Origin of the sequence: Nocardioides sp. (assembly GCF_044226765.1) — a bacterium.
Taxonomy (GTDB): Bacteria; Actinomycetota; Actinomycetes; order Propionibacteriales; family Nocardioidaceae; genus Nocardioides.
Genome location: NZ_JBGAGJ010000004.1, coordinates 223,321 through 336,643, shown reverse-complemented (window position 1 = coordinate 336,643; position 113,323 = coordinate 223,321). Strand labels below are relative to the sequence as shown.

Annotated in this window: 111 protein-coding genes and 1 riboswitch (1 of these 112 cut by a window edge); of the genes, 68 read left to right on the top strand and 43 right to left on the bottom strand. The window is 73.0% G+C overall.

Going from position 1 to position 113,323, the window contains the following annotated elements:
* The first annotated feature begins 12 nt into the window (after positions 1-12).
* A complete protein-coding gene (locus tag ACILRH_RS11680; protein WP_395693444.1) occupies positions 13-465 on the top strand; it encodes a hypothetical protein in 453 nt (150 codons plus the stop codon).
* A gap of 114 nt (positions 466-579) precedes the next feature.
* Here the strand turns inward: ACILRH_RS11680 and ACILRH_RS11675 are convergent, their stop codons facing one another.
* Positions 580-759 carry a hypothetical protein gene (locus ACILRH_RS11675; RefSeq protein ID WP_395693592.1) on the bottom strand — a complete coding sequence of 60 codons (180 nt, stop codon included), beginning with the start codon at positions 757-759 and terminating at the stop codon, positions 580-582.
* On the opposite strand from ACILRH_RS11675, the gene ACILRH_RS11670 reads away from it, so the two are divergent.
* Entirely contained in the window at positions 673-1,194 is a 522-nt protein-coding gene (locus tag ACILRH_RS11670) for an RNA polymerase sigma factor (RefSeq protein WP_395693588.1), read from the top strand. The two genes, ACILRH_RS11675 and ACILRH_RS11670, sit on opposite strands and share 87 nt — an antisense overlap.
* The gene (locus ACILRH_RS11665; RefSeq protein WP_395693443.1) at positions 1,170-1,769 is read left to right on the top strand and encodes a hypothetical protein; all 600 of its coding nucleotides are present in this window, start codon (positions 1,170-1,172) and stop codon (positions 1,767-1,769) included. Before ACILRH_RS11670 ends, ACILRH_RS11665 begins: the two co-directional genes overlap by 25 nt.
* An 85-nt stretch (positions 1,770-1,854) precedes the next feature.
* On the opposite strand, the gene ACILRH_RS11660 is transcribed toward ACILRH_RS11665, so the two are convergent.
* From ACILRH_RS11660 to ACILRH_RS11640, 5 genes are all read right to left on the bottom strand, one after another.
* Positions 1,855-4,671: a BTAD domain-containing putative transcriptional regulator gene (locus ACILRH_RS11660; RefSeq protein ID WP_395693441.1), complete on the bottom strand. Its 2,817-nt coding sequence runs from the start codon at positions 4,669-4,671 to the stop codon at positions 1,855-1,857.
* 196 nt (positions 4,672-4,867) lie between these two features.
* Positions 4,868-5,266 (bottom strand): PaaI family thioesterase, encoded by a 399-nt coding sequence (locus ACILRH_RS11655; protein ID WP_395693440.1) that lies wholly within the window; start codon positions 5,264-5,266, stop codon positions 4,868-4,870.
* 70 nt (positions 5,267-5,336) lie between these two features.
* Positions 5,337-5,540 carry a hypothetical protein gene (locus ACILRH_RS11650; RefSeq protein ID WP_395693438.1) on the bottom strand — a complete coding sequence of 68 codons (204 nt, stop codon included), beginning with the start codon at positions 5,538-5,540 and terminating at the stop codon, positions 5,337-5,339.
* 469 nt (positions 5,541-6,009) lie between these two features.
* On the bottom strand, positions 6,010-8,166 hold the full coding sequence (locus ACILRH_RS11645; RefSeq protein WP_395693436.1) for an MMPL family transporter: 2,157 nt from the start codon (positions 8,164-8,166) through the stop codon (positions 6,010-6,012).
* 74 nt (positions 8,167-8,240) lie between these two features.
* Positions 8,241-8,540 (bottom strand): hypothetical protein, encoded by a 300-nt coding sequence (locus ACILRH_RS11640; RefSeq protein WP_395693434.1) that lies wholly within the window; start codon positions 8,538-8,540, stop codon positions 8,241-8,243.
* 435 nt (positions 8,541-8,975) lie between these two features.
* Here ACILRH_RS11640 and ACILRH_RS11635 point away from each other — a divergent pair, with 435 nt between their 5' ends.
* From ACILRH_RS11635 to ACILRH_RS11605, 7 genes are all read left to right on the top strand, one after another.
* A complete protein-coding gene (locus ACILRH_RS11635) occupies positions 8,976-9,242 on the top strand; it encodes a YegP family protein (RefSeq protein ID WP_395693432.1) in 267 nt (88 codons plus the stop codon).
* A 170-nt stretch (positions 9,243-9,412) separates the two neighbouring features.
* Entirely contained in the window at positions 9,413-9,925 is a 513-nt protein-coding gene (locus tag ACILRH_RS11630) for a hypothetical protein (protein ID WP_395693430.1), read from the top strand.
* A 177-nt stretch (positions 9,926-10,102) separates the two neighbouring features.
* Positions 10,103-11,554: a hypothetical protein gene (locus tag ACILRH_RS11625; protein ID WP_395693428.1), complete on the top strand. Its 1,452-nt coding sequence runs from the start codon at positions 10,103-10,105 to the stop codon at positions 11,552-11,554.
* 226 nt (positions 11,555-11,780) lie between these two features.
* Positions 11,781-12,599, top strand: coding sequence for a dienelactone hydrolase family protein (locus ACILRH_RS11620; protein ID WP_395693426.1), 819 nt, complete (start codon positions 11,781-11,783; stop codon positions 12,597-12,599).
* Positions 12,596-13,477, top strand: coding sequence for an NAD(P)-dependent oxidoreductase (locus tag ACILRH_RS11615; protein WP_395693424.1), 882 nt, complete (start codon positions 12,596-12,598; stop codon positions 13,475-13,477). Before ACILRH_RS11620 ends, ACILRH_RS11615 begins: the two co-directional genes overlap by 4 nt.
* A 29-nt stretch (positions 13,478-13,506) precedes the next feature.
* The gene (locus tag ACILRH_RS11610; RefSeq protein WP_395693423.1) at positions 13,507-14,493 is read left to right on the top strand and encodes a GlxA family transcriptional regulator; all 987 of its coding nucleotides are present in this window, start codon (positions 13,507-13,509) and stop codon (positions 14,491-14,493) included.
* 60 nt (positions 14,494-14,553) lie between these two features.
* Positions 14,554-18,318 carry a SpoIIE family protein phosphatase gene (locus tag ACILRH_RS11605; RefSeq protein WP_395693421.1) on the top strand — a complete coding sequence of 1,255 codons (3,765 nt, stop codon included), beginning with the start codon at positions 14,554-14,556 and terminating at the stop codon, positions 18,316-18,318.
* 3 nt (positions 18,319-18,321) lie between these two features.
* Here ACILRH_RS11605 and ACILRH_RS11600 read toward each other — a convergent pair whose 3' ends face one another.
* The 3 genes from ACILRH_RS11600 to ACILRH_RS11590 form a co-directional block, all read right to left on the bottom strand.
* Positions 18,322-19,293: a TerC family protein gene (locus ACILRH_RS11600; protein ID WP_395693419.1), complete on the bottom strand. Its 972-nt coding sequence runs from the start codon at positions 19,291-19,293 to the stop codon at positions 18,322-18,324.
* A gap of 195 nt (positions 19,294-19,488) precedes the next feature.
* Positions 19,489-20,364 (bottom strand): DUF6671 family protein, encoded by an 876-nt coding sequence (locus ACILRH_RS11595; RefSeq protein ID WP_395693417.1) that lies wholly within the window; start codon positions 20,362-20,364, stop codon positions 19,489-19,491.
* Positions 20,361-24,242 (bottom strand): putative inorganic carbon transporter subunit DabA, encoded by a 3,882-nt coding sequence (locus ACILRH_RS11590; RefSeq protein WP_395693415.1) that lies wholly within the window; start codon positions 24,240-24,242, stop codon positions 20,361-20,363. Before ACILRH_RS11590 ends, ACILRH_RS11595 begins: the two co-directional genes overlap by 4 nt.
* 87 nt (positions 24,243-24,329) lie before the next feature.
* On the opposite strand from ACILRH_RS11590, the gene ACILRH_RS11585 reads away from it, so the two are divergent.
* Entirely contained in the window at positions 24,330-24,614 is a 285-nt protein-coding gene (locus ACILRH_RS11585; RefSeq protein WP_395693413.1) for a helix-turn-helix transcriptional regulator, read from the top strand.
* Positions 24,615-24,801: 187 nt separating this feature from the next.
* Here ACILRH_RS11585 and ACILRH_RS11580 read toward each other — a convergent pair whose 3' ends face one another.
* From ACILRH_RS11580 to ACILRH_RS11560, 5 genes are all read right to left on the bottom strand, one after another.
* On the bottom strand, positions 24,802-25,962 hold the full coding sequence (locus tag ACILRH_RS11580; protein ID WP_395693411.1) for an alpha-hydroxy-acid oxidizing protein: 1,161 nt from the start codon (positions 25,960-25,962) through the stop codon (positions 24,802-24,804).
* 30 nt (positions 25,963-25,992) lie between these two features.
* Positions 25,993-26,661: a hypothetical protein gene (locus tag ACILRH_RS11575; protein WP_395693409.1), complete on the bottom strand. Its 669-nt coding sequence runs from the start codon at positions 26,659-26,661 to the stop codon at positions 25,993-25,995.
* Between the two features lie 95 nt (positions 26,662-26,756).
* Positions 26,757-26,981, bottom strand: a complete 225-nt coding sequence (locus ACILRH_RS11570) for a hypothetical protein (protein ID WP_395693407.1) — start codon at positions 26,979-26,981, stop codon at positions 26,757-26,759.
* 132 nt (positions 26,982-27,113) lie between these two features.
* Complete coding sequence (locus tag ACILRH_RS11565; RefSeq protein WP_395693405.1) at positions 27,114-27,413, bottom strand: DUF2249 domain-containing protein; 300 nt, start codon at positions 27,411-27,413, stop codon at positions 27,114-27,116.
* 209 nt (positions 27,414-27,622) lie between these two features.
* Positions 27,623-27,994 carry a hypothetical protein gene (locus ACILRH_RS11560; protein ID WP_395693403.1) on the bottom strand — a complete coding sequence of 124 codons (372 nt, stop codon included), beginning with the start codon at positions 27,992-27,994 and terminating at the stop codon, positions 27,623-27,625.
* 36 nt (positions 27,995-28,030) lie between these two features.
* Between ACILRH_RS11560 and ACILRH_RS11555 the strand changes: the two genes are divergently transcribed.
* On the top strand, positions 28,031-29,197 hold the full coding sequence (locus ACILRH_RS11555; RefSeq protein ID WP_395693401.1) for a glycosyltransferase 87 family protein: 1,167 nt from the start codon (positions 28,031-28,033) through the stop codon (positions 29,195-29,197).
* Positions 29,198-29,319: 122 nt separating this feature from the next.
* Here ACILRH_RS11555 and ACILRH_RS11550 read toward each other — a convergent pair whose 3' ends face one another.
* Both ACILRH_RS11550 and ACILRH_RS11545 read right to left on the bottom strand, forming a co-directional pair.
* Entirely contained in the window at positions 29,320-30,237 is a 918-nt protein-coding gene (locus ACILRH_RS11550) for an FAD:protein FMN transferase (protein WP_395693400.1), read from the bottom strand.
* Position 30,238: 1 nt separating this feature from the next.
* The gene (locus tag ACILRH_RS11545; protein WP_395693398.1) at positions 30,239-30,475 is read right to left on the bottom strand and encodes a hypothetical protein; all 237 of its coding nucleotides are present in this window, start codon (positions 30,473-30,475) and stop codon (positions 30,239-30,241) included.
* Positions 30,476-30,632: 157 nt separating this feature from the next.
* Here ACILRH_RS11545 and ACILRH_RS11540 point away from each other — a divergent pair, with 157 nt between their 5' ends.
* On the top strand, positions 30,633-32,024 hold the full coding sequence (locus tag ACILRH_RS11540; RefSeq protein WP_395693396.1) for a hypothetical protein: 1,392 nt from the start codon (positions 30,633-30,635) through the stop codon (positions 32,022-32,024).
* 47 nt (positions 32,025-32,071) lie between these two features.
* Here the strand turns inward: ACILRH_RS11540 and ACILRH_RS11535 are convergent, their stop codons facing one another.
* The gene (locus tag ACILRH_RS11535; protein ID WP_395693394.1) at positions 32,072-32,566 is read right to left on the bottom strand and encodes a nuclear transport factor 2 family protein; all 495 of its coding nucleotides are present in this window, start codon (positions 32,564-32,566) and stop codon (positions 32,072-32,074) included.
* Between the two features lie 179 nt (positions 32,567-32,745).
* Here ACILRH_RS11535 and ACILRH_RS11530 point away from each other — a divergent pair, with 179 nt between their 5' ends.
* Entirely contained in the window at positions 32,746-32,934 is a 189-nt protein-coding gene (locus ACILRH_RS11530) for a hypothetical protein (protein WP_395693392.1), read from the top strand.
* Between the two features lie 11 nt (positions 32,935-32,945).
* Here the strand turns inward: ACILRH_RS11530 and ACILRH_RS11525 are convergent, their stop codons facing one another.
* Positions 32,946-33,395 (bottom strand): DUF6314 family protein, encoded by a 450-nt coding sequence (locus ACILRH_RS11525; RefSeq protein ID WP_395693390.1) that lies wholly within the window; start codon positions 33,393-33,395, stop codon positions 32,946-32,948.
* A 125-nt stretch (positions 33,396-33,520) separates the two neighbouring features.
* On the opposite strand from ACILRH_RS11525, the gene ACILRH_RS11520 reads away from it, so the two are divergent.
* On the top strand, positions 33,521-34,558 hold the full coding sequence (locus ACILRH_RS11520) for an endonuclease/exonuclease/phosphatase family protein (RefSeq protein ID WP_395693388.1): 1,038 nt from the start codon (positions 33,521-33,523) through the stop codon (positions 34,556-34,558).
* Between the two features lie 19 nt (positions 34,559-34,577).
* On the opposite strand, the gene ACILRH_RS11515 is transcribed toward ACILRH_RS11520, so the two are convergent.
* Both ACILRH_RS11515 and ACILRH_RS11510 read right to left on the bottom strand, forming a co-directional pair.
* The gene (locus tag ACILRH_RS11515) at positions 34,578-35,342 is read right to left on the bottom strand and encodes an MBL fold metallo-hydrolase (protein ID WP_395693386.1); all 765 of its coding nucleotides are present in this window, start codon (positions 35,340-35,342) and stop codon (positions 34,578-34,580) included.
* The gene (locus ACILRH_RS11510) at positions 35,339-36,112 is read right to left on the bottom strand and encodes a putative protein N(5)-glutamine methyltransferase (protein WP_395693385.1); all 774 of its coding nucleotides are present in this window, start codon (positions 36,110-36,112) and stop codon (positions 35,339-35,341) included. Before ACILRH_RS11510 ends, ACILRH_RS11515 begins: the two co-directional genes overlap by 4 nt.
* A gap of 16 nt (positions 36,113-36,128) precedes the next feature.
* On the opposite strand from ACILRH_RS11510, the gene ACILRH_RS11505 reads away from it, so the two are divergent.
* Genes ACILRH_RS11505 through ACILRH_RS11480 form a run of 6 tightly spaced genes read left to right on the top strand, consistent with a single transcriptional unit; the run spans position 36,129 to position 41,126 of the window.
* The gene (locus ACILRH_RS11505) at positions 36,129-36,488 is read left to right on the top strand and encodes a hypothetical protein (RefSeq protein ID WP_395693384.1); all 360 of its coding nucleotides are present in this window, start codon (positions 36,129-36,131) and stop codon (positions 36,486-36,488) included.
* Complete coding sequence (locus ACILRH_RS11500; protein WP_395693382.1) at positions 36,485-36,901, top strand: hypothetical protein; 417 nt, start codon at positions 36,485-36,487, stop codon at positions 36,899-36,901. Before ACILRH_RS11505 ends, ACILRH_RS11500 begins: the two co-directional genes overlap by 4 nt.
* A gap of 19 nt (positions 36,902-36,920) precedes the next feature.
* Positions 36,921-38,108 (top strand): NADH:flavin oxidoreductase, encoded by a 1,188-nt coding sequence (locus tag ACILRH_RS11495; protein WP_395693380.1) that lies wholly within the window; start codon positions 36,921-36,923, stop codon positions 38,106-38,108.
* Positions 38,109-38,153: 45 nt separating this feature from the next.
* A complete protein-coding gene (locus ACILRH_RS11490) occupies positions 38,154-39,239 on the top strand; it encodes a diacylglycerol kinase (protein ID WP_395693379.1) in 1,086 nt (361 codons plus the stop codon).
* Positions 39,236-40,042 (top strand): SDR family oxidoreductase, encoded by an 807-nt coding sequence (locus ACILRH_RS11485; RefSeq protein WP_395693377.1) that lies wholly within the window; start codon positions 39,236-39,238, stop codon positions 40,040-40,042. The genes ACILRH_RS11490 and ACILRH_RS11485 overlap by 4 nt, the downstream gene beginning before the upstream one ends.
* A gap of 10 nt (positions 40,043-40,052) precedes the next feature.
* The gene (locus tag ACILRH_RS11480) at positions 40,053-41,126 is read left to right on the top strand and encodes an MBL fold metallo-hydrolase (RefSeq protein ID WP_395693376.1); all 1,074 of its coding nucleotides are present in this window, start codon (positions 40,053-40,055) and stop codon (positions 41,124-41,126) included.
* An 8-nt stretch (positions 41,127-41,134) separates the two neighbouring features.
* On the opposite strand, the gene ACILRH_RS11475 is transcribed toward ACILRH_RS11480, so the two are convergent.
* Together ACILRH_RS11475 and ACILRH_RS11470 are read right to left on the bottom strand one after the other, a co-directional pair.
* Complete coding sequence (locus ACILRH_RS11475) at positions 41,135-41,620, bottom strand: GNAT family N-acetyltransferase (protein ID WP_395693375.1); 486 nt, start codon at positions 41,618-41,620, stop codon at positions 41,135-41,137.
* A complete protein-coding gene (locus ACILRH_RS11470) occupies positions 41,617-42,543 on the bottom strand; it encodes an alpha/beta hydrolase (protein WP_395693374.1) in 927 nt (308 codons plus the stop codon). Before ACILRH_RS11470 ends, ACILRH_RS11475 begins: the two co-directional genes overlap by 4 nt.
* A 90-nt stretch (positions 42,544-42,633) precedes the next feature.
* Here ACILRH_RS11470 and ACILRH_RS11465 point away from each other — a divergent pair, with 90 nt between their 5' ends.
* The 8 genes from ACILRH_RS11465 (at position 42,634) to ACILRH_RS11430 (ending at position 52,615) form a co-directional block, all read left to right on the top strand.
* Complete coding sequence (locus ACILRH_RS11465) at positions 42,634-43,221, top strand: carboxymuconolactone decarboxylase family protein (RefSeq protein WP_395693373.1); 588 nt, start codon at positions 42,634-42,636, stop codon at positions 43,219-43,221.
* Positions 43,218-44,090, top strand: a complete 873-nt coding sequence (locus ACILRH_RS11460) for an RNA polymerase sigma-70 factor (RefSeq protein ID WP_395693372.1) — start codon at positions 43,218-43,220, stop codon at positions 44,088-44,090. Before ACILRH_RS11465 ends, ACILRH_RS11460 begins: the two co-directional genes overlap by 4 nt.
* 15 nt (positions 44,091-44,105) lie before the next feature.
* Positions 44,106-44,214: riboswitch (TPP riboswitch) on the top strand.
* Entirely contained in the window at positions 44,214-45,260 is a 1,047-nt protein-coding gene (locus ACILRH_RS11455) for a thiamine ABC transporter substrate binding subunit (RefSeq protein WP_395693586.1), read from the top strand. It overlaps the preceding riboswitch by 1 nt.
* Positions 45,257-46,918: an ABC transporter permease gene (locus tag ACILRH_RS11450; RefSeq protein WP_395693370.1), complete on the top strand. Its 1,662-nt coding sequence runs from the start codon at positions 45,257-45,259 to the stop codon at positions 46,916-46,918. The genes ACILRH_RS11455 and ACILRH_RS11450 overlap by 4 nt, the downstream gene beginning before the upstream one ends.
* Entirely contained in the window at positions 46,919-47,908 is a 990-nt protein-coding gene (locus ACILRH_RS11445) for an ABC transporter ATP-binding protein (RefSeq protein ID WP_395693368.1), read from the top strand.
* 27 nt (positions 47,909-47,935) lie between these two features.
* Positions 47,936-48,976, top strand: coding sequence for a phosphatase PAP2 family protein (locus tag ACILRH_RS11440; RefSeq protein WP_395693366.1), 1,041 nt, complete (start codon positions 47,936-47,938; stop codon positions 48,974-48,976).
* 254 nt (positions 48,977-49,230) lie between these two features.
* Positions 49,231-50,580, top strand: coding sequence for a C40 family peptidase (locus ACILRH_RS11435; protein WP_395693365.1), 1,350 nt, complete (start codon positions 49,231-49,233; stop codon positions 50,578-50,580).
* A 58-nt stretch (positions 50,581-50,638) separates the two neighbouring features.
* Positions 50,639-52,615: an acyl-CoA dehydrogenase gene (locus ACILRH_RS11430; RefSeq protein ID WP_395693363.1), complete on the top strand. Its 1,977-nt coding sequence runs from the start codon at positions 50,639-50,641 to the stop codon at positions 52,613-52,615.
* Positions 52,616-52,732: 117 nt separating this feature from the next.
* Here ACILRH_RS11430 and ACILRH_RS11425 read toward each other — a convergent pair whose 3' ends face one another.
* Positions 52,733-53,224 carry an inorganic diphosphatase gene (locus ACILRH_RS11425; protein WP_395693361.1) on the bottom strand — a complete coding sequence of 164 codons (492 nt, stop codon included), beginning with the start codon at positions 53,222-53,224 and terminating at the stop codon, positions 52,733-52,735.
* Positions 53,225-53,327: 103 nt separating this feature from the next.
* On the opposite strand from ACILRH_RS11425, the gene dacB reads away from it, so the two are divergent.
* From dacB to ACILRH_RS11360, 13 genes are all read left to right on the top strand, one after another.
* The gene (gene dacB / locus ACILRH_RS11420) at positions 53,328-54,713 is read left to right on the top strand and encodes a D-alanyl-D-alanine carboxypeptidase/D-alanyl-D-alanine-endopeptidase (RefSeq protein ID WP_395693359.1); all 1,386 of its coding nucleotides are present in this window, start codon (positions 53,328-53,330) and stop codon (positions 54,711-54,713) included.
* Positions 54,710-55,735: a zinc-dependent metalloprotease gene (locus ACILRH_RS11415; RefSeq protein WP_395693357.1), complete on the top strand. Its 1,026-nt coding sequence runs from the start codon at positions 54,710-54,712 to the stop codon at positions 55,733-55,735. Before dacB ends, ACILRH_RS11415 begins: the two co-directional genes overlap by 4 nt.
* Entirely contained in the window at positions 55,732-56,718 is a 987-nt protein-coding gene (gene tilS / locus ACILRH_RS11410; RefSeq protein ID WP_395693355.1) for a tRNA lysidine(34) synthetase TilS, read from the top strand. The genes ACILRH_RS11415 and tilS overlap by 4 nt, the downstream gene beginning before the upstream one ends.
* Positions 56,719-56,811: 93 nt before the next feature.
* On the top strand, positions 56,812-57,555 hold the full coding sequence (locus ACILRH_RS11405) for a carboxypeptidase-like regulatory domain-containing protein (RefSeq protein WP_395693354.1): 744 nt from the start codon (positions 56,812-56,814) through the stop codon (positions 57,553-57,555).
* A gap of 74 nt (positions 57,556-57,629) precedes the next feature.
* Entirely contained in the window at positions 57,630-58,181 is a 552-nt protein-coding gene (hpt, locus tag ACILRH_RS11400) for a hypoxanthine phosphoribosyltransferase (RefSeq protein WP_395693352.1), read from the top strand.
* A gap of 359 nt (positions 58,182-58,540) precedes the next feature.
* Positions 58,541-60,595, top strand: a complete 2,055-nt coding sequence (ftsH, locus tag ACILRH_RS11395) for an ATP-dependent zinc metalloprotease FtsH (RefSeq protein WP_395693351.1) — start codon at positions 58,541-58,543, stop codon at positions 60,593-60,595.
* A 6-nt stretch (positions 60,596-60,601) separates the two neighbouring features.
* Positions 60,602-61,219: a GTP cyclohydrolase I FolE gene (gene folE / locus ACILRH_RS11390; RefSeq protein ID WP_395693349.1), complete on the top strand. Its 618-nt coding sequence runs from the start codon at positions 60,602-60,604 to the stop codon at positions 61,217-61,219.
* A gap of 321 nt (positions 61,220-61,540) precedes the next feature.
* Positions 61,541-62,395, top strand: a complete 855-nt coding sequence (gene folP, locus ACILRH_RS11385) for a dihydropteroate synthase (RefSeq protein ID WP_395693347.1) — start codon at positions 61,541-61,543, stop codon at positions 62,393-62,395.
* Complete coding sequence (folB, locus tag ACILRH_RS11380) at positions 62,392-62,775, top strand: dihydroneopterin aldolase (protein WP_395693346.1); 384 nt, start codon at positions 62,392-62,394, stop codon at positions 62,773-62,775. The genes folP and folB overlap by 4 nt, the downstream gene beginning before the upstream one ends.
* Positions 62,772-63,341 carry a 2-amino-4-hydroxy-6-hydroxymethyldihydropteridine diphosphokinase gene (gene folK, locus ACILRH_RS11375; RefSeq protein WP_395693344.1) on the top strand — a complete coding sequence of 190 codons (570 nt, stop codon included), beginning with the start codon at positions 62,772-62,774 and terminating at the stop codon, positions 63,339-63,341. The genes folB and folK overlap by 4 nt, the downstream gene beginning before the upstream one ends.
* An 18-nt stretch (positions 63,342-63,359) precedes the next feature.
* Complete coding sequence (locus ACILRH_RS11370) at positions 63,360-63,845, top strand: DUF3180 domain-containing protein (RefSeq protein WP_395693342.1); 486 nt, start codon at positions 63,360-63,362, stop codon at positions 63,843-63,845.
* Between the two features lie 9 nt (positions 63,846-63,854).
* The gene (locus tag ACILRH_RS11365; protein ID WP_395693340.1) at positions 63,855-64,460 is read left to right on the top strand and encodes a hypothetical protein; all 606 of its coding nucleotides are present in this window, start codon (positions 63,855-63,857) and stop codon (positions 64,458-64,460) included.
* Positions 64,461-64,507: 47 nt separating this feature from the next.
* Complete coding sequence (locus ACILRH_RS11360) at positions 64,508-65,587, top strand: GNAT family N-acetyltransferase (protein WP_395693339.1); 1,080 nt, start codon at positions 64,508-64,510, stop codon at positions 65,585-65,587.
* Between the two features lie 37 nt (positions 65,588-65,624).
* Here ACILRH_RS11360 and ACILRH_RS11355 read toward each other — a convergent pair whose 3' ends face one another.
* The 4 genes from ACILRH_RS11355 to ACILRH_RS11340 all read right to left on the bottom strand — a co-directional run bounded on the left by ACILRH_RS11355 (position 65,625) and on the right by ACILRH_RS11340 (position 69,099).
* Positions 65,625-66,611 (bottom strand): ABC transporter ATP-binding protein, encoded by a 987-nt coding sequence (locus ACILRH_RS11355; protein WP_395693338.1) that lies wholly within the window; start codon positions 66,609-66,611, stop codon positions 65,625-65,627.
* Positions 66,612-66,622: 11 nt separating this feature from the next.
* Positions 66,623-67,573 (bottom strand): glycine betaine ABC transporter substrate-binding protein, encoded by a 951-nt coding sequence (locus tag ACILRH_RS11350; RefSeq protein WP_395693336.1) that lies wholly within the window; start codon positions 67,571-67,573, stop codon positions 66,623-66,625.
* A 94-nt stretch (positions 67,574-67,667) separates the two neighbouring features.
* On the bottom strand, positions 67,668-68,423 hold the full coding sequence (locus ACILRH_RS11345; RefSeq protein WP_395693333.1) for an ABC transporter permease: 756 nt from the start codon (positions 68,421-68,423) through the stop codon (positions 67,668-67,670).
* On the bottom strand, positions 68,413-69,099 hold the full coding sequence (locus ACILRH_RS11340; protein ID WP_395693332.1) for an ABC transporter permease: 687 nt from the start codon (positions 69,097-69,099) through the stop codon (positions 68,413-68,415). The genes ACILRH_RS11345 and ACILRH_RS11340 overlap by 11 nt, the downstream gene beginning before the upstream one ends.
* A 223-nt stretch (positions 69,100-69,322) precedes the next feature.
* On the opposite strand from ACILRH_RS11340, the gene ACILRH_RS11335 reads away from it, so the two are divergent.
* The 9 genes from ACILRH_RS11335 to ACILRH_RS11295 all read left to right on the top strand — a co-directional run bounded on the left by ACILRH_RS11335 (position 69,323) and on the right by ACILRH_RS11295 (position 77,595).
* The gene (locus tag ACILRH_RS11335; protein ID WP_395693330.1) at positions 69,323-70,249 is read left to right on the top strand and encodes a Rossmann-like and DUF2520 domain-containing protein; all 927 of its coding nucleotides are present in this window, start codon (positions 69,323-69,325) and stop codon (positions 70,247-70,249) included.
* Positions 70,246-71,133, top strand: coding sequence for a pantoate--beta-alanine ligase (panC, locus tag ACILRH_RS11330; RefSeq protein ID WP_395693328.1), 888 nt, complete (start codon positions 70,246-70,248; stop codon positions 71,131-71,133). Before ACILRH_RS11335 ends, panC begins: the two co-directional genes overlap by 4 nt.
* Positions 71,133-71,552: an aspartate 1-decarboxylase gene (gene panD / locus ACILRH_RS11325; RefSeq protein WP_395693326.1), complete on the top strand. Its 420-nt coding sequence runs from the start codon at positions 71,133-71,135 to the stop codon at positions 71,550-71,552. The genes panC and panD overlap by 1 nt, the downstream gene beginning before the upstream one ends.
* A 9-nt stretch (positions 71,553-71,561) precedes the next feature.
* Positions 71,562-73,250 (top strand): L-aspartate oxidase, encoded by a 1,689-nt coding sequence (locus ACILRH_RS11320; protein WP_395693323.1) that lies wholly within the window; start codon positions 71,562-71,564, stop codon positions 73,248-73,250.
* A complete protein-coding gene (gene nadC / locus ACILRH_RS11315; protein ID WP_395693321.1) occupies positions 73,247-74,149 on the top strand; it encodes a carboxylating nicotinate-nucleotide diphosphorylase in 903 nt (300 codons plus the stop codon). The genes ACILRH_RS11320 and nadC overlap by 4 nt, the downstream gene beginning before the upstream one ends.
* Entirely contained in the window at positions 74,146-74,928 is a 783-nt protein-coding gene (locus tag ACILRH_RS11310; protein ID WP_395693319.1) for a type III pantothenate kinase, read from the top strand. The genes nadC and ACILRH_RS11310 overlap by 4 nt, the downstream gene beginning before the upstream one ends.
* Before the next feature lie 102 nt (positions 74,929-75,030).
* The gene (locus ACILRH_RS11305; protein ID WP_395693317.1) at positions 75,031-75,363 is read left to right on the top strand and encodes an Lsr2 family protein; all 333 of its coding nucleotides are present in this window, start codon (positions 75,031-75,033) and stop codon (positions 75,361-75,363) included.
* Positions 75,364-75,421: 58 nt separating this feature from the next.
* The gene (locus ACILRH_RS11300; protein WP_395693315.1) at positions 75,422-76,456 is read left to right on the top strand and encodes a sulfotransferase family 2 domain-containing protein; all 1,035 of its coding nucleotides are present in this window, start codon (positions 75,422-75,424) and stop codon (positions 76,454-76,456) included.
* A 2-nt stretch (positions 76,457-76,458) separates the two neighbouring features.
* A complete protein-coding gene (locus tag ACILRH_RS11295) occupies positions 76,459-77,595 on the top strand; it encodes a glycosyltransferase family 2 protein (RefSeq protein WP_395693313.1) in 1,137 nt (378 codons plus the stop codon).
* Here ACILRH_RS11295 and ACILRH_RS11290 read toward each other — a convergent pair.
* From ACILRH_RS11290 to ACILRH_RS11265, 6 genes are read right to left on the bottom strand one after another with little or no spacing between them, the layout of a single operon-like run.
* Positions 77,567-78,706: a DUF6270 domain-containing protein gene (locus ACILRH_RS11290; RefSeq protein WP_395693311.1), complete on the bottom strand. Its 1,140-nt coding sequence runs from the start codon at positions 78,704-78,706 to the stop codon at positions 77,567-77,569. The two genes, ACILRH_RS11295 and ACILRH_RS11290, sit on opposite strands and share 29 nt — an antisense overlap.
* Positions 78,703-79,536, bottom strand: coding sequence for a CDP-glycerol glycerophosphotransferase family protein (locus ACILRH_RS11285; protein ID WP_395693585.1), 834 nt, complete (start codon positions 79,534-79,536; stop codon positions 78,703-78,705). The genes ACILRH_RS11290 and ACILRH_RS11285 overlap by 4 nt, the downstream gene beginning before the upstream one ends.
* Positions 79,484-81,232 carry a glycosyltransferase gene (locus tag ACILRH_RS11280; protein ID WP_395693309.1) on the bottom strand — a complete coding sequence of 583 codons (1,749 nt, stop codon included), beginning with the start codon at positions 81,230-81,232 and terminating at the stop codon, positions 79,484-79,486. The genes ACILRH_RS11285 and ACILRH_RS11280 overlap by 53 nt, the downstream gene beginning before the upstream one ends.
* A complete protein-coding gene (locus tag ACILRH_RS11275; protein ID WP_395693307.1) occupies positions 81,229-83,868 on the bottom strand; it encodes a glycosyltransferase in 2,640 nt (879 codons plus the stop codon). The genes ACILRH_RS11280 and ACILRH_RS11275 overlap by 4 nt, the downstream gene beginning before the upstream one ends.
* Before the next feature lie 42 nt (positions 83,869-83,910).
* Positions 83,911-85,980, bottom strand: a complete 2,070-nt coding sequence (locus ACILRH_RS11270; protein WP_395693305.1) for an acyltransferase family protein — start codon at positions 85,978-85,980, stop codon at positions 83,911-83,913.
* A complete protein-coding gene (locus ACILRH_RS11265; RefSeq protein WP_395693303.1) occupies positions 85,977-87,227 on the bottom strand; it encodes a hypothetical protein in 1,251 nt (416 codons plus the stop codon). The genes ACILRH_RS11270 and ACILRH_RS11265 overlap by 4 nt, the downstream gene beginning before the upstream one ends.
* A 112-nt stretch (positions 87,228-87,339) precedes the next feature.
* Here ACILRH_RS11265 and ACILRH_RS11260 point away from each other — a divergent pair, with 112 nt between their 5' ends.
* A complete protein-coding gene (locus ACILRH_RS11260) occupies positions 87,340-88,212 on the top strand; it encodes an FkbM family methyltransferase (RefSeq protein WP_395693301.1) in 873 nt (290 codons plus the stop codon).
* A gap of 317 nt (positions 88,213-88,529) precedes the next feature.
* Positions 88,530-91,106: an ATP-dependent Clp protease ATP-binding subunit gene (locus ACILRH_RS11255; protein ID WP_395693300.1), complete on the top strand. Its 2,577-nt coding sequence runs from the start codon at positions 88,530-88,532 to the stop codon at positions 91,104-91,106.
* 151 nt (positions 91,107-91,257) lie between these two features.
* Here the strand turns inward: ACILRH_RS11255 and ACILRH_RS11250 are convergent, their stop codons facing one another.
* Entirely contained in the window at positions 91,258-92,136 is an 879-nt protein-coding gene (locus tag ACILRH_RS11250; protein WP_395693299.1) for an A/G-specific adenine glycosylase, read from the bottom strand.
* Positions 92,137-92,202: 66 nt separating this feature from the next.
* On the opposite strand from ACILRH_RS11250, the gene ACILRH_RS11245 reads away from it, so the two are divergent.
* Positions 92,203-93,027, top strand: a complete 825-nt coding sequence (locus tag ACILRH_RS11245; RefSeq protein WP_395693298.1) for a hypothetical protein — start codon at positions 92,203-92,205, stop codon at positions 93,025-93,027.
* Between the two features lie 94 nt (positions 93,028-93,121).
* Here ACILRH_RS11245 and disA read toward each other — a convergent pair whose 3' ends face one another.
* Together disA and radA are read right to left on the bottom strand one after the other, a co-directional pair.
* Positions 93,122-94,204 (bottom strand): DNA integrity scanning diadenylate cyclase DisA, encoded by a 1,083-nt coding sequence (gene disA, locus ACILRH_RS11240; RefSeq protein ID WP_395693296.1) that lies wholly within the window; start codon positions 94,202-94,204, stop codon positions 93,122-93,124.
* A 68-nt stretch (positions 94,205-94,272) separates the two neighbouring features.
* Entirely contained in the window at positions 94,273-95,694 is a 1,422-nt protein-coding gene (gene radA, locus ACILRH_RS11235; protein WP_395693294.1) for a DNA repair protein RadA, read from the bottom strand.
* Between the two features lie 124 nt (positions 95,695-95,818).
* On the opposite strand from radA, the gene ACILRH_RS11230 reads away from it, so the two are divergent.
* Complete coding sequence (locus ACILRH_RS11230; protein WP_395693292.1) at positions 95,819-96,874, top strand: LacI family DNA-binding transcriptional regulator; 1,056 nt, start codon at positions 95,819-95,821, stop codon at positions 96,872-96,874.
* Here ACILRH_RS11230 and ACILRH_RS11225 read toward each other — a convergent pair.
* From ACILRH_RS11225 to ACILRH_RS11210, 4 genes are all read right to left on the bottom strand, one after another.
* Positions 96,871-97,659 (bottom strand): potassium channel family protein, encoded by a 789-nt coding sequence (locus ACILRH_RS11225; protein WP_395693290.1) that lies wholly within the window; start codon positions 97,657-97,659, stop codon positions 96,871-96,873. The two genes, ACILRH_RS11230 and ACILRH_RS11225, sit on opposite strands and share 4 nt — an antisense overlap.
* 55 nt (positions 97,660-97,714) lie before the next feature.
* The gene (locus ACILRH_RS11220) at positions 97,715-98,302 is read right to left on the bottom strand and encodes a class I SAM-dependent methyltransferase (RefSeq protein ID WP_395693288.1); all 588 of its coding nucleotides are present in this window, start codon (positions 98,300-98,302) and stop codon (positions 97,715-97,717) included.
* Positions 98,303-98,421: 119 nt separating this feature from the next.
* Positions 98,422-99,060, bottom strand: coding sequence for a VOC family protein (locus ACILRH_RS11215; RefSeq protein WP_395693286.1), 639 nt, complete (start codon positions 99,058-99,060; stop codon positions 98,422-98,424).
* Positions 99,061-99,162: 102 nt separating this feature from the next.
* Positions 99,163-99,939: a hypothetical protein gene (locus ACILRH_RS11210; protein WP_395693284.1), complete on the bottom strand. Its 777-nt coding sequence runs from the start codon at positions 99,937-99,939 to the stop codon at positions 99,163-99,165.
* A 44-nt stretch (positions 99,940-99,983) separates the two neighbouring features.
* On the opposite strand from ACILRH_RS11210, the gene ACILRH_RS11205 reads away from it, so the two are divergent.
* From ACILRH_RS11205 to proC, 7 genes are all read left to right on the top strand, one after another.
* Positions 99,984-100,928: a Ppx/GppA family phosphatase gene (locus tag ACILRH_RS11205; RefSeq protein WP_395693282.1), complete on the top strand. Its 945-nt coding sequence runs from the start codon at positions 99,984-99,986 to the stop codon at positions 100,926-100,928.
* A complete protein-coding gene (locus ACILRH_RS11200) occupies positions 100,928-101,719 on the top strand; it encodes a sugar phosphate isomerase/epimerase family protein (RefSeq protein ID WP_395693280.1) in 792 nt (263 codons plus the stop codon). Before ACILRH_RS11205 ends, ACILRH_RS11200 begins: the two co-directional genes overlap by 1 nt.
* On the top strand, positions 101,716-102,312 hold the full coding sequence (locus tag ACILRH_RS11195) for a TetR family transcriptional regulator (RefSeq protein WP_395693278.1): 597 nt from the start codon (positions 101,716-101,718) through the stop codon (positions 102,310-102,312). Before ACILRH_RS11200 ends, ACILRH_RS11195 begins: the two co-directional genes overlap by 4 nt.
* A gap of 158 nt (positions 102,313-102,470) precedes the next feature.
* Complete coding sequence (locus ACILRH_RS11190) at positions 102,471-103,193, top strand: ABC transporter ATP-binding protein (protein WP_395693276.1); 723 nt, start codon at positions 102,471-102,473, stop codon at positions 103,191-103,193.
* Positions 103,190-103,927, top strand: coding sequence for an ABC transporter permease (locus ACILRH_RS11185; protein WP_395693274.1), 738 nt, complete (start codon positions 103,190-103,192; stop codon positions 103,925-103,927). Before ACILRH_RS11190 ends, ACILRH_RS11185 begins: the two co-directional genes overlap by 4 nt.
* Positions 103,928-103,984: 57 nt before the next feature.
* Positions 103,985-104,935: a proline dehydrogenase family protein gene (locus ACILRH_RS11180; RefSeq protein WP_395693272.1), complete on the top strand. Its 951-nt coding sequence runs from the start codon at positions 103,985-103,987 to the stop codon at positions 104,933-104,935.
* Positions 104,936-104,944: 9 nt separating this feature from the next.
* Positions 104,945-105,748, top strand: coding sequence for a pyrroline-5-carboxylate reductase (gene proC / locus ACILRH_RS11175; RefSeq protein ID WP_395693270.1), 804 nt, complete (start codon positions 104,945-104,947; stop codon positions 105,746-105,748).
* 78 nt (positions 105,749-105,826) lie between these two features.
* Here proC and ACILRH_RS11170 read toward each other — a convergent pair whose 3' ends face one another.
* From ACILRH_RS11170 to trpS, 3 genes are all read right to left on the bottom strand, one after another.
* Positions 105,827-106,195 carry a hypothetical protein gene (locus tag ACILRH_RS11170; RefSeq protein WP_395693269.1) on the bottom strand — a complete coding sequence of 123 codons (369 nt, stop codon included), beginning with the start codon at positions 106,193-106,195 and terminating at the stop codon, positions 105,827-105,829.
* Entirely contained in the window at positions 106,192-106,869 is a 678-nt protein-coding gene (locus ACILRH_RS11165) for a TetR/AcrR family transcriptional regulator (protein ID WP_395693268.1), read from the bottom strand. Before ACILRH_RS11165 ends, ACILRH_RS11170 begins: the two co-directional genes overlap by 4 nt.
* 64 nt (positions 106,870-106,933) lie before the next feature.
* Positions 106,934-107,902: a tryptophan--tRNA ligase gene (gene trpS / locus ACILRH_RS11160; RefSeq protein ID WP_395693267.1), complete on the bottom strand. Its 969-nt coding sequence runs from the start codon at positions 107,900-107,902 to the stop codon at positions 106,934-106,936.
* Between the two features lie 176 nt (positions 107,903-108,078).
* Here trpS and ACILRH_RS11155 point away from each other — a divergent pair, with 176 nt between their 5' ends.
* From ACILRH_RS11155 to ACILRH_RS11130, 6 genes are all read left to right on the top strand, one after another.
* Positions 108,079-109,266, top strand: coding sequence for an acetoin utilization protein AcuC (locus ACILRH_RS11155; protein WP_395693266.1), 1,188 nt, complete (start codon positions 108,079-108,081; stop codon positions 109,264-109,266).
* 200 nt (positions 109,267-109,466) lie between these two features.
* Positions 109,467-109,670, top strand: coding sequence for a helix-turn-helix domain-containing protein (locus tag ACILRH_RS11150; RefSeq protein ID WP_395693265.1), 204 nt, complete (start codon positions 109,467-109,469; stop codon positions 109,668-109,670).
* Between the two features lie 126 nt (positions 109,671-109,796).
* Positions 109,797-109,898 (top strand): 30S ribosomal protein bS22, encoded by a 102-nt coding sequence (locus ACILRH_RS11145; protein WP_008356322.1) that lies wholly within the window; start codon positions 109,797-109,799, stop codon positions 109,896-109,898.
* Between the two features lie 14 nt (positions 109,899-109,912).
* Complete coding sequence (locus tag ACILRH_RS11140; RefSeq protein WP_395693263.1) at positions 109,913-110,977, top strand: NAD-dependent epimerase/dehydratase family protein; 1,065 nt, start codon at positions 109,913-109,915, stop codon at positions 110,975-110,977.
* Positions 110,970-112,112, top strand: a complete 1,143-nt coding sequence (locus ACILRH_RS11135) for a lysophospholipid acyltransferase family protein (protein WP_395693262.1) — start codon at positions 110,970-110,972, stop codon at positions 112,110-112,112. Before ACILRH_RS11140 ends, ACILRH_RS11135 begins: the two co-directional genes overlap by 8 nt.
* A 71-nt stretch (positions 112,113-112,183) precedes the next feature.
* Positions 112,184-113,323: the 5' portion of a hypothetical protein gene (locus ACILRH_RS11130; protein ID WP_395693260.1), read on the top strand. Its footprint extends 330 nt past the window's final position; 1,140 of the gene's 1,470 nt are visible here — the first part of the coding sequence; the start codon lies at positions 112,184-112,186; its stop codon lies beyond the right edge, outside the window.

Sequence of the window (113,323 nt, the reverse complement as noted above, 5' to 3'; positions counted from 1 at the left end):
TGCGAGGGCGTTATGGAGGGCATGACCACAAACACGATTCGACGCATTGGCGCCAGCCTCCTTGTCACGACTGCGGCCGTTGCCGCCCTGTCGACCACCTCACCAGCCAACGCCATGAAGCCCGATGTGATCAGTCCCGTCCTCGACCATGGTGCCGCGACGACCTCCGACACCCGGGCCACCGAGCAGGCGATCGCCGACTGCATGGCGGCTCACGGGTTCGAGTACGTCCCAAACGTCAAGACCGTGACCGTCACCCCCGTCATCGGCGAGGAGCACATGGCCGTCGTAGAGCTCGAGGGTGGAACTGACCCCAACGAAGCCATCATCAACCAGCTCAGCGTGTCGGAGCGAGTCGCCTACAACTTGGCGATGTGGGGACCCGACACCGAGGTCGACGCCGACGGCTTCATGGTTTCGGGACCGGGCAATTCGATCGGGGCTGACGCCTGCGCGCTGGCCTGAGCGCCGTCCGTGCCGGCACGTCGTCGACGTGCCGGCCCGGACGCACTTGCTCGCTGGTCCCTACCCATCGACCCCGGAAGTGCCCACGTGCCAGCAGCAAGGCCCAACACCCGATCAGTCGGCGACCAGGACCTGCCGGTCGACCGGCTGATCCCGGTCGACGACCAAGATGACTTCGATGACTTCGCGCGAGGGTTCGCGGACCGCCTGCTCCGCATCGCCTACGTTCTCGCCGGCAACCTGCATGACGCCGAGGACCTCGTGCAGGTCACGCTCCTGCAGACGGCCCGGCACTGGCACAAGGCGAGGACAAGTCCGCACGGTTATGCCCGCACGGTCCTGGTCAACGCATCCAAGGATCGCTGGCGTCATCGAGGTCGGAGACCGGCCGAGACCCGGCTCGACGGCGATGAGTCTCTGGCGCATGCGGGCGCTCCGGACGGCGCGATCGAGCAGCTCCTGGAGCGCGACCTGGTCATCCGGGCCCTCCGCAGTCTTCCGCCGCGACAGAGAGCGGTCGTTGCTCTCCGCTACCTCGAGGACCTCAGCGTCGAAGACACAGCGGACGCCCTCGGCTGCTCCACGGGAACGGTCAAGACCCAGGCGTCTCGCGCGCTTCAGCGACTTCGGAGCGAGCTCGGACCGCTCATGGGTCAAGTTCCCAGCAACACTCCCGCACAACCCCCACACCGAGACGGACCACCATGGACATCGACGACCAAGAGCTGACCCGCATCCTGCGGGCGGCTGTGGAGGAGAGCACTGCCTCCCTCCACTACGCCCGCCCGCTTCCGCGAGTAGCCACGCGTGGCCGACGGCCCCTGGTGCCGGTGCTTGCGGTCGCGGCGGCCTCTGCCGCTCTTGCTCTTGCCTCCATCCCAATCGTCGCCGACACCCTCGGGCCCCATCAGGAGCTGTCGACCGAGAGCGAGATCTCGGCCGGCCGCATCATCGCCAACGATCAACAGGCCCTCGACGGCGCACTGTCGGATCCCGCAAGGCTCCAGGGTCAGCCACAGAGCTCGACCCCTGCCACCCTCGGCACACCGGGAGCGACGCCCGAGGCGCCGTTCCCAGTTGAGGTCACCGTCGTCACGAGCGTGCCGAGCCAGGCTGTTCGCTACGAGGCCCTCGACGGCTACGACGGAACGCACGTCCGAGGATGGGTCAGTACCGATCCTGCTGCTGGCGGCGTTGTCTGGCTACAGGACGACGGAGGTCTCGTCACCGAGATCACCGCAAGGCATGTGGGGAGCGGTGAGGTCCTGGCCTCCCTGCTGCTGGACTCGGTCTCCACCCCCTGACAGCGGGTGTCGCGGTCCTCGGGGATCAATCGATCCGAGAGGGGACACACGGGCCCCGTCCTGGCGCTGTTCTCCTGGAGTGCCTTCAGCGGTTGGTTCCCATGGCCAGGTCTGCCTGACGCGTCAGCGTGGCGAGGTGACGTCCAAGCTCGACCGAGCCGTCCGGCCAGGCGATCGCAGCCCAGGGTGCTGTCCGGGCCCGGGCCCGCTCGAGCCGCGACGTCTGCCACGGCTGCAGCACCTGCTCGTTCCTGAGCAGCAGTTCCGTAGCTCCAGCAAGCAGCTCGGCTGCCTCGGGCCGGTCGAGGTCGCTCAGCGCACACGCCGCCCCAGCGAACGCTTCGGCCGCGAAGCGATCACCGAGCGCCTCGCCGTACGCCCACAAGCTGCCCGTGAATCCGAGCCAAGCGGAGGCCGGGTCCCCGCACAGGAGCTCGGCCCACGAGGTGTTGAACACCAGGAACGTCGGTACCGCCTCGGGGTTCATCTCCCCGGCCGCCCGTCGAAGCAGGGTGAGCGCCTGGGTGGCGTCGCCAATCTCCATCAGTGCCAGGGACACGTTGGTGGCAACCGATGCGCGCGAAGCCGGATTGCCGCTCCCTGAGGCGCGAGACCATGCCTCTTTCGCGGACACGCGGGCTGCTTCGGCATCGGTGGAAGCCTGGACCAGAGCGAGGATCCCGTACGCATCCGCTTGACGCTCCTGAGTGGCCTGAGACGCCGCAGCCACCGCACGCTCGCCGGACGCAGTCGCTGCCTCGAGATCTCCGCTCTCGAAACGTTCGAGAGCGGAGATGATGTGGGCCGTCACGAGCGAAGCGGTGTCATTCTCGGCTTCCAACACAGGCAGGGCTGCGGACAGGTCTCGCTGGGTTCCGACGGGGTCGTGATGAACGACGAGGTGGGCCCGCATCGTGCGAAGCCGAGCCTCGTCCAACGGCGACAGCAAACCGGACGTCAGTACCTCCTCGAGCCATCGCGCACCCACCGCAATCATCTCGATGAAGCCCCAGTATCGCGACAGAGTCATCGCGATCGGCCCGACGGTTGCCCTGTCCCGGTCCTCCAGACCGCTACGGAGGGCGGCGAGGTAGTCGGGATAGCGGTATCGCATATCCAGGAGCATCGCTTCACTGCGAAGCTCACCGCGCCAGCGCTCGGCTGCGTGCCAACGACGATGCCGTGCTTGAGCATCGGCCAGCTCATTTTTCTCGTCGAGTCCAGCGGCGGCGAGCTCGCGGACTGCCGTGGGGAGGCGCAGGACCAAGCCAGGGCCCTCGCGTCGAGCCTGGACCAGGCCCTCTCGCACCAGGGCACGGGTGGTGTTCTCCACGTCGTCGCAGTCCGGACCGACAACCGCGCGAGCAGCGGCCAGGTCGAACGAACCACTGAAGACACCCAGTCGTCTCAGCACCTGGCGGTGTCCAGGCGGAAGCCGATCGACACTCCACAGGATCGTGTCGCGCAGCGTCCGATGCCGCTCTGGCCTTCCCGCGTCAACCGACGTCAGTTCGATCGGTTCCTTCAGCACGTCCTCGAGCTCGGGTAGCGCGTGGGTCCCCGCGTAACCTGCCAACAGCTCGAGGGCGAGCGGCAGCCCATCCACGCGGCGGGCGAGTCGGCCAAGCAGCATCAGGTCTTCCGAGCCGATGTTCTCCGCGGGAGCGAGGTCGGTGATGCGCTCGTTCAGCAGCCGGACCGCATCCGACGCCGCGACCTCGCTGAGGTCGGCGTCTTCGGCGGGAACGGGAAGCGGCTCGAGTGGCACAGTCGTCTCTCCGACGATGCCGAGTGGTCGACGTGACGCAACGAGAAGTCGTAGGGAAGGGCACCGGGCGAGCAGCTCACCCGCCACCTCCGCCACCGGCTCCATGCTGCGCTCGGCCTCGTCGAGTATCAACAGAGATGGCTGAGGGCCGAACTCCTGGACGAGGGACCCGAGGGGATCGTCGATGTTCAGACCGACCTCCAAGGCCTGCCCGATGGCCTCGACCAGATCACGGCGCGTCAGCGGTCCAGTCGTACCAAGGTCGAGGTAGGCGACCTCCCGGTCGTCGTGAAGCGCTTGGTGCACCTCGCGCAACAGTCGGCTCTTTCCGACACCGCCGAGGCCGGTGACAACAACTAGCCGACGCTCGGAGAGCATCTTCAGCGTCGTTGCGAGCTCGACCTCGCGGCCCACCAGTGGCGTGGTGGGTGCAGGGGGTGCGGGTCTGAGCCTTCGGGTAGGAGAGCGGCGCGCTGGTTCCAGCGTGGGGTCTTGGGCGAGCATCTGGCTGTGAAGCTGCGCGGTCGATGCCGAAGGGTCGATCCCGAGCTCGTCCCGGAGCATCAGTCGGAATCGCTCGTAGGTCGCCAAGGCTTCGGCCTGGCGCCCCGCACGCCACAAGCCGAGCATGTAGAGCTCGTGTGCCCGCTCGTGCAGCGGCTCGCGCTCCACGAAGTCACGCGTCAGACGAACCACCTCGTAGAGATCCTCCGCCTCCCCGCGCTCCATGAGCAGCTCGGCTAGGGCCTGGCTCGCCGCCGACCGCCATTCACCCAGCTTGGCGACCTCAGCGGCAACCAGGTGGTCCGTCACATCCGCGTACGCGCGATCTGCGCGCCACAGGCCAAGCGCCTCTCGATACAACTGGATCGCCCGGTCGGGGTCCCCCTGACGCAGCCGCTCGGCTCGCGCGACGTGGTCTGAGAACGCGGATTCGTCGGTGGTGCCGGCACGAAGGCGGTACCCCCTATCTGTCGTCTCGATCTGGTCGCTCCCGATCGCGCGTCGCAACCGAGCAACGGTCGTGTGGACGACGGAGACGTCGAGGGGGAGGGCCTGGTCGCCCCACACGAGGTCGAGGATGACCTGGGGGTCGACCGGCTGATCGCAACGCGCGAGGAGGAGGGCGAGCACATCGCGCCCTCGCTGTCCCTTCGGCGTGCGGTCCTCCTCAGGGCTGCCAACCATGAGATGACCTAGGACCCGATACTCCACATCACCATCGAATCATGGCTCGAGGCACCGATGCTCCGCGCCCGGTGGCGCGCCGTCGCAGCCTTGGTACACGGCTGCCCACGGTGGCGGGTGCGCTCCCCAAGCCAGGTTCCGGTCACCGTGCCGTGACCCGCCCTTGGGCGACGGCGCAGATCCCGTCGTGGCTGTTGATCTCGACCCGACAGACCGCAGTTCGCTCCGTGGATGTCTCCACCAACGCGATTGCTCGCAGAGGGCCGGTACGCGCTGGTCTCATGTACTCGATGCTGATGCCAGAGGTCAGGACGTTCGGTCCCAACACGCTGCCCGCGGCGAAGGTGATCGCGTTGTCTGCTAGGTAAGCAAGCACGCCACCGTGGGCGAACCCGAACTGCTGACGCAGGTCGCGATCAAGGTCCAGCTCGAGCTCTGCTCGGCCGTCGCCGAACTGAATCAGTCGGGCACCGAGAAGGATGCTGAAGGTCTGGGCTGCGAGGACCGCGCGAGCCTCGTCGAGCGTAGGGCGAGGAGTCATGGTTGCATGCTGTCGGCCCGTCCTATCACCGCTCTGTCGCGTGGTGAACTTGCTCAACTGCGCGGGCTGACTAACACCGGTGTGGCAGCTTGCCGGGCCGCTGGGCTGGGGTGGCAGCGGCCGCGGAGAGCACCTGGCTGGGTGATCCGAGCTCGCCGGCCTTCGTGCGGGTCGTCTCGAATTCCGACGCGTACTCGCCCTGCGCGATCGACTCGACCATCGCCCGCGCCTCGCGTTCACGCAGGTCCCGGGGGTACCTACTGGGACGTGCCACGACTTCATCTTCTTCCAGTTGATGAAGCTTCCGGACATCCCGGGGCGGTTGAGTTGGCGCGGCCATAACCGGGCTTGATCGCCCTATGGATGCGGGTCACCCACGGTCCGAACAACAAGGCGTCAGGCACTGATCGAGCCGGGCAGGTGCATGGCCCCCGGGTACGCCGCCACTCTCGCCGAGATCGACACCGAGTGATGCGGAGCAGCAGGCCGAGCTCACGCAGATCGGCCTGAGGTCCGCGAAAAGTCCGCGAAAAGTCCACGAAAACGGCCGGTCCTGCCCAGTTCCAGCCGGTCGCAACCGGGCCTTGGTCGCAGTGTTTGTGCAGGTCAGCGGGCTGCTGTACGCGGGACAGGACCTGTTCCAACCGACAAGAATAGGTCGTCGGTTCGATTCCGACAGGCGGCTCCATGTGATGTCTCCGGATATCGGAAACCCGGTGAACCGACAGGTGCGCCGGGTCTCGTCATTCTCGAGTGGTGACGGGTACCGCCGACAGCTCCTTGGGGGCCTTCTCGTCCTCGTGGCCGGGCCACCAGGCCTTGTGGCCGAGCAGCGCGGTGATGCTGGGCGTCAGGAACATCGACATCACGAACGCGGCGATGAAGATGCCGAACGAGAGGGCGAAGCCCATCGACATCAGCAGGCTGTTGCCGCTCAGCATCAGTGAGGCGAAGGTGCCGGCCAGGATGACGCCGGCCGCGGCGATGGTCGGGCCGGCGTGCTTGATCGCCTCGGCCGCGGCCGGCCTCGGCGCCTTGCCCTCGCGTGCCTCTTCTCGCAGTCGGGCGATCATCAAGATGTTGTAGTCCGTGCCGAGAGCGGTCACGAAGAGGTAGATGTAGATCGGCAGCATGAAGATCAGGCCGTCGTCGCCGCCGATGTGCTGGAAGGCGATGACGGTCGCACCGAGGGTGGCCGCGAAGCTCAGGCCGACCGCGGCCATGAGGTAGAGCGGTGCCACCAGGCTGCGCAGCAGCAGCGCGAGGATCAGCATGATCACGAGCGCGGCGACGGGGAACACGACCTTGTAGTCGCGGGCCATCGCGGTCTGCAGGTCGGCGAAGATGCCCGGCGTGCCGCCCACGAAGGCCTCGGTGCCCTCGGGCGCGGCCTCGTGCGCGGCATCTCGGATCGGACCCTTGACGTCGGCGAGCGCCTGGTCGGAGACCGGGTCGCTGTCGAGCACGAGGCTGACCTGCGCGGCCGTGCCGTCCTCGGAGAGCTGGCCGGGGTAGACCTGGGCGACGCCGTCGGCCTTCGCCAGGGCGTCGGCGAACGCCTGGAGCTCGCCCTGGTCGATCGGGCCGTCGTCGGACTTCAGGATCACCGGCACCGGCTCGGTGGCGCCGGCGGCGAAGTGCGCCTGGAAGGTCTTCAGGCCCTGCGTCGACTCGACGTCGTCGGGGATGCTGGAGTTGAAGTCGAACGACGGGTTGAAGCTGAACGCGAAGACGGCGAGCACCGCGAGGATGCCACCGGACACCAGCGCGAACACACCTGGTCGGCGGCCCAGCGAGTCGCCGATCCGCGCGAAGCGCGCACCCGTGGGCTCGTCGCGCCACTTCTTCGACGGCCAGAACAGGGCGCGGCCGAGCACGGTCACGACAGCCGGGACCAGCGTCAGCGCGGCCAGCAGCGTCACGAAGACCGCGATCGCGAGCGCGGGGCCGATGGCCTTGAAGATGCCGAGCGAGCTCAGCAGCAGCGCCAGGAAGGCCACGATCACCGCGCCCCCGGCGGAGGCGATCGCCTCGCCGGCACGCTCCAGCGCGTGGACGACCGAGGACTTGGTGTCCTCGCCCTGCCGCAGGCGCTCCCGGTAGCGGAACAGGAAGAACAGGATGTAGTCGGTGCCGATGCCGTAGAGGACGACGACGAGGATGGTCTCGATCGAGGAGTCGGCCTTGAGGTCGAAGACCTGGTTGGCCCAGCCGATCAGGCCGGTGGCGACCATCGACACGATCGTCACCACGACGATCGGCATCAGGCAGATGATCACGCTGCGGAAGATGATCGCGAGCAGGCCGACGATGAGCACGACGGTGGCGATGCCGACGATGGTGAGTGCCTGGTCGCCCGACTCCTGCGAGTCCAGCCCCTGCGGCACGGTCCCGGTGGTCTGGGTGGTGAGGTCGGTGCCGTCGGTCAGGTCGGCGAGGTCCGCGCGCATCGCCTTCGCGTCGTCGAAGGCCTGCGGGTCGTAGCCCGTGGCGTCCTCGGCCAGACCGACGATGCCGAGCTGGACGAGGCCGTCCTTCGAGACATTGGGCTGGCCGTCGGGGCTGGTGGTGACGACCTGCTGGACGAAGGTCTTGTCCCCGAGCTCGGGGCCGAGGTCCTCGGCGATCTGGTTGACCGTGGCCTGGTCGTCCTCGGTCAGCGGCTCCCCGTCCTCGCGCTGGAAGACGATGATCGCGCCGGGGGAGGTGGCGCCGGGGAACGCCTCCGACTGGATCGTGTAGGCCTGGATGGACTCGTAGTGGTCCGGGAGGAACTCCTCCTGGTCCTGGGTGGTCTCGAGGGCGGGCGCGAGAGCCACGACACCGACGGCGATCACCACCCATGCGGCGATGACGAACCAGGGGCGGCGGGACGTGAGACGACCAAGAGCTGCGAACACGTTGCGTGAGCCTACCGACGGCCCTGGCCTGGATGCCTCCGAGTCCCCGCGTAGGCCCGGCCGCCCGCCGCCAATCAGTCCCGCCGCAGGTAGGTCCGGAGCCGGTGCGCGGTGGTCTCGGCCGTGCGCTCCACGACCTCACGGTCAGCACCGGCCCGGATCAGCAGCGCGGCGACGTCCTGGCCGAGTGAGTGGAACAGGGGGATGACCTCCCACCGCCCCAGTGCCCGACCGGCAGCGAGGCCGAGGACGGTCGGGTCGTCGGTGATCGCGGTGATCTCGCGGACGGCGTCGGCTTGAGGCGTCCTCGCAGCGATCAGCCGCCGGGCGGTCCGTTCGAGCAGGTTGACGGTGGGGTCGCGGTGACGTGCCATGCCTCACCAAGCCCTTGCGTCGTGTCGGGTGCTGGACATCAGCCGTCACCCGCGCGTCCCGAGGCAGGTGACCGGACGTGTGGTTCTGCCGGTGGGCGGAGGTGTGGGGTCGACAGCCCACCGGCAGTGCCCGAACGCTAGGGCGCGGCTCGGCGGTGACCGGCGAGTAAGCGATCCACGTCACATCCCGACGCACGCCGGGAGCCGCGGTCACATCCGGTGCCGGGGCGGATGCGACGGCATACCTGCGGTCCAAGGAGTCCTGCGTCCGCTTCCTTCGCGCCTGCCCCGGACGAGGCCGGAGATGGTTCGCCGTGTATGCGGTCCGTACCACTGAGCCGCTCGGCCGGCCGGATCCACCGGACGTCCAGCGTCGTTGTGAGGTGGATCTCTTACCCGCCGGTCACCACCCGCTGGGTCCCTACAGTTCGCGCGGTGCCGGCCGCACTCTCCTCCTTCCTGGCGGCCGGCGCCTTCCCTCTCGGACAGGCCAGCGACTCGTGGGTGGTGACGACCGGCATGCTGAAGATCGTGGCGGTGTTCGAGGTGGACGGGCAGGTCGGCGACCACCGGTGGCAGCTGCTCAACTGGGACGGCGAGGTGCTGGCCGAGAAGGGTGGCTACCTCACCCGCGCGGCCGCTCTGCAGGACATCGAGCGGATCCGCGTCGCCGCGGTCACCGCGAACGTCGTCGAGAGCTGACGGATCGCAGCCGGCCCCGCGGTACGCCGGTCCGCGCGATTCACGAGCGATAGCATCCCGGCGTGGCCCTGCGTGGTGCGGCGATGGCAACTGCGGCAGCGTGAGCCGTGCCGCCGGACGACGCCCAGGTCCCCGTCGGCCGGGCCCGGCTGCGCCGCAGGACCGGGAGCATGCCTCCCGTCCCGGCCGACCTGGTGCTCGCCTCCGACGCCGACGCGCTCGGCGTCCTGCTCCTGCGGTGCTACCGGTCGCTCTCGCTGGTCATCATCGGCCTGGGGATCTGCGTGGCGACCTGGTCCAAGGCGTTCGACGAGGTCGACGCCGACCTCAGCACCCCCGACGGCATCGTGCACGCGTTCGTCACCCCCTTCGCGCCGCTCGCCCTGGGCCTCCTGGTCCGGGTCTCGGTGACGCCGCTGGCGTGGGTGCTGGCGATGCTCTTCGTGGCGCTCAACGATCCGGTGATGTCACCGCCGCCGACGCGTGACACCGCCTGGAAGCGCCTCATGGACCAGCTCCGGATGGCGAGTGCCTACCGGGCGCTGCGGTGGACCAGCTCGGTCCGCGACGCGGCGGTCGGGCGACTCGGACCTCCAGGCCGGCTCCTGGTCTACGCCGACGGGGTCCTCCGCCTGGTCGCGGCGCTCACCATCGCGGTGTGGCTGGTCTCGCTGAGCCTGTGACGGCCCGGGTCGTGGGCGGTGGGGGGCTTGTCGCACCCCTCGGCGAGGCGCTTCCTCAAGGCGGCCGCAAGGTATCGCCACGCTGCGTACAAGGTTGGTTCACGCCTCTACTTGAGGTGGATTCGGTGTGGAACGGTTCTCGTATCCGCTGAATCCGAACCACAGGAGCATCCCGTCATGCGAGCTCGACTCGTCACCGCCGCCGCCGCTGTCGCCACCGCGACGCTGGTCCCGGCGTTCGCCGTCCTCGGCGCCTCCCCGGCCGGCGCCGCGCCGGCCGGGAACACCGGCACCGTGAAGATCTCCGAGGTCGGGGGCGCGGCCGACGAGAGCAACGACCCGCACGTGGGTTGCAGCTTCGACGTCCAGTGGTACGGCTACCAGCGGGCCGCGACCTCCGCGGTCGAGTTCGAGGCGCAGTCGCCGACCAAGGACGTCGACATCACCGTCACCGGACCCAAGAAGGTCGTGCTCGGCGCTCCCGCCGCCGGCAGCCAGCTCAACACGGTCCGCACCTACACCCTGGCCTTCAAGGGCGAGCCGAAGGCCAACCAGGGCTACCACGTCAAGCTGACCACCGAGACCGAGGGCACCAAGGGCAACGACACCAAGACCAAGGTCTTCTGGGTCGGCCCCTGCACCCCCACCACCCCCACCGACCCCGGCACCCCCGGTGAGCCGACCGACCCCGGCACCCCCGGTGAGCCGACCGACCCCGGCACCCCCGGCGAGCCGACCGACCCCGGCACCCCGACCGACCCCGGCACCCCGGGCACCCCGACCGACCCGGGCACCCCGACCGACCCCGGCACCCCCGGTGAGCCGACCGACCCCGGCACCCCGACCGACCCCGGCACCCCCGGTGAGCCGACCGACCCGGGCACCCCGACCGACCCCGGCACCCCCGGTGAGCCGACCGACCCGGGCACCCCGACCGACCCGGGCACCCCGACCGACCCCGGTACGCCGTTCGACTGGAACTGGAAGTACCAGGACCCGACGTGTGCCGGCGTCACGGTCGACTACCCCGCGAACATCCCCGCGGGCCAGGCCAACGACGTCAACGTCCGGGTCCAGACCCCGGCGGGCACCCAGACCCTGAACTTCCACAACAACGAGGGCACCTGGTCCGGCGAGCACGCGTTCAACCTGGCCGACCACGCCCAGTGGGACGCCGGCACCGCGTCCTACGCCATCACCTGGGTCCAGGTCGGTGGCACCAACTACCACTGGCAGGGCACGGTCGCCTGCGTCACCGACGGTGAGCCCACCACCGCCGACGCCCCCAAGTACGACACCGAGATCGACGGCTTCGCTGCCGGCACCACCACCGTGAGCCGCGGCTCGGCCGTGCGCACCGACACCGTGACGGTCTCCGGCGACAACGGCGAGGACCTCCAGCTCCAGGTCTGGACGGCCGGCTCGGCCCGCGGCGCGGACCAGGGCGCGGCCCGCGCCACCGGTCACTGGACCACCGTCAAGACCCTCGCCCGCGCCACCAACGGCAAGGCCCGGGTCTCCTTCCCCCGCCTGACCAAGAAGGGCACCTACAAGTTCCGGCTCGCGGTCGCCACCACGGCCACCTCGACCGGCGACACGACCGCCACGCTCACCGCCCGGGTGCGCTGACCGTGGCGACACGACCGCCACGCTCACCGCCCGGGTGCGCTGACCGGTCGACCACGGAAACGGCCGCGGCCGGTGCCCCTGGGGGAGGCATCGACCGCGGCCGTTCTCTGTCCAGGGGCCTTGGCGACCTGGCGGGATCCCCCTCGAGGTTGGCGATCGTGCCCCACGGCGGGCACCGAGGTGGGGGCGAGAATGGCCGCCCGCCACGCCGCACCAGGAGGCTCTGATGGTCCATCGCCCCGACGAGCGCGACGACGACCTCGCCGACCTCGAGCGGCGCGTCCTGACGACCGACGGCATCGAGACCGTCGTCCACGTCGGCGGACGAGGGCCGGCCGTGCTGGTGCTGCCGGAGATGCCGGGCATCAGCCCGGATGTCGCCCGGTTCGCCCGATGGGTGCGGGACGGGGGCTTCGCGGTGTGGCTGCCGTCGCTCTTCGGCGTCGACGGTGCCTACCCGACCACCGAGCTGGGTGAGCCGATCATCCGGCGCGCCTGCGTGAGCAGGGAGTTCCGGGCGTTCGCCGGGGGCGGGACCAGCCCGGTGGTCGACCGGCTCAGGGCCCTGGCGCGCGTCGCGCACGACGAGTGCGGTGGCCCCGGCGTCGGGGCGGTCGGGATGTGCTTCACGGGGAACTTCGCACTGACCATGCTCGTCGAGCCGGCCGTGGTCGCGGCGGTGGTCAACCACCCTTCCCTGCCCCTCGACGACCCGGGTGGCCTCGAGCTGTCGGAGGCGGACGCGACCGCGGTCCGGGACCGGGTCGAACGCGACGACCTCGACGTCATCGGCTACCGGTTCGACACCGACCGGTGGTGCACGCATGCGAGGTTCGCGGCGTACGAGGCGCTGCTCGGGTCGCGCTTCGACGGTCGGGTGCTGCCCGGAGCGGTCGCGAACCCCGACCCGCCGCCGTTCTTCCGGGACGTGGTGGGGACGCCGCACAGCGTGGTGACCGCCCACCTCGTCGACGAGGAGGGCCACCCGACCGTCCAGGCGCGCGACGAGATCATCGCCTACCTCCGGCGGAGGCTGCTGCCGTGACCGGGACCGCGGTGGGCTTCCTCGGGCTGGGCCGGATGGGCGAGCCGATGGCCGCCCGCCTGGTGCTTGCGGGCACCGACGTGGTGGCGTGGAACCGGTCGGACCCCCCGCTGCGCCGGCTCCAGGAGCTCGGGGCCGCGACGGCCGACAGCCCGGCGGAGGTGTTCGAACGGTGCTCGGTGGTGCTGATGATGCTGGCGGACGCCGGGGTCGCCGACGAGGTCCTCGGCCGCGAGGGCGACCGTTTCGCCGCGCCGGTGGCCGGACGGACCGTGGTGCAGATGGGCACCGTGTCGCCGGAGTCGTCGGCCGTGCTCGGTCGCCGCGTGGCGGCCGCCGGCGGGAGGTACGTCGAGGCGCCCGTGTCCGGCTCCCGGGTGCCCGCCGAGCGCGGCGAGCTCGTCGCGATGCTGGCGGGTGACCCGGACGACGTCGCCCGGGTGCGGCCGGTCGTCGCCCCGATGTGCGCCTCGGTCGTCGACTGCGGACCGGTGCCCCGCGGCCTGGAGACCAAGCTCGCGGTCAACGTCTTCCTCATCGCGATGGTGACCGGGCTCGCGGAGGCGGTGCACCTCGCCGAGTCCAGCGGCGTCGACCTCGGCGTGCTGCAGGCGGTCCTCGACGCCGGCCCGATGGCGAGCGCGGTCTCCCGGGGCAAGATGGCCAAGCTCGTCGAGGGCGACCACGAGGCACAGGCGTCGGTGCGCGACGTGCACTACAACAGCCGGCTGATCCTCGAGCTCGCCGCGAGCACCGGTGCGTCCACACCGTTGATCAGGGAGTGCGCCAGGCTGTTGGCTGGGGCCGAGCGGCTCGGGCTGGGCTCGGCGGACATGGTTGCCGTCGTCGACGCGCTGCGCGAGGGCAGTCCGGCCTGACGGTCGGCGCAGGACGGGAGGAGGGCGGGGTGGAGCAGGACTCGCTGCGCATCGGTGCCCTGGCCTACCCCGGCTGCTTCGCGTCCGAGGTCTTCGGCGTCGTCGACCTGCTGACGATGGCCCGGCACGTCACGCAGACCCACGAGCCCGGGCGGGATCCGTTCTCGACCATGGTGCTGTCGCCGCGCCGGCGCGTCGTGGCCTCGGGCGGGGTGAGCATCGGTGTCGCCGCGGTGCGGCCGGTCGACGTCCTCGTGGTGCCCGGCTTCGACCTGGATCCGACCGAGGACCTCGGCGACCGGCTCGACCGCCTGGGTCCCGAGGTCGAGCTCCTGCGCACGCACGCGGAGGCGGGCACCGCGATCGTGTCACTCTGCGTCGGCGCCTTCCTGCTCGGCGCGAGCGGGCTCCTGGACCATCGCGAGGCGACCACCTCCTGGCTGTTCGCCGACGCCCTCGCCCGGCGTCACCCCCAGGCCCGGGTCGTCCCGGACCGCCTGGTGGTGACTGACCGCGGGGTGACGACGACGGCGGCCTTCAGCGCGATGTTCGACTTCGTGATCGGGCTCGTCGAGCGCCACTGCGGCCGGACCGTCGCCCGGCGGACCGCCCGGATCGCGCTGGTCGACGACAGCCGCACGAGCCAGGCGCCGTACGTCGACGAGGCGCTGCTCCCGGTCCCGGGGTCGTCCTTCGCCCGGCAGGTCCAGCGCCTGCTCGACCAGCAGCTGGCCGAGCCGTACGACCTCGCCGCGCTCGCCGGGCACCTGCACGTGAGCCCGCGGACGCTGCTGCGGCGCTACCGCGCCGAGACCGGCGAGGCGCCGCTTCCCTACCTGCAGCGCCGGCGCGTCCAGCGGGCCCGGAGGCTGCTGGAGACCAGCGACCGCACCGTCACCGACATCCGGCACGCGGTCGGCTACCGCGACCCGGGTGCGTTCGCCGATCTCTTCAGCCGGCACGTGGGCCTGGGGCCCGCGGCCTACCGAGCCCGCTTCCGCAGCGCCCCCGACTGATGTGGCCCGCGGCCGGGCACTGTCGCTAGTGTCGGTGGTCCGGACCGAAGGGCGGAGAGCGTGGCAGCCACCTCCATGCGCGAGACGCTGCGCTCGAGCGGCCTCGTGGGGGCCGACCTCCTGCGCGTCGACTGGTCGGCGACACCCGTGGGCGACCCCGACGCCTGGCCGCTCAGCCTGCGCAACGCGATCCGGATCCTGCTGACGTCGAAGTTCTCGATGTGGATGGCGTGGGGTCCAGAGCTCACGTTCTTCTGCAACGACGCCTACCGGCGCGACACCCTCGGCAAGAAGTACCCCTGGGCGCTGGGCCGTCCGGCGGCGGAGGTGTGGTCGGAGATCTGGGCCGAGGTCAGCCCGCGCATCGAGCGCGTGATGGCGACCGGTGAGGCGACCTGGGACGAGGCGCTGATGCTCTTCCTGGAGCGCTCGGGCTACGTCGAGGAGACCTACCACACCTTCTCCTACAGCCCGCTCGCCGACGACGACGGGGCGATCGCGGGGATGCTCTGCGTGGTCTCGGAGGAGACCGAGCAGGTGGTGGCGACGCGGCGGATGACCACGCTGCGTGACCTCGGCGTCGGGATGGGCACGGCCGGTGACGAGCTCGCCGCGGTCCGCGCCGCGTGCGAGCAGCTCGAGACCAACCCCTACACGATCCCGTTCGTCGCGGTGTACCTCTTCGACGAGGGGGGCGAGCGGGCCGAGCTGGCCGGCACCGCCGGCATCGACGCCGGGCACCCGGCTGCCCCGGAGGTGCTCGGAGCCGACGGGCCGTGGCCGGTCGGCCGCCTCTGGGCCGGTGACGGCGTGCTCGAGCCGCTCACCGGGCGGTTCACCGACCTCCCCACCGGTGCCTGGCAGGTCCCGCCCGAGGCCGCCTACCTCGTCCCTCTCGCCCAGCCGGCCCAGGAGCACCCCTACGGGTTCCTGGTCGCCGGACTCAACCCGCACCGGCCCTTCGACGACTCCTACCGTGACTTCCTCACCCTGGTCGCCGCCACCCTGTCCGCCGCGATCTCGGACTCTCGGGCGATCGAGGCCGAGAAGCAGCGCGCCGAGACGCTGGCCCGCCTGGACCAGGCCAAGAACGACTTCTTCGCCAACATCAGTCACGAGCTGCGGACGCCGCTGACGCTGCTGCTCGCCCCGGCCGAGGACGCCCTCGTCAGCGAGGACGAGCCGCTGCCTCCCCACCAGCGGCAGCGCCTGTCGACGATCGTGCGCAACGGGCAGCGGATGCTGCAGCTGGTCAACACGCTGCTCGACTTCTCCCGGCTGGAGTCGGGCCGGGCGACGTCGAGCTTCCGGCGTACCGATGTCTGCAGCCTCACCGGCGAGCTGGCCGCGATGTTCCAGTCCGCCGCCGACCGGGCCGGGCTGCGCCTCGACGTCTCCTGCCGCGGACCGCTCTGGGCCTGGGTCGACCAGGACCAGTGGACCAAGATCGTGCTCAACCTGGTGTCCAACGCCTTGAAGTTCACCTTCGAGGGCGAGGTGGGCATCCGGGTCGACGCGGACGGCTCGGACGTCGTGCTCACCGTCACCGACACGGGCACCGGCATCCCGGAGGCCGAGATCCCGCACCTCTTCGAGCGTTTCCACCGGGTCGCCGGCGCGCGCTCGCGCACCCACGAGGGATCCGGGATCGGGCTCGCGCTCGTCGCCGAGCTCGTCGCCCTCCACGGCGGTCGGATCGAGGTCGCCAGCACGATGGGCCAGGGCACGACCTTCACGGTCCGGGTCCCGTCCGGCCGCGAGCACCTCCCGGCGGACCAGGTGCACGAGGAGCTCACCGGAGTCGACCCGGTGGCCGGGCCGGCCGCGCAGATGGTCGCGCAGGCGCTGAGCTGGCTCCCCGAGGAGGGCGCCGACGCCGCGGGGCCGACGGCGCAACCGGACGGCGCACCGGACGTCCCGCACCGCCCGCGGGTCCTCGTCGTCGACGACAACGCCGACATGCGCGCCTACATCGCCGACACGATCGGGCGGGACGTCGACGTCGACGTGGCGGCCGACGGACTCGATGCGCTGCACCGGATGGAGACGGCCCGCCCCGACCTCGTCATCACCGACGTGATGATGCCGCGGCTCGACGGGTTCGGACTCCTGGAGCGGATGCAGGCGGACCCCGCGCTGACCGCGATCCCGGTCATCATGCTCTCGGCACGCGCCGGTGAGGAGGGCATGATCGAGGGCCTGGAGGCCGGCGCCGACGACTATCTGGTCAAGCCGTTCTCGGCGCGCGAGCTCCTGGCCCGCGTCCGCGTGACGCTCGCGCTGGACCGCGAGCAGCGGTTGCGCGAGGCGCTCGAGCGCAGCGAGGTGCTGCTCGACCAGGCGCAGCGGCTGGCCCGCGTCGGCAGCTGGGAGATCAACACTGACGACGACACGATCTACGCCTCTCACACGTTCCTGGAGATGCTCGAGCTCACCGCCGAGGAGCTGCAGGAGCTGGGCACCCAGGCGGTCATCCGCTCCCGGGTCCACCCCGACGACCTCGCCACCGTCGAGGCGCGGCTGGCGGAGGCCCGGCCCGGGTCGCTGGTGGAGTACGAGAGCCGGGTGGTCCTGCCGTCCGGGCAGGAGCGGCTCTTCCAGGCGCGCGGCGAGCTGACCCCGCCGCGGACCGACGGCAAGCGCGTGCTGCGCGGATCGTTCCAGGACATCACCGAGCAGCGCGCGACCCAGCAGCGGCTGATCGCCGCCCAGGCGGAGCGCGAGGCGGCGGCCCGCGAGCGCCGCATCGCCGAGGAGCTGCAGGCCAGCCTGCTCCCGGCCGCGGAGTTCGACGTGGAGCAGCTCGAGGTCGCGGCCACCTACCACGCCGGGGTGGAGGGCACCCAGGTCGGCGGCGACTGGTACGACGTGCTCGACCTCGGTGCGGGGCGCACGGCGTTCGTGGTCGGTGACGTGATGGGCCGCGGCGTGCGGGCCGCGGCGGTGATGGGCCAGCTGAAGTCCGCGGCCCGCGCGTTCGCGACGCTCGACCTCGCCCCGACCGAGGTGCTCGAGCACCTCGACACCCTGGTCCAGGACCTCACCGGCGACCAGATCGTGACCTGCATCTACGCGGTGCACGACGCGGTGGAGCAGACGCTCACCTGGGCCAACGCCGGCCACCTGCCGCCGCTGGTGCTGCGCTCGGCGGACGGCGGGGTGGTCCGGCAGGACGCAGAGGCCACGGGGCCGCCGCTCGGCGCGGGGTTCTTCGGCGCGGAGCCGGTGGTCGTCGACGTCACCGACGGGGACGTCCTGCTGCTCTACACCGACGGCCTCGTCGAGCGGCGGGGCGGAGACATCGAGGAGGGCGTCGCCGCGCTCGCCGACCTGCTCGCGGCGTGGGCGGACCGACCGCTCGCCGACCTGCCGGCCGCGCTGGTCGACACGCTGGTCGGCGACGAGCGTGACGACGACGTGGCCCTGGTCGCCGTGCGCGTGGTGCCGGACGCCGGACAGGTCTTCGAGGTCCGCCTGGGCAGCGTCGCCAGCGCCCCGGGGGACGCACGACACGCCGTCAGCGGCCAGCTCGCCCGCTGGGAGGTCGACGACGAGCTGGTCGACCCGATCGTGCTGGCGACGAGCGAGCTGGTGACCAACGCGATCCTGCACGCGCGGCCGCCGATCGACCTGCGCCTGCGGGCCACCGGTGACCGGCTCCTGCTGGAGGTCCAGGACCGCGACCTGCTCCGGCCGCGTCGCCGGCGCCCGCACGACGACGACGAGCACGGCCGGGGCCTGAACATCGTCGAGGCGATCAGCGAGGAGTGGGGCACCCACCGCACGCCCACCGGCAAGACGGTGTGGTGCTGGGTCCGGCGCTGACGGTCAGACCGGCGTCCGCTCCTCGACGCCGTCGGGCTGGGTCTGGTCGGGATCGTCCGTGGGCGCCGTCCCGCGGGTCCGGACCAGGCTCGCGACCACGGCGGTGACCAGGAACAGGCTGATCAGGCCGAGCGAGAGCGCGGTCGGGACCTTGACCACGTCGAGGAGCAGCATCTTCACCCCGACGAGCACGAGGATGGCCGCGAGCCCGACCTTGAGGTAGACGAAGCGGTGCATCAGGTCGGCGAGCAGGAAGTACATCGCCCGCAGCCCCAGGATCGCGAAGGCGTTGCTGGTGAACACCAGGAACGGCTCCTGCGTGACCGCGAGGATGGCCGGGATCGAGTCGACGGCGAAGACCACGTCGGTGACCTCCACCAGCACCAGCACCACGAACAGGGGAGTCGCCACCCAGCGGGTCCCCTGCCGCACCCAGAACCGCTGGCCGGCGTACTCGTCGGTGGTCGGCAGGACCCGGCGGACCAGGCGGAACGTCCGGCTCCTGGTCGGGTCGGGGTGCTGGTCATGCTGGCGGAGCATCTTGATCCCCGTGAGCACCAGGAACGCGCCGAAGACATAGAGCACCCAGTGGAACCGGTCCAGCAGGGCGACCCCGCCGGCGATGAAGGCGGCCCGCATCACCAGCGCCCCGAGCACACCGTAGAAGAGCACCCGGTGCTGGAAGGCGGGCGGCACCGCGAAGGCGGAGAAGATCAGCGCGAAGACGAAGACGTTGTCGACCGCCAGGCTCTTCTCGATGAGGTAGCCGGAGAAGTACTCGCCTCCGGCGCCGGCGCCCCAGACCGCCCACACCACGCCGCCGAAGGCGAGGCCGAGGGCGACCCAGACGGCGCTCCAGGCCGCCGCCTCCCGCACGGACACGACGTGCGCCTTGCGGTGCGCGAGCAGGTCGACGGCGAGCATGCCGACGATGACGGCCAGGACAGCGCCCCAGGCCCACAGTGGTACGTCCACGACACATCCTCCGGTCCGGGACTGCCGTAGGCAGTCCGTCTCCGGGGGTCTCGCCCGCCGCAGGAGCGACCTGGCCACCGGGCCCGCTCGGGCGGGCCGTACTGACGATGGACCAGCGGGGACTACTCCCCTCCACTAATGAAGGATGATTCCGGTATCCACGGACCCATGTCAAGTCGCGAGATCGTGCGCATGTCACGGATTGCAGTGCGAGCACCGGCCCGGGTCGGCGGGCCGACCGACCGCGGTCTCCACGCGGAGCTCGCACGCCGGGCACGAGTCCACGCGGGCGAGCGGCTCGGCGGTCGGCCGGGCACACCAGGCGCACGGCGCGCCCGGGACCGTGCCGTTCCGCCCGAAGCCGGGCGACCCGCAGGAGACGCACCGGGTCCGCAGGCGTACGGCGAGGTCGCGCGCCGCCCCCAGGAGCACGGGGTGTCGCCGGGGGCACACGTGTGCGCGCAGGTCGGTCTCCACCCGCGCCCGCCCGGTGCCGGACGCCGCCACGGCCAGCTCGACGGCGCCTCCCAGGTCGTCCGCCCGCTCGATCCCCTTGGTGACCCCGATGCCGCGGCCGGCGGCCACCGGGTCGTCGGGCCGGACCACCAGCCGCTGTCCCGACCCGGCCAGCAGCTCGCCGAGCGCGCGCACGTCCTCCGGGTCCTCCGCCACCCACGACCCGGCCCAGGGTGCCGGTGCCTCGGCGCGACCGACGACGACCAGGTCGGTGCGCACGTCGACGAGGACCACCTGCTCGACCTGGTGGGTCACGAAACCGACGACGGGGTGCGGAGCGAAGGACCCCTCCGAGGCCAGCCCCACCGGGTGCCCGGCGACGCGGACCCCGCACCGGGCCTTGGCGACCGCAGTCTCGACGGCGGTCCCGGTGCGGGTGACGTCACCGGTGAAGGTGCCGAACGCGTCCGTGTCCACCGGGACCGTCCGCAGCCGCAGGCCACCAGGGCCCCCGAGGGCCCGGGCGAGCAACGGTGTCTTGCGGTGCCGGGTCGCGACGGCGGCGAGGGCGCCTCGGTGGGGGTGCCCGGACGGCAGCAGCGCCGCCGCGGTCACGCGCGCTGTCGCCGCGACGGCTCGGCGTCCCCGGTCGGGAGTCCTGGGACGACGCACGGCTGCCACTGCAGGTTGCGGTCGAGCTCCACCGGCTCGCCGGTCGGCGGCAGCGAGACCAGCTGCATCCACCCGTTGCCGACCGCCTGGTGCAGCGCCGCGTGCCGCTCGACGACCTCGGACACCCGACGCGGGTCGGCCGTCACGACCACGAGGTGGCGCACCGGCAGGTGGCGCAGGTGACTGGTGTCGCCGCCCGCGGCCACGGGATCGTGGCTCGCGACCGCCTGCCACGGCAGCCCGCAGCGGATGTCGCCGTGGGCGCCGGTGAGCACGCCGACGTCACCGACGACGTTGTGGGTCGTCTTGTCGCCGGCGCCGAGCAGCTCCGGTGCGGACGCGGAGAAGTAGTACTGCGAGCTGATCCACTGGGTGACCACCACGGGGCCGGTCATGATCTGCTCGAGCAGCGAGCCGTCGGCGTCCAGCTCCGGCTCGTAGGAGTGCAGGAACGCCGTCCCGCCGAGGTCGAGCGGAGCGGTGAGCTCTCGCGGACCGACGACGAGCGCCATGTTGCCGGCCAGTCCCCACTCCGGCATCGGCTCGGCCCAGTCAGCGGCGCGCTGCTCCAGCGGGTGCAGGCGCCGGCCGCGGCCGGAGGTGGGCAGCGCCAGCCCGCGCTCCGCGGCCGCGTCGGCACCCGCCTGCGCCAGCTCCGCGGCGACCCGGTCGAGCCGGGCGGCGGCCTCCGCCGACTCGGTCGTGCGGTCGCGCAGCAGGACGACCCGGTCGGTCGTCGTGTCGTGCGCAGCCGCCACGACCAGGGTCGAGGCGGGCACGGCGACCCCGCGCTCGGCGAGGGCGGCCCGCACCTGAGGGTCGTTGAGCGCGTCCGCCACCAGCGTCGCGTTCACCGCGCCGCTGTTGCCGCCGCAGGCGCCGCAGTCATAGGCCGACGCGAACGCGTTGTTCTCGGTGCTCGACCGGTGGCCGACCAGGACGACCGTCCCGGTCGGCTGCTCGGCGAGCCCGGTCGAGCGCAGCAGCTGCTCGGCGGCGTCGACGGCCAGGGCGTGCGGGAGCCGTTCGACCACCGGGCGGCGGGTGCTGGTCGGAGCGGACGCCGAGCCCCACGACCTCCAGCGAGCGGGGACGAGGCTCGCGGCGACGATGCCGGCCAACGCCGGCGCCCCACTCATCTCCGCCCACCCGAAGGCGGCGGCCGGCGTCGACCCGGTGCGCGCGAGCAGCCGGCGCAGGGCGGCGCCAGGTGGCAGCGGGGACGCCGCCTCGGCGACGTCGGTGGCGGGGCGCAGGATGCCCGGGCAGAGGTCGGCCGCGTGCCCGTCGGCGTCGAGGTGGCGGACCGGGGCGCCGAAGAACCCGGCGTACCCGAAGGTCGCGTGCCCGTCGTGCCGCTCGAGGTGCCGGCGGACCCGCTCGGACCGCGCGTCGATGCACCACACCGAGGACACCGCAGGAGCAGGCTGCGACGTGGACCCGGCGCGACCGGCCGCCGAGCCCGTGAGCCCGCGCAGCAGCCCGTCGCGGGCGCTCAGGTCGAGGCCGCGCTGCCACACGCTGACCAGGTGGGCCGTCGTCGCGGCGTCGGGTGCCGGTCGCAGGACCGGTGGGGTGCGACGGGCCCCCCGGCTGAGCGCGGCCTCCGCGAGCACGACGTCGAGCGCCATGTGCAGCGCCACGAGCTGCAGGAGCGGCGTCGGGCGACCGGTCGTGCGGGCCCGCCACGAGGCGTGGGCCGCCCAGCCACGACCGGCGGCGAGCACCGAGGTCAGGTAGGTGTAGAGGTCCTGGTCGCCGACGATCCGCTCCACGCGGGGCCACAGCGCCGCGACCGCGAGCGCGGGGTCGGCCGGGAGCTCCCGCGCCAGGGTGTCGGTGCCCGCGACACCCCAGGTGAGGCCTGCGAGCCGGTGGCTCATCGAGGAGCGCCAGAGCGTCCACGGGTCGCTGTCCGACTCCCCGTCCGGTGTCGTCGTCGACCAGGCGCGGGCGGTCCAGGCCGCCAGCTGGAGGTCGAGGACCTCGGCCGGGGCGGGACCGGTCGCGGGGACCAGGTGGTCACAGGCACGTGCCCGCAGGGGTGCCGCGTCGGGTTCTCCGGTCGCGATGGCGCGGGTGAACTCCACCAGGTCGGCCGGGCTGATGCCCGACAGCGGTCCCGGTGCGGCACTGCCGAGCCGCGGGACGCCGGGGCGGCTGGGTCCCGTCGGGTCGTGCTCGGCGAGCGAGCGGCGCAGGGCGTGGTCGGGGACCACGCCGCGGGAGTGGAGGTCGAGGAAGGTGTGCAGCCGCGGCCGGGGGTCCCGCCCGTGCAGGAGCCGGACGGTGGCGGCCGCGTCCTCGACGGCGAGCTTCTCCAGGGGCGCGAGCGGGTTCGCAGCGACCATGGATCGCAGCGGCCAGGCCGGGCCGACGGTGCCGGCGGCCAGTGCGACGACGGTGCCGAGCTGGCCGGCGGGCAGGCCGCCGAGCAGGGTCGCGGGCTCGGTGGGGGTGACGTCCAGGGACCCCTTCGCCCTGGCGCCGGGGGGCAGCAGGGAGGCGGCCACCGCGGTCGGGACGGCACCGCTGCTGACCGGGGAGAGTCGCGCTGCGCCCAGGCCCAGTGCGACGACGAGCAGCGCTGCCGGCAGGGCGACGTACCCCGGTGCGGGACCGTCGGTCCCGGTGTCGAACCAGGTGCCGGTGAGCGCTTCGGCGGCGGCGACCCAGCCCAGGTAGGCCGCCGGGACGAGTGCGGCCGCGACCGTGAGGGCGAGCCGCGTCGTGGCCGGGTTGCGCTCCAGGCGGAGCGCCTCGCGGACGCCCACCCCCGCGACGGCGGCCGCGAGCACGGCCGGGAGGACCAGGCCGGCGGCGTCTCGTCCGACGGATCCGGCGGCCACGACCACGGCCGCCACCAGGCAGACGGCGACGCAGGTGGCCAGGACCTGCCCGGCCGCGTCTCGCGCGACTGCCCGGGTGGCGAGCCGCTGGCGCTCGACCGAGCCGCCGGCCCGCAGGAACAGCCAGGCCTTCCAGCAGCCGTGTCCCAGCACGTGCAGCAGCGCCGCGGCCGGGAGCGCGAGCCCGAGCTGGACCGCCACCAGGCCCATCTGGGCCGTGGTCGACGCGGCGAGCCGCCCCTTGACGTCCGGGCGCAGCCGCATGGTGACCAGGCCGACGCCCACGGAGACCAGGCCGACGACCAGGAGGAGCAGCAGGGCCGCGCGGCTCGCGCCGAGCAGCGGCCAGAAGAGCAGTCCGAGCATCGCGCCACCGTTCACGACTCCCGCGTGCAGGAGGGCGGAGACCGGGGAGGGCGCCTCGGCGGTCTCGGGCAGCCAGCGGTGGGCCGGCACCAGCGCGGAGCGCACCACGACGGCGACCGCCACCGCCACGCCGACGACGCCGTCCGGCGCCCCGGCGTACCAGCCGAGGACGGCCAGCCAGAGGGCCAGGTCACTCGCGGCGAGCCGGACGCCGACGACCCGGGAGGCCCGGCGGGCACGGGGGTCGTCGCGGTGGGCCACGAGGGCGGCGGTCGCCGTCCCGCTGACCGTCCAGCCGATCGCGGCGACGACGAGCTCCTCGGCCGTCACCATCAGCAGCAGGCCGAGGACCGTCGCGACGAGGAGGGCGGCGAACCGGCCCGGCCGCGGCTGGCCGCGCAGGTTCGTCGCGGCATAGGTGGCCACGAGCCACCCGAGGAGGGCGACGTAGACCATCAGGACGACACGCAGTGCGTCCGGGCCCCCGTCGACGGCGGGAGGAAGCTCGACGCGGGTGGCGACGAGGCCGGTGACGAGGGCGGCGAGTGCGACGGCGAGGCCCGCGAGGGTGGCGAGCGACCGGCGGGCGGCGACCAGTGGGTTCATGTGAATCATCAAACATGAAATTGAATACATGTGTCTAGATTCGTACGTTGGTGATCTCGACCACTCCGGCTGGGCTAGATTGCCGCCATGGCGACCGGTGCCGCTCACGGCTGGACCTTCCTGAGCAACCACGGACACGTGCTGGTGGCGCTCAGCCGTGACCCGGACGCCCGGGTCCGGGAGATCGCGGAGGTCGTGGGGATCACCGAGCGGGCTGCGCACGCGATCCTCCGGGACCTGGAGGACGCGGGCTACGTCACCAAGGAGAAGGTCGGGCGGCGCAACGCCTACGGCCTGCACACCGACCTGCGGCTGCGGCACCCCGCCGAGGCGGACACGGCCGTGCGCGACCTGCTGGCGATCTTCAAGTAGCGCCGCGGACCGCGGCGCCGGGCAGTAGACAGCCCGCCGGATCGGCTGGGGGAGGCGACGACGGCGGGCTGTCCACCACACGGTCCCGCGACCGCGGTGCCCGCGGGAGAGCCGAACCGCCCGCCGGCCCCGAGTCCGCGGTCCCGGGGCGGCTGGTACGGATGTACCAGCCGCCCGGTGTTGCCGGTCAGCAGCGCACGAGGACCTCACGGCCGAGCTCGGCGAGGCTCGCGTAGCCGTTCAGACCCATGGTCAGGTCGGCCTCGGCGAGCAGGCAGCGCACCACGAACTCGATGCCGGCCGCCCCGCCGAGGACCGCGCCGTAGCCGTAGGGACGGCCGATGCCCACGGCCGTCGCGCCGAGCGCGAGGGCCTTGACCACGTCGGCGCCCGAGCGCACGCCCGAGTCGAACAGCACCGGCATCCCCTCCGCGGCGTCGACGACCGCGGGCAGCAGGTCCAGGGCCGGCGCGCTCGCGGCCTGGCGGCCCCCGTGGTTGGAGCAGTAGATGCCGTCGACCCCGCCGTCCTTCGCGCGACGGACGTCGTCGGGGTGGCAGATCCCCTTGAGCAGCAGCGGCAGGTCGGTCAGCCCGCGCAGCCAGGCCAGGTCGTCCCACGACAGCCCGGGGTTGCCGAAGGTGAACGCCCACGCCATCGTCGCAGCCCCCGGGTCCTCCTCGGGCGGCGCCGCCAGCTTCGAGCGGAAGACCGGGTCGGAGAAGTAGTTGGCCAGGCAGTAGCCGCGCAGCTGCGGGAAGGTGGCGTGCTGGAGGTCGCGGGGTCGGTAGCCCAGCGTCCAGGTGTCCAGGGTGACGACGATGCCCTGGAAGCCGGCAGCCTCGGCGCGACGCACGAAGCTCTCGGCCAGCTCGCGGTCGTTCGGCGTGTAGAGCTGGAAGAAGCCGGGCGTGTCCCCCAGCGCCGCGGCGACCTCCTCCAGGGGGTCCTGCATCAGCGTCGAGGCGACCATCGGGATCCCGGTGGCGGCCGACGCCGCGGCCGCCGCGACGTCGCCGTGCTCGTCGTCGGTCATCACCCCCAGGACCCCGATCGGTGCCAGGAAGACCGGTGCGGGGAGGGCGTGTCCGAACAGCTCCAGACCGAGGTCGCGCTCCGCGGCCCCAGCCAGCATCCGCGGGAGGATGCCCCAGCGCCCGAACGCCTCGACGTTCGACCGCTGGGTGTGCTCGTCGCCTGCGCCTCCCGCGACGTAGTCCCACAGGCGGGGCTCCATCTTCTCCCGTGCCGCGGCCTCGAGACCCGCGAAGGTGAGGGGGTACGGCGGCAGGCCACCTGCCAGGCCGGCGAAGTAGAGGTCCAGCTGGAAGTCGGCGAAGTTGGCCATGCGGGTATCCAACCGCACGGGCCCTCGTCGCTACATGATGTTGATCGCCCGGGCGATGACGAGCCCGGCGATCACCAGCGAGATCGCCGACTCCGCGACGAGCCAGAGCTTGGACCAGTGCCGGATCGCGGACACGTCGGTGGGACTGAAGGCGGTGGCGGTGTTGAACGACAGCGCCAGGTAGTCGACGAACTGGGGGTACCAGCCGGCTGCGACGAGCTCCTCGAGGTTCTGCTCGGGGAAGTGGAAGGCCGCGGGCCTGCGGCTGGTCCCGTGCGCGCGGGCGACGGGACCACCGGAGTCCAGGTGCCAGTACCACAGGGCGAAGGCGATGACGTTGGTCGCCCAGACCGCCGCCCCGAGGCTGAGCAGCTGGCCGGCCGAGTCGAACTCGGCCTTGTCGAGGACGCCGCGCACGAGCCGGACCGCAGAGACGATCGTGGAGAGCGTGATCAGCACGATCATCGCGCCGGTCGTCACCCGCAGCCAGGGTCGCTCCCGGTCGATCCGGCCGGGGTCACCGACGACGAGCAGTCCCAGGAGGAGCAGCAGCACCACGGGGTAGGCGATGCGCGTCACCGCGTCGATCGTGAAGTCGGCCGGGACGAGCAGGTCCAGGCCCACGGCGGCGAGGACGGCCAGCGCCATGGGGAGGCGCCGTTCCCCCTCGCGCTCCACGGCCCTCGTCGTCTCAGCCACGGCCGTCGTCCTCGTGCACGCGACCCAGCCTGGCAGCCCGGGCGCGGGCGTGGGGGACTTTCGGACCGGTCGGCCGCCGTACTCGCGCCCCGCGGTCAGACGGTCGCGCTCATGAAGTCGCCGCAGCCCGGGCACTCGGCGAGCAGACGGTGGTCCGGCCCGAGGCGGGGCAGGCCGCGGAAGAGGGTGAACCCGCAGCTGGCGCACAGCAGGTCGAGGTCGCCGTAGCTGAAGAAGTAGGAGTCGAGCCGGCCGTGAGCGAACAGCGCGACCTCACCGGCTGTCGGTGGGTTCGACCGGACCATGGTGAAGCTGCTCACGGATCCATGATCAGCGCCGGGGGAGGCGGTGAGGAGAGCCGTAGGTCCCGGCTGGTCCTCGCTGGGCGGGACAGGGTCCTGTGACTCCGGTCCCACTCGGGCGCCCGCGGACGGACCGGGGAGCAGGGTCGTTCAGACCCGGACCAGGGAGAGGCGCCAGCAGCTCGGGCACGCGGCGATGGAGCGCAGCTGGACCTGGGTCGCGAGCATCGGCCCGAGGGCGAGCTGCATGCGCGGGAGCGGGTTGTGGCGTGTGATGATCGTCAGCCCCTCCCCGGGGGCGAGGGCCTCCAGGGCGGCGGTGATCGCCGGGCACCGCTGGTCCAGCGGGATGCCGCGCACGTCGAGCTCGGGGAATCCGGCGGCCACGTCGGAGGACGCGGTGCATGCGCTGAAGGCGGCGGAGCTGCCGGCGTCCTGCTGGGTGGTCATGTCGACTCCTGTCCTCGGCCGCCCACCGCGGTGGGCGGCACGTGTTCCGGCGAAGTCGACCTTGCCCCGAGCCTCTTCGTCGCGAGCTGCGCACCGCTGGCGAGCGCCCGAGCCGCCTCGTCGTCCCACGGTGACCGGTCTCCGCGGCGACGGGGGAGGGACCGACGTCCCGACCAGGGAGGACCTAGGGCTCCGGCGCCAAGCCTGGCTCACCGGTGGGCGCCGTCCTCGGCCGGTCCGCGGACGAACCCGGCGGCCCGCATCCCGAGGTAGACGCCCCAGCCGATCACGGCGATCGCGGTGAAGACCGCGGCAGCGGTGAGCGTGAGCACGGCCAGCGCGACGGCCGCGGCGTGGCCGCCGCCCGAGTCGTCGCGCAGGGCCAGCGCCGAGATCAGCCCGCCGAGGACGGCCAGGGCGACACCGGTCCAGAGGAAGTAGCGAAGCCGCAGCCGGGCCTCGACCGTGCGGTGGTCCATGTCGGTCTCCTCGCGCCGCGCGGGCTCCACGGCGTCCTTGCGCACGCAACCTACCCCCGCGGCCCGCTGCGCGGACGCGTTCGCGGCGGCGATGGGGGTCACGGTGGCGATCCGGCAGGCGGGTGGGAGCATCGTCTCGTGGGCGCGCTGAGGGAGCGGGCGGTCGCGACGGTCCGGCGTGTGGGCGCCGAGCGGGTCGTGCTGACGACGTACCTCGCCTTCACCCTCTGGGTCCTGGTCGACCCGAGCCGGGAGACCCAGAGGGAGTGGGCGACGGTCGCGGCGATCGGGTACGCCGCCGCTCTCCTCGGGCTGTCGGTGGGGCTCGGCGCGCGCCGCTCCTGCCTGGTGGCGGCCGTCGGGTCGGTGCTGGTGCCGACCCTCGTGCTGGTCGCCCGCGGCATGGGGCAGCCGGAGGTCCGGGTCGTGCACACCGGTGCGCTGCAGCTGCTCGCGGCAGGGAGCCCCTACCTCCCGGATCCCTCCTCGGTCTACGACTACCGCCCCTACCTGCCGGCGCTCTACCTCTTCGGCGCGGTGCCGGCGACCGGCGGCGACCTGCGGCTGCCGGCCCTCGCCCTGCTGGTGGCTGCGCTGGTCGCGGTGCGGGTGTGGTCACGACGGGTGCCCGAGGGCCCGGTCGACCACGCGGCCGCGCTGGACACCCGGCTGGCGCTGCTGGTCGCCTGTCCGCTCGTCGCGGCGGCGATCGCGGTCAGCGGGATCGACGTGCCGCAGGCCGCGCTCACGGTGCTGGCGGTCGCGCTGGTCGCCCGGCACCGCTACACCGCCAGCGCCGTCGCGATCGGCCTCACGATGGCGATGAAGCCCACCGGGCTCTGCGCGGCCTTCGTGCTCGCCGTCTGCATCTACCGCCGCGACGGGCTCGCGGCGTCCCTGCGGTTCGGCGCGGTGACGCTGGCGACCACGCTGGTCGCGGTGCTGCCGGTCGCCCGGGTGGACCCACGGGGGATGTGGGACAACGTCGTCGAGTTCCCCGCCGGCGCCTCCCTGGTGCAGTCGCCGGCCTCCTCGCCGCTGCCCGGCGTCCTGCTGCGGCTCGCCGGCCTGCCGTCCTGGGCGTCCGCGCTGCTCGTCGTCACCGCGGCCCTCGCCTTCGGTGCCTGGTGCGTGCTGCGGTCGTCGCCGGAGGTGACCTGGGCGGCGTCGCGGATCGCGCTCGGCCTCTGCCTCGCCTTCCTGCTGGTCCCCTACAGCCGGGTCGGCTACTTCCTCATCCCGGTGCTGGTGTTCTTCCCGTTCCGGTGGGCCGGCGCCGGCAGTCGCACCCCCGCCCCCGCGTAGGCCCGGGCGGCCTCCCGGGGGTGGATGAATCCCCGGTCAGCCGGGGAAACCTGACGTTGTCGGGGGTTGCAACCCCCGACAACGTCAGGAAGAGCCTGACAACCCCCGGCGCGTGGCCGGCGTCAGGCGGCCTGCTGCTCGGCGGGCCAGCCGCCCACGGGGTGCACGCGGCCGGTGTCGTCGACCAGCCGCGCGGTGAGGCCGCGCTCGCGCAGCCACCGCAGGCCGGCGGTGCCCTTGACGACGGCCGCGGTGCTGGCCGCGTTGGCGTCGGCGCAGCGGTCGGCAGCGACGCTGACGGTCCGCCACACCGCGGCCGCCGGGAGGCCGGTGGCCGGGTCGAGGATGTGGTGCACCGTCCGACCCGCGCGGTGCCAGGTGCGGTGCAGCGTGCTCGACGTGGCGATCGCGGAGCCGGCGGGCAGGGTCACGTGGGAGACCGGCTCGCCGGGCCCGTCGCCGACGGTCACCTGCCAGCCACCCTCGGGCGCCGGCCCGGCGGTGGCGATGTCGCCGCCGAGGCTCACCAGGACCCCGGTGCCGCACCGGTCGGCGACAGCCCCGGCGACCAGGTCGGCGGCGGCGGCCTTCGCGGTCGCGCCGAGGTCCAGCTCGAGCGTCGGCGGGGCGGTCAGCCAGCCGTCGCCCACGCTCACCCGCTGCCAGCCGGGTGCCTGGCGGGCCACGACCGGTCGGCCGTCGTACGCCGGGAGCGCCGCCAGGTCGCGGTCGTAGCCGAGGTCCACCAGCGCCCGGCCGAGGGTCGGGTCGACGGCGCCGTCGGTCCACGCGGCCGCGTCGAGCGCGACGGTGAGCAACCGCTCGAGCACGGGGGAGATGCGGGTCCGCCCGTGGCCCTGGGTCAAGCGGGCCGGCAGCCGGCGCAGCTCGCTGTCGCCGCGGAACCGGTTGGCCGCCAGGTCGACCTCGGCCAGCAGCCGGTCGGCGACGGTGCGCGCCTCGGGCAGGCGGGACGGCTCGGTCACCACCAGCCGCGCCGAGGTGGTCCACAGGCTCCAGTCGTCGGTGGCGACGGGCATCTCAGGACCCCTGGGAGGTCGCGTGGCCGCCGGTCGAGGACCCCTGTCCGAGGGTGGTCCCGCCGGAGGTGCTCGAGCTCGACGAGCCGCCGGACCCCGGCCACGCGGTCGAGGAGTCGGTGGCCGCCACGCCGCAGGCGGTCGTGAGCGCGAGCGAGCCGGCCATCAGGCTGCCGGCGACGATCCGGCGCCAGGTGCGGCGCCGTCGGGTGCTGGAGGGCAGAGGTGCGTCGGTCATGGTCGTGAACCTAGGCATCGCCGCTGGCGCCTCGCTGTCCGTCGTCTGTGACCTTCCTGTGCGCCGATCGGCCATGCCGGGACTGCCCGGACGGGGCCCGTCCGGTGGCCCGTTCGGACCATGGCGCCGCCCGGGTGTCGAGAGCATGGTCGGGAGCATGCGACGACGTCACGCGCTCTGGCTCGCCCCGCTCCTGCTCCTCGCCGGCGTCCTGGCCGCACCGCCGCCGGCCCAGGCCGACCCGGGGGACTGGACCAAGATCTCCACCGGCACCGTGGGCATCGGCTACGAGTCGAGCCTGCACCGCACCGCCGACGGGGTGCTGCACGTGGTCTACCCCAGGGGTGCCGGCAGCGCCTCGACCTACGGGCACACGTCGGTCCGTCCCGACGGCTCGCTCGCGAACCAGTCCACCGTCCTGTCGCCCGGCTGGTCGACGCTGGACTCCGCGCCCGCGCTGATCGGCGACGGGACCGGGCTGCGGATGGTCTTCGGCGGGATCCAGACCCTCTCGTCGGGCTTCTGGTCCGACGGGCGGATGTACACAGCGACCGCGCCGGCGTCCGGCAGCAGCTGGACGCTGCCGGCGCAGGCGGTCGGGATCAGCCACTCGGCGTACGGGAGCTACGGCACCGCGGGCGTCGAGCTCGCCGACGGCACCCCGGTCGCCGCGTTCCCCCTCAGCAGCGACATCACCTGGCACGTGGGCACGGGCCCCGAGGCCGACCAGGCCTTCACCTTCGGTGCCTGTTGCGTCTACGACCTGGCCATGGTCCGCAGCGGCGCCGCGGTCTGGCTGGCCTGGTACGCCAACGGCGGCACCAGCGGCACCAACGGCGTCTTCGTCAAGCAGATCCTCCCCACGGTCGGGCCCACCACCAAGGCACCCCAGTCCAGCCAGGGTGCGAGCTCGGTGTCCACCGGCACGGTGGCCCTCGCGGCCAGGTCCGGCGGCGGGATCTACGCCGCCTACTGCGTGGGCTACCCGACCTGCGACCACATCGGGCTGTGGCGGGTCGGCTCGTCGACGGTGCGCACGGTGCCCGGCAGCCGGTACGCCGCGACGATGTCCCTGAGCCCGGGACCGTCCGGACGGCTGTGGGTCGCCTGGTCGGACAACATCCCGCGCGTGCGGGCGGTCCGCACCGCGGTCAACGGTGCGACCTTCGGTGCCGTGCGCACCGTCGGCATGCCTCCGCACAAGGCGGCGGTCTACGACCTGGCGCTCGACGGCACGACCGGCCGCGGTGACGTGGTGGTCAACGTCGGCGACGGGTTCTGGCACACCCAGGTCGTGCCGGGCCTCACCCTGCGGGCGACCCCGACGACGTGGCGGCACGGTGTGCGCCGGACGGTCACCTTCACCGTGACCGACGCGGGTGCGGCCGTCGGCGCCGCCCACGTCCAGGGCGGCGGCCGGTCGTGCACGACCTCGGGGAGCGGGCGGTGCACGATCACGTTCCCGCCGTCCACGGCGAAGGGACCGATCACGGTCAGGGTCACCCGCAGCGGGTACGCCGCGGGCGCCGTGCGGCTCCGGGTGACCTGACGGGCCGCAGCGGCGACCTGCTGCTCGCTCGCGTGCGCGCTGACTCCTCAGCCGAACGACGCGAGCCAGGCCCGGCCCTCCTCGGAGAGACGGCCGTGCGCGTCGGCGACCTTCGCCCAGCGCCGCGTCGCGCGCAAGAAGGTGGCCGGGTTGTAGACGTCCTCCTCGCGCGACCACAGTCCGTCGCCGGCGTAGGTGAGGATCGTGATGTTCGCGGCCCCGTGCCGCTCGCCGTCCCCGGGGTCGACCAGGTCGTTCCAGACCTCGCACACGATCCGGCCGCGGTCCTCGTCGACGACGTGCCAGGTGATGGGGAACCGGGGCATCGCGCTGCCGGGGAAGGTGGTCATCGTCGAGACGATCCAGCCCCGGATCGCCTCCCGTCCGGCGAAGTCGCCGTACGCGTGCTCGCGGTAGGTCGCGTCCTCGGTGAACAGGTCCGCGAACCGGGCCCAGTCGCCGGAGCCGGCGATCCGGTCGACCTCGTCCTGGTAGTGCTGGAACGCCGCCTCGAGCTCCGCGCGCGGCCAGGGGGTGCTCATGGGGGGACAGTAGGCGGCCGGCGCCGGACATGGAACACGTTCTAGTGGATTCGGCGGGACGGCACCACGGCTCGGGGGCACTCTTGACAAGGTATTGATCGATTACTACCTTTAGTGATCATTCGATGCCAACCGCTCTCCCGGACGCTCCGGGAGGCGCTCGAGAACAGGACCTCGCCATGATCGACACCTCCACCCTCATGCCGTTCGCCATCGCGGTGCTCGCCCTGGCCGCCGTCACCGCCGTGCTCGGCCTGGTCGGCCTGGTCCAGGTCGTCGCGGAGCTCGGACGCCGCCGCGACCGGCGCGCGTCGGTGCACGCCCTCCCGGTGGTCGGCCGCACGGCGCCCGCGTCGCGGGCGGCCTGAGGAGGCCGTGCTCAGCCGGGCCGTTCGGCGTCCGCCGCAGGGCGGAGCGCCGTGGTCATCAGGTAGTCCTTCTCGGGCCCGCTCGCGTGCCACTCCACCCGCCAACCGTCGTCGGTGAGCTCGATCAGCCCGACGTAGTGGTCCGGCGCGCACGGGTGCTCCACCCGGCGGTCCACGGCCCAGGGGTGGAACGGACGACCGTCGGCGAACTCCACCCACCACCCGGCCTCGGTGCGCACCACGAACAGGGTGCGCTCGACCGGCACCGTGTGACCGTCCCAGGTCATCGTCCCCGTCTCGTGCCAGCGCACCCGGTCGGCCGACTCCAGCGCCAGCGTCGTCGTGCCGCGCACGTCGTGGCGCCGGCCGGACCGGCGGTCCTCGACGGTGCGGCGCAGCTCCCACGTCCCGAGCAGGTCGACCGGGCTGGTCCCGGGCGGGTGCGGCTCGACCGATGACACGGCCGCGACGCTACTCCCCGGCGCCGGCGCGAACCGATGTCGCCGACACTCCCGTGACCTGCGGGGTGCACGGGGCTCGTGAGGTTAGCGTGGCCTGACCTACCGGCGAGCTGAGGGGAAGCAGCGTGGTCCGACGGGTCCGTCTCGGGCGCCGCCACGACCCGGGCCGACCCCTGCGCTGGAACGGTCCGCCGCCGGTCCTGCTCGTCGCGACGGTCGCCGCGTTCGCTGTCCTCCCCTTCGTCCACCACGGCGCCGCACCGCGCGGCGCGGTCGCACCGGCGTCGGCCCCCGTGGCACCGTCCGGCGCGTCCCGGGGGCAGGACGCCGTGCAGCACCTCGAGGTCAGCCGGGGCGGCGTGGCCAGCGCCGGGCTCGCACCCCTGCGGCTGAAGCCGGCGCACGTGGGCGTGGCGTCGTTCAACATGTTCTACAAGCTGTCGGCCGACCAGGCCCGCCAGGATGCGCAACGGCTGACGCGAGAGGCCGACGTCGACGTCATCGGGTGGCAGGAGGCCCAGAACTTCTCCGGCGTCCTGCACGCGCTGCCCGGTTGGCAGACCTACACCTCGCCCGGGTCGGAGCTCGCGGTGTCCTGGCGCAGCTCGCAGTTCGACCTCGTGACGGCCCACCTGCGCGAGGTGGCACGCGGTGTGACGGTGACCGAGGGGCGCTACCCCTTCGCGCGTCGGCTGGTCCTCACGGTGACCCTGCGCCACCTGGAGACGGGCCGGACCCTCACGGTGGTCGACGCCCACCTGCCGCACATGATCGAGGACCTCGCCCGGCCCGGACACTGGACGCCGACGCTCAACGCCGGCCGCGCCCGGGCCCAGCTGCGCAGCATCGCGTCGACCTGGCGCGGGCTCGGCGACCACGAGGCGATCGGCACCGGCGACTTCAACTTCGACGCTCGCGCGGATGCCGCCGAGGACCCCGCGGGCGGGCCGCGGGCGGTGCTCGGCCCGGTCGCGATCTCGTCGTACATGGCGCTCGGCACCGACGTCGGGGCGACCTACCCCGAGAACGACCGCCGCATCGACTACGTCTGGGCCGACCGCGAGGCCTACGAGGCGGGGCGGATCCGGTTCACCGCGCAGCGCGTCGTCGGGGGCATGAACAGCGACCACAACGCGCTCGTGGCGCACCTGCTGCTCTCCTGAGGGGCCCGGGGCGGGTCGCTCAGAGCGCCATCTGCCGGCCGGGCTCGGCGAGCACGGCGTGCACGGCCTGGCCCGCGAGCGCGTCGACGAACCGCTGGCCGGGCGTGGTGAACAGCCGCTCGTGGTTGGACCGCGCGATCCGGCGCAGCCCGAGCGGCCAGAAGGTGCCCCAGTGCACCGGGACGGCTGTCTCGGCCCCCACGGTGAGGACGGCGGACGCGCCGTCGACCGGGTTCATGTGGCCGTCCTCCAGCGTCGGCCCCCAGCCCCCGATGGGGACCAGGGCGAGGTCGACCGCCCCGACGTCGCGCATGTCCTCGCGCAGCTCGGTGTCGCCGGGGAACCAGAACGACCGGCCGCCGCCGTCGACCCGGAAGCCCAGCGGGGGACCGGTGATGCGCGTGTGCGGACCGCGCCCGCCGTCGTGGGTCGCGGGCAGGACGCGGACGGTCACCCCCGCGACCTCGACCACGTCACCGGGCTCGACCGGCCGGACCCGGTCGGCGCCGAGGCCGCGCAGCAGCGGCTCCCCGCCGCGCGGCACGAGGATCGGCACGTCCGGCGCGAACCGGCGCAGCGAGGGCAGGTGCAGGTGGTCGTGGTGCAGGTGGGAGATCAGCACCACGTCGGCCTCGCCGGCGTGGGCGGCCGGGCTGGCGGCGTACCGCCGGAGGTGGAAGAGCCGGTCGCTGAGCAGCGGGTCGGTCGCGACCCGGACGCCGCCGAGGTCGACGGTCGTCGACGCGTGTCCCCACCAGGTGAGGGCGAGGTCGCCGGTGCTCACGGCAGCAGCGTAGGGCGGCGGCCGGTCGCGACGGTGCCGTCCACGTCATCGTCGTGCGTGATCTCGGCGACGAGTCCCGCGGACTCCATCAGGGCGGCGGTCGCCGGACCCTGCGCGACGCTCGTCTCGACCAGCAGCCTGCCGCCGGGCGCCAGCCACTCGGGTGCGCCGGCGACGACCCCGCGTTGCACGTCGAGCCCGTCGGGTCCGCCGTCGAGCGCCACGGGGTGCTCGTGGTCGCGGGCCTCGGCCGGCATGGTCGCGATGGCGCCGGTCGGGACGTACGGCGCGTTCGCGACCACGAGCGCGACGCGCCCTCGCAGGTCGCGCGGGAGCGCGCCGTAGAGGTTGCCGTGGTGGACGCGCTCGGCGGGCAGGTTGCGACGGGCGCAGGCGACGGCGTCGGGGTCGAGGTCGGCAGCGTGCACCTCGACGCCGGGTACGGCGGCCAGGACGGCCGCCCCGATCGCGCCGGTGCCGCAGCACAGGTCGACCACGACGTCCCCGGGCCGCAGACCGGCCGTGGCCCGGCGCACCAGTGCCGTCGAGCGCAGGCGTGGCACGAACACCCCCGGTGCGACCGCGATGCGGAGGCCGCAGAACCCGGCGTGCCCCACCACCTGCTCCAGCGGCTCGCCCGCGACCCGCCGGGCCAGCAGGGCCTCGAGGTGGCCGGCGTCGGTCGCGGCCTCGCGCAGCTCGCGGGCCTCGTCCTCGGCGTACACGCAGCCAGCCGCACGGAGGGCGGCGACCAGCGCGTCGGGAGGCATGGTCGATGATGCTGCCATGCCGAGCGTGAGCACCCAGGTGACGTGGATCGTCGTGGGCTACGCGCTGCTGGTCGTCGTGCTCGCGCTCGTCGTCGCGGTCCGCCGCCAGGAGCGGCCGGGCTGGCTGGACCAGATGGCCTGGATGCTCGAGCTGCTGCTGGTGGTCCGGGCGCTGATCGGGCTGGGGCCGCTGCTGGGCGACGACCCGCCGCCGTCGACCTCGACCTACGTCGGCTACCTGATCGCGTCGGTGTGCGTGCTGCCCATCGCGATGAGGTCGGTCGACGGGGACCGCGCCGTGTGGTCCTCGGCCGTCGTCGCGGTCGCGGCGCTGGCGATCGGCGTGATCGCCGTACGACTGGAGATGACGGCGTGACGCCGGAGGCCGCGGTGCCCCGGTCGGGGCCGCACAAGGTCCTCCTCGCGTTCTACGCGCTGTTCACCCTCGCGGCGGGAGCGCGGGCGCTGGTGCAGCTGACGACGCAGTACGACGAGGCGCCGGTCGCCTACTGGCTCTCGCTCGCGGCGGCGGTGACCTACGCGCTGGGCTGGTGGGCGATCCGCCAGGCGTCGGCCGGGCACACCGGCTTCGCCAGCGTGATGCTGTGGGTGGAGCTCGCGGGCGTGCTCACCGTCGGCACCTTGTCGATCGTCGTGGACCGCTGGTTCCCCGACGCCTCGGTCTGGTCCGACTACGGGATCGGCTACGGGTTCGTGCCGGCCGTGCTGCCGATCGCGGGGCTGCTGTGGCTGCGCCGGCAGAAGCGGGACGCTCGCGCGGACCTGTAACGTGTTCTAGTTTGGTCCCGTGACCGACGTCTTCGCCCCCGCCACGCTGGGCCCGGTGCGGCTGCGCAACCGCACGGTCAAGGCCGCGACCTTCGAGGGGTGCACGCCGGACGGTCAGGTGACCGACGGGCTCGTCGACTACCACCTCGCGGTGGCGCGAGGTGGTGTCGGGCTCACCACCGTCGCCTACCTGGCGGTGGCCCCGGAGGGCCGGACGCACCGCGAGGTGATCGTGGTCGGGGAGCACTCCCTGGCCGGGCTCGCGCGGCTCGCCGACGCCGTCCACGCCGAGGGCGCGGCGATCGCCGGCCAGGTGGGGCACGCCGGTCCGGTGGCCAACGGCCGCTCGAACGGCGTCCACGCGATCAGCGCGTCGCGGATGCCGAGCCCCCTGTCCATGCAGATGATCCGGGCGGCGACCGAGGCCGACCTGACCCGGGTGACGCGCGCCTACGTGTCCGCGGCCCGGACGCTGGTGCGGGCCGGCTTCGACGTGCTCGAGCTGCACATGGCGCACAGCTACCTGGTCTCGTCGTTCCTCGCTCCCGGCCTGAACCGCCGCCGGGACCGGTGGGGCGGCTCGCTGGAGAACCGGGCGCGCCTGGGTCGCCAAGTGGCGCGCGCCGTCCGCGACGAAGTCGGCTCGGAGGTGGCGGTCACCGCCAAGGTCTCGGTGAGCGACGGCTTCAAGGGGGGCGTGACGACCGACGAGGGGCTGGCGTACGCGCAGCTGCTCGAGGCGGACGGCTGCCTCGACGCGCTGCAGCTGAGCGGTGGGTCGTCGCTGATGAACCCCATGTACCTCTTCCGCGGGGACGCGCCGGTCGCCGACTTCGCCGCGACGATGCCGCCGCTGGTGCGCTGGGGGATGAGGACGCCGGTGGGCCGGTCGTTCCTCAAGGCGTACCCGTTCGAGGAGGGGTACTTCCGCGAGAAGGCGCTGCGGTTCCGCGGCTCATTGTCGATGCCGTTGATGCTGCTGGGCGGCATCAACCGCCGCGAGACGATGGAGCGGGCGATGGCCGACGGGTTCGACTTCGTCGCCATGGGCCGGGCGCTGCTCCGCGAGCCGGACCTGGTGAACCGGCTGGCCGCGGGCTCCGCCTCCGCCGGCGTCTGCTCGCACTGCAACCGCTGCATGCCCACGATCTACTCCGGCACGCGGTGCGTGGAGGTCGAGTCGTTCGCTTCACCGGCCGACCGGTGAAACGTGCAGACACGCCGAGGGAGCACCGGCGTGTGATTGCCCCGCATGGGAGAGCCACTGAGGGTCGTCGTCTGGTCCACGGGGACGGTCGGTCGCCACGCGATCGCGGGCATCGACGCCCACCCCGACCTCGAGCTGGTGGGGGTCTGGGTGTCCAACCCCGACAAGGACGGGAAGGACGCCGGCGTGCTGGCCGACCTCGGCCGCGAGCTGGGGGTCGCGGCGACCACCGACAAGCAGGCGCTGCTCGCGATGAAGCCGGACGCCATCGTGCACACGGCGATGACCGACGACCGGGTCTTCGAGGCGATCGAGGACCTCATCGAGTTCCTCGAGGCCGGCGTCAACGTGACCTCCAGCGGCCCGGTGCTCCTGCAGTGGCCCGAGCGGATCCTGCCGCCCGAGACGCTCGACCGGATCGCGAGCGCCGGAGAGCGGACGGGCGCGAGCCTGCACGTCAACGGCATCGACCCGGGGTTCGCCAACGACGTCCTCCCGCTGTCGCTGACCAGCCTGTCGCAGCGCATCGACGAGGTCCGGGTGATGGAGATCTGCGACTACTCGACCTACTACCAGCCGGTCGTGATGGGTGACCTGTTCGGCTTCGGCAGGCCGATGGACTTCCGGGCGTTCCTCTGGGAGCCCGGCATCCTGACCATGGCGTGGGGCAGCGTCGTCCGCCAGATCGCCGCCGGCCTCGGCATCACCCTCGACGAGCCGCTCACCGAGGAGGTCGACCGCCGCGCCGCCGAGGTCGACACGCCGAGCGTCAGCGGGGACGTGCAGGCCGGCACCATGGGCGCCGTCCACTTCCAGCTGATCGGCAAGGTCGACGGCGTGCCGCGCGTGGTGCTCGAGCACTACACGCGTACGGCGCCCGACCAGGTGCCCGAGTGGCCGACCCCGCCCGAGGGCGACGGCTGCTACCGGGTCGTCATCAAGGGTGAGCCGTTCATGCAGTGCGACTTCGTCCACCACGGCGAGCACGGCGACCACAACGTCTCCGGGATGATCGTCACCGCCCAGCGCATCGTGAACGCCGTCCCCGCCGTCGTCGCCGCCCCGGGTGGCCTCGTCACCGCCCTCGACCTGCCGCTGGTCACCGGCAGGGGGCTGGTGAGCAGGGCATGAGCATCCTCGACCGGTTCGCGGTCCCCGGGCAGGTCGCCATCGTCACCGGCGCCGGCCGCGGCCTCGGTGCGGCCACCGCCGTCGCGCTCGCCGAGGCGGGCGCCGACGTCCTCATCTCGGCGCGCACCGAGTCCCAGCTCGCCGAGGTTGCCGACCGGGTCCGCGCGACCGGCCGGCGCTGCGTCGTCGTACCGGCCGACCTCAACGACCTCGACGCCGTCGCCGGCCTGGCCCAGGCGGCGTACGACGAGCTCGGCCGGCTCGACACGGTCGTCAACAACGTCGGCGGCACGTTCCCGCGCGAGTTCCTGCAGACCAGCGGCCGGTTCCTCGACGAGGCGTTCCACTTCAACGTGACGACCGCCCACGCGCTCACCCGGGCGGCCGTCCCCCTGATGCTGCAGCACGACGACGGCGCCCAGAAGGCGGTCGTGACGATCAGCTCGATGATGGGGCGCACCGCGGACCGCGGGTTCGTCGCCTACGGGACGGCCAAGGCTGCGCTCGCCCACTGGACCCGACTGGCGGCCCAGGACCTCGCGCCCCGGATCCGGGTCAACGGCATCTTCGTCGGCTCCATCATGACCAGCGCGCTCGAGTTCGTCGCCGGGCAGCCCGAGATGATGCACCAGCTGGAGTCGAAGACCCCGCTGGGCCGGGTGGGCGAGCCCGAGGACATCGCGTCCGGGGTGCTCTACCTGGCGTCGAGGGCTGGGCAGTACGTCACCGGCAAGCTGCTCGAGATCGACGGCGGCATCCAGCAGCCGACCCTGGACCTCGGGTTCCCCGACGTGTCCGTCTAGGGTCGCGCCCGTGACCTCGTCGAGCACCCCCACCGCCCGCGCCGTCTCGCCGGACTCCGGCGAGCACTGGTCGGCCGAGGGCGCCTGGCGGGTGGCCGACGGCATCCACCGGATCCCGCTGCCGCTGCCGATGGACGGCCTCAAGGCGGTCAACGTCTACGTCATCGAGTCCGACGACGGGCTGACCCTCATCGACGGCGGCTGGTCGATCGAGGTCGCCCGTGACCTGCTGGAGCGCTGCCTGCGCGACGTCGGCTACGGGTTCGGCGACATCCGCCGGTTCCTGGTGACCCACATCCACCGCGACCACTACACGCTCGCGACGGTGCTCGGCCACGAGTACGGCGCCGACGTCTCGCTCGGCCTCGGCGAGAAGCCCGGGCTCGACCTGCTCAACGACGCGCTCGGTGGCGCGGTCGACTTCGACGGCAACCCGTTCCTGGAGGTGCTCCGCACCGCCGGCGCGCACGAGATCGCCGACCTGTGGGCGCTCGGGACGCCGGAGATGCCGGACCCCGCGTGGTGGCAGTACCCGCACACCTGGCTCGCCGGCGACCAGGCGATCGAGGTCGGTGCCCGGACGCTCGACGCCGTGCACACCCCGGGCCACACCCCCGGCCACTACGTCTTCGCCGAGCAGGCGGCCGGGCTGCTGTTCGCCGGCGACCACGTGCTGCCCACCATCACGCCGTCCATCGGGTTCACGGTGCCGCCGGTGCCCGACCCGCTCGGCGACTTCATGGCCTCGCTGACCAAGGTGCGCGCGCTGCCGGACCTCGTGGTCCTGCCGGCGCACGGCCCGGTCGCCCCGTCGACCCACGCGCGGGTCGACGAGCTGCTCGCCCACCACGAGCAGCGGCTCGCGCTCAGCCTGGCCGCGCTGGCCGACGGTCCGCTCACCGCGCACCGGGTGGCCCACCACCTGGGCTGGACGCGGCACGAGAAGGCGTACGGCGAGCTCGACCCGTTCGCGCAGGGGATGGCGTCGATGGAGACCAAGGCGCACCTCGAGCTGCTCGTCGCCCAGGGCCGCGCCACCCGGGCGGAGTCGCCCGACGGGGTGCTGTTCACCGCGGCGGGCTGACCGGCCCGTCAGTCCGCCGGGAGGATGACGCAGGACGGCCGGTCGGGCGGGGCCGCGGGGGAGCGGCGCATCGGGGTGTGCGGGATGCCGTCCTCGAGGAACTCCGGTCCGGCGACCTCGAAGCCGAACAGGCGGTACCAGTCGACCAGCGGCGACTGGGCATCCAGCACCACGTCGCGCCCGGTCGCCTCGGCCAGCGCCGTGGACATCAGCCGGTCCGCCCATCCACGCCCACGCGCGGCAGGGGCGAGCAGCACCCGCCCGATCCGCCACACCTCGCCGTCGTCCAGTACCCGGGCGTAGCCGAGCAGGTCGTCGGACCGGGCGTCGTCGGCCAGCAGCAGGACGTGACGCGTCGCGGGCTCGACATCGCGACCGTCGAGGTCGGGGTAGGGGCACTGCTGCTCGACGACGAACACGTCCTGCCGGATCTTGCAGATCGCGTAGACGGACTCGGGATCGAGCCGGTCGAAGGGGACCGCGAGGCACCTCATGCCAGGAACTCCACGGTGGTGGCCCAGGCGTCACCGGCCTCCGGGATGAACGGGAGCAGCGGGAAGACGTGGATCAGCCCGGGTCGCTCGACGTAGGTCAGGTCCCAGTTCGCGTCCGCGGCCCGACGGGCCAGCAGCCGGCACCCCGGCGCGAGGGTGTCGCGGGTGCCGCAGAACATCAGCGCGGGCGGCAGCCCCGTCAGGTCGCCGAGCGCGGGGGTGACCTCCGGCCGGCCGAGGTCGTCCGCGGAGCCGGCCCACCAGGCGGCGTAGACGTCCATCTTCGACAGGTGCAGCCACGGGTCGTCCGCGGAGAACGCGGCGGTCTCCGGCGTGCTCGTGGTCAGGTCGACCCACGGCGAGTGCAGCAGCAGCCGGGCCGGCTGCGGCCCGCCGCGGTCGCGCAGCGTCAGTGCGACGGCGAGGGCGTAGCCACCGCCGGCGGAGTCCCCGGCCAGCACCAGCTGGTCGGAGTCGGCCGTCCACCGGGCGGTCAGGTCGGCGACCTGCTCGTGGGAGTCGCGCCAGGTGTGCTCCGGGGTCAGCGGGTAGTCCGGCACCACGACCCGCGCCCCGAGCGCGGTCGCGAGCCGGGTGAGGTAGCGGACGTGGAAGGGGTCGATGCCGGACACGAAGCCGCCGCCGTGCAGGTAGAGCACGGTCCGCCGCGGCTCGGCGCCGCGCGGGGTCACGACGTACGACGCGAACTCGCCCGCCGCCCCCGTCAGCACCTCGGTGACCACCGAGAAGCGCCGGTCGAACCGCGGCACCAGACGGGTCGGCAGGCCGGCTCGGGCGCGCGCGTGCGCGGCGACCAGGCGGTCGCGCTCGATCTCCGGCGTCTCGAGCTCGGAGCTGCCGCGGAGCCGGGGCACGGCCCAGGCGAGGAGCTGGTGGCGGCGGCTCGGACCGGTACTGCTCATGAGGGCCACCTTGACAGACCGGGTGTCACAGATCGGTGCTGGCCGGTGTCTGGTGGTCGACACGCACGCACACACCCGTCAGGAGAAGCCATGCCGAGCACGTTCCGGATCCCGAAGGCCCCCGTCACCGGTCTCTACGGGCGGTTCCTCACCGCCTACGCCCGCCGGACCTACGGCCAGGTCCCCGACGGGGTGCACGTCTACTTCCACCACAAGCCGCTGCTGCGGGCCGTCCTCGGGTTCGAGGGCAAGGTGACCCGCTGGCGCGAGCTCGACCCGCACCTGAAGTCCTACGCGCAGCTCGCGAGCGCCGCCGTCATCGGGTGCAGCTGGTGCCTGAACTTCGGCTACTTCCTCGCGCACGACGAGGGGCTCGACGAGGCGAAGGTGCGCGAGGTGCCGCGGTGGCGCGAGTCCGACGTCTTCACCCCGCTCGAGCGCGAGGTCCTGGGGTACGCCGAGGCGATGAGCGTCACGCCGCCGACCGTCACCGACGAGATGACCGCGAGCCTGGTCGACCAGCTGGGTGCGCCCGCGGTCGTGGAGCTCACCCAGATGGTCGCGATCGAGAACATGCGCTCGCGGTTCAACGCGGCCGTCGGGCTGCAGAGCCAGGGATTCTCGGATGTGTGCGAGCTGCCCCTCGCCGTACCGTCGGGTGCCGTGAGGCCCGCATGACGACCAGCACCGACGTCTTCGTCGAGCACCGCAACCTGCTCTTCACCGTGGCCTACGAGATGCTCGGGTCGGCGGCGGACGCCGAGGACGTGCTCCAGGAGACGTGGCTGCGCTGGGCGGAGGTCGACCGGGACAAGGTCCGCGACGACCGCGCCTACCTGGTGCGGATCACGACGCGGCTCGCGCTGAACCGGATGCGCGCCAACGCCCGCCGCCGCGAGTCGTACGTCGGGCCGTGGCTGCCCGAGCCGCTGCTGACCACCCCCGACGTGGCCGAGGACGTCGAGCTCGCCGACAGCGTCTCCCTGGCGATGCTGACCGTGCTCGAAACGCTCGGGCCGACCGAGCGGGCGGTGTTCGTGCTGCGCGAGGTCTTCGACCTGACCTACGACGAGATCGCCGTCGCCGTCGACAAGACCCCGGCCGCGGTGCGGCAGGTCGCGCACCGGGCCCGAGCGCACGTCGAGGAGCGCCGGCCGCGACGCGAGCCCAGCCCGAGCGAGCACGAGCGGGCGCTGCAGGGCTTCCTGACCGCGGTCGCGACCGGCGACGTCCAGGGCCTGATGGACGTCCTGGCGCCCGACGTCGTGCTCGTCACGGACGGCGGCGGGGTGAAGAAGGCCGCGCTGCGTCCGATCCTGGGGCGCGACAAGGTCGTCCGGTTCCTCGATGCCGTCACCGACGGCATCGACGCCGTGGTCGACGTCGTCGTGGTCAACGGCGCGCCCGCGCTGCGGGTGGTCGTCGACGGTGAGCTGGACACCGTCGCCTCGATGGTCGTCGAGGACGGCCTGGTGACCGGCCTCTACGTCGTGCGCAACCCGGCCAAGCTGGCCCGGCTCGACGCGGTCGTCACCCTCACCCGCTGACGGGCTACGCTCGGCTCCACAAGACAGGGGAGCACGCCTCGACGTGCTGAGAGTGCGGACCAGCCGCAGACCCTATGAACCTGCTCCGGTTAGCACCGGCGAAGGGAGTCGGAGTTGAGACGCATGCATGCGGTGGTGCCTGCCCTGCTGGGCGCGGCGCTGGTGGTGACCGGTTGCTCGGTGGTCGGCGAGGACGGCGGGAGCGACCAGCCCGCGTCGGACCGAGTCGTGCTGGTCACGCACGACTCGTTCGCGCTGCCCAAGCAGCTGGTCGCCCGGTTCGAGGAGCAGAGTGGCTACCGGCTGGTGGTCCGCGGGTCCGGCGACGCGGGGACGCTCACCAACAAGCTGGTCCTGACCCAGGACGACCCCCTGGGCGACGTCGCCTTCGGCGTCGACAACACCTTCGCGTCCCGGGCGCTCGACGCCGGGGTCTTCGCGCCGTACGACGCCGCGCTGCCCGACGGTGCCGACCGCTACCGCCTGCCCGGCGACGACGAGCACGCGCTCACGCCGGTCGACAACGGCAACGTCTGCGTGAACGTCGACGACACCTGGTTCGCCGACCACCACCTCGCGGCACCGACCGACCTGGACGACCTGGCCGACCCGGCCTACAAGGACCTCTTCGTCACGCCGGGAGCGGCCACGAGCTCGCCGGGGATGGCCTTCCTGCTCGCCACGATCGCCGCCTACGGCGAGGACGGGTGGCAGGACTACTGGTCGCGGCTGATGGCCAACGGCACCGAGCTGGTCGACGGGTGGTCGCAGGCCTACGAGGTCGACTTCACCCAGGGCGGCGGCAAGGGCGACCGGCCGATCGTGCTCTCCTACGACTCGTCGCCGGCGTTCACGGTGTCCGGAGGGAGGTCCTCGACCAGTGCCCTCCTCGACACCTGCTTCCGCCAGGTGGAGTACGCCGGCGTGCTCGCCGGTGCGGAGAACCCGACGGGTGCCGAGGCGCTGGTCGACTTCCTGCTCACCCCCGAGGTCCAGGCGGCGCTGCCCGACAGCATGTACGTCTTCCCGGTCGACGCGTCGGTGCCGCTGCCGAGGCAGTGGTCCCGGTTCGCGCGCCAGCCCACCGACCCCCTGACGGTCGCCCCGGCCGACATCAGCGCGCACCGTGACGAGTGGCTGCGCGAGTGGAGCGACGTCACCTCCCGATGAGCACGTCGCCTCGGTGGTCGAGCCTGACGAGACCCCTGACGCTCGCCGCGCTCGCGGCCGTGCCGCTCGCGGTGCTCGGCGTCTTCTTCGTGCTGCCCGTGCTCGGGATGCTCTCGGAGGGCTTCGTCGTCGACGGACGGTTCGACCCCGGGGCGGTCGCCGAGGTGCTGGCCCGGCCCCGCACCCTGCGGGTGCTCTGGTTCACGATCTGGTCGTCGGTGCTCGGGACGGTGGTCTCGCTGCTGCTCGGCGTCCCGGCCGCCCACCTGCTGCACCGACGGTCGTTCCCCGGGCGGGGGCCGCTGCGCGCCGCCCTCCTGGTGCCGTTCGTGCTGCCGACCGTGGTGGTGGGCGTGGCGTTCCGCGAGCTCATCGGGGAGGCGGGCCCGCTCGGCTTCCTCGGTCTCGACGGGTCCGCGGCCGCCATCGTGGCCGGCCTGGTGTTCTTCAACGTCTCGGTGGTGATCCGCGCGGTCGGCGCGTCCTGGGAGTCCCTGGACCCGCGGCCCGCCCAGGCGGCGGCCGCGCTGGGGGCGAGCCCGGCATACGTCCTGCGCACGGTCACCCTGCCCGCGCTGCGGCCCGCGATCGTGTCGGCGGCGAGCGTGGTGTTCCTCTTCTGTGCGACGGCCTTCGGGGTGGTGCTCACCCTCGGCGGGCTGCGCTACTCCTCGGTGGAGACCGAGATCTACCTGCTCACGACCAACCTGCTGGACCTGCAGGCCGCAGCGGCGCTGTCGATCGTCCAGCTGCTCGCGATCGTGGCGCTGCTGCTGGTGACCAGCCGGCTGCGCACCGTCCCGGACCCGACGCTCGCACGGACCACCGCCCGGCCCCCGCGGCCCACGCGCGGTGACTGGCCGGGCGTCGCGGCGACCGCCGTCGTCGTCGTGCTCGTGGGCCTGCCGCTGGCCGCGCTGGTGGCCGGGTCGCTGCGCGTCGGTGACGGGTGGGGCGTCGCGAACTACCGGGCCCTCACGACGGAGGGCTCGCGGCAGGCGCTCCTCGTGCCGGCGACCGACGCGCTGGTGACCTCGCTGCGCACGGCCGTCGACGCGACCTGGATGGCGCTGACGCTCGGTGTGCTGGTGGCCGTCGTGGTGTCCCGCCGCTCGCACTCCCGGGCCGAGCGACGCGTCCGCGGGCTGCTCGACGGCATCTTCCTGCTGCCGCTCGGCGTCTCGGCGGTCACGCTCGGTTTCGGCTTCCTCATCACGCTCGACCGGCCGCCGGTCGACCTGCGCGACTCCCTGCTCCTCGTCCCGGTCGCCCAGGCGCTGGTCGCGCTGCCCCTGGTGGTCCGCACGATCGCGCCCGCCCTCGGCGGCGTCGACGACCGGCAGCGCCAGGCCGCCGCGTCGCTCGGCGCCGGCCCGCTGCGCACCTTCGCGACCGTCGACCTGCCGGTCCTCTGGAAGCCGCTGCTCGCCGCCGCCGGGTTCGCCTTCGCGGTCTCCCTCGGCGAGTTCGGCGCGACGTCGTTCCTCGCGCGCGAGGACCACCCGACCCTGCCGGTCGTGATCTACCGGCTGATCGGGCACCCCGGTGCGATGAACTACGGCATGGCCCTGGCTGCCTCCGTCCTGCTCGCCGCGACCACCGCCCTCGTGCTGCTCCTGGTGGAGCGGCTGCGGGTGCCGTCGGTGGGGAGGCTCTAGGTGCTGACGGTCGAGGACCTCACGATCGCGTACGACGGTGCGCCCGCCGTCGTGGACGCCTCCTTGGCGCTCGCCGACGGCCAGGTGCTGGCCGTCCTCGGGCCCAGCGGCTCGGGCAAGTCCACGCTGCTGCGCGCGATCGCCGGCCTCGAGCCGGCCGCGGCCGGGCGGGTCTGCTGGGACGGCGCCGACCTGGCCGGCGTACCGACCCACAAGCGCGGGTTCGCCCTGATGTTCCAGGACGGGCAGCTCTTCGGGCACCTGACGGTCGCGCGCAACGTCGGCTACGCGCTGCGGCTGCGTCGCGCCCCGGACGCGCGGGCGCGGGTCCGCGAGCTGCTCGACCTCGTCGGGCTGGCGGGCTACGAGGACCGGCTGCCCGCCACGCTGTCAGGAGGGGAGCGCCAACGGGTGGCGCTGGCCCGGTCCCTCGCGGTCCAGCCCCGGCTGCTGCTGCTCGACGAGCCGCTCTCGGCGCTCGACGCCGGACTGCGCGAGCGGCTCGCGACCGACCTGCGCGACATCCTGCGGTCGTCCGGGACGACGGCGCTCATGGTCACCCACGACCAGGAGGAGGCGTTCACCGTGGCCGACCGGCTTGCGGTGATGCGCAGCGGCCGGATCGTGCAGCAGGGCGAGATCGCCGACGTGTGGCGGACGCCGGCCGACCCGGAGACCGCCCTGTTCCTGGGCTACGCCCGGGTGCTGACCGGGCCTGCCGCGGCCCGGCTGCTGCACGCCGCCGGGTTGCCGGAGACCGGCGCGGTCGCCGTACGCCGGTCCGCCCTCGTCGTCGCCCAGGACGGTCCCCTCGCCGGCACGGTCGTGTCGGCCCGGGTCACGCCCGAGCAGATCCGCCTCGTCGTCGACGTCGACGGGGTCGGCGAGCTCGACGCGGTCGCCCGCCTGGACGCCCACCCGGCCGCCGGGGACCGGGTGGCACTCGTCGTGGACGGGTCGCGGACCGCCCCGACCTCAGGTCTCCGCTGACGTGCGCGGGTCCCTACACTGGCGACCGTGTACCGCCGCGCCTACGCCCTGCTCGTGGGCAACGCCGTCCTCATGGGCGTGCTGGCGGTCCTCGTCTCGGTGATCTACGACAAGCAGCTGGTCGACCCCGAGGGCAGCTTCCTGGGCCCGTCGTGGCTGCGGCTGCCGCTGCTGCTCGGCATGGCCCTGGCCCTGGACTTCGTCCCGCGCACGCTGTGGCTCTCACGCGGCAACCCCAAGCTGTGGCGCGGCATCGCCGTGGAGCGCTGGCGGTCACACTGGAACCGGGAGCGCCGCACCCTGGTCGCGCTCGGCATCATCTGCTTCTACGTCGTCTACGTCAGCTACCGCAACCTGAAGTCGTTCCTGCCGTCGGTGCGCGACGTCCTCTACGACCGCGAGCTGCACATGCTCGACAAGGCGCTGCTCTTCGGCCACGACCCGGCGGTGGTGCTGCACGGGATCCTCGGCGAGGGGATCGTGGCGTGGCCGCTGTCCTACGTCTACCTGTGGTTCCTGCCGCTGGTGCCGTTGGCGGTCACGGCCTGGCTGGTCTGGTCGCGCAACATCTCCTACGGCTACTGGTTCGTGACCTCGCAGTGCATCGCCTGGACGCTCGGCACCGCCTCCTACTACGCGCTGCCGACGCTCGGGCCCGGCTTCGAGTACGCCCAGCTCTACTTCGGCCTGCCGCCCACCGAGGCGAGCCGGCTGATGGACGCGCTCGCCGACGGCCGGCACTCGGTCCTGTGGGCGGGCACCACCGACACCGTCCAGTCCGTGGCGGGCTTCGCCAGTCTCCACGTCGCGATCACGCTGCTGGTGGCGCTGATGGTGCAGTACACGACGCAGATGCGCTGGCTCAAGGTGGTCTTCTGGGTCAACTTCGGGCTCACCTGCATCGCCACGCTCTACTTCGGCTGGCACTACATCGCCGACGACGTCGCCGGCGTGATGATCGCCTTCGTGTCCTTCTGGGTCGGCGGGATCGCCAGCGGCCAGAAGTTCGACAAGCACCTGCACTCGCACCCGACGACGACCACCTCCGCGGTCCCCGTCGACCGCTGACGCTGCCCTCTCGGGGCGGGTCCCGGGTGGGATACCCACGGACGAGACGCATGGTCCTGGGCGCCAGAACCATGCACTTCGTCCGTGGATATCGCAGCACACGGCGCCCGCCCTTAGAACTACATGGATGTAACTTTCAAGCCGACACGCCGATGAATCTGAGAAAATTGGGACAAAGTGTTTCTTTTGTGACAAGAGTTCTCTAGCGTGCTGCGAGTGCCGCATGGGGCGGCCGGGTCGAAGGAGGCAGCGCAGTGCGGACACGTGGGGCGGCAGCAGCCCTGGCCCTGGCCCTCGTGACCGGTGGCGCGCTCGCCGGTGCCGCGGCGGCCGACGACCACGACGTGCCCACCCGCCAGGACGTCCGCGACGCCCGCGCCGCCGTCGGCGCGGCCGCCGACTCGGTGGCCGCCGTCCGCGCGCAGCTGGTGGTGGCGAACCAGCAGCTGCAGCAGTCCGCCATCGCCGCCGCCCAGGCCAGCGAGGCCTACAACGGGGCGCGCTGGCGTGCCGCCGAGGCACGCCGGGCCGCCCAGGCGGCCCGGGAGCGCTCGCAGGTCGCGGCCACCGACGTACGCCGTCAGCAGCAGACCTACGGCGACGCGCTGGTGTCGTCCTACGAGATGGCCCCCGAGCTGTCGGCGCTGTCCGCGATCGTCCGGTCCGACGGGATCGGCACCGTCGTGGACCGCACCACCTCGCTGCGCAACGCCCAGACGGCCCTGGACGACAACTACGACCGGTTCCGCGCCTCCGCCGTGCTCGCCACGGTCGCCGAGAAGCAGGCCGCCGCAGCGGAGGACGACGCGACGGCCGCGGCCCGGCGCGCGCGGGACGCTCGCGACGCGGCCCAGGCGGCCGCGGACCAGGCGGCCGCCCAGGCCGCCGCCATCGCCGAGCAGAAGACGGCCCTGATCCAGCGGCTCGCCGAGCTCCAGCATGTCAGCGTCGCGCTGGCCGAGCGCCGGCAGTCCGCGCTCGAACAGCGCGCCGCGGCCGCGGCGGCCGCCGCCGCGGAGGCCGAGCGCGAGCAGCAGGCCGCCCAGGAGCAGGCCGCCCAGGAGCAGGCCGCCCAGGAGCAGACCGGACAGGAGCAGGCCGCCCAGGAGCAGACCGGACAGCAGGCGCAGGACCAGGCGCAGGACCAGGCCCGTGACCCGCAGGCCCCCTCGGCGCCGGACCCGTCGCCCGCGCCGTCGAGCCCACCACCCGCCCCGGACCCGGCGCCGCCGGCCCCGGCCTCCGGCGTGGGTGCCGCGATCGCCTTCGCGCGTGCCCAGATCGGCGAGCCCTACGTGTGGGGCGCGGCCGGACCGAGCTCGTGGGACTGCTCGGGCCTGACCATGGGTGCCTGGCGGGCCGGCGGGAAGTACCTCCCGCACTACTCGGTCGCGCAGTACGAGCAGTCCACGCCGATCTCGGCCGGCCAGCTGCAGCCCGGTGACCTGGTGTTCTGGGGCTCCTCGAGCAACCCGTCCTCGATCTACCACGTGGCCCTCTACGTCGGGGGTGGCCAGATCATCCAGGCGCCGCGCACCGGCAGGGACGTCGAGGAGACCTCGATGTACTACTGGATCACGCCGAACTTCTACGCCCGGCCCTGACGCAGAAGGCGGTCCAGATCACCGCGTGGCGCGGGGGCGGGCTGGGTAACCACCACCCATGGCCACCGACACCGCCGCGCCGTCGACCGCCCGGCCGGTCCCGCCCGACGTCGACGTGCCGGCCCTGCGGGCGCTGCTCGACGGCAGGTACGCGGAGGTGCGCGACCTGGTGCGCACCAACCTGGCGGCCTACGCCGACATCCTCGAGGAGGCCGAGGAGCTGTCCGTCGACGACTTCCGCGGACGGGTCCGCGAGGTCGTCGTCGAGATGGCCGGGACCGGCCAGACGGGGATGGGCTTCCCGCAGCAGTACGGCGGAGGCGGCGACATCGGCGCCTCGATCGCCGCGTTCGAGACCCTGGCGTACGGCGACCTCTCCGTCCTGGTGAAGGTCGGCGTGCAGTTCGGGCTCTTCGGTGGGGCGATCCTGCAGCTGGGCACGAAGCGTCACCACGACGCCTACCTCGCGGACCTGGTGTCCGGACGGCTGATGGGCTGCTTCGCGATGACCGAGTCCGGCCACGGATCCAACGTCCAGGCGCTGGGCACCGTCGCGACCTACGACCCGGCGAGCGAGGAGTTCGTCGTCACGACGACCCGCGAGGACGCCCGCAAGGACTACATCGGCAACGCGGCGAGGCACGCCGAGCTCGCGGTCGTCTTCGCCCAGCTCGAGGTGGGTGGCACCTCAGAGGGGGTGCACGCCTTCGTCGTCCCGATCCGGGTCGGGGGCGAGCCGTGCGCCGGCGTACGCATCGAGGACGACGGCCGCAAGATGGGCCTCAACGGCGTCGACAACGGGCGGCTGTGGTTCGACGGCGTCCGGGTGCCGCGGACCGCGTTGCTCGACCGGTTCGCCTCCGTCACGCCTGACGGCCGCTACGAGAGCCCGATCGAGAACCCCAACCGCCGGTTCTTCACGATGCTCGGCACGCTCGTGCAGGGCCGGGTCTGCGTGGGCGGTGCCGGCATCAACGCGGCCAAGGTCGCGCTGGCCGTCGCCGTGCGGTACGGCGACCGTCGGCGCCAGTTCGAGGCGACGTCCGAGGCCGAGGAGGAGCTGCTCCTCGACTACGGGCTGCACCAGCGCCGGCTGCTGCCGCTGGTCGCCCGGACCTACGCTCTCCACTTCGCCCAGGAGGTCGTCGCCGCCCAGCTGCACGAGGTCTTCTCCGGCACCACCTCGCCCGACGGCAGCGACGACCTCGCGCGGCGCGAGCTCGAGTCACGGGCGGCGGGCACCAAGGCGCTCGGCACCTGGCACGCGACGCGGACCATCCAGGAGTGCCGCGAGGCCTGCGGCGGCGCGGGCTACCTCGCCGTGAACCGGTTCGCGGCGCTCAAGGCCGACACCGACGTCTTCACGACGTTCGAGGGCGACAACCACGTGCTGCTGCAGCTGGTGGCCAAGGGCCTGCTCACCGACTACGCCAGCGACTTCGAGGACCTCGACCAGCTCGGGACCGTGCGGTTCGTGGCCGGCCTGGCCGTCGAGACGATCATCGAGAAGACGTCGGTCCACAAGCTCCTGGAGCGGGTCCGCGACCTGCTGCCGACCGGCGGCGAGGACGGCGACGCCGAGGCCGGGCTGCTGGACGCCGACCACCAGCTCGCGATGCTGCGGTTCCGCGAGGAGCACGTGCTGGCGGGGGTCGCCCGCCGGCTCAAGCGCGGCATCGACCAGGGCCTGGCCCCCGGGGAGGTGTTCTCCCGGGTGCAGGACCACGTCGTCGCGGCCGCGAACGCCCACGTCGAGCGGCTGGTCCTCGAGGCGTTCGTCGACAAGGTCCGCTCGGTGCCCGACGGTGACAACCGGGTGGCGCTGCGGCTGCTGTGCGACCTGTTCGCGCTCACGACCATCGAGGCCGACCGGGCCTGGTTCATGGAGCACGGCCGGCTCTCGGTGCAGCGCTCCAAGGCGATCAGCCGCGAGGTGAACCGGCTCTGCCGGGCGATCCGCCCGATCGCCGTACCCCTCGTCGACGCCTGGGGCATCCCGCCGGAGGTGCTTCGCGCGCCGGACCTGGTGGGCTGACCTCAGGGGCCTCGTGCGTCACTCCTTTCCCCGGTCGACCGGGGAAGAGTGCACGACACGCCGTCTGCGCACGGCGTGTCTGCTCATTTCCCCGGTCGACCGGGGAAACGAGCGGGCTCAGTGCCCCTCGGTCTCGAACCGCTTGAACGAGTTCTGCACCTCGGCCTCGGCCTCGGTGCGCCCGACCCACTCGGCGCCCTCGACCGACTTGCCGGGCTCGAGGTCCTTGTAGACCTCGAAGAAGTGCTGGATCTCCAGCCGGTCGAACTTCGACACGTGGGAGATGTCACGCAGGTGCTCGAGACGGGGGTCCGTGGCCGGGACGCACAGGACCTTGTCGTCACCACCGGCCTCGTCGGTCATCCGGAACATGCCGATGGCGCGGCACCGGATCAGGCAGCCGGGGAACGTCGGCTCCTGGAGGATCACCATCGCGTCGAGCGGGTCGCCGTCGAGGCCCAGCGTGTTCTCGATGTAGCCGTAGTCGGCGGGGTACTGCGTCGAGGTGAACAGGGTCCGGTCGAGGCGGATCCGGCCGGACACGTGGTCGACCTCGTACTTGTTGCGCTGTCCCTTGGGGATCTCCACCAGCACGTCGAACTCGAGCACGTCATCCTCCGGGCGTCGTCAGGTCACGAGAGGCCCGCCGCGACGGGCCTGGACCAGTCTCGCGCACAATGGCCCCGATCGTGCACTGGACTGGGGGTGAGACATGAGCCGACGTGACCGACGCCACGACCGGCTGGCGTTCTGGCTCCCCGTGGTCGCCGTGCTGGCGATCCTCGGCGCCGCCACCACGGCCCTGCTGGTGGACCGCGGGGAGGAGCCCGCGGCCGGCCCGGCCGCGGTCGCGCCCCCGCCCGGGCTGGCCCTCCCCGCGGTCGACACACCCGCCCCGGTCGCGGAGACCGCGGCCGGCACGGCCCGCCCCGCCGCCGTACGCCGGGCGGTGGCCGGGCCGCTCGGCGACGCCGACCTCGGCCGCCACGTCCGCGCCCTGGTCACCGACCTGGACGGCCGGGTGCTCTACGAGCAGGGCAGCGGTACGACGACGCCCGCCTCGACCCTCAAGCTCCTCACGACCACCGCCGTGCTGGAGGTGCTCGGGCCCGACCACACCTTCGAGACCACGGTCGTGGCCGCCGGCCGCAACCGCGTCGTGCTCGTCGGCGGCGGCGATCCGCTGCTGACCCACGCGGGGCTGCGCCGGCTGGCGGTGCAGACCGCAACCGCGCTGCGGGTCCGCGACGTCGGCGCGGTGCGGGTCGGCTACGACACCAGCCTGTTCACGGGGCCTGCGGTCAGCCCCTTCTGGCCGGCCGGCTACGTGGCCGACGGCGTCGTCTCCCCGATCGAGTCGCTGTGGGTGGACGAGGGCCGGGACCCGAGCGGGTACGGGCGGGTCACCGACCCCGCGGCGACCGCGGCGACCGACTTCGCCGCCGCGCTGCAGCGTGCGGGCGTGCGGGTGAGCGGGACGCCGGCCGAGACGACCGCCCCCGCCGACGCTGCGCCGCTCGCGACCCTGTCCAGCCTGACCCTCGACCGGATCGTCGAGCACACGGTGGAGGTCAGCGACAACGAGGCGGCCGAGGTGCTCGCCCGGCAGGTCGGGCTCGCGGTCTCCGGGGAGGGCTCGTTCGCCGCGGGCGCCCGGGACGTGCTGGCCACCGTCCGAAGTCTCGGGGTCCCGACGACCGGTGCCGTCACCCACGACGGGAGCGGGCTGTCCCGGATGGATCGCCTGGACCCCCGGACGCTGACCTCCGTGCTCGAGGTGGCCGGGGCCGAGGACCACCCGGAGCTGCGCGCCGTCGTGACCGGCCTGCCGGTGGCCGGCTTCACCGGCTCCCTCGCCGAGCGCTTCGAGACCGCGCCGGGCGGCCGAGGCTTCGTGGCGGCCAAGACCGGCACCCTGACCGGCGTCAGCGGCCTGGCCGGCATCGTCACCGACGCGTCGGGGACGCCGATGCTGTTCGCGCTGGTCGCCGACCGGGTCGCGGTGGTCGACACCCTGGACGCGCGGGCGGCTCTCGACGACGCCGCGAGCGCGCTCGCGGGCTGCCGTTGCGGGGGCGCGGGTACGGTCGCCCCATGACGAGCGACGGCATGGTCGACTGGGGCCTGGCGGTGTCGCTGGGGTCGCGGCTGGCCGGTGAGGGTCCGCAGATCTCCCGGGCGGAGGCCGACGCGGCGGTCGCCGAGCTCCGCGCGGGCGCGGAGCGGTCGACCGGGCTGGTGCGCGACTTCACCGGCCTCGAGGGGGGTGAGGGCACGGCCCCGGTGCTGGTCGTCGACCGTGCCGGCTGGGTCGCCGCGAACGCCGACGGCTTCTCCACCGTCCTGGCTCCGGTCGTCGAGAAGCTGACCGCCGGGAAGGGCGCTCCGACGGGGTGGTCGCTCGCTGTCGGCTCGCGGGTCACCGGCGCCGAGGTGGGCGCGCTCCTGGGCTTCCTGGCCGGCAAGGTGCTGGGCCAGTTCGACCCCTTCCACGCGCCGCACGGGCGGCTGCTGCTGGTCGCGCCCAACATCGTGCACGTCGAGCGGGAGCTCGACGTCGACGCGAGCGACTTCCGGCTCTGGGTCTGCCTGCACGAGGAGACCCACCGCGTCCAGTTCACCGCCAACCCGTGGCTGGCCGACCACCTGCTCGCTGAGATGCAGGCGCTCGCGGACACCCTCGAGCCGTCCAGCCTCCTCGGCGACGGCGTGGGCCGGATCGCCGACGCGGTCCGGGGCGGCGGCAGCCTCCTCGACGCGATCAGCAGCCCGGAGCAGAAGGAGATCGTCGACCGGGTCACCGGCGTGATGTCGCTGCTGGAGGGCCACGCCGACGTGGTCATGGACGGCGTCGGCCCCGAGGTCATCCCCACGGTGGCGACGATCCGCCGGCGGTTCGACAAGCGCCGCAAGGGCGCCGGCTCCCTCGACCGGCTGGTCCGGCGGGTGCTCGGGCTGGACGCCAAGATGGCGCAGTACCGCGACGGCGCGATCTTCGTCCGGCACGTCGTCGACAAGGTCGGCATGTCTGACTTCAACGCGGTGTGGGAGCGTCCGGAGAACCTGCCGTCCAAGGCGGAGATCGCCGAGCCGGCCGGCTGGGTCAGCCGCGTCCTGTGAGCCTGCACCCGGCCGTCGCCGCCGTCCGCCGGCCGGTGCGCCGGCTGCTGGACCGGCTGCTGGCCGAGGTCGGGCCGGCGCGCACGGTGGTGGTGGCCTGCTCCGGGGGAGCCGACTCGCTCGCGCTGCTCTCGGCCACGCTGTTCGAGGGGCACAAGCAGGGGTGGCGCGTGGTCGGCGCGACCGTCGACCACGGGCTGCAGGAGGGCTCGGCCGGGCACGCGGCGCGCGTCGTGGCCCAGATGGCCGGGCTGGGCGCGGACGAGACCGCCTCGGTGTCCGTCCGGGTGGACCCCGGCGGGCTCGGCCCGGAGGCCGCGGCCCGGCGGGCGCGGTACGCCGTGCTCGAGCAGCTGATGGAGCGCTTCGGGGCCCCCGTGCTGCTCGGCCACACCCGCGACGACCAGGCCGAGACGGTGCTGCTCGGCCTGGCGCGTGGCTCCGGCGGCCGGTCCCTGGCGGGGATGCGCCGGGCGTTCGACGGCTTCCACCGTCCCCTGCTCGACGTGGCGCGGGCCGACACGGTCACGGCCTGCCAGGTGCAGGGCATCGACTACTGGGACGACCCCCACAACGACGACCCCGGGTATGCGCGGGTGCGGGTGCGCCGCACCGTGCTTCCCGTCCTCGAGGAGGCCCTGGGTCCCGGGGTGGCCCAGGCGCTAGCGCGCACCGCCGACCAGCTCCGCGTCGACATGGATCTCCTCGACGACGTCGCGCAGGCGGCGTACGCCGGGCTGACGGACCTCCCCGTCGACGGGCTCCTCGCCCAGCCCGACGCGCTGCGGCGCCGGGTCCTCCGGCTGGCGGCGCTGGCGGCGGGCAGCCCCGCGTCGGAGCTGTTCCACGAGCACGTGCTGGCCATGGACGCCCTGCTGACCGACTGGCACGGGCAGAAGTGGGTGGACCTCCCAGGCCGTCTGCGCTGCCGCCGCACGGACGGACGGCTGGTGGTCGAGGGGACCTTCGACCCGAGTTCGTGAGAACGACCGTCGTTCGGCGAACAGGCGGGGCGACCGGGGTGCACACTCGGGTGTCGGCCTCGGGCCGACCATCGTGATCCTGAGGAGCCGACCATGTCCCCGAGCCGCCCGCTCGCCGCCCTCACTGCCGCCGGACTGGCCGCGGCCGGTGCGGTGCTGGCCGCGCCGCACCTGCTGCCTGCGAACGCGGCGCCCGCACCCGACCCCGTCCGTGCCGTGGTGGCCGCGACCCACCGGCCGCCCCTGATCGAGGGTGTCGTCACCGACCAGCTCGGGCGCGAGGTCGACGACGTCTCCGTGGAGGCCACCCGTGGGCACGCGGCCACCCCGTCCGCGTCGGCGCTCACCTACGCCAGCGACCAGGAGGGGGGCCCGCAGCACGGGTACTTCTTCCTCGAGGTCGGCAAGAAGGGCTCCTACACGGTCACGCTCAGCAAGCGCGGCTACCGCACGGAGACCTACGGGCCGATCCGGATCCGGCGCCTCGGCCAGACCGTCGACCTCGGCGAGGTCGAGATCGTCAGGCTGTACTCGACGACGACCTCGGCCGGCCTGGAGCGGCGGGTGGTGACCACGCGCCAGCACGGCATCGTGGACGTGCGCGTGCGGACCTCGGCCACCAAGCGGCCCACCGGGGTGGTCGTCGTCCGCGAGGGACGGCACGTGATCGGTCGGGACGCGGTGCGCCGCGGCGACCGCGGCGCGGTCACCGTCGCCCTGCCTCGGCTGCCCAAGGGCAACCACGTGCTCCGCGCGTACTTCCTCGGCAACGACGACGGCCTGCGGCCGTCGAGCTCACCCGGCCTCACCCTGGTCGTGAAGAAGGGGCGTCGCTGACCTCGGCCCGGTGACGGGGCCGGCGCCCCGACGCGACGGCGACGGATCGGCCGCCAGGCCCTAGAGTCAGCGCCATGGACGCGTCCCAGGTGGAGAACGACCTCGTCAACGTCCTCTTCACCGAGGAGCAGATCCAGCAGCGGCTCCGGGAGCTCGCCGCGCAGATCGAGGCCGACTACGACGGCAAGGACCTGCTGATCGTCGGGATCCTCCGGGGCGCGGTGATGGTGATGGCCGACTTGGCGCGCAGCTTCGGCCGGCACGTGGAGATGGACTGGATGGCGGTGTCGTCCTACGGCTCGGGCACCAAGTCCAGCGGCGTGGTGCGCATCCTCAAGGACCTCGACACCGACATCTCGGGCCGGCACGTGATCATCGTCGACGAGATCATCGACACCGGCCTGACCCTGTCCTGGCTCACCTCCAACCTCACCTCGCGCAACCCCGCGAGCGTCGAGATCTGCACCCTGCTGCGCAAGCCGGAGGCGCTCACCATGCCGGTCGACGTCAAGTACGTCGGCTGGGACATCCCGAACGAGTTCGTCGTCGGCTACGGCTTGGACTACCGCGAGCGCTACCGCAACCTGCGCGACATCGGCACGTTGGCGCCGCACGTGTACTCCTGAGGTACGTCGGCTGGGACGCTGCGCAGATCCCGGGCAACGAGTTCGTCGTCGGCTACGGCCTGGACTACCGCGAGCGCTACCGCAACCTGCGCGACATCGGCACGTTGGCGCCGCACGTGTACTCCTGAGCGGGGACGCGTCAGCGGACCCGCTGATGGCGGTCGAGCGAGCCGCGCGACCGAGCTTGCGAGGTCGCGACCGGCGTGTCGAGACCCGGTGGGTCGAGCGCCGATCTCTCGGTGCCACCGCCCTGGGATCGCCTCGAATGCCCCCGGCTGGACCGGCCTGCGACAATGGAGGGCAGCCGACGGTGCGCGTGTACCGTCGACCGTCCCGTCTGGTCTGTCCGAGAGAAGTCCGTGAAGCGCATATTCAAGGGTCCGTGGCTGTGGATCGTCCTCGCCGTCGTGGGTGTCCTGCTCGCCCTGCAGTACCTCACGCCCAACGGTGGGTACGACGAGGTCGACGCCTCCACGATGAGCAAGTACATCTCCACCGGCGAGATCAAGGAGATCACCTTCGTCGACGGTGGTGACCAGCAGATGAAGGCCACCCTCGACGACGGGAAGAAGGTCACCGCCTTCTGGCTCGACGGCACCCAGGCGTCGCTGGAGGACCAGGTCCAGCAGCAGGTCGACAAGGGCAACATCGAGCAGTTCAACGTCGACGTCCCCAAGCCCAGCCTGATCGGGTCGATCCTCGCCACGCTGCTGCCGTTCGCGCTGATCATCCTGCTCTTCCTCTTCCTCATGAACCAGGTCCAGGGCGGCGGCGGGCGGGGCGTGATGCAGTTCGCCAAGTCCCGGGCCAAGCTGATCTCCAAGGACATGCCCAAGACGACGTTCGCCGACGTGGCGGGCGCCGAGGAGGCGGTCGAGGAGCTGCAGGAGATCAAGGAGTTCCTCCAGGAGCCGGCCAAGTTCCAGGCCGTGGGAGCGAAGATCCCCAAGGGTGTGCTGCTCTACGGGCAGCCCGGCACCGGCAAGACGCTGCTGGCGCGGGCCGTCGCGGGCGAGGCGGGCGTGCCGTTCTACTCCATCTCCGGCTCCGACTTCGTCGAGATGTTCGTCGGTGTGGGCGCGAGTCGGGTGCGCGACCTGTTCGAGCAGGCCAAGGAGAACGCGCCGGCGATCGTCTTCATCGACGAGATCGACGCCGTCGGCCGCCACCGCGGCGCCGGCATGGGCGGCGGCCACGACGAGCGCGAGCAGACCCTCAACCAGCTGCTGGTCGAGATGGACGGCTTCGACGTCCGCGGCGGCGTGATCCTGATCGCCGCGACCAACCGTCCCGACGTGCTCGACCCCGCGCTGCTGCGCCCGGGCCGCTTCGACCGCCAGATCCAGGTCGACGCCCCCGACCTCAGCGGCCGCGAGCACATCCTGCAGGTCCACGCCCGCGGCAAGCCGCTCGCGCAGGACGTCAACCTGAGGTCGGTGGCCCGCCGTACGCCGGGCTTCAGCGGCGCCGACCTGGCCAACGTCCTCAACGAGGCCGCGCTGCTGACCGCGCGCGCGAACCAGAAGCTGATCACCTCCGAGGCGCTGGACGAGGCGATCGACCGCGTCATCGCCGGTCCGCAGCGGCGCACCCGCCTGATGAGCGAGAAGGAGAAGCTGATCACCGCCTACCACGAGGGCGGTCACGCCCTGGTCGCGGCGGCGCTGCCGGGCAACGACCCGGTGCACAAGATCACGATCCTGCCGCGCGGCCGGGCGCTGGGCTACACGATGGTGCTGCCCGACGAGGACAAGTACTCCCAGACGCGGTCCCAGATGCTCGACTCGCTGGCCTACATGCTCGGCGGCCGGGCCGCGGAGGAGATGGTCTTCCACGACCCGACGACCGGTGCCGGCAACGACATCGAGAAGGCCACGAACGTCGCCCGCGCGATGGTCACCCAGTACGGCATGACCGAGCGGCTGGGCGCGATCAAGCTCGGGGAGTCCAACTCCGAGCCGTTCCTCGGCCGCGACCTCGGACACTCGCGCAACTACTCCGAGGAGATCGCCGCGATCGTCGACGAGGAGACCAAGAAGCTCCTCGCGACCGCCCACCAGGAGGCCTTCGAGATCCTGGAGGAGAACCGCGACGTGCTCGACGCCCTGGTTCTGGAGCTCTTCGACAAGGAGACCCTCGACAAGGAGCAGGTCGCCCGGATCTTCGAGCCGCTGCGCCGCCGCCCCGAGCGGCCGGCCTGGACCGGCTCGGACCTCCGGCACCCCTCCACCCTGCCGCCGGTCGAGATCCCGCAGTGGATCAAGGACCGCGCTGCCGCCCAGAACGGGCAGAACGGCCACGGGCCCGAGGAGGAGGCCGGTGCGGTCCTCACCCCGCCCGGGTCCGGCGGCGACGTCCACGGCGACCCCGGCGTGGAGCTCCCTGGCTCGGGCCCCGACCTGCCCCCACGCTGAGGCGCCATGACCGATCCCATCGGGTTCGACGAGCGCGACCCCGCCGACATCCCGCCGTTCGACCACGCCCGTGCCGAGGCCGCCGTCCGCGAGCTGCTGATCGCGATCGGTGAGGACCCTGACCGCGAGGGGCTGCAGGACACCCCTGCCCGGGTCGCCCGCGCCTACGCCGAGCTGACCGCCGGACTGCGCATGCAGCCCGAGGACGTCCTCACGACGACCTTCGACCTCGGTCACGACGAGATGGTGCTGGTCCGCGACATCGAGCTGTGGTCGATGTGCGAGCACCACCTCGTGCCGTTCACCGGCGTCGCCCACGTGGGCTACATCCCGGCGGCGTCGGGCAAGATCACCGGGCTGTCCAAGCTGGCCCGGCTGGTGGACCTCTACGCCAAGCGGCCGCAGGTCCAGGAGCGGCTGACCACCCAGGTCGCCGACGCGCTGATGCGGATCCTCGAGGCGCGCGGCGTGATCGTGGTGATCGAGGCCGAGCACCTCTGCATGACCATGCGCGGGGTGAAGAAGGCGGGCGCCCGCACGATCACCTCCGCCGTGCGCGGCACCATGCGCTCCAACGCCGCGACGCGCGCCGAGGCGATGGCGCTCATCCACCGCAACGGCTGATCCGGCTCGGCGGTGACGGCCGCGACGCCCGCCCAGCCGGGTGCGCCGCCGATCGCTGCGGTCGAGGTTGCTCGGCCGGCCCCACGAGTCCCACCAGCCACAGCGGACGGGCAGTTCCTGACGTTGTCGGCCGTTGCAACCCCCGACAACGTCAGGAATCCCCGGCTGACCGGGGATTCATCCACCCGTCAGCCACCATCAGCGAGTCCGCTGGCGCGTCCTCGGCCTCGACACGCCGGTCGCGGCTTCGTTCCTCAGCCGCGCGGCTCGCTCGACCACCATCAGCGAGTCCGCTGGCGCGTCCTCGCTAGGGTCGACCCCATGCTGACGACCCCGGTGCTCATGGGCGTCGTCAACGTCACGCCCGACTCGTTCTCCGACGGCGGGCGCTGGCTGGCCCCGGACGCGGCGATCGCGCACGGCCGCGACCTGCTGGCCGACGGTGCGGACATCCTCGACATCGGCGGGGAGTCGACGCGGCCGGGGGCGACCCGGCCGCTGGTGGAGGAGGAGCTGGGCCGGGTCGTGCCGGTGATCACCGCGCTCGCGCAGGAGGGCGCCACCGTCTCGGTCGACACGATGCGGGCCGAGGTCGCGGCCGCGGCCGTCGCGGCAGGCGCCACCGTCGTCAACGACGTGTCCGGCGGGCTGGCCGACCCCCGGATCCTCGGTGTGGTCGCCGAGGCCGGCGTGCGCTACGTGGCGATGCACTGGCGGGCCCACGCCGACCACATGCGCGACTTCGCGGTGTACGACGGGCCCGGCGGCGTCGTCGCGGCGGTCCGGGACGAGCTGGCGGCCCGGCTCGACGCGATCCTGGCGTCGGGCGTGGCGGCCGAGCAGGTCGTGCTCGACCCGGGGCTGGGCTTCGCCAAGCGGCCGATCCACAACTGGCGGCTGCTGCGCGACCTCGGCGCGCTGTCGGTGCTCGGTCGCCCGCTGCTGGTGGGCGCGAGCCGCAAGTCCTTCCTGGGGCAGCTGCTCGCCGACCGGCGGGGCACCCCGCGGCCGGTGGGCGAGCGCGAGCACGCGAACACCGCCCTCACGGTGCTGCTGGCCCAGCAGGGCGTCTGGGGGCTGCGGGTGCACGACGTGCGGGCCGCGCGGGACGCGCTCCGCGTCCTGGAGCGGCTCGCCGAGGACGCCACCACGACCGAGGAGGTCCCGACCACATGAGCGAGCGGACGACCGACGAGCTGACCGTGACCGGCATCGAGTGCTTCGGTCACCACGGGGTCTTCGAGTTCGAGCGACGCGAGGGGCAGGTCTTCGTCATCGACCTCGTCCTGGGCATCGACACCGCCCCCGCGGCGGCCTCCGACGACTTGCACGACACCGTCGACTACGGAAGTCTCGTGGCCTCGGTGAAAGCCGCCGTGGAGAAGGATCCGGTCGACCTGATCGAGACCCTGGCCCAGCGGATCTCGGACGTCTGCCTCTTGGACGACCGTGTTCAATGGGCGCGGGTGACGGTCCACAAGCCGGACGCGCCCATCGACGCGACGTTCTCGGACGTCACGCTCACGATCACCCGGAAACGCGAGGTCCGCCCGTGACTGAGACCCCCAACCCGCACATCGTCGACACCGACACGCTGACCGGCGAGATGCGTCCGATCCGGCGGGCGGTGCTGGCGCTGGGGTCGAACCTCGGGGACCGGATGGCGAGCCTGCAGGGAGCGGTCGAGGCCATCGCGGACACCCCGGACGTGTGGGTCACCGCGGTCTCGCCGGTCTACGAGACCGAGCCGGTGGACTGCCCGCCGGAGGCGGACGCGTTCCTCAACGCCGTCGTGCTCATCGACACCACGCTCGCCGCCACCCGACTGATGGACCGGGCCCTGGCCATCGAGGACGCCTACGCGCGCGAGCGCGGGGACGTGCCGAACGCGCCCCGCACCCTGGACGTCGACCTCGTGGTCGTGGGCGACCGGCGCAGCGACGAGCCGTTCCTGCGGCTGCCTCACCCGCGCGCGGCCGAGCGTGCGTTCGTGCTGCGTCCCTGGCTCGACGTCGAGCCGGACGCGGACTTCCCCGGGCTCGGGCCGGTGGCCGACCTGCTGGAGCGGACCGACCAGAGCGGCATGAAGCTGCGCGACGACCTGGTCCTCGAGACCCAGTGACCCGCCGGTGAGGGTCCGGTGACCACCGGTCCGTCCGGCGACGAGCCGACCGGCCGGCTCCGACCGACCTCGTGGACCGCGCTCACGGCCTGGGGCGTCGCCGGCCTGGTCGGTGGGTGGCTGCTGCACTCGGTGTCGGTGCGGTTCAGCGACTCCGCACCCCTGGTGACCTGGGCCCAGCCGCTGGCACTGGTGCTGGTGGCGGTGATCCTCGGGGCGACGGCGTACCTCACCTGGCGGACCGTCCACGTCCACCACGAGCGGCTGGAGCCGCAGCAGGCGGTCAACCGGCTGGTGCTCGCGCGGGCCTGCGCCCTCGTGGGGGCGCTCCTGGCCGGTGGCTACGCGGGGTACGCCGTCAGCTGGGTCGGCATCGACTCCGACCTGGCCAGCCAGCGGATGTGGCGCTCGGCGGCCGCGGCGCTCGCCGGAGTGGCCGTCGTGGTCACGTCGCTGCTGCTCGAGCGCGCGTGTCGCGTCCGTTCCGACCCGGACGACGCCTAGCCTGACCCCATGGCTTCCCCCCAGGCACCCGCCGGGCGGCGCCGTCAGCGCAGCACCCGACTGACGGTCGCCGTCGTCCTCCTGATCGCCGCCGCCGCCCTCGTGGGCGCGGCGGTCCTGAGCGGCCGGCCCGGCCTCGTCGTCGTGGCCGCCGTCGTCGCGGTCGGCCTGGGCGCCGCCGCGACCCGGATCACCCACGCCGAGCTGGTCGCCACCCGCCGTGACGCCGCCCGGGACCGTGCCGAGCAGGCTCAGGCCTACCGGCTGATCACCGCCGAGCGGACTGCCGAGAACGAGGCGTTCGCCGAGACCATGCTCGGCCGGATCGCCCGCCACGAGCAGTCGATCTGCGAGCTGGAGGACGCGGTCACCTCCGCCCAGCACCGGGCCGCCGAGGCGGTCCGCAAGCTCAACGCCGAGGCGCGCCGAGCGGACGCCGCCGAGCGCGACGGCGCCGCCCTCGCCGTCCGCCTGACCGACGCCGAGCAGGTGGCCGCCGAGGCGGTCACCCGGGTGACCGAGCTGGAGCACGAGCTCGACGCCACCAAGGCCGAGCTCGACGTGGTCACCCGCGCGTGGCGCGAGGCCGAGGCGGCCCAGCGCCGGCACGCCTGAGTCGCAGGCCACGTTTCCCGGCCCCGACGTCGGGGGCATGGTTGGTTGTGATCCCCGACGAGAACCGGTTCGAGAGCGACCCCGACCAGCTGATCGAGCGGCCCCCGCTCCCGGAGGGCTGGACCGTGGGGACCCCCGACCCGGCCGACCGGTTCGACGTCGCCCGGCTCACGCACCTGCTCCGGGCCCACGAGCACCATGGCCGGGGGTGGGCCGCGGCCGGCGTCGACGAGGTGCTCGTCGAGGTCTCCGAGCCCGGGCTGCGGATGCGCGAGAACCTGGTGGTCCGCGACCCGGCCGGTGAGATCTGGGCGTGGGGCAGCGTGCACGACCGGTCGGTGGGCCGGATGCTGTTCGTCCACATCGTCGCGCGCGGCCTGCCCGACGAGGTCGCCGACGCCTGCTCCGACGCGCTGCTGGAGTGGGCCGAGGGCCAGGCCCGGGCGGTCGGCGCGGCACGCGGGCTCGAGACCCAGCAGATCGACACCGGGGCGTTCGAGGGCGACCTGCGGCAGGCACGGTGGCTCGCGGACGGCGGGTTCGAGCGGGTCCGCCGGTGGTGGCAGATGAGCAGGCCGGTCCGGGCCGACGAGGCGGACCTGGTGGCCGACCCGGAGCGGTGGGTGCGCGACGGCGTGGTCGTCCGGCAGGTCGGTCGTGCCGGCACCGGGATGCCGGACGAGGGTGACCTGCGCGAGGTGCACGAGGTGTTGGAGAGCGCCTTCGTCGACCACTTCAACTCCAGCGAGGAGACCTTCGAGGAGTTCTGCTTCCGGCTGAGCGAGGACCCCGGCCACCGCTGGGACCACTGGTGGCTGGCCGAGATCGTGGACGGTGCCGAGCCCGTGCCGGTCGGGGCCCTGATCGGGACCGTGTCGGAGAGCACCACCGGGCCGGACGGGTCCTACGTCTCCTACCTCGGCGTGCTCGAGGCGGCCCGCGGCCGCGGCGTCGCGACCGGGCTGCTGCGCACGATCATCGCCGACGCCGCGCGGCGCGGACGCGACCGGGTCGGACTCGAGGTCGACGCGGACTCGCCCACCGGCGCGGCCGGCCTCTACGAGTCGCTGGGCTGGCGGACGCGCTACGTCACCGAGTCCTGGCACCGCGACGTGCCCGTCCGCTGAGCCCGACCCGGTCGGGCCGCGTGCGGGCCCGGTTCGGTCAGGCTGCCGGGCCGGCCTCGGCCATCTCCGCGAGGGCCGCACGCAGGGCCCGGTGGATGCCGTTGGGGGTGAGCACCCCCACGAACCGGGCGCCGTCCTGGACGCCCACCATGCCGCGGTCGTCGCGCAGCAGCACGGTGAGCGCCTCGCCCAGCGTGGAGTCGACGTCGATCGCGGCGCCGAGGTCGCCGGCCCGCACCCCGTCGAGCGGCTCGACGTGCGCCGGGTCGAGCGGGATCACCTGGAGCCGCCGCAGGCCGGTGGTCGAGCCGACGAAGTCGGCCACGAAGTCGTCGGCCGGGCGTCCCAGCAGCCGCGCCGGCGTGTCGTACTGCGCGAGCCGGCCCCCGGTCGCGAACACCGCGACCCGGTCGCCGAGGCGCACGGCCTCGTCGATGTCGTGGGTGACGAAGACGACGGTGACCCCGAGCTCGGCCTGCAGCTTGAGGAACTCGTCCTGCAGGCGCAGCCGGACCAGCGGGTCGACCGCGCCGAACGGCTCGTCCATCAGCAGCACCGGCGGCCGGGCCGCGAGCGCCCGGGCCACCCCCACCCGCTGCTGCTGGCCGCCGGAGAGCTGGTGGGGGTAGCGGTCGCCGTACTGGGCCGGGTCGAGGCCCACCAGGTCGAGCAGCTCGGCGGCGCGCTCCCGTGCCTTCTGCTTCGGCTCGCCATAGAGGAGGGGGACGGTCATCACGTTGGTGATGATCTTCTGGTGCGGGAAGAGCCCGACCTCCTGGATGACGTAGCCGATGCCCCGGCGCAGCTGCACCGGGTCCTCCCCGGTCACGTCGCGCCCGTCGATCTCGATGGTGCCCGTGGTCGGCTCGATGAGCCGGTTGATCATCTTCAGCGTCGTCGACTTGCCGCAGCCCGACGGGCCGACCAGGCACACCAGCTCACCGCGCCCGACCTCCAGGTCGAGCTCGTGGACGGCGACCGTGCCGTCGTCGTAGGTCTTCCCGACCCCCGAGAGCCGGATCATGGCCTCGCCGCTCAGAGCAGCCCCTTGTCCGAGAGGTACTGCTGCGCGACGTCCTCGGGCTTCTTGCGCTCGAGGTCGACCTGGACGTTCATCGCGGCCAGGTCCTCGGTCGTCAGCGTCGAGGACAGCGTGTTGAAGACGTCCTGCAGGTCGGGGTTCTGCGAGAGGAAGTCGGCGTTGACCGCGGGGGTGAGGTTCTGTGCCGGCTGGATGCCCTTGTCGTCCTCGAGCAGCACCAGCCCGAGGTCCGCCAGCGTGCCGTCGGTGGTGCCGGTCTCCCCCATCTGCACCTCGCCGCTCTTGACGGCGTCCTTGACCTGCGCGCTGGCGAAGTCGAGCGGCACGATCGAGGTGATGGTGAAGCCGTAGGTCTTGGTCAACCCGCCCTCGCAGTCGGGTCGGCCCTCGCAGTCGGGCGGGGCGCCGAGCTTGATCGGCGTGCCGAGGGCGGCGAAGTCCGACAGGGTCGTCAGGTCGTTCTTCTCGGCGAACTCCTTGGTCACGAAGAAGGCGTTCTGGTCGGTGGCGTCCGAGGGCGGCAGGATCGAGATCCCCTTCGCCTTCGCCAGCGGCTCGAGCGCCGCGAGGGTCTTGTCGGCGTCGTTGCTGGAGACCAGCGGGGCGTCCGGGCCGTTCGCGTCGGCGTTGAGGAAGTCGGTCAGGCCCGCGAGGTAGTCGGGCACGATGTCGACCGATCCCTTGCTGAGCTCGGGGAGGTAGACGTCGCGCGTCGTGACCAGCTTGGTCTGGACCGAGTAGCCCTCGTTCTCCAGCAGCTTCTGGTAGATCGCCGCCATGATCTGGCTCTCGGTGAAGTCCTGGCCGCCGACGACGACCGAGCCCTTGTCGGCGCTGCCGGAGCCGCCGTCGGACGCCTGGCCCTCCAGGGAGTCGCTGCTGCCGCACGCGGCGGTGCCGAGCAGCAGGGCCGCAGCCGCGGCCAGGGAGAGTACGCGTGGCATGCGCATCGGTGAGTGCCACCACCTTCTGTGTCCCGCGGTGGCCGTGCCCCCGCGCGTGTCCGATGGGCACCCGGTCGGCACCCGCGTTGGAACCCTAACCCGCGCCACCGACAACGTGTTCCACCGATTTCGCCGGACCGGCCGGCCGCGCGGGACCGGCGGCGTTCCTGCGCGCCCGGCGCATCGGGTCGGCGTACCGCTCGACCAGCACGGCGAGCGCCTCCAGCGCCAGGGCGCCGGCGGCGACCAGCACCGCACCGGCCACCACCTCGTAGGTGCGGTGGTTCGCGAACCCCCGGGTGATGATCCGCCCCAGCCCGGGCCCGGCGACCAGGGCGGCGATCGTCGCGGTCGCCCAGACCTGCACCAGCGCCAGGCGGATGCCGGTCAGCACCACCGCCATCGCGAGCGGTAGCTCCACGGAGCTGAACACCTTCCGCTCGCCCATCCCCATCCCGCGGGCCGCCTCGACGGCACCCGGGTCGACCTCGCGCACGCCGACGTACCCGTTGGTGATGATGGGGGGGAGCGCGAACAGGACCAGGGCGATCAAGGTGGCCAGCCCGGCGCGGCCGAAGGGTCCCAGCTCGCCGGACCCGACGGGTCCGAGGGCGAGCACGAGCAGCACGGCGAAGACCGGGACCGCGCGGCCGACGTTCGAGACGTTCACGGCGACCACGCCCCCTCGCCGGCGGTGCCCGAGGTAGAGGGCCGGCGGCAGGCCCAGGACGACCGCGACGACGAGCGCGACGACCGTGAGCAGCAGCTGCTGGACGAAGAACGCGGCGATGCCGTTGGGGCCGGACCAGTTCGAGCCGTCGGTCAGGTAGCCGAAGACGTCAGCGAGCATGGCGCGTCCAGGGGGTCAGGAGGCGCTGCACGACGACGAGGACCAGGTCCAGGACGACCGCGAGCACCACGCAGAGGACGCTCGCCGCGAAGATCTGTGCCTTGAACTGGTTGCCCACGGCGAGCAGGAGCAGGTTGCCGAGCCCCCCGTAGGACACGATCGAGCCGATCGTGACCAGGGCGACGGTCGACACCGTCGCGACGCGGATGCCGGCCATGATCACGGGCATCGCCAGCGGGATCTCGACGCGCAGCAGGATGCGCGTGTTGGAGTAGCCCACCCCGCGGGCGGCCTCCACGATGGGGGCAGGCACCCCCCGCAACCCGGCCAGGATGTTGCGCACCAGCACCGTCAGCGAGTAGAGAGCGAGGCCGACGACCACGGTGGTCGGGGTCAGCCCGGTCAGCGGCAGCAGCAGCGAGAAGAGCGCGAGCGAGGGGATGGTGTAGAGGATGGTCGTCGCCCCGACGACCGTGCTCTCGACGGTCCCCCGGCGGCGGGCCAGCAGCGCGAGCGGGACCGCCACGACCAGCCCGGCCAGCACCGACACCACGGTCAGCCAGAGGTGCTCGACGGTGGCGCTGACCAGCTCCGGGCGGTAGTCGTGCCAGTACTGCGCGCAGATCCAGTCGTTGTCGACGTAGCACTGGGGCACGTCGTCCACGAGAGCGAGCACGACCGCACGCTACCCCGAGGGCGGGAGCGCAACCCCTCGCGGCATGGCCTAGGTCACGTCCTCGACCCGGTGACGGGCGACCGGGCGGGGCGTACATTCGACGTCGCCGGGTCACCGGCGCCCGAGACGACACACGAGCACACCGTCCGGTACCCACACCGGCCCCGGTCGCGGCGACGCGGCAGGGGTGGTCGGAGGGACTGGAACGAAAGGTTCGAGTCCTATGACCCCCCTCTCCTCCCCGGAGCCCCGCCGGCGCATCGGCGTGATCGGCGCCGGACGCGTCGGAGCAGTCCTCGCCGCCGCCCTCGGGACGGCCGGCCACCGGGTGGTCGCCGCCGCCGGCGAGTCGGACGCGTCGCGGGCGCGGATCGCCGAGCTGCTGCCCGGCGTCCGCCACGCGAAGCCCACCGACGTCGCGCGGGCGTGCGACCTGCTGCTGCTCACCGTCCCCGACGACATGCTCGAGAACGTCGTCACGGTGCTGAGCGACAGCGGCGCGATCCGCCCCGGCCAGCTCGTCGTGCACACCTCCGGTCGCCACGGCCTCGCGGTGCTCGAGCCCGCCCGCCGGGTCGGCGCGCGGGTCGTGGCGATGCACCCGGCCATGACGTTCACCGGCACGTCCCGCGACCTGGACCGTCTCGCCGGCTGCGTCTTCGGCCTCACCGCCGGCCCGGCCGAGCGCGACCTCGCCGAGGGCCTGGTCGCCGACCTCGGCGGCCGGGCGACCTGGGTGCCGGAGGAGATGCGCACGCTCTACCACGCCGGACTGGCCCACGGCGCCAACCACCTGGTCACCCTGGTCTCGCAGGCGATGGAGCTGCTCGCGGCGGCCGGCTCCGACGACCCGGCCGGCACGTTGCGGCCGCTGCTCGCCGCGGCCCTCGACAACGCGCTGGGGCAGGGCGACGCGGCGCTGACCGGGCCGATCGTGCGCGGCGACGTGAACACCGTGCGCGCCCACCTCGCCGACATCGAGGCCTTCGCGCCGCACACGCTGCCGTCGTACGTCGCCCTGGCCCGCGACACCCTCGACCGCGTCGTCACCGACGGGCGGGTGCTCCCCATCCGTGCGGCCGCGATCCGCCGGGTCGTGGACGCCGTGGAGAGCCGGGCGCAGCTGCGCCCGGGCACGACCACTCGATGACGGCGCTGGCGCGCACGCGTGCCGAGCTCGCCGACCTGCTCGGTGACGCCCGTGCCGCGGACCGACGGGTCGGCTTCGTGCCGACGATGGGTGCCCTGCACGAGGGGCACGCCAGCCTGGTCCGTGTCGCGCGCGAGCGCGTCGGCGCCGGGCCGGTCGTGGTCTCGGTGTTCGTCAACCCGCTGCAGTTCGGGCCCGGTGAGGACCTGGACCGCTACCCGCGGACCCTCGACGCCGACCTGGCGGTCTGCGCCCAGGAGGGTGTGGACGTCGTCTTCGCGCCGGGCGTCGAGGAGGTCTACCCCGGCGGTGAGCCCCAGGTGATGGTGCGCCCGGGCCCCCTGGCGAAGGTGCTCGAGGGGCGGACCCGTCCCGGGCACTTCCGGGGGGTGCTCACGGTGGTCGCGAAGCTCTTCGGCCTGGTGCGTCCCGACGTCGCCGTCTTCGGGCAGAAGGACTACCAGCAGCTGGTCCTGGTCCGCCGGATGGTCCTCGACCTCAACATGGGGGTGGAGGTCGTCGGCGCCGAGACGGTGCGGGAGGCCGACGGGCTCGCGCTCTCCAGCCGCAACCGCTACCTCGACGCCGAGCAGCGCCAGCAGGCGACCGCGCTCTACCAGGTGCTGCGCGCGGCGCAGGACGCCGCCGGGTACGGCGCCGAGGTCGCGCTCGGCGCGGCGCGGGCCGAGCTGCGTGCCCACCACGGCATCGACCTGGACTACCTGGTCGTCACCGACACCGACCTGGGCGAGCTGCCCGACGACGTGCCGCCCGGCACGCCGGGGCGCGCGCTCGTGGCCGCCCGCGTGGGCGCCACCCGCCTGATCGACAACGTGCCGCTCGTGCTCGGACGGCAGCCCGGACCGCAGGAGGAGACCCCCTGATGCTGCGCACCATGATGAAGAGCAAGATCCACCGGGCGACGGTCACGCAGGCCGACCTGCACTACGTCGGCTCCGTCACCGTCGACGAGGACCTCCTCGACGCCGCCGACCTGCTGCCCGGCGAGCTGGTGCACATCGTCGACATCACCAACGGCGCGCGGCTCGAGACCTACACGATCGCGGGCGAGCGCGGCTCGGGGATCATCGGGATCAACGGCGCGGCCGCCCGCCTCGTGCAGCCGGGTGACCTGGTGATCCTGATCGGCTACGGGCAGATGGAGACCGCGGAGGCCCGCGAGCTCTCGCCGCGCGTGGTGTTCGTCGACGCCGCCAACCGGATCCTCGCCACCGGCTTCGACCCGGCCGAGGCCGTCGAGGGATCGGGCCTGCTCCGCGGCGACCGCACCGCCCGGCAGTAACCTGCCGGAATGGTCATCGCTCCGCCCGCCACCGCGGCCCGCCGGCTCCCCGGGCGACTCGTCGCCCCGGAGCCCGGCTGGACCACGACCGTCGACGTCGTCGTCGTCGGGTCCGGGGTCGCCGGCCTAACCGCGGCCCTGCGGATGCGGGGCAGGGTGGACCGGATCCTCGTGGTCACCAAGGACGTGCTCAACGCCGGGTCCACGCAGTGGGCGCAGGGGGGCATCGCCGCGGCGCTCGGGCCCGGGGACACCCCTGAGGAGCACGAGACCGACACGCTGGTGGCCGGCGCCGGTGCGTGCGACCGCGACGCGGTGCGGGTCCTGGTCACCGAGGGGCCGGAGGCCGTGCGGGAGCTGATCGCGCTGGGCACCAACTTCGACCACGACCCCGACGGCGAGCTCTCGCTGACCCGGGAGGGCGGCCACCACCGGGACCGGATCGCGCACGCGGGCGGGGACGCCACCGGAGCCGAGATCCAGCGGGCGCTGATCGCCGCCGTCGAGCAGGCCCCCGAGATCGAGGTGGTCCAGCACGCGTTGGCCGTCGACCTGCTGCTCGCCGAGGACGGCGGCGTCGCCGGCCTCACCCTCCACGTGATGGGGGAGGGCCAGCGCGACGGCGTCGGCGCGGTCCGGTGTCGGGCCGTCGTGCTGGCCAGCGGTGGCCTCGGCCAGGTCTTCTCCCAGACCACGAACCCCGCGGTCTCGACCGGGGACGGGATGGCGGTCGCCCTGCGCGCGGGCGCGGTCCTGCGCGACCTCGAGTTCGTGCAGTTCCACCCGACCGTGATGTACCTCGGACCCGACTCGCGGGGCCAGCAGCCGCTCATCTCCGAGGCGGTCCGCGGCGAGGGCGCCTTCCTCGTCGACGGCCCGCCGGAGGAGGGTGGCCGTCGCTTCATGGTGGGCGTCCACGAGCTCGCCGACCTCGCCCCGCGCGACGTCGTGGCGAAGGCGATCACCCGGCGGATGCTCGAGACCGGCCAGGCCCACATGTGGCTCGACGGGCGGCACCTGGGGGCGGAGGTCTGGGAGCGGCGGTTCCCGACGATCCTGGCCACCACGCGCAGCCACGGCATCGACCCCGTGACCGAGCTGATCCCGGTCGCGCCGGCGTGCCACTACGCGTCCGGTGGCGTGCACACCGACCTGTGGGGCCGCACCACCGTGCCCGGGCTCTACGCGACCGGGGAGGTCGCCTGCTCGGGCGTGCACGGCGCCAACCGGCTGGCGTCGAACTCGCTGCTGGAGGGCCTGGTCTTCTCCCGCCGGATCGCCGAGGTGCTGCCGGGCGAGCTGCGGCCGCTGCTGCCGCCCGCGCCGGACCGGCGCACGTCCGGCCTCGTCCCGGGGTCGGTGCGCCGGGAGCTGCAGGAGCTGATGACCTCCCGGGTCGGCGTGCTGCGCAGTGCCACCGGGCTCGCCGACGCGACAGCGCTGCTCGACAAGCTGGCCGGCGAGGTCGCCGGGACCGTCGACCAGGACTCGTGGGAGACGACCAACCTCCTCACGATCGCCACCGCGCTCGCCGACGCCGCGATGCTGCGCGAGGAGACCCGCGGCTCGCACTGGCGCGAGGACTTCCCCGACCGCGACGACGCGCGCTTCGCGGGGCACGTCGACGTCACCGAGAGCGACGGTGCGGCGGCCACGATCCGCTTCGTCGCGGCGGCGCCCACGGACGGTCCGGCATGAGCATGCAGGCGGTGCTCGACGAGCTCGCGGGGGCCGGGCTCGACCCGGTGGCGGTGCGCGCGCAGGTCGTCGCTGCCCTGGCCGAGGACCTGCCGGCCGGCGACGTCACCAGCACCGCGACGATCGCGCCGGACGCCCGCGGCAGCGGGGTCATCGCCGCACGCGAGGCCGGCGTCGTGGCAGGTCTCGGCGTCGCCGCGCTGGCGTTCCACGAGGTGATGGGCGAGACGGTCGAGATCACCGGACGCGTCCCCGACGGCACGCGGGTCGCGGCGGGCGACGTCGTGATGCGGGTCGCCGGACCGACCCGAGGGCTGCTGACGGCTGAGCGCACGGCGCTCAACTACGCCAGCCACCTCTCGGGCGTCGCCACCGCGACCGCGCTCTGGGTCGAGGCGCTGGAGGGGACCCGGGCGCGGGTCCTGGACACGCGCAAGACGCTTCCGACCTTCCGGGCGCTGCAGAAGTACGCCGTGCGGTGCGGCGGGGGTGTCAACCACCGGTTCAGCCTCAGCGACCGGGCGATGGTCAAGGACAACCACGTCGTCGCCGCCGGTGGGGTCGTCCCGGCCTACGCGGCCGTGCGGGCGGCGTACCCGGACCTCCGGGTCGAGGTCGAGGTGACCGACCTCGACCAGCTGCGCGCGCTCCTCGACGCCGGGTGCACCGAGGTCCTCCTGGACAACATGGACACCGCCACGATGGCCGAGGCGGTCCGGATCAACGACGCCCGGGGACCCGACGGTCGGGCGACCCTCGAGGCCTCCGGCGGCCTCACCCTGGAACGCGCCCGGGAGGTCGCCGAGACCGGCGTGGACTTCATCTCGGTCGGCGCGCTCACCCACTCGGTGAAGGTCTTCGACCTCGGCCTCGACCTCGACGAGGACCCCCGGCCATGACCCTGCTCGCGGTCGACGTCGGCAACAGCCACACGATCCTGGGCCTGGTGGCCGACGGCGAGGTGGTGGCCGACTGGCGGGTCGCCACCGACGAGCGCCGCACCGCCGACGACTGGGCGGTGCTGCTGCGCGGGCTGGTCGGCGCCCCGCTGGACGAGCTCGACGGCATCGCCGTCTGCGCGACGGTCCCGGCCGTCCTGCACGAGTGGCGCGACATGCTCGCCCGGCACTTCGCCGGGGTGGCGAGCCTGGTCGTCGAGCCGGGGGTCCGCACCGGGCTCCCCGTGCTCACCGACAACCCGCGCGAGGTGGGCACCGACCGGATCATCAACGCCCTCGCGGCCGTCGACGCGTACGGCGGGCCGGTCGTGGTCGTCGACTTCGGCGGCACCGCGACCACCTTCGACGTCGTCAACGGATCGGGCCAGTACGTCGGCGGCGCGATCACGCCGGGAATCGAGATCTCGATCGAGGCGCTGGGTCGCCGAGGCGCCCAGCTGCGTAAAGTCGAATTGCAGCGACCGAGGTCGGTGATAGCGAAGAACACGGTCGAGGCGCTGCAGTCGGGAATCATTTTCGGGGTCGCCAGCCAGGTCGAGGGCATGGTGGCGCGGCTGGTGGCCGAGCTGGGCGCGGACCCGTCCGACGTGCGGGTCGTCGCGACCGGTTACCTGGCCGGGCTAGTGCTCGACGAGTGCCGGTGCTTCACCGACCACGCCCCGTGGCTGACGCTGCGCGGCCTGGATCTCGCATTCTCTCGCAACGCGCCTGCTAAATAGGGGTCCGCGACACCGAATTGCAATTCGCGAATTCGAACCCGGATGTGGCACGATGGCGAATTGTCAGAATAAGGCAGTGCAATTCGAAGTGAGGTCGAGAAAATGGCCCAGAAGGTGAACATCGTGCTCGTCGACGACATCGACGGCAGCGAGGCCACCGAGACCGTGTCGTTCGGGCTGGACGGCACGACCTACGAGATCGACCTCAACGACGCCAACGCCGCGGCCCTGCGCGAGGCCCTCGCCACCTACGTCGGCCACGGCCGCAAGGTGGGCGCGGCGCCGCGTCGCGGCCGGCGTGCCGCGGCCGCCGCTCCGGCCGGTGGACCCACCGCCAAGGAGATCCGGGACTGGGCGCGCGCCAACGGTCACGACGTCCCGGACCGCGGCCGGGTGTCTGCCGAGGTGCGCGAGGCGTACGACGCGGCCCACTGATCCGGTCCGGACCGACCGGGGCCGAAGGTCGGTGGCGGCGCCACCTATGCTTGCGGCCATGGACGAACCCGCCGCGGACGACGGGATGCTGGACGCCCTGCGGCAGGTGCCGGGGGCGGTGTCTCGCACCTACCTCGCGCCGGGCGTGAAGGTGATGTTCGAGTCGATCAACAAGAACGCCTGCACCAGCCTGAAGTGGATGATGGCCGACCTGGCCGGCGAGGACCTCGACACCTTCCAGGCCGGGTGGCAGCCGTTCACCTCCCACACCGACGCGGTCCACAACCGCAACCTGTGGAAGGCGTCGCCGCGGCTCGACCGGCTCAGCCCGGAGGCCCGCGCCGAGATCGGCCCGGACCACGGCTGGTTCGTCTTCGCGGTCGTGCGGGACCCGCGGGTGCGGGTCTTCTCGGCCTGGCAGAACCGGCTGCTCATGCAGATCCCGATCGCGCAGCAGTACCGCGAGGAGTGGTGGTACCCCCGCCACCCCGTCACCCGGGAGTCGGTGCTCGAGGACTTCGCGAAGTTCGTGGACCTGCTCGACCAGCACCCCGAGCACAAGGTCCGGGCCAAGGACCCGCACTTCCGCGACCAGGTCGAGCTGCTGGCCGAGCACGCGATCCCGTACACGCGCATCTACGACATCAGCGAGATGGGGCAACTGCGCGCTGACCTCGCCGCCCACCTCGCGGCCCAGGGCCACGCCAGGGAGCTGCACATCCCCAAGGCCAACCCCACGCCCCTGCGCGCGATCGGCGCGGCGTTCGAGGGTGGGGTCCGGGAGAAGATCGAGCGCGTCTACGCCGCCGACTTCGAGCGGTTCGGCGACCGGTGGGACTTCGCGAAGGTCGAGAACGCCGCCCCGTGGCGCGACGCCGACCTCGACGCGTGCGAGAGCGAGTCCGAGCTCAGCCTGCGCATCTACGAGCTGCACGAGCTCGCGCGCTCCCAGCGCGAGGCGGCCGAGCAGGCCCGCGCCCGGGTGGCCGAGCTGGAGGCCGAGCTCCGGGCCCGCGACACCCACGCGGCCGACGCCGACGCGGGCGGCCTGATCGCGCGGGTCCGGCGGCGCGGGTCGCGCCGGGCGCGCTGACCGTGCGCGGGTCCCGGGCGGCCCGCTGGGCGCCCTGGCGTCGGCAGGGCTCGCGCCTGAGCGTGGTGATCCCGCTGTTCAACGTCGAGTCCACGCTCGCCGCCTGCCTCGACTCGGTGCTCGCCCAGCCGGTCCGCGACCTCGAGGTCGTGGTGGTCGACGACGGCTCGACCGACGGGTCCACGGCGATCGCACGGGAGTACGCCGACCGGCGCCCCGAGGTCACCCTGCACGTGCAGACCAACCACGGCGTCTCCTACGCGCGCAACCTCGGCGTCGAGCGCTGCACCGGAGACCTGGTCACCTTCGTCGATCCCGACGACCTGGTGCCCCGCGACGGGTTCGGCCCGATGCTGCGTGCCCTGGCCCGCACCGGCTCCGACGTCGCGGTCGGGTCGATGGTGCGGGTCGACGCCGCCGGCCGGCGTACCCAGCCGCCGCTGCTCAAGCGCAACCACGCGCAGGAGCGGCTGGCGGTCACGATCGACGATGTCCCGCTGCTGGTCGCCGACGCGTTCGCGTGCAACAAGGTCTTCCGGGTCGACTTCTGGCGCCGGGAGGGCCTGGGGTTCCCCCTCGGCGTCCGTTACGAGGACCAGGTGCTGTGCACGGCGGCGTTCCTCGCCGCGTCGTCGATCGACGTGCTCACCGACGTCGTCTACGAGTGGCACATCCGTGACGACCTGTCCTCGGCCACCCAGGTGCGGGGGCACCTGCAGAACCTCGAGGACCGCATCGTCACCAAGCACATGACGATCGACCTGGTCCGCGCCCATGGCAACCCGGCGCTGTGGGACGTCCTGCACCGCGAGGTGCTGCCGATCGACATGTGGGAGCACTTCCGCGCCGCCGTGTCGCCCAGCACGGCCGAGCCGGACCGCTACTGGACGACGCTGCGCACCGGCCTGCTGGGCATCTGGAACGACGACACGCTGCCGTTCGAGCAGACGGCGGTGCCGCCCGGCCAGCGGCTGATGGGGTGGCTGGTCGCCCAGGACCGGCGCGCCGACCTGGCCCGCCTGGTCGCCCGGATCGACGGGCCCGGGGTGCCGGTCGAGGACGGTCGCTACCTGCACCCCTGGCTCGAGGAGCCGGGCGTGCCGGAGGTGCTCAGCCGGGTGGCTCCGCCGCCGGCGTGACCCGCTCGCGGGCCTCCTGGGCCTCCTCGGCCTCCCGGACCGCCCGGATCCACGAGATCCGCTCGTCCGCGGACTCCGGCAGCTGCGCCACCCGGGTCCAGGCGTCCTCGTCGAGGTCGCCGCGAAGCGACTCCAGGAGCCGTCGGTCGGCGCTCAGCCCCGCGTCGCGGGGCGACCGCCCGAGCAGCCGGCGCCACCGCGGTGCCGCTGCCTCCTCCTCGGGCGGTGCCGCGCCGAGCTCGACCTGGATCCGCCGGGCCGAGGCCTCCGCGACCGCGTCCACCCGGGCGGCGAGCTCGGCGGGCAGCTGCTCGCGGAGCACCACCCGGTGCAGCTCGGCCTGGAAGCGCCGGTAGTAGTCCATCGTGTAGTGCACCTCGAAGGGCCCCCACGGGTGGTCCGCGAAGGTGGCGAACCGCTCGCGCGACAGGTCGACGTGGTCCCAGCCGTACGCCGTCCGCGCGTGCTCGTTGAGCCGGGCCCAGAAGCGGTTGCCCCGCCGGATCCCCACCCGGGCCGGCTTGCCCTTGCGCCCTGGGGGACCGAGCGGGGTCGGCACGTCCTGGCCGGCCCGCAGCACGTCGACGGCGTTGAAGCCGCAGTGCACGACGACCCGGCTGTCGGGGCAGTGCTCGGCGACGTGGGCGGCGAACCGGTCCATCGCCTCGGTCCACAGCGCGAAGTAGGCGTCGGGGTCGTCCTGCCACCGCACCGCCACCGTGCCGGGGTCGGCCATCAGCCGGCCGTAGAGGTCCGTCTTGCGCAGCCGCCAGCGGTTGTCGGTCACGTAGCGGCCGTCGGGCATCTGCAGCACACCGAAGTGGACGTCGCCGAAGAAGTCCAGCACCACGAGGTCGGGCCGCTCGGCGGGCAGCAGCGTGAGGATCTCGCGGGAGAGGTCCGACGCGACGTTCCACCGGCCGTAGGGCTTCATCTCGGCCAGCGGCTCCCACGGCTCGTCGACGGGCGGCGACATCAGGGCGATCATCGAGCTCTGGTTGGTCGTCGGGCCGACGGCGTACCACTGCTTGTAGTCGGGGTTGAAGCGCCGGTTGAAGTTGTCGCGCGTGATGCAGCTGCCGAGGACGGCGACGGTGGTCAGGTCGGTCATGGCACGGTCACCGTCGGGGAGGTCGGAGGGGTGGGCGTGGGGACGGGGGGCAGGTCGGAGCGCAGCCGCTCGGTCTCCAGGACGCGGGCGACGACGCGGGCGCAGCACCGGCCGTCGCGCTCGGGGAAGGTGGCGTCGATGCGGGCCTGGTAGGTCGGCTGCGGGGCGGGTCCGTGGGCGAGGGCCTCGAGGGTGGCGGCGACGGCGTCGTCGCGGGTGCCGGTGACCGGGCCGAACCCGTCGCGGCCGTAGTCGAAGTAGCTCGGCCGCCCGGTGTGCCCGCCGCCCAGGACGGACTCGGTGTCGAACTGGTAGTAGACGACCGGTCGCTCGAGGTAGGCGGCGTTGAAGGCGATCGAGGAGAAGTCGGTGACCACGACGCGGGCGCGGGCGAACAGCTCCTGGGGGTCGTGGCCCTCGTAGGTCAGCGGGTGCACGTGGGCGGGCAGGTCCATCAGGGGCAGCCAGGGCTGCAGGATCGGGTGGGGGAGGAAGCCCAGGGTGACGCCGTGCTCGGCGCAGGCGGCCGCCAGCCGCTCGTCGGCCAGGTAGGCCAGCCAGGTGCGCACGAACTCCGTCCGCAGCAGCTCCTCGTCCGCCACCCGCTTCTGGGTGCCCGGGACGACCGGGGGGACCAGGTTGTCGCGCCAGGTGGGGGTGACCAGGACCAGGTCGCGGCGCTCGGGCGGGAACCGCAGCCCGACCTCGCGGAGCCGGTCGAACCGCGGCAGCCCGGTCATCGCGACCTCGCGGGTGGTGAACTTGTACGGCGTGTGGTCACCCGCGATCGAGGCCAGCTCGCGCGGGGTGCTGACCACGAACGTGTCCATGGTCTTGGTGTTGAGCCACTTGGAGATGTCGTCCTTGATGACGCCGTGCTGCAGGAAGTGGAACCGCCACCTCGGGGTCGTGAACTCGTGGATCGGCTCGGGGGTCACCACCGGACCGTCGGCGTGGGAGGAGAGCAGGTGCGTGGCGTGGGCCATCAGCAGGCGCCACTGCAGCGACCCGTGGGCGACCAGGCGGTCGGCGTGCCCGGCGGCCTTGAACCGGGTCCACTCCGGTCCGCCCTTCTCCAGCACGAACCAGGTCCATCAGCACCCACGCGCCGGCGTACCGCTCGGCGACCCTCGGCTTGTCGCGCAGCCGCAGCGCGCGGCGGCCCAACCTGGACTCCGGGGTGCGCTCGCGCAGGTGGGCGGGGACCTGGTCGCGGCGGTGGGCCGACTCGGGGTTGAGCCACCAGCGGATCTGGCCCGGCTGGGCGACCTTGGAGGGGCCGGGGGGACGCTCGTAGACGACGTCGGTGGCGACGCCGTCGAGGTCGACGGTCAGCGTCTTGTCGGCCGGCAGCCAGACGATGCGCTCGTGCAGCAGCGCCCGGCCGTAGTAGGTCAGGTCGCGGACCTTGGCGTGCAGCGGGGTGATCGGGGTGCCGTTGGCCGACCACGTCTCGGCCGGCAGGTCCCCGGTGAAGAAGTACGACGCCCGCACCAGCTCCTGCGTCACGTCGAGCTGGCCCAGCTGGACCCGGGCCTCCCGCCACGGGGCGGCGGCGTACCCGTGCGCGAGCACCAGGCCGGCCGTCGGCGGGCGGTAGGGCGGGAGGTACGGCAGGGCCGCCTCGGGATCGAACGACGACAGCAGGGCGGCGGCGGTCCGGTGCACCGCGGCGGCGGCCTCCCCGTCGACCGGGCGGCCCTCGCCGGCCTCGGAGTCGGTCCGCGCGAAGCAGGGCACCAGGTCGTGCAGCAGCAGGGTCGCCAGCCACCCCGGCACCCGGCCGTGGCGGGCCCGGGCCCGCTCGACGACGTCGAGGTGCCCCGGTCCGGGCAGACCGGGCCCGTCGCCCCGGCTCGCGTCGGCACGGACGCGGCGCCGGTAGCGAGCCGTCGCGAGGAACCCGACGCGAGGACGGGCGCTCTCGAGGAGGTAGCAGCAGCTGAAGTGCGGGTCGTCGAAGGCGGCCAGGCCGGGGTCGAACGCGAGGCCGGCCTCGCGGACCCAGTCCAGGCGGAAGAAGCTCGAGGCCGGGTGCCCGTGGAACCGGTCGGGGTGGTCGGCCAGGTCCACGGAGGGGCTGCCGCGGAACATCCACCGCAGCGGGTGGTCGTCGCGGACCTGACCGGTGCCCTCGTGCCACGTCACCTGCTTGCAGGCGACCAGGTCGGCATCGGGGTGGGCGTCCAGGAACTCGCCGACCGCGGCGAGGTAGCCGGGCGCCAGCGCGTCGTCGGGATCGGGGAACGAGATCCACTCGCCACGCGCCGCCGCGATCCCGGCGTTGCGCGCCGCGGCCCTGGTCGTCGCGGCGGGGTCGGGTCGCAGCACCCGCACGGTGCCGGGCCGGCGTCGTGCCCACTCGGCCAGGGTCGGGTGCTCCCGGCCGGGGGGCGTGGCGTCCACCAGCACGACCTCGACGTCGTCGAGCCCCGACGACTGCGCCTCGACCGACGCCTCGAGGTCGGCGAGGGGTGTGCCGTCCTCGAGCACCGCGCACACCAGGGTGAGGCGGGGCGCGGTCACGGTGCCTCCGCCAGGGCCGCCGCGTCGGTCGCCGACGGCGTGGGGACGGGGGGCAGGTCCGAGCGCAGCCGCTCGGTCTCCAGGACGCGGGCGACGACGCGAGCGCAGCACCGGCCGTCGCGCTCGGGGAAGGTGGCGTCGATGCGGGCCTGGTAGGCCGGCTGCGGGGCGGGTCCGTGGGCGAGGGCCTCGATGGTGGCGGCGACGGCGTCTTCGCGGGTGCCGGTGACCGGGCCGAACCCGTCGCGGCCGTAGTCGAAGTAGCCGGGACGGCCGACGTGGGCACCGCTGGCCATGACCTCGGCGTCGAACTGGTAGTAGACGACCGGTCGCTCGAGGTAGGCGGCGTTGAAGGCGATCGAGGAGAAGTCGGTGACCAGGACGCGGGCGCGGGCGAACAGCTCCTGGGGGTCGTGGCCCTCGTAGGTCAGTGGCCGCACGTGGGCGGGCAGGTCCATCATCGGCAGCAGCGGCTGCAGGTTGGGGTGGGGGAGGAACCCGAGGGTGACGCCGTGCTCGGCGCAGGCGGCGGCCAGCCGCTCGTCGGCCAGGTAGGCCAGCCACGTCCGGACCAGGTCGGAGCCCAGCACGGAGCGGTCGACCGGACGCCGCTGGGACCCGGGCAGCATCGGCGGCAGCAACGAGTTGCGCCAGGTGGGGGTGACCAGGACCAGGTCGCGGCGCTCGGGCGGGAACCGCAGCCCGACCTCGCGGAGCCGGTCGAAGCGCGGCAGCCCGGTCATCGCGACCTCGCGGGTGGTGAACTTGTACGGCGTGTGGTCACCCGCGATCGAGGCCAGCTCGCGCGGGGTGCTGACCACGAACGTCTCGAGCCGCTTGGGGTCCAGCCAGCCCGAGATGTCGTCCTTGATGACGCCGTGCTGCAGGAAGTGGAACCGCCACCCGGGCGCGGTGAACTCGGCGATCTCCTCGGGCTGGGCGAGCACGTTCTCGGCGTGGGAGGAGAGCAGGTGCGTGGCGTGGGCCATCAGCAGGCGCCACTGCAGCGACCCGTGGGCGACCAGGCGGTCGGCGTGCCCGGCGGCCTTGAACCGGGTCCACTCCGGTCCGCCCTTCTCCAGCACGAACCAGGCGTTGATCTCGGGGTGGTGCTCGCGCAGGTGGCGGAACAGGATCTCGCCGGAGTCGTTGGCGTCGTGGACGCGGTCCATCAGCACCCACGCGCCGGCGTACCGCTCGCGCACCTGCGGCTTGTCCTTGAGAGCGGCGGCGCGGCGCCCGAGCCGGGTGGTGGGCGTGCGGATGCGCAGGTGTCGCGGCACCAGCTGGCGGTGGTGCTCGGACTCGGGGTTGAGCCACCAGCGGATCTGGCCGGGCTGGGCGACCTTGGTGGGGCCGTACGGCCGCTGGTAGACGACGTCGGTGGCGACGCCGTCGAGGTCGACGGTCAGGGTCTTGTCGGCCGGCAGCCACACGATGCGCTCGTGCAGCAGCGCCCGGCCGTAGTAGGTCAGGTCGCGGACCTTGGCGTGCAGCGGGGCGATCGGGGTGCCGTTGGCCGACCACCGCTCGGCGGGCAGCTCGCCGGTGAAGAAGTACGACGCCCGCACGAGCTCCTGCGCGACGTCGAGCGAGCCGAGCACGACGAAGGGGTCGTGCCACGCGTCGGGGCGGTAGGAGTGCTCCATCACCAGCCGGGCGCGCAGCGGGACGGTCGGTGGGACGAACGGCATCCCTGCATCGACGTCGAGCCGGGTCAGGATGTCGGTCGCGAGGCGGTGGAAGCTCTCGGTGAGCGGGCCCGACGTGGGCCGGCCGGGCTTGGCCTGGGAGTCCGTGGCCGCGAAGTACCAGTGCAGGTCGTAGAGCAGGCAGGTCGCGAGCCAGCCCGGGGTCTGCCCGTAGCGCGCGACCGCCCTGTCGACGACGTCGAGGTAGCCGTGCTCGGGGACGACCGTGTAGCGACCGGGGTGGCGCACGGAGGTCTGGAGGGTCGACGTCCCGTCGGCGCGGACGCGGTAGCGGTAGCGCGCGCCCTCCAGGAAGGCGACCCGGGGGTGGGCGGTCTCCAGGAGGTAGCAGCAGTTGAAGTGCCCGTCCTCGAAGTTGGGGCGCAGGCGGGGGTCGAACGCGAGGCCGGCCTCGCGGATCCGGTCGAGGCGGAAGAAGCTCGAGGCGGAGTGTCCGTGGAACCGGTCGGGGTTGTCGGCCAGGTCGACGTAGGGGCTGCCGCGGAACATCGACCGCAGCGCGTGGTCGTCGCGGACCTGACCGGTGCCCTCGTGCCACATCAGCCGCCGACAGGCGACCAGGTCGGCGTCCGGGTGCGCGTCGAGGAACTCGCCGACGGTGGCGAGGTAGCCCGGGGCCAGGGCGTCGTCGGGGTCCGGGAACGAGATCCACTCGCCCCGCGCCGCCGCGATGCCGGCGTTGCGCGCCGCGCCCTGGCCGGCGTTCTCCTGGTGCAGCACCCGCACCGTCCCGGGGCGGCGCTCCGCCCAGTCGTTGAGGACCTGCGGCGAGTGGTCGGTCGACCCGTCGTCGACCATGACGACCTCCACGTCGTCCAGGCCCGACGACTGCGCCTCGACCGACGCGATGAAGTCCGGGAGGAACCGGCCGACGTCGTACACCGCGCAGACCAGGCTGAAGCGGGGCCGTGCGGGGGCGCTCATGGACCTGGCTCTCTCATCGACGACGTGCTCCCGCCCATTGCATCACGACAGGGCCTGCTGGACCGCGGGTTCCAGGTAGGGCCCGAGCGTGTGGGAGTAGGTCGCGGTCATGTGCGTGCCGTCGAAGTAGGTGATCACCCCGCCGTTGACGACGTGGCACTCGACCGGCTCGCAGAGGTGGTCGGTCATGTCCACCGCGGTGAGGTCGGGGTCGTCCACCCGGTCGACCACCTCCAGCACCGGGTCGTCGGGGACCCACTCCTCGCGGGTGCCGTCACACTCCTCGTAGTCGTCCTCGTGCTCGGCGACGCAGGACGGGACGGGGAAGCCCGGAGCGGGCGTGTCGCGGACCGCCAGCACGTGCAGGCCGGCGTCGAGGAACGCGGCGACCGACTTCGTCAGACCCTCGACGTACGCGTCGTGGGAGGAGTGCAGGCCGTAGCCGACCGCGGGCACCGACACCCGGTTGGCCATCAGCACCAGGTCGGGCTTCTCGGCGACGACGGTGGCGATCGTGCGGCGCACCCAGGCCGCGCAGTTCGTGGTCCCGCCGGCGACCGTGAACGACTGCGGGACGTCGGCGGTGGCGCACTGGGACGCGAGGTGGGTGACGATCCGGTAGTGGTGCTGGTGGGCGATCACCTGCAGGGCCGGCAGCCACTGGGCCGCGTGCGAGTTGCCGATCAGCGCGATCGTGACCGGCGACCGCCGGGCGCCGAAGGTGCACGTGGTCCGCTCGGGGAACGCGGGCGGGTGCGACATGCACTGCCGCCCGCCGACGTCGGGATAGATGTCGGAGTAGTCGACGGCGGCCAGCTCGGGGGAGGGGACGACGTCCGGGTAGGGGACCCGGGGGCACGAGACGCCCGGGTCGAGCGCCGCCGCCCCGAAGCACGGGCCGCCCTTCCGCATCGCCTGGACCAGGCGGGCGCGCGCCTGGTCGTCGGCGCGGTGCACCTCGATCACCTGGACGGTCGCCAGGCCGACGACGACCGCCATGCCGGCGGCCAGCACCCACGTCGGCCGGAACCGGTCGCCGGTCTGGCGGCTGCGCCACGGCTGCTCGAGCCACCGCTCGGTGACGCCGGCGAGCACCAGGGTGGCCACGAGGGCGACGGTCAGGCCGCCGAGCCCGAGCTCGTGCCCGAGGGCGTAGGGCAGCAGCACGATCAGCGGCCAGTGCCACAGGTAGACCGAGTAGGACACCTTCCCGAGCCACTGCACCGGTGGCACGGCGAGGACCCGGTCCAGCAGCCCCCGGTCGGGGTCGGACGGTGCCGCGAAGATGAGCAGCACCGCGCCGCCCACGGGCAGCGCGGCCCGGTAGCCGGGGAAGTCCACGCCGGTGAGGCGGAACGCCGCGAGGAGCACGAGCCCGAGCCCGACGTACCCCAGCACGGTGCGCCACAGGTCCGCCGCCCGGTGCCCCGGCCGCTCGTTGACGGCGAGCGCGAGGAGGCCGCCGGCGCCGAGCTCCCAGATCCGGGTCGGCGTGACGAAGTACGCCGCCGCGGGGTCGGCGGCCGTCTTGGTGACCGACCAGACGAACGAGGCGGCGACCACGAGCCCCAGCGACGCGGCCAGGGCGCCGCGCAGCGAGAGTCCCAGGCGGCGGGCGACGATCGTCGTCCCCCCGACCAGGAGCGGCCAGAACAGGTAGAACTGCTCCTCGACCGACAGCGACCAGTAGTGCTGGACGGCGCTCGGGTTGCTGTCCAGCGCCAGGTAGTCGACCGCCCGGGCCGCCAGCACCCAGTTCAGCACGTAGAGCGCCGCGGCCCGGGCCTCGATCGCGTTGGTCTCCCACTCCGTCGCGGGGGCGACGAGGCGGACGGCGACCAGCGTGACGGCCAGCACCAGGAGCGCCGCAGGCAGGAGGCGCCGGGCGCGCCGGCGCCAGAAGTTCCCGAAGTCGGCCGGCCGGGTCGGCGGCCGCCGCAGCAGGTGCGCGGTGATCAGGAACCCGGAGATCACGAAGAAGACGTCGACCCCGGCGAAGCCGCCGGGCAGGGCGGCCGGGTGCAGGTGGTAGACGACCACCATGGCGACCGCGACGGCACGCAGAGCCTGGATGTCGGTGCGCAGCGCGGGCTTCGGGCTGGTCGAGCTCACCGGTCGCGGGTGCTCGACTCGCGGGTGGCGGACGCCGTCCGGTCGCGACCGCCGAGACCGACCTTGCGGCGGGCGCGGGAGGCGAGCTCGGAGGCGAGCTCGGAGGCCGGCACGCCGTCCAGCCCGGCAGGCGGGCGGTCCGCGCCCTTCGCCAGGCGCCGGACCTGCCGCTCGGCGCGGTCCGCACGTCGCTGGGTCTTGCGCAGCCGCCGTTGGGCGGCCAGCATCACGCCGGCCAGCGCCTCGGCGGCCAGGTCGACCGGGACCTCGTCGATCGGCTGCGGCTCGGCGGGCGCCGGGACGCGCCGCAGGTCGTCGAGGTCACCGATGACCGTGACGCCGCTCGCGTCCAGCCGCTCGATCATCGCAGCGGCCTCCGCGGCCGCCTGCTCGGTCGCCCAGGCGGGCAGCGCGGACCGTGCCTCGTCGCGCGGCACCGTCCGGTGGTCGAGGAGTCGGCGGGCGTAGCCCATCCGGAAGAACAGCGAGAACTCCTCCCACCGCAGCTCGGGCTTGACCAGCTCGGTCGCCCGGCGCAGGAGCTCGGCCTCGGGGGCGGTGAGGCTGCGGTTCTGGCTGGGTGGCGCGACGCTGCTCAGCAGGCCCGCGGGCAGTCCGAGCAGCTGCTCGAACGTGGTGGGGAGCAGGGTCCGGTCGGACTCGTCGATCACGACGACGCGGAGCCGGTCGACGCCCACGAGCGGGGCCCAGTCCTCCACCTGGTTCGCGGCGTCGGCCCACGACCAGAACCCGGACGTGGCGTGCCCCGGCCGGTCACGCTCGAAGCCGCGGCGCAGGAACTCCTCGAGCCGGCCGGTCTTGCCGTCGCGCAGGACCTGCTGCCACGTGGAGAGGACGATCGAGCCCGGGTTGCGGGCGGCCACCAGGATGTGGAGGCGGTCCGCGCCGAGGTCCTCGACGACTCGGGCGCGCTGCTCGGCGTCGGCGAGCGCGAAGAACTCGCTGCTGAGCACCACCCGGCCCGGGGCGGCGTGGACGCTCTCGACGAGGTCGCGCCACCGGCTCTGGTCGGGCAGCGGCGCGCTGTCGTAGAGCCACCCGGCGGGGCGGTTGAGCACCGCGCGCGCCTCGTCGGCGTGCGACCAGGAGGTCCCCGGGTAGAGCACCCCGTGCTCGGCCATCTGCTCGCGGGCCGTCGTCAAGATGCCCTGGATCGCCGTCGTGCCGGTCTTGTGCGGACCGATGTGCAGCAGGACGGCGTGCTCGGGGACGGGTACGACGGACACGTCGGCATGCTAACGAGCGTGCCGCCGCCCCACCTATTCGCGCCGCGAGGTCCGCCGCCCGTCCGCCGCCCGTCCCCCGCCCGCCGCGGTCCGGTGCACTACCGTGGCCAGCGTGTCGTCCCTGGATCGCATGAAGAGGCTGACCCGCCGCCGGTCGGCCGCTGCATCGCCGAGCGCCGCAGCAGAGTCGGCGCCGGCTCCGGCGCAGCCGGGGGCTCCGGGCGACGCCGCCCGCGCACTGGTCGAGCCGGCCGCGGCCGAGACGACACCGCTCTACGACAGCGACGCGGTGATCGACTGTGTGGTCGCCTACAACAAGTACGGCGGCTACGTCGTGCCCCGTCAGGCCTCGCACCGGGTGGCCGCGAAGGCGGTGATCGAGGGCGGGGTCTACGAGCCGCAGACGATCGAGCTGATCCGCGCCGAGTGCGGCGAGCACGACGTGGTCCACGCCGGCACGTTCTTCGGCGACTTCCTCCCGGGCGTCTCCTCCGGCCTCGCACCCGGTGCCCGGGTCTACGCCTTCGAGCCGAATCCCGAGAGCTACCGGTGCGCGGCCATGACCGTGGTGCTCAACGATCTCGACAACGTCGAGCTCGTCGGCGCGGGGCTCGGCGCGCAGCCCTCGCGCGCCGACCTGCTGCTGACCCAGCCCGACGGCACCTACCGGGGCGGCTCCAGCCGCTTCCTCAAGGCGTCCGACCCGCCGATGGACGGGACCACGGTCGAGGTCCCGATCACCACGGTCGACGCCATGGTGCCGGCCGACCGGCAGGTCTCGGTGCTCCAGCTCGACCTCGAGGGCTACGAGCAGCCGGCCCTCGACGGGGCGATGGAGACCATCCGGCGCTGCCGGCCGCTCATCGTGCTCGAGTCGCTCCCCGAGGCGGACTGGATCGCCGCCCACCTGCGGCCGCTCGGCTACCGGCGGGCCGGGCGGGTGCACTACAACACCGTCTTCCGTCCCTCGGCGCCACCCGACTGAGCTGGTCTCGATACAGCCGGTCGCGGCCTCCTTCGTCGCCTCGCGCGGCCACTCGACCTGACCGAGCCCACGCGCCGGGTTCGTCCCTCACCCGGCACTGCCCGGTCATGTCTCGATACAGCCGGTCGCGGCCTCCTTCGTCGCCTCGCGCGGCCACTCGACCTGACCGAGCCCACGCGCCGGGTTCGTCCCTCACCCGGCACTGCCCGGTCATGTTCGCTCTCAGCGGACGCCCTGGGGTGGTCGCCGGGAACGCGTAGGCTGTGCGTGGGGTTGGACACGTCGTCCGCCCCACCGAAGCTTCAGGAGAGATGCGCATGTTCGAGCGGTTCACTGACCGAGCCCGCCGGGTGGTCGTGCTGGCCCAGGAAGAGGCCCGCATGCTCTCCCACAACTACATCGGGACCGAGCACATCCTGCTCGGCCTGATCCACGAGGGCGAGGGCGTCGCGGCCAAGGCGCTCGAGAGCCTCGACATCTCGCTGGAGGCGGTCCGCGCCCAGGTCGAGGAGATCATCGGCCAGGGCCAGCAGGCCCCCAGCGGCCACATCCCCTTCACGCCGCGGGCCAAGAAGGTCCTCGAGCTCTCGCTGCGCGAGGCGCTCCAGCTCGGCCACTCCTACATCGGCACCGAGCACATCCTGCTCGGCCTGATCCGCGAGGGCGAGGGCGTGGCGGCGCAGGTGCTGCAGAAGCTCGGCGCCGACCTCAACCGGGTCCGCCAGCAGGTCATCCAGCTGCTCTCGGGCTTCCAGGGCAAGGAGTCGGCCGGTGCCGCCGCGGCGGCCGGTGCCTCCGGCAGCGACGCCCCGTCGTCCTCGTTGGTGCTCGACCAGTTCGGTCGCAACCTCACCCAGGACGCCCGCGAGGGCAAGCTGGACCCGGTCATCGGCCGGGAGCAGGAGATCGAGCGGGTCATGCAGATCCTGTCCCGCCGCACCAAGAACAACCCGGTCCTCATCGGCGAGCCCGGCGTCGGCAAGACGACCATCGTCGAGGGGCTCGCCCAGGACATCGTCAAGGGCAACGTGCCCGAGACGCTCAAGGACAAGCAGATCTACACCCTCGACCTCGGCGCGCTGGTGGCCGGCTCGCGCTACCGCGGTGACTTCGAGGAGCGGCTGAAGAAGGTCCTCAAGGAGATCCGCACCCGCGGCGACATCGTGCTGTTCATCGACGAGATCCACACCCTCGTCGGCGCCGGCGCCGCCGAGGGCGCGATCGACGCGGCGAGCATCCTCAAGCCGATGCTGGCCCGCGGCGAGCTGCAGACCATCGGGGCGACCACGCTCGACGAGTACCGCAAGTACCTCGAGAAGGACGCCGCCCTGGAGCGGCGCTTCCAGCCGATCCAGGTCGCGGAGCCCTCGATCGCCCACACGATCGAGATGCTCAAGGGCCTGCGCGACCGCTACGAGGCGCACCACCGGGTCACCATCACCGACGAGGCGCTGGTCTCGGCGGCGACCCTGGCCGACCGCTACATCTCCGACCGCTTCCTGCCCGACAAGGCCATCGACCTGATCGACGAGGCCGGCTCCCGGCTGCGGATCCGGCGGATGACGGCCCCCTCGGACCTGCGCGAGTACGACGACAAGATCAGCGACGTGCGGCAGCGCAAGGAAGCCGCGATCGACGGACAGGACTTCGAGGCCGCCGCGCGGCTGCGCGACGAGGAGAAGCAGCTGATCCTGAAGAAGTCCGAGCGCGAGAAGCAGTGGCGCGCGGGCGACATGGACGAGGTCGCCGAGGTCGACGAGGAGCTGATCGCCGAGGTGCTGGCGGTCGCGACCGGCATCCCGATCGTCAAGCTGTCCGAGGAGGAGTCGACCCGGCTGCTCAAGATGGAGGACGAGCTGCACAAGCGGGTCATCGGGCAGGAGGAGGCCGTCAAGGCGCTCAGCCGCGCGATCCGGCGTACCCGTGCCGGCCTGAAGGACCCCAAGCGGCCCGGCGGGTCGTTCATCTTCGCCGGCCCCTCCGGCGTCGGCAAGACGTGGCTGTCCAAGACGCTCGCGGAGTTCCTCTTCGGCGACGAGGACGCGCTGATCCAGCTCGACATGTCCGAGTTCGGCGAGAAGCACACCGTCTCGCGGCTCTTCGGCTCGCCCCCGGGCTACGTGGGCTACGAGGAGGGCGGCCAGCTCACCGAGAAGGTGCGCCGCAAGCCGTTCTCGGTCGTGCTCTTCGACGAGGTCGAGAAGGCCCACCCCGACATCTTCAACAGCCTGCTGCAGATCCTGGAGGAGGGTCGCCTGACCGACTCCCAGGGCCGGGTCGTGGACTTCAAGAACACCGTGATCATCATGACCACCAACCTCGGCACGCGGGACATCGCCAAGGGCATCAACCTCGGCTTCCAGCAGAGCGGCGACGCCGCCGGCTCGTACGAGCGGATGAAGAGCAAGGTGTCGGAGGAGCTCAAGCAGCACTTCCGCCCCGAGTTCCTCAACCGGGTCGACGAGATCATCGTGTTCCCGCCGCTGTCGCAGGAGCAGATCGTCGCCATGGTCGACAACATGATCGCTTCCGTCGAGCTGCGGATGAAGGACCGCGACATGCGGATCGAGCTGACCCAGGCCGCGAAGAACCTGCTCGCCGACCGGGGCTTCGACCCGGTCCTGGGTGCCCGCCCGCTGCGCCGCACGATCCAGCGGGAGATCGAGGACGTGCTCGCCGAGAAGATGCTCTACGGCGAGGTCGGCCCCGGCCAGATCGTCCTGGTCGACGTCGAGGGCGAGGGCCCGACCGCGTCGTTCACCTTCCACGGCCAGAAGGTCGGGGACCTGCCCGACCTGCCGCCGTTCGAGCCCGTCGAGGTCGGCGGCGCGGAGGCGCTGGAGGGCCCGGACGACTCCGACAGCGGCTCGGACGTCCCGAAGTCCCTCGACTGACGCACACGACACGAACGGCCCGCCCCCTCCTCGGGGCGGGCCGTTCGCGCGTCCCGGCAGCGGCGTGAGCGTTCAATTGTTGGGAGATTGCCCGGGTTTCGGTGGCGAGCCGGTACATCTGCCAGCAATTGCACTCGACGGAGCGCGGTGGTCACGGCAGGGCGTAGGTCTCCGGGCCGGCCGGGACGACCAGCCCGTCGGCGACCAGCGAGGCCAGGCAGCGGGTCCGCTGGACCTCGTCGGCCCAGGCCGCCTCGAGGGCACTGCGGTGCACGGGGCCGTCGGCGTCGCGGAGCAGCCCGAGCAGCCGACCCCGGCACTGGCGATCGGTGCCTGCCCAGGTCTGCACCTTGCGAGGTGGCCCGTCGTACGCCGGTGAGCCGGCCGCCCGCCAGGCGCACCGGTCGCGCACCGGGCAGCTCCCGCAGCGCGGGTTCGCGGCCGTGCAGACCAGGGCACCGAGCTCCATGACCGCGACCGCCCAGGTGGCCGCGGTCGCCGGGTCGTCGGGCAGCAGCCCGGCCGCGACCTCGCGCTCGGCGCGGTTGACGGAGGGGGCGGGCAGCTCGACCCCCTGCACGGCGCGGGCGAGGACCCGGCGCACGTTGGTGTCCAGCACCACGTGTCGACGACCGTAGGCGAAGCTGGCGATCGCCGCGGCGGTGTAGTCGCCCACCCCGGGCAGCGCGAGCAGCTCGTCGTACGACGACGGCACCTCGCCCCCGTGCCGCTCGACGATCGCGGTGGCGGCGGCGTGCAGGCGCAACGCCCGGCGGGGGTAGCCCAGCCGGCCCCACGCGCGCACCGCCGCCCCGCTCGGCTCGGCCGCCAGGTCGGCCGGGGTCGGCCAGCGGTCGAGCCACTGCGCGTGCACCGGCAGGACCCGCGCGACCGGCGTCTGCTGCAGCATGAACTCCGAGACCATCACCGACCACGGCGACGCCTCGGGGCGGCGCCACGGCAGGTCGCGCGCGTGCTCGTCGTACCACCCCAGGACCGGCTCGTGCAGGTCGCCGCTCACCTCAGCCATCGCGATGCCCATCCTGCCCGGTGTGGCAACGCCACCAGCAGGCACCTGCTGACTAGCGTGACCTCCATGCCAGGGCTGACCCGAGGACCGCTGCCGGCGCGCGTCTACTGGGTGCGCCGGCTGATGGTGCTCGGGACCGCCGTCCTGCTGGTCGTCGGCATCGCCCGGCTGCTCGACGGGAGCAGCGACGCGTCGGGCGGCGGCACCGCCCGTCTGGCGGCCGAGCAGTCGCCGACCACCGGCGTGTCGACCACGGGCAGCGCCTCGACGGCCACCACGCCGGCACCGACTCCTCGCAAGCACCGCACCGGCACGGTCCGCCCCACACCGACGCCGACACCCACGTCGACACCGACCCTGGCCGTCCCCCAGGGCCCCTGCGACCCGACCGACATCGCGGTCACCCCGCAGGTGTCCCGGGCCGTCGCCGGCCGCGACGTCCCGATCGTCCTGCAGCTGCGCACCATCGAGTCGCCGGCCTGCACCTGGCGCACCGGTCACCAGGAGCTGAGCGTCGACATCACCTCGGGCAAGGACGCGATCTGGTCGAGCCGCCAGTGCCCGCGGGCGATCCCGGTCGAGGACGTCGTCGTCCGCCGGGCCGTCACGACGCACGTCACCTTGACGTGGACCGACGCCCGGCGGTCGGACGACCGGTGCTCCAAGCTCGCCGGCTGGGCGATGCCGGGGTGGTACCACGTCACCGCCGCCGCCCTCGGGGGCGAGCCCTCCGACCTGCAGTTCGAGCTGACCACCCCGACGGCGGCCACCGTCACCAGGACCGCGAAGCCGACCCAGAGCCCCCACCCGACGCGCTCGCCGAGCCGGTCGCCGAGTGGCACGGCCACCACCAAGCCGAGCGGCAATCCCTCGGCGGGTCACTCGGGCTGAGGCTGCTCACCGGATCTCGATACGCCGCGTCGCGACTTCGTCCCTCAGTCGCGCCGGGCTACTCGATCACCGTTGAGCGCTCCGTGTGACTTCGTCACACGTAGCGCTCGAGGATCGTGGACTCGGCGAGGCGGGACAGGCCCTCGCGCACGCTGCGGGCGCGCAGCTCGCCGACGCCCTCGACCGCCTGGAGGTCGTCGACCCCGGCCGAGAGCAGCTTCTGCAGGGTCCCGAAGTGGTCCACGAGGCGGTCGACCACGGTGCTGGGCAGCCGGGGCACCTTGGCCAGCAGCCGGTAGCCCCGCGGGGCGACCGCGCCGTCGAGGTGCTCGCCGTTGCCGAGCCCGAGGGCGCGGGCGGCGGCGGCCGGGTCGACGAGCTCGGTCGACGACAGCGACTCGAGCCGGTTGAGCAGCGCCTCCGGGCTCTTCGAGCGGCGACCGGTCGGCAGGTAGTCGCGAATCACCAGCTCGCGCTCGGTGTCGACGCCGGTCACCAGCTCCTCCAGCTGGAGGGACAGCAGGCGTCCGTCGGTGCCGAGCTCGAGCACGTAGTCCTCGATCTCGCTGGCGATCCGGGTGACCATCTCCAGCCGCTGGGCGACCACGGCGACGTCGCGCACGGTCACCAGGTCCTCGATCTCCAGCGCCGACAGCGTGCTGGACACCTCGTCCAGCCGCAGCTTGTAGCGCTCGAGGGTCGCGAGGGCCTGGTTGGCCCGGGACAGGATCTGGCCGGAGTCCTCCAGGACGTGCCGGGTCTCCCCGACGTACGCCGCGATGATCTGCATCGACTGCGACACCGAGATGACCGGGAAGCCGGTCTGCCGCGCCACCCGGTCGGCGGTGCGGTGCCGGGTGCCGGTCTCCTCCGACGGGATCGTGTGGTCGGGCATCAGGTGCACGGCCGACCGCAGGATGCGGGTGACGTCCCGGTCGACGATGATCGCGCCGTCCATCTTGGCCAGCTCGCGCAGGCCGGTCGCGGTGAACGGCACGTCGAGGTGGAAGCCGCCGGTCGAGATCGACTCGACCACCTTGTCGTGGCCGAGCACGATGAGCGCCCCGGTGCGTCCGCGCAGGATCCGCTCGAGACCGTCGCGCAGCGGTGTGCCGGGCGCGATGGTCGCGAGGGTCGCGCGCAGGCGGAGCGTCTCGTCCGAGCGGTCGCTTGCCACGTCTGCCGTCCTCCCCGTGAGCGGCGTCCGTCCGCCGCTGGCCGCAGTCTAGAGGCTGCCCACCACCGTCACAGGTCTTCGACCGCCCGTGGGCGCTGCGGTCGGCCGGGCGAGACCAGCTGCAGCAGCCGCAGCGCGGCCCCGACGTCGGGGACGTCGAGCACGCGCATCCCGTCCACCGTCCAGGACTCCGGGGACCGGGCGCCACCGCGCCCGGCCTCGGTGGGCACCACGGCGAGCTGGAAGCCCAGCCGGGCCGCCTCCGCGAGGCGCTGCGGCAGGTCGCGCACCCGGCGCAGCTCGCCGGACAGGCCGATCTCGCCCATCGCCACGACGCCGCGCGGCGCGGGCACGCCGCGGCTCGCCGACGTCAGTGCCACGGCCACGGCCAGGTCGCTCGCCGGCTCGACGACGCGTGCCCCGCCGACGGTGGAGGCGAACACGTCGCAGGTGTGCAGCCGGACGCCACAGTGCTGCTGCAGCACCGCGAGCACCATCGCGACCCGCGAGGAGTCCAGGCCCGAGGTGGTGCGCCGCGGACGTTCGGCGGCGCTCTGGGTGACCAGCGCCTGCACCTCGGCCAGCAGCGGCCGGCGGCCCTCCATGGTGACCGCGACGCAGGTGCCCGGCACCGGCGAGTGGTGGCTGCCGACGAACAGGCCGGTCGGATCGGTGACCGCGGCGATGCCGTCGGAGGACAGGTCGAAGCACCCCACCTCGTCGACCGGGCCGAAGCGGTTCTTCATGGCCCGCACCATCCGGAACCGCGAGTCGCGGTCGCCCTCGAAGTGCAGCACGACGTCGACGACGTGCTCGAGCACCCGGGGCCCGGCGATCGAGCCGTCCTTGGTCACGTGCCCCACGAGCACCGTGGTGATGTTGCGCGTCTTGGCCACCCGCACCAGGGCGGCGGCGACCTCCTTGACCTGGGTGACCCCGCCCGGCACCCCGTCGACCCCGGTCGCGCCGATGGTCTGGACCGAGTCGACGACCAGCAGCGTGGGCCGCACCTGCTCGATGTGGGTGAGCACCGCGCCGAGGTCGGTCTCCGCCGCGAGGTAGAGCTGGTCGTGCACCCCGCCGGTGCGGTCGGCCCGCAGCCGGACCTGCGAGGCGGACTCCTCGCCGGTGACGTAGAGGGTGCGGCGCTGGTAGCGCGCGGTCTGGGCGGCCACCTCGAGCAGCAGCGTGCTCTTGCCGACGCCCGGCTCGCCCGCGAGCAGGATCACCGCCCCCGGGACGAGGCCACCGCCGAGGACCCGGTCGAGCTCGGGCACGCCGCTGGTGCGGAAGGCCGACTCCTCCACCGACACCTCGCCGATCGGCACCGCCGGCCGGCTCACCGGCGTGGCCGCCGTGCGCCCGGCCGGCGCCGCTGCCGCCTCGGCCACCGACCCCCACGCCTGACACTCCCCGCAGCGGCCCACCCACTTCGCGGTCTCCCAGCCGCACTCGGAGCAGCGGAAGGCGGCGCGCGGGGTCCTCGGCATGGCGGTCACGCTAGACCGCGGCGCCGACAGCGGCGCGTCGCGGCCGGCGGGCGGGGGCCGCAGCGCCGGTTATGGTGTCCTTGGATCGATCAAGTCGTGCCGAGTCGAGCACCAGGGGGCGGGCGTGTCCAAGGACGCCGAGCGGCCGGTCGGGCGGGCCGGCAACGGACTGCCCGTGACGCCGCCGACCCTCGCCGACGTGGCGGAGCTGGCCCGCGTCTCGCGGCAGACCGTCTCCAACGCCGTCAACAACCCCGACCTGCTGCGCGCCGACACCCTGGCCCGCGTGCTCGAGGCCATCGACGAGCTGGGCTACTCGCCCAACCGGGCCGCGCGCAACCTGCGCACCCGCGCCTCGCACCTGATCGGCATGCGCATCGGCCCGGCGCAGGAGGGCACGGCCAACGCCACCATGGACCGGTTCGTGCACTCCCTGGTGGAGACCTCGCGCGAGGCCGGCTACCACGTGCTGCTCTTCGCCGGCGACCCCCGCGACCCGCTGACGGGGTACGACGACCTGCTGCGGTCGACCGCCGTGGACGCCTTCGTCGTCACCGACACCTACCTCGGCAACCCCCAGGCCACCTGGCTGGAGGAGCGCCGGGCGCCGTTCGTCGCGTTCGGACGCCCGTGGGACAACCCCGACGCCGTGCACCCGTGGGTCGACGTCGACGGTGCGGCCGGCACGGACCTGGCGACCAGCCACCTGCTCGACCGCGGCCACACCCGGGTCGCGTGGATCGGGTGGCGCAAGGACTCCTTCATCGGGGAGGACCGGCGGTCGGGCTGGCTCCGCGCGATGCACGCCCGCGGCCTGTCCACGACCGGTCTGGCCTCGCGCGTGGAGGACACGATCGGCAGCGGCCGCGAGGCGAGCTCGGTGCTGCTCGACGAGGCCCACCCCTCGGCGTTCGTGTGCGCCTCCGACACCTTGGCCATGGGGGTGCTCCACACCCTCGCCGAGCGCGGCCTGACCCCCGGTCGGGACGTCGCCGTCGTGGGCTTCGACGACTCCCAGGTCGCGCAGGTGGTGCCCCACGGGCTCACCTCGGTGCGCCAGCCGCTGGAGGAGGTCGCGGTCGAGGTCGTCAAGGCGCTGGAGGGACTGCTGGCCCACCCGCCGGTCATCGGCTCCGGCGTGATGCTCACCCCGACCCTGACCCTGCGCGGCTCGTCCTAGTCGCCGCCCTCGCCCTCGGCAGGGCGCGCACCGAGGTCGGTGCGCAGCCGCGCGACCTCGCTGCGCAGCTCCGCCAGCTGCTGGGTGAGCTCGCGCAGCTCGTCCACCTCGGCCTCGTCGTCGGTCGGAACCATGACGCGGGACAGGATGCTGGCCAGCGACGCGATGATCCCGATGCCGGCCAGCATGACCACTGCGGCCACGATCCGACCGCCCGCGGTGACCGGGTAGTAGTCGCCGTACCCGACCGTGGTCAGCGTGACCGCGGACCACCACAACGAGTCCTCACCGGTGGTGATGTTGGCTTGGGGCGAGGCACTCTCGAACTGCAGGACGAGCACCGACGACAGCGACAGGACCAGGAAGGCCAGCAGGAACGTCACGAACCCGGCGTACTGGCCCCGGTTGGTCACGATGTCGCGCACGATCTCGCTCTTGCGCTGACCCCGGAACAGGCGGGTGATCCGGGCCAGCCGGCTCAGTCGCGCGAGCCGGAACAGGGCGGAGAACCTGAAGAACCCGAAGCTGGGGATCGACCCCAGGAGGTCCAGCCACCCACGCTCGCCGAAGAAGTAGCCACGCTTGGACGGCGCCCGGAGCAGGCGCATCGCGAAGTCACCGAGGAAGACCAGGCAGATGCCGTTGTCGTAGATGCCGAGCAGCTTCAGCGTCGGCGGCGAGAGCGGCAGCACGAGGGCGACCATGATCAACAGCGAGTAGACGGTGAGGACGAGGATGAACAGCTCGTAGGCGTTGCTCTGTCGGCCGTCCGCGCGATCCTTCATCGGTCCCTCCCGCTCCGTTCCGCAGGCAGGCTAGGGCATCCGGGCCCCAGGCTGGTCAGTACCGCCGCCACCACAGGTTGACGGCGTAGTCCACCTCGGTGCCGTCGTGGCCGGCCAGGGCCGCTTCGGCGGCAGGTCCCGGCAGCTCGATCCGCACGACCGCCTCCAGGTCGGCTCGGGAGGAGAAGCTCCACCGCATGTCGACCGACGTCCGGGTCCAGCCGTGGGTGGACCAGAACCGCTCCACCGCGGCCGGGTCGACGTCGGGGTAGCCCCGCCGGAACCAGGTGCCGAAGGTCGACCGGGTGGGGTCGTTGTCGATCACGAACGCGGTGCCGCCCCGCCGTACGACGCGCGCCAGCTCGGCCAGCCCGGGCTCGCACCCGGGGCCGAAGAAGTAGGCCCACCGCGCGTGCGCGACGTCGATCGACGCGTCGGGGACCGGGAGTGACTGTGCAGTGCCCTGGAGCACCGTGACGTTCGGGAGCCGTCGGGTGCGCCGCCGGGCCAGCGCCAGCAGGTCGCCGTGCGGCTCGACGCCGGTCACCGACGCGGCGGTGGCCGCGAAGCTCGGCAGGTGGAACCCCGTGCCGCAGCCGACGTCGAGCACGACCCGGCCGTCCCAGGTGTCGACGGCGCGCATCGCGGCCTCGATCGCACCGTCGGGGTCGACGGCCCGGTTCTCGACCTCGTAGGTCGCCGTGTGGTGCCAGATGTTGGGGCTGGGCCGGGCGCCCTCGGTGATCGTCAGGGGTCAGCCCGTCAGAGCCGGACGAGCCCGTTCGGGGTCTGGACCTGCACGGCGATGATGCCGGGCGTGCCGTTGGGGGCGACCCACTCGACCTTGACGTCCTCCAGCGGTGCCTCGACGGTCTCGCCGAGCCACTCGCTGACCCGGTGGGGGTCGCCGGCGATCTCCAGGCAGGCCAGGGAGAAGTCGGGGTCCGCGCCGTTGCTGGGGTGCATCTCGGCAGGGGACTCCCACTCGATGAAGAACGGCAGCTGCGGGTCGGCGATCAGGCCGTTGACACCGATCTGCTTCCAGCGCAGCTCGCTCCCGTCGGGACGGTGCCGGTTGCCGTGCGCGGCCTCGCGGCCCAGGCGCTGCTCCACCACGGAGATGTCGTCGACCGCGACGACCCATCCGAGCCAGCCGCCGCCGAGCGCGGAGCGGGCCCGCACGGCCTGGCCGAAGGGGGCCTTGTCGGAGGCCGGGTGGTCGAGCACCTCGACGACCTCCAGGTAGGTGTCACCGGCGAGCGGGAGGATCATGTTGCGGGTGCCGAACCGGGGATGGACACCCCCGTCGACGAAGTCCTTGCCGAGCAGTCCCCCGAGTCGCTGGGCAGTGCTGGCGAGGCCATCAGGTCCTGCTGCGAAAGAGAGATGGTCCAGGCGCATGCCCTGATTCTCGGGCTTCTCTCAGGAACGCCGGACACCGGGGTCGGTGTCTCTTGACGTCGAGAGGACTTCCGGCCCTGGTCGGAGGAGGGCCGGATCTGCTCAGCGCGGGTCGGCGGGGTGGAGCGCCAGCGCCGAGCGCGAGCGCAGGTGCGCGTCGCAGTGCCGGACGAGCTCGTCGTACGCCGGCTTGCCCATCAGCTCGGTGAGCTCGGCCTCGTGGGTGACGAAGACCGGCTCGACCGCCACGTGCGCCTCGGTGTTGCCCGAGCAGTACCAGTCCAGGTCGTGGCCGCCCGGTCCCCAGCCGCGGCGGTCGTACTCGCCGATCGAGACCTCGGTGTAGGTGGAGCCGTCCTGGCGCTCCACCTCCCGGAAGGTGCGGCGGATCGGCAGCTGCCAGCACACGTCGGGCTTGGTCTCCACCGGGTTGCGCCCGAGCCGGAACGCGAGGGCGTGCAGCGCGCAGCCCGCGCCGCCCTGCCCGGTGGCGGGTGCGAAGTCCGTGCGGTTGTGGAAGATGCACGCCTGCTGACCGTCGAGCGTGGTGACCCGGGTCTTGCGCTCGCCGTCCTCGTCGACCTCGATCCAGTCCCGCTTGCGGACCTTCCCGGCCGGCTTCTGCTGCCAGAGGTCCTCGTCGAGCAGCTCGACGAACGCGGCGACCCGCTTCTCGTCGTCCTTGTCGGCGAAGTGGGCGCCGAGGGTGCAGCAGCCCACGTCGGGGGCGTCGGCGTAGATGCCGCGGCAGCCCTCGCCGAAGATGCAGCGGTAGCTCGACGTCAGCCAGGTCAGGTCGCAGCGGAGCACCTCGGAGGCGTCGGCCGGGTTGACGAACTCGACGTACGCACGCGGGAACACCAGGTCGACCTCGGGCACGGACCAACCCTACGGTGCGACCGGGCAGCGGCTAGCGTGGTGCCATGCGCCTGGGCGTGCTCGACATCGGCTCCAACACCGGACACCTGCTGGTGGTCGACGCCCACCGTGGTGCCGCGCCGCTGCCGGCGTACTCCTACAAGCAGCCGCTGCGCCTGGCCGAGCACCTCGACGAGGACGGGGCCGTGTCCCAGGCGGGCATCGACGCGCTCGCGTCGTTCACCACGCAGGCGCTGCGGGTCGCGGAGGACAAGGGCAGCGAGGACATGCTCGCGTTCGCCACGTCCGCGGTCCGCGACGCGGTCAACAGCGAGACGCTGCTCGCCGAGGTGCGCGAGCGCACGGGCCAGGCGATCGAGGTGCTGTCCGGCGAGGACGAGGCGCGGCTGACGTTCCTCGCGGTACGCCGGTGGTTCGGCTGGTCCGCGGGGCGACTGTCGGTCTTCGACATCGGCGGTGGCTCGCTGGAGATCGCGGGCGGCGCGGACGAGGAGCCGGACGTGGCCTGGTCGCTGCCCCTCGGCGCGGCCCGGCTGGCCCGTCAGCACTTCGCGGCCGGGCCCCCCGACGAGGACACGGTCCGGGCCCTGCGTCGCCAGATCCGCGCCGACGTCGCTCGGGACGCGGGTCGCCTGATCCGTGCGGGCGTGCCCGACCACGCGGCCGCGACCTCGAAGACGTTCCGCTCGCTCGCCCGCATCTGCGGCGCGGCGCCGTCGGCGGAGGGCCCGCTCGTGCCGCGCTCGCTGCCGCTGGACACCCTGACCCAGTGGATCCCGAAGCTGGTCGCGATGACGCCGGCCGAGCTGGCCGACCTGCCCGGCGTGTCCCCGAGCCGACGCCACCAGGTGGTGCCGGGCGCGCTCGTGGCCGAGGCCGTGATGGACATCTTCGAGCTGCCCGCGCTGGAGATCTGCCCGTGGGCGCTGCGCGAGGGCGTGATCCTCGAGCGGCTCGACCAGATCACGGCCGGCCAAGGGGAGCTGTAGTGCCGCCCCGCATCGGCCTCTCGACGGTCTCGGTCTACCCCGAGTCCTCCGCGCACGCCTTCTCCTACGCCGCGTCCCTGGGCTACGACACCATCGAGGTGATGGTCGGCATCGACGCGCTGAGCCAGCAGACCTCGGCCGTCAAGCAGCTCTCCGAGCACCACGGCGTCCCGATCGCTGCGGTCCACGCGCCGTGCCTGCTGTTCACCCAGCGGGTGTGGGGCACCGAGCCGTGGGGCAAGCTCGAGCGCTCCGCCGAGATGGCGCAGGCGGTCGGTGCCGAGGTGGTCGTCGTGCACCCGCCGTTCCGCTGGCAGAAGACCTACGCCGCCGGCTTCGTGGAGGGCATCGCGGCGCTCGAGGCGTCGACGGGCATCGCGTTCGCGGTGGAGAACATGTACCCCTGGCGCGCGTCCTCGCGCCGCGGGATGGAGATGTACCTGCCCGGGTGGGACCCCTCGGACGAGCCCTACGCCAACACGACGATCGACCTCTCCCACGCCGCGATCGCGCAGTCGGACCCGATCCTCATGGCCAGGCGGCTCGGCGACCGGCTGCGGCACATCCACCTCACCGACGGGACCGGGTCGGCCAAGGACGAGCACCTGGTCCCGGGGCGCGGCTCGATGGGCGCGGCGCCGTTCCTGCGCCACCTCGCGAAGGTGGGGTTCGACGGTGAGATCGTCGTCGAGATCAACACCCGCAAGTGCCGCGACACCGCCGAGCGGGAGGTCGACCTGCGCGAGTCGCTGGAGTTCGCCCGCGAGCACTCGGCGGTGGGCACGCCGTGACGTCCGCGGCGCCGCGTCGCGGTCGCCGGCCGGGGGCCCCGGACACCCGCGCGGCGATCCTGGCCGCGGCGCGGTCGCTGTTCGCCAGCGCGGGGTACGCCGGCACCTCGGTCCGCTCGGTCGCGGCGGCCGCCGGCGTCGATGCCGCGCTCGTGCACCACTACTTCGGCACCAAGGACGACCTGTTCATCGCCGCCCTCGAGCTCCCGGTCGACCCGCGCGTGGTCACCCGGCCGGTCATCGAGGGCGGGCCAGACGGCGCGGGGGAGCGGCTGATGCGGCTGTTCGCGGCCGTCTGGGACGACGAGCACACCCGCACGCCCCTGCTCGCGCTGGTGCGCGGCATCCTGGAGCCCGAGGGCCAGCAGCTGGTGCAGGACGGGTTCCTCCGCATGGTGCTCCAGCCCGTCGGTGCGGGCCTGGGCATCGACGACCCCGACCGCCGGCTGCCCCTGGTCGCCTCCCAGCTCGTCGGCATCGTCGTGCTGCGCCACGTCATCGGCCTCGAGCCGCTGGCCTCGATGTCGGCCGACGACCTGGTCGCCGTCTACGCCCCGACGTTGCAGCGCTACCTGACCGGCCCGCTGCCGTAGGGGCGGATGAATCCCCGGTCAGCCGGGGATCCATCCGGGGTTGTCAGGGACTTCATGACGTTGTCAGGCGTTGCAACCCCCGACAACGTCAGGAATCCCCGGTCAGCCGGGGATTCATCCACTTGCCCTCGCCCACGCGGAGGAGCATAATTCAGCGCATGATGAATAACGCGGTGGAGGTGCGCGGGCTGCGCGTCGTCCGGGGGCGGCACACCGTGCTCGACGGCCTCGACCTGACCATCGGTGGCGGCGTGACCGGGCTGCTCGGTCCGTCCGGGTGCGGCAAGTCGACGCTGATGCGCTGCCTGGTCGGGGTCCAGCAGGTCCGGGGCGGGACGGTCGAGATCTTCGGCAAGGCGGCGGGGAGCACGCCGCTGCGTGACCGCGTCGGCTACGTCACCCAGGCGGTGAGCGTGTACGACGACCTCACGGTCGCCGAGAACCTCCGCTTCTTCGCCCGCGTGCTCGGCGCCGGGAGCGACCACGTGGAGCGAGCGATCACGTCGGTCGACCTGCAGGCCTACGCCGACGACGTGGTCGGCCGGCTGAGCGGTGGCCAGCGGTCCCGGGCCAGCCTGGCGGTCGCCCTGCTCGGCGACCCCGAGCTCCTCGTCCTCGACGAGCCGACGGTCGGCCTGGACCCGGTCCTGCGTGAGGACCTCTGGACGCTCTTCCACGAGCTCGCCGACGCCGGCGTCGCGGTCTTCGTCTCCAGCCACGTGATGGACGAGGCGGAGCGCTGCGACCGCCTGCTGCTGATGCGGGAGGGGCGCATCATCGCCGACGGCACCCCGGCCGAGATCAAGGAGCGGGCCGGCGTCGACGACGTCGAGGCCGCCTTCCTCGCCATCGTCAAGCAGGACAGGGGGGACGCGGCATGAGCACGCGGATCACCCTCGCCGTCGCCCACCGCGTGATCATCCAGCTGCGCCGTGACCGGCGCACGATGGCCATGCTCCTGGTGCTGCCCTGCCTGCTGATCACGCTGCTGTGGTGGATCTACAAGGACGCCAACCCCCAGCTGTTCGACCAGATCGGCCCGGCGCTGCTGGCGATCTTCCCCGTCATCGTCATGTTCCTGGTCACCAGCGTCACCACGCTTCGCGAGCGCTCCAGCGGCACCCTCGAGCGCCTGCTCGCGATGCCCATGGGCAAGCTGGACTTCCTGGTCGGCTACGCCCTGGCCTTCGGCATCGTCGCCGCGGTCCAGTCGGTCCTCGCGGTCGCGGTGAGCGTCGGGCTCCTCGGCCTCGACGTGGTCGGACCGCTCTGGCTGCTCACGGTCGTGGCGGTGGTCGACGCCGTCCTCGGCAGCGCGCTCGGCCTGTTCGTCTCGGCCTTCGCCCAGACCGAGTTCCAGGCCGTGCAGTTCATGCCCGCGATCGTCATCCCCCAGCTGCTGCTGTGCGGGCTGCTGGTGCCGCGCGACGCGATGCCGCCGTTCCTCGAGGCCGTCAGCGACCTGTTGCCGCTCTCGTACGCCGTCGACGCCATGCAGCACCTCACGACCTCGACGAGCACCGGCCAGGTCTGGCAGGACGTCGCCGTGGTGGCCGCCTTCGCCGTCGGTGGCCTGGCCCTCGGTGCCGCGACCCTGCGCCGGCGTACCCAGTGACATCACCGGCCCCCGGGGAATCGGACGCGGGAGGACCGAGGTCGTAGCCTGAGGAGCATGTCGCTCCTCCGTCAGCCGCTCCTGCTCCTGGCCCGCAGCGCGGCGGTCAAGAAGCTGGTCAGCACCATGCCCGTCTCCGCGGGCATCGTCCGCAGCTACGTCCCCGGCGAGACGACCGCGGACGCCGTGCGCGCGACGGCGGAACTGGTGGACGGCGGCCTGCGGGTCACGCTCGACCACCTCGGCGAGGACACGCTGGACGCCGAGCAGGCCGACGCGACGGTGACGGCGTACCTCGAGGTCCTCGGGCAGCTCGCCGCCCGCGGCCTGACCCGCAACGCCGAGGTGTCGGTCAAGCTCAGCGCGATCGGTCAGTTCCTTCCCGACGCCGCCGGGTTCGGGGGCGGCCACAAGATCGCGCTGGAGAACGCCCGCACGATCTGCCGCGCAGCGCGCAACGCCGGCACCACGGTCACCCTCGACATGGAGGACCACACCACCACCGACTCGACGCTGGCGATCCTGCGCGAGCTGCGCAAGGACTTCCCCGAGACCGGGGCGGTGCTGCAGGCGGCCCTGCGCCGGACCGAGTCCGACTGCCGGGCGCTCGCGCACGAGGGGTCCCGGGTCCGGCTGTGCAAGGGCGCCTACCTCGAGCCGGAGTCGGTGGCCTTCCAGGACAGGCTCGAGATCGACCGCTCCTACGTGCGCTGCCTCAAGGTGCTCCTCGCCGGCGAGGGCTTCCCGATGATCGCGACCCACGACCCGCGGATGATCGAGATCGCGTCCTCGCTGGCCAGCCGGCACGGCCGCGCGCAGGGCACCTACGAGTTCCAGATGCTCTACGGCATCCGCCCCGAGGAGCAGCGACGGCTGGTCGCCGAGGGCGAGTCCGTGCGCGTGTACGTCCCCTACGGCACCGAGTGGTACGGCTACCTGATGAGAAGGCTCGCCGAGCGCCCGCAGAACCTGACATTCTTCCTGCGGTCCCTGATCTCCAAGAGCTAGGCGGCACACATGGCGCAGACCGCGATCCTCGGGGCCGGCGTGATGGGGGAGACCCTCCTGTCCGGACTGGTCCGCGCCGGCCGACGCGTCGACCACCTCCTCGTCGGGGAGAAGCGGCCCGAGCGCGCCCGCGAGCTCGAGGAGCGGTACGGCGTCGCCGTGGTCGGCAACGTCGAGGCGGCCCGCAAGGCCGACACCCTCGCGTTGGTGGTCAAGCCCCAGGACATGGGCGACCTGCTCGACGAGATCGCGGACGCGTTGCGCCCGGGTCAGCTCGTGGTGTCGCTCGCCGCCGGCATCACGACCGCCTTCATCGAGTCGCGGGTGCCTGAGGGTGTCGCCGTGGTCCGAGTGATGCCGAACACCCCGGCCCTGGTCGACGAGGGCATGGCCGCGGTCTCGCCGGGATCCCACTGCTCCGAGGAGCACCTCGCCGAGGCGGAGTCGCTGATGGCGTCGGTGGGCCGGGTGCTGCGGATCCCCGAGCGACAGCAGGACGCCGTCACCGCGATCTCCGGCTCCGGGCCCGCCTACCTGTTCTACGTCGTGGAGTCGATGATCGAGGCCGGCGTGCACCTCGGCCTGCCGCGGGCCACCTCCACCGAGCTGGTCATCCAGACCCTGGTCGGCTCGGCGAAGATGCTCCGCGAGACCGGCACCCACCCCGTCGTGCTGCGCGAGCAGGTCACCTCGCCCGCCGGCACCACGGCCGCCGCGCTGCGCGAGCTGGAGGTGCACAAGGTCCGCGCGGCGTTCCTCGCCGCGATGGAGGCCGCCCGCGACCGCTCGCGGGAGCTGGCCGAGGGGTCCTGAGCGGACGGCCCGTCGCGCCGGCGGGCATTCCCGGTCCACGGTGACTCGCCCGCGGTCCTGACTCCCGGGGGAGCCCACTCAGCGGGTCGTCGCCCGCGGCGCCCGGAGGTGGTGAAGGAGCGACCGGACCAGCGCGACGTTGGTGCAGGCGACCAGCGTCATCAAGACGGTGAACGTCAAGGTGACCGGCCAGATGGGGACGGTCACGACCGGGTCGAGCGATGAGGCCGACCCGGTCGCGGGGCCGTCCGCGAAGCTCCACGCGACGGCACCGAGCACGTAGATCGCCGGCAGGGCGACGACCACCGTCGGAAGCGTGAGCACCGCCGCCGCGATCTCGGCCCACCACCAGGGGTCCTGGCCGGAGAAGGCCGCGGCGGTCAGGCCGGCCACCGTCGCGACGTAGGCCGCCGCCACGACCCGGGCGGCCACCGCTCGGCCGCTCACGACGGCCTCCGCAACGACCGCACCAACGCGAGCACGTCGTCGACGACGCCGCGGACGACCGGGAGTCGCGAGACCCGCACCAGGCGGTCGACGATCGGTGCGACGCGGGTGGCGAGCTCCCGGCTGCGCCGCTGGCCGGGGCTGTCGTCGTAGACCCAGAAGAGCACGACGCCCATGTGCAGCAGCCAGAGCAGCTCGGGCAGGTCGTGGCGCAGGGCGGGCGGCGGCGTGGTGTCCGACCCCGCGACGAGCCGCTCGTAGAGCCCGATCGCGGCCGAGCGCGCGGGGGCCGACTCCGGGCTGAAGGGGGAGAGCGGGCTGCGCGGGTCGGCGGCGTTGCGGAAGAACTGCCCGGCGAACTGGTGGTGCGGCTCGGCGACGTCGAGCCAGGCGACCAGGACCGCCGTCAGGCGCTGCTCGAAGCGCCTCACCCCGACCATCGCCTGCTCCGCTGCCTCGACGTGCTCGGCCTGGAGCTGGTCGTAGAACGCCTGGACCAGGTGCTCCTTCGAGCCGAAGTAGTAGTAGGCGTTGCCGACCGAGACCCCGGCCTCCGACGCGATCGCGCGCATCGTCGTCCGGCCGTAGCCGTGGTCGCGGAAGAGCCGCAGCGCGGCCGCCACGATCGTCCGGCGGGTCTGCTCCGCCTTGGGCGTGTGCAGGGTCTCCGGCACGGGTCCTCCATTCTTGAACACGTTCAAGTCGATGGAGCGACCGTACGCCGAGATTTGAACATGTTCAAGAGGGTCCGAGCCCCATGACCGACTGCGCCTCGGCCAGCACCGGGCCGGCGACCTCGCGGCACCGGGCGGCACCGGCCTCGAGGACCGACGCGACGTGCCCGGGGTCGGCCGCCAGCTCGGCGTACCGCTTCTGGAGCGGCTCGAGCTCGGCCACGACCGCGTCGGTGACGGCGCGCTTCAGGGCGCCGTACGTCGTCAGTCCCTCGGGCGAGCCGCCGCAGGCGGCCAGCACGTCGAGGAGGTTGGAGACGCCGGGCTTGTCCGGGGCGGCGCGGACGGCGTCCGGCCCGGTGTCGGAGTCGGTCACGGCGCGCGCGACCTTGCGGCGTACGACGTCGGGCGGGTCGAGCAGCAGCACCACGCCGGCCTCGTCGGCGTCGGACTTGCCCATCTTGCGGGCCGGGTCGTCCAGCCGCATCACCCGAGCGCCGGCCGTCGGGAGCACCAGCTCGGGGACGGTGAAGACCGGCCCGTAGAGCCGGTTGAACCGCAGCGCGAGGTCGCGGGTCAGCTCGACGTGCTGGCGCTGGTCCGCGCCCACCGGCACCTGGTCGGGTCGGTAGAGCAGGATGTCGGCGGCCATCAGCGCGGGGTAGGTGAACAGCGCGGCCCGGGTCGACTCGTCGCCGGCCTTCTGCTTGAACTGGATCATCCGGCCGAGCTCGCCCGTGGTCGCCGTGCACTCCAGCAGGTAGGCGAGCTGGGCATGCGCGGGGACCCGGCTCTGGACGAAGACGGTGGCGTCGTCGAGCCCGGCCGCGAGCATCAGGGTCGCCGTCTCGGCCGTGAGGGCTCGCAGCCGTCCCGGGTCGTGCGGGGTGGTCATCGCGTGCAGGTCGGCGACGCCGTAGAAGCAGCCGGCCGGTGCCGCGGTGGCCGCGGCCGCCATCGGGCGCAGTGCGCCGAGCAGGTTGCCGAGGGTGAGGTGGCCGCTCGGGGTGAGCAGCGAGAGCGTGCGTTGCATGGGGTCCTCCTGGGGTCAGGGCCCACGAGGAAGCACGTCCGGAGAGCAGAACGGCCGCCCGTGGGCGGCCGTGGTGGTGTCGTGCGTGCGCGTCGACGAGAGTGGTCCGCCCTCAGGCGGTCCACCAGTACGCGGAACGGGTCAGCACGGGTCCAGAGTAGCGATACCGTCGCGACATGCCCACGTGCGACGGCCCGGCGACGGTGGTCTTCGATCCCAGCCTCACCGAGTACGACTTCGGGCCGGCCCACCCGATGTCGCCCGTGCGGGTCGACCTCACGATGCGGCTGGCCGACGAGCTCGGAGTGCTCGGCGGGCGACTGAAGCGGGTGGACGCTCCGATCGCGAGCGACGACCTCATCGCCACGATCCACGACCCCGGCCTGATCGAGGCGGTCATCAAGGCGGGCACGACCGGCAGCGGCTACTACGACCGTCGCGGGCTCGGCACCGACGACAACCCGGTCTTCCCCGGCATGCACCAGGCGGCCGCCCACATCGTGGGAGCCAGCGTGGAGGCGTTCCGCCAGGTCTGGTCCGGGGAGTCGCTGCACGCGGTCAACATCACCGGGGGGCTGCACCACGCCATGCGGGACCGGGCGAGCGGCTTCTGCATCTACAACGACGTGGCGATCGGCATCCAGCACCTGCTCGACCAGGGTGCGCAGCGGGTCGCGTACGTCGACGTGGACGTCCACCACGGCGACGGGGTGGAGCGGATCTTCTGGGACGACCCGCGCGTGCTGACCATCTCCCTCCACGAGACCGGTCAGATGCTCTTCCCGGGCACGGGCTTCCCCCGCGACCTCGGCGGCCCGGAGGCGCTCGGGACGGCGGTCAACGTCGCCCTGCCGCCCGGCACCGGCGACGGCGGTTGGCTGCGCGCCTTCCACGCCGTGGTGCCGCCGCTGCTGCGCGAGTTCCGGCCCGAGATCCTGGTCACCCAGCACGGCTGCGACTCCCACGTCGAGGACCCGCTCGCCCACCTGATGCTCTCCGTCGACGGCCAGCGCGCCGCCTACCTGGCGCTGCACGACCTCGCGCACGAGGTCTGCGACGGCCGCTGGGTCGCGACCGGCGGTGGGGGGTACGCGCTGGTCGAGGTCGTGCCGCGGGCGTGGACCCACCTGCTCGCGATCGTCGGCGGCCGGCCGCTGGAGACCGACACGGACACCCCGGAGGGCTGGCGCGACCACGTGCGTACGACGCTCGGGCGGGTCGCGCCGCACCGGATGACCGACGGCCGCACGCCGGCGTACCGGGACTGGAGCGAGGGCTACGACCCCGACACCTGGCTGGACCGCGCCATCCACGCGACCCGGCTGGAGACCTTCCCGCTGCACGGGCTCGACCCGCTGCCCTGAGTCCCGGACCGGCCGGTCGGGACGCCTCGGTGAGATCGCCCGGAGGTGCGCCGCGCAAGCGGACACGCCGATGTCTCGTCAGCTACTTTGGTGAACCCCTTCCCCAGGAGTCACACCAGGCCCTATTCTCACCCTGCGCGACGCGTGCACTCACCGGTGGGGAAGCCGGTGGCGCGTCAGACAGAAAGTATCGGTGCACGATGGCTACCAGCTCCGGGGACATCTCCGACTCCCAGTTCCTCACCGTTGCCGAGGTCGCGGCGAGGATGCGCGTCTCCAAGATGACCGTCTACCGACTCGTCCACAACGGCGAGCTGCCGGCCGTCCGGGTCGGCCGCTCCTTCCGGGTCCTCGAGAGTGACGTCGACGAGTACCTGCGCAAGAGCTTCTACAGCGCCGGCTGACCCGCCCACGGACCTGCCGGCGTCCGCCTGGCACCGCTCGATTCTGCCGGTCCGGCACCGCCGGATAGGCTGGGTCGGTCCTCGGGTACCTCCCGTCGACGCAGCACAGCCAGGAAAGGTCTCCCTGTGGGTTCTGTCATCAAGAAGCGGCGCAAGCGCATGGCCAAGAAGAAGCACCGCAAGCTGCTGAAGAAGACGCGCGTCCAGCGTCGCAAGCTCGGCAAGTAGCGCCCGCGCGGTCGATGCCCAGCGCCGGCAGGGTCGTCCTCGTCACCGGGGTCTCACGCGACCTCGGCCGACGGTTCGCGCGCTCGCTCGCGGCCCAGCCCGGCGTCGCGCGCGTCGTCGGCGTCGACTCGATGCCGCCGCGCGGCGACATCGGTGACGTCTCCTTCGTGCGGGCCGACATCCGCAACCCGGTGATCGCCAAGGTCATCGTGAAGGAGGACGTCGACACCGTCGTCCACATGAGCGTCATCGCCACCCCCGGCACCAACGGTGGACGGGGGGCGATGAAGGAGCTCAACGTCATCGGCACGATGCAGCTGCTGGCCGCCTGCCAGAAGGCGCCGACCCTGCGCACGCTCGTGGTGAAGTCGTCGACCACCGTGTACGGCGCCAGCAACCGCGACCCCGCGATGTTCACCGAGGACATGGAGCCGCGCCGGCCGCCGCGGTCCGGCTACGCCAAGGACGTCGGCGAGGTCGAGGGCTACGTGCGCGGGTTCGCCCGTCGCCGCCCCGACGTCCGGGTCGCGATCCTCCGTCCGGCCAACGTGATCGGGGCGCACGTCGTCAGCCCGCTGACGTCGTACCTGCGCCTTCCGGTGCTGCCCACCGTCCTCGGGTTCGACCCGCGACTGCAGTTCCTCCACGAGCAGGACCTGATCGGTGCGCTCGCGCACGCCACCACCTCCGAGGTCGCGGGCATCTTCAACGTCGCCGGCGACGGGGTCGTGACGCTCTCCCAGGCGGTCCGTCGGCTGCAGCGCGCCAGCGTGCCGCTGCCCTCGTTCGCGCTGGGCGGCGTGCGCTCGGCGCTGCGCTCCTCCCGGGTCGCGGACCTGACGCCCGAGCTGGTGGCGCTGCTGACCTACGGCCGCGGCGTGGACACCACCCGGATGCGTCAGGACCTCGGCTTCGAGCCGGCGTACTCGACCGCGGAGGCGCTCGCCGACTTCGCCGACTCGCTGCCGGCTGCCGGCGGCCACGCCGACCGTGCCCTGGCCCGCCTGGCCAGTGCGCTTCCCGAGCCCGAGCCGGTGCCCTCCGTGCTCCCCGTCCCCGGAGGTGCGGCCCGTGGGTGACGCCGAGATCATCCCGATCGGCACGCGGGGTCGCCCCGGGCGCGGCACGGGCACCCAGCCGTCCTCGGCGGCGCGGGGCCTGGCCGGCGGCAGCCGGTCGGCCGCTGCGGCCGCCCACCCGTCGCGCTCCGCCAAGCCCGCCCCCCGTCCGCGCCCGACCGGCGAGTCGGGGGCGGACGGGGCCGAGCCCGTCGAGGCGACTCGTCCGCCGGCCACGACCACCGACCGCGCTCCGTCGGGCGGCATTCCTGCGGCCGACTGGCTTGCCGCCCTCCAGCACGGCGCCCGCGAGGTGTTCGGCGACGAGTGGGAGCTCCAGCTGGCCCGGTTCCTCGCCTTCCTCCGCCGTCGGCTCACCGGCGACTTCGAGGTCGACGAGTACGGCTTCGACCGGGAGGTCACCGAGCGGCTCCTCCTGGCCAGCCTCCGGCCGATCGCCCAGAAGTGGTTCCGCGTGGAGGTGCGGGGCGCCGAGAACATCCCCACCGAGGGCGGCGCCCTGGTGGTGTCCAACCACTCCGGCACGGTCCCGGTCGACGGACTGATGACGATGGTGTCGATCCACGACGCGACCGGCCGGTTCCTGCGACCTCTCGGCGCCGACCTGGTGTTCCGCCTGCCCGTCGTCAGCTCGGTCGCCCGCAAGGGCGGCGCCACGCTGGCCTGCAACGAGGACGCCGAGCGGATGCTGCGCGGCGGTGAGCTGGTCGGGGTGTGGCCCGAGGGCTTCAAGGGCATCGGCAAGCCCTACTCGCAGCGCTACAAGCTCCAGCGCTTCGGCCGCGGCGGCTTCGTCTCGGCGGCGCTGCGCACGGGCGTCCCGATCATCCCGCTCTCGGTCGTCGGCGCCGAGGAGATCTACCCGCTCGTGGGCAACGTGCCCTCGCTGGCCCGGCTGCTGGGGCTGCCGTACATCCCGGTGACGCCGTTCTTCCCGCTGCTCGGCCCGCTCGGGCTGGTGCCGCTGCCGTCGAAGTGGCTGCTGGAGTTCGGCGAGCCGATCCGCACCGACGAGCTGGACGCCGGCGCCGCCGACGACCCGATGCTGGTCTTCAACGTGACCGACCAGGTCCGCGAGACGATCCAGCAGACGCTCTACACGCTGCTCATGCAGCGCCGGTCCGTCTTCCGCTGACCGGGGCGGCCTGAAAACCCCGGGCAGCGTGTCTGCGTTTATTCGAACATAGTTTCGGGTATAGTCAGTTCATGGATCACCGTGACGCCCTCGACGACCTGGACCCGGGTGCGACGCTCGCGGCGGTCGAGGCGCGGGTGGTGGCGCGGCGGGCGGTCGAGGTGGAGGACCTGGTGCTGGTGTGCCACTGGGCCGACCTGCACGGCAGTGACCCGCGGCGTGGCCCGGACGGGGGGCGGGTGTGGGACGGGGCGGACCGGCTGGTCGAGATCGGCGGCGACGGCACCCCGTTGGTGCGGGAGCTGTGCCTGCCCGAGCTGGCGGTGGCACGGCGGACCCACACGGTGAGCACCCGGTCGGCGGTGGCCGACGCGCTGGACCTGCGGCACCGGCTGCCGCGGGTGTGGGCGCTGCTGCTGGCCGGGGGGTGCGAGCCGTGGGTCGCGCGGCGGGTGGCGTCGATCTCGCGGCGTCTGGACCGCGACCAGGTCGGCCTGGTCGATGCCGCGGTCGCGGACGCGATCGCCGGGGAGTCGCCGGGTCGGGTGATCGAGCTGGCGCAGGCCAAGGTGATCGAGGCCGACCCGGCCGGCTACGCCGAGCGGCTCCGCCTTGAGCTGGCCCGGCGGTACGTGGGCCGCAGCCGGGTCGACGAGCACGGCCTGTGCGCGGTGATCGCCCGGATCGAGGTCGGCCCCGCGGAGTTCCTCGACGCCCTGGTCGACCGGATCGCCGACGCCCTCGACCAGCGCCGCCACCTGGACCCCACCCTGGCCCCCGACCTGCGTGCGGACGCCACCCGTGACGAGCTGCGGGCCGAGGCCTTCGGGTGGCTGGCCCACCCCGACCGCGTCCTCGACCTCCTGGAAGCACCCCAGGCGCTCGACGAGCCCGCCGAGCCCACCCAGTCGCCCGAGCCCACCCAGTCGCCCGAGCCCACTGCGCGTCGTCGTCCGGTCCGTGTGGTGCGTCCGCGGGTGGTGGCGTACGTGCACCTGCACGAGGCTGCCTTGCACCGGTGGGGCGTGGCCCGGGTCGAGCACCTCGGCCCGCTGCTGGTCGAGCGGCTGCGTGGCCTGTTCGGTGACGCGGTGATCGAGCTGAAGCCGGTCGTGGACCTGGGTGACCAGGTCCGGGTCAACGCCTACGAGCACCCCGAGTCGGTCAAGGAACGGGTCCACCTGCGCACCATCGGTGACGTGTTCCCCCAC

Coding starts and splice junctions, on each gene's coding strand:
- nadC (WP_395693321.1), top strand. CDS start 73,247: ATGAGCATGCAGGCGGTGCTCGACGAGCTCGCGGGGGCCGGGCTCGAC.
- ACILRH_RS11655 (WP_395693440.1), bottom strand. CDS start 5,266: ATGACTCCTCGCCCTACGCTCGACGAGGCTCGCGCGGTCCTCGCAGCC.
- ACILRH_RS11415 (WP_395693357.1), top strand. CDS start 54,710: ATGACGAGCGACGGCATGGTCGACTGGGGCCTGGCGGTGTCGCTGGGG.
- ACILRH_RS11680 (WP_395693444.1), top strand. CDS start 13: ATGGAGGGCATGACCACAAACACGATTCGACGCATTGGCGCCAGCCTC.
- ACILRH_RS11430 (WP_395693363.1), top strand. CDS start 50,639: ATGGCCACCGACACCGCCGCGCCGTCGACCGCCCGGCCGGTCCCGCCC.
- ACILRH_RS11305 (WP_395693317.1), top strand. CDS start 75,031: ATGGCCCAGAAGGTGAACATCGTGCTCGTCGACGACATCGACGGCAGC.
- ACILRH_RS11245 (WP_395693298.1), top strand. CDS start 92,203: ATGCCAGGGCTGACCCGAGGACCGCTGCCGGCGCGCGTCTACTGGGTG.
- hpt (WP_395693352.1), top strand. CDS start 57,630: ATGGACGCGTCCCAGGTGGAGAACGACCTCGTCAACGTCCTCTTCACC.
- ACILRH_RS11485 (WP_395693377.1), top strand. CDS start 39,236: ATGAGCATCCTCGACCGGTTCGCGGTCCCCGGGCAGGTCGCCATCGTC.
- ACILRH_RS11150 (WP_395693265.1), top strand. CDS start 109,467: ATGGCTACCAGCTCCGGGGACATCTCCGACTCCCAGTTCCTCACCGTT.
- ACILRH_RS11640 (WP_395693434.1), bottom strand. CDS start 8,540: ATGGCACGTCACCGCGACCCCACCGTCAACCTGCTCGAACGGACCGCC.
- ACILRH_RS11470 (WP_395693374.1), bottom strand. CDS start 42,543: ATGAGCAGTACCGGTCCGAGCCGCCGCCACCAGCTCCTCGCCTGGGCC.
- folP (WP_395693347.1), top strand. CDS start 61,541: ATGCTGACGACCCCGGTGCTCATGGGCGTCGTCAACGTCACGCCCGAC.
- ACILRH_RS11320 (WP_395693323.1), top strand. CDS start 71,562: ATGGTCATCGCTCCGCCCGCCACCGCGGCCCGCCGGCTCCCCGGGCGA.
- radA (WP_395693294.1), bottom strand. CDS start 95,694: ATGCCGAGGACCCCGCGCGCCGCCTTCCGCTGCTCCGAGTGCGGCTGG.
- ACILRH_RS11490 (WP_395693379.1), top strand. CDS start 38,154: ATGGGAGAGCCACTGAGGGTCGTCGTCTGGTCCACGGGGACGGTCGGT.
- ACILRH_RS11620 (WP_395693426.1), top strand. CDS start 11,781: ATGGTCCATCGCCCCGACGAGCGCGACGACGACCTCGCCGACCTCGAG.
- ACILRH_RS11450 (WP_395693370.1), top strand. CDS start 45,257: ATGAGCACGTCGCCTCGGTGGTCGAGCCTGACGAGACCCCTGACGCTC.
- ACILRH_RS11275 (WP_395693307.1), bottom strand. CDS start 83,868: ATGAGCGCCCCCGCACGGCCCCGCTTCAGCCTGGTCTGCGCGGTGTAC.
- ACILRH_RS11185 (WP_395693274.1), top strand. CDS start 103,190: ATGAGCACGCGGATCACCCTCGCCGTCGCCCACCGCGTGATCATCCAG.
- ACILRH_RS11355 (WP_395693338.1), bottom strand. CDS start 66,611: ATGATCCGGCTCTCGGGGGTCGGGAAGACCTACGACGACGGCACGGTC.
- dacB (WP_395693359.1), top strand. CDS start 53,328: ATGAGCCGACGTGACCGACGCCACGACCGGCTGGCGTTCTGGCTCCCC.
- folB (WP_395693346.1), top strand. CDS start 62,392: ATGAGCGAGCGGACGACCGACGAGCTGACCGTGACCGGCATCGAGTGC.
- ACILRH_RS11190 (WP_395693276.1), top strand. CDS start 102,471: ATGATGAATAACGCGGTGGAGGTGCGCGGGCTGCGCGTCGTCCGGGGG.
- ACILRH_RS11465 (WP_395693373.1), top strand. CDS start 42,634: ATGCCGAGCACGTTCCGGATCCCGAAGGCCCCCGTCACCGGTCTCTAC.
- ACILRH_RS11630 (WP_395693430.1), top strand. CDS start 9,413: ATGCCTCCCGTCCCGGCCGACCTGGTGCTCGCCTCCGACGCCGACGCG.
- ACILRH_RS11475 (WP_395693375.1), bottom strand. CDS start 41,620: ATGAGGTGCCTCGCGGTCCCCTTCGACCGGCTCGATCCCGAGTCCGTC.
- folE (WP_395693349.1), top strand. CDS start 60,602: ATGACCGATCCCATCGGGTTCGACGAGCGCGACCCCGCCGACATCCCG.
- trpS (WP_395693267.1), bottom strand. CDS start 107,902: ATGCAACGCACGCTCTCGCTGCTCACCCCGAGCGGCCACCTCACCCTC.
- ACILRH_RS11220 (WP_395693288.1), bottom strand. CDS start 98,302: ATGCGCGCCGTCGACACCTGGGACGGCCGGGTCGTGCTCGACGTCGGC.
- ACILRH_RS11225 (WP_395693290.1), bottom strand. CDS start 97,659: ATGAAGGATCGCGCGGACGGCCGACAGAGCAACGCCTACGAGCTGTTC.
- ACILRH_RS11505 (WP_395693384.1), top strand. CDS start 36,129: ATGCCGAGCGTGAGCACCCAGGTGACGTGGATCGTCGTGGGCTACGCG.
- ACILRH_RS11250 (WP_395693299.1), bottom strand. CDS start 92,136: ATGGCTGAGGTGAGCGGCGACCTGCACGAGCCGGTCCTGGGGTGGTAC.
- ACILRH_RS11550 (WP_395693400.1), bottom strand. CDS start 30,237: ATGCCCGTCGCCACCGACGACTGGAGCCTGTGGACCACCTCGGCGCGG.
- ACILRH_RS11155 (WP_395693266.1), top strand. CDS start 108,079: ATGCCCACGTGCGACGGCCCGGCGACGGTGGTCTTCGATCCCAGCCTC.
- ACILRH_RS11460 (WP_395693372.1), top strand. CDS start 43,218: ATGACGACCAGCACCGACGTCTTCGTCGAGCACCGCAACCTGCTCTTC.
- ACILRH_RS11565 (WP_395693405.1), bottom strand. CDS start 27,413: ATGACCACCCAGCAGGACGCCGGCAGCTCCGCCGCCTTCAGCGCATGC.
- ACILRH_RS11255 (WP_395693300.1), top strand. CDS start 88,530: ATGTTCGAGCGGTTCACTGACCGAGCCCGCCGGGTGGTCGTGCTGGCC.
- ACILRH_RS11665 (WP_395693443.1), top strand. CDS start 1,170: ATGGACATCGACGACCAAGAGCTGACCCGCATCCTGCGGGCGGCTGTG.
- ACILRH_RS11365 (WP_395693340.1), top strand. CDS start 63,855: ATGGCTTCCCCCCAGGCACCCGCCGGGCGGCGCCGTCAGCGCAGCACC.
- proC (WP_395693270.1), top strand. CDS start 104,945: ATGGCGCAGACCGCGATCCTCGGGGCCGGCGTGATGGGGGAGACCCTC.
- ACILRH_RS11585 (WP_395693413.1), top strand. CDS start 24,330: ATGGCGACCGGTGCCGCTCACGGCTGGACCTTCCTGAGCAACCACGGA.
- ACILRH_RS11140 (WP_395693263.1), top strand. CDS start 109,913: ATGCCCAGCGCCGGCAGGGTCGTCCTCGTCACCGGGGTCTCACGCGAC.
- ACILRH_RS11535 (WP_395693394.1), bottom strand. CDS start 32,566: ATGAGCACCCCCTGGCCGCGCGCGGAGCTCGAGGCGGCGTTCCAGCAC.
- ACILRH_RS11455 (WP_395693586.1), top strand. CDS start 44,214: ATGCATGCGGTGGTGCCTGCCCTGCTGGGCGCGGCGCTGGTGGTGACC.
- ACILRH_RS11545 (WP_395693398.1), bottom strand. CDS start 30,475: ATGACCGACGCACCTCTGCCCTCCAGCACCCGACGGCGCCGCACCTGG.
- ACILRH_RS11345 (WP_395693333.1), bottom strand. CDS start 68,423: ATGCTCGCTGACGTCTTCGGCTACCTGACCGACGGCTCGAACTGGTCC.
- ACILRH_RS11290 (WP_395693311.1), bottom strand. CDS start 78,706: ATGACCGACCTGACCACCGTCGCCGTCCTCGGCAGCTGCATCACGCGC.
- ACILRH_RS11540 (WP_395693396.1), top strand. CDS start 30,633: ATGCGACGACGTCACGCGCTCTGGCTCGCCCCGCTCCTGCTCCTCGCC.
- panC (WP_395693328.1), top strand. CDS start 70,246: ATGACGGCGCTGGCGCGCACGCGTGCCGAGCTCGCCGACCTGCTCGGT.
- ACILRH_RS11350 (WP_395693336.1), bottom strand. CDS start 67,573: ATGCCACGCGTACTCTCCCTGGCCGCGGCTGCGGCCCTGCTGCTCGGC.
- ACILRH_RS11335 (WP_395693330.1), top strand. CDS start 69,323: ATGACCCCCCTCTCCTCCCCGGAGCCCCGCCGGCGCATCGGCGTGATC.
- ACILRH_RS11590 (WP_395693415.1), bottom strand. CDS start 24,242: ATGAACCCACTGGTCGCCGCCCGCCGGTCGCTCGCCACCCTCGCGGGC.
- panD (WP_395693326.1), top strand. CDS start 71,133: ATGCTGCGCACCATGATGAAGAGCAAGATCCACCGGGCGACGGTCACG.
- ACILRH_RS11180 (WP_395693272.1), top strand. CDS start 103,985: ATGTCGCTCCTCCGTCAGCCGCTCCTGCTCCTGGCCCGCAGCGCGGCG.
- ACILRH_RS11580 (WP_395693411.1), bottom strand. CDS start 25,962: ATGGCCAACTTCGCCGACTTCCAGCTGGACCTCTACTTCGCCGGCCTG.
- ACILRH_RS11510 (WP_395693385.1), bottom strand. CDS start 36,112: ATGCCTCCCGACGCGCTGGTCGCCGCCCTCCGTGCGGCTGGCTGCGTG.
- ACILRH_RS11405 (WP_395693354.1), top strand. CDS start 56,812: ATGTCCCCGAGCCGCCCGCTCGCCGCCCTCACTGCCGCCGGACTGGCC.
- ACILRH_RS11310 (WP_395693319.1), top strand. CDS start 74,146: ATGACCCTGCTCGCGGTCGACGTCGGCAACAGCCACACGATCCTGGGC.
- ACILRH_RS11215 (WP_395693286.1), bottom strand. CDS start 99,060: ATGCGCCTGGACCATCTCTCTTTCGCAGCAGGACCTGATGGCCTCGCC.
- ACILRH_RS11300 (WP_395693315.1), top strand. CDS start 75,422: ATGGACGAACCCGCCGCGGACGACGGGATGCTGGACGCCCTGCGGCAG.
- ACILRH_RS11205 (WP_395693282.1), top strand. CDS start 99,984: ATGCGCCTGGGCGTGCTCGACATCGGCTCCAACACCGGACACCTGCTG.
- ACILRH_RS11625 (WP_395693428.1), top strand. CDS start 10,103: ATGCGAGCTCGACTCGTCACCGCCGCCGCCGCTGTCGCCACCGCGACG.
- ACILRH_RS11530 (WP_395693392.1), top strand. CDS start 32,746: ATGATCGACACCTCCACCCTCATGCCGTTCGCCATCGCGGTGCTCGCC.
- ACILRH_RS11285 (WP_395693585.1), bottom strand. CDS start 79,536: ATGGACACGTTCGTGGTCAGCACCCCGCGCGAGCTGGCCTCGATCGCG.